The 112,246-nt window shown below is 68.4% G+C and carries 118 protein-coding genes, 2 tRNA genes and 2 pseudogenes (1 of these 122 cut by a window edge); 74 read left to right on the top strand and 48 right to left on the bottom strand.

All coding sequences use genetic code 11. The features are described 5' to 3' along the window. Positions 1–130 precede the first annotated feature (130 nt). From pth to ACIA8G_RS36400, 8 genes are all read right to left on the bottom strand, one after another. Positions 131–694, bottom strand: a complete 564-nt coding sequence (pth, locus tag ACIA8G_RS36365; protein ID WP_396423298.1) for an aminoacyl-tRNA hydrolase — start codon at positions 692–694, stop codon at positions 131–133. Continuing rightward, on the bottom strand, positions 684–1,247 hold the full coding sequence (locus ACIA8G_RS36370; protein WP_396423654.1) for a DivIVA domain-containing protein: 564 nt from the start codon (positions 1,245–1,247) through the stop codon (positions 684–686). The genes pth and ACIA8G_RS36370 overlap by 11 nt, the downstream gene beginning before the upstream one ends. Positions 1,248–1,252: 5 nt before the next feature. Further along, positions 1,253–1,855, bottom strand: a complete 603-nt coding sequence (locus ACIA8G_RS36375) for a 50S ribosomal protein L25/general stress protein Ctc (protein WP_396423299.1) — start codon at positions 1,853–1,855, stop codon at positions 1,253–1,255. A 293-nt stretch (positions 1,856–2,148) separates the two neighbouring features. Next, positions 2,149–3,120 carry a ribose-phosphate diphosphokinase gene (locus ACIA8G_RS36380; protein WP_396423655.1) on the bottom strand — a complete coding sequence of 324 codons (972 nt, stop codon included), beginning with the start codon at positions 3,118–3,120 and terminating at the stop codon, positions 2,149–2,151. Between the two features lie 14 nt (positions 3,121–3,134). Then, a complete protein-coding gene (glmU, locus tag ACIA8G_RS36385; protein ID WP_396423300.1) occupies positions 3,135–4,604 on the bottom strand; it encodes a bifunctional UDP-N-acetylglucosamine diphosphorylase/glucosamine-1-phosphate N-acetyltransferase GlmU in 1,470 nt (489 codons plus the stop codon). 46 nt (positions 4,605–4,650) lie between these two features. Beyond that, entirely contained in the window at positions 4,651–6,339 is a 1,689-nt protein-coding gene (locus ACIA8G_RS36390; protein ID WP_396423301.1) for a GGDEF domain-containing protein, read from the bottom strand. Between the two features lie 22 nt (positions 6,340–6,361). Continuing rightward, a tRNA-Gln gene (locus ACIA8G_RS36395) sits at positions 6,362–6,432 on the bottom strand. Positions 6,433–6,520: 88 nt separating this feature from the next. Beyond that, positions 6,521–7,660: an alpha/beta hydrolase family protein gene (locus ACIA8G_RS36400; protein ID WP_396423302.1), complete on the bottom strand. Its 1,140-nt coding sequence runs from the start codon at positions 7,658–7,660 to the stop codon at positions 6,521–6,523. Positions 7,661–7,842: 182 nt separating this feature from the next. Here ACIA8G_RS36400 and ACIA8G_RS36405 point away from each other — a divergent pair, with 182 nt between their 5' ends. Together ACIA8G_RS36405 and ACIA8G_RS36410 are read left to right on the top strand one after the other, a co-directional pair. After that, positions 7,843–8,784: an acyl-CoA desaturase gene (locus ACIA8G_RS36405; RefSeq protein WP_396423303.1), complete on the top strand. Its 942-nt coding sequence runs from the start codon at positions 7,843–7,845 to the stop codon at positions 8,782–8,784. 33 nt (positions 8,785–8,817) lie between these two features. Continuing rightward, entirely contained in the window at positions 8,818–9,420 is a 603-nt protein-coding gene (locus ACIA8G_RS36410; protein ID WP_396423656.1) for a TetR/AcrR family transcriptional regulator, read from the top strand. A 21-nt stretch (positions 9,421–9,441) separates the two neighbouring features. Here ACIA8G_RS36410 and ACIA8G_RS36415 read toward each other — a convergent pair whose 3' ends face one another. Both ACIA8G_RS36415 and ACIA8G_RS36420 read right to left on the bottom strand, forming a co-directional pair. Beyond that, complete coding sequence (locus ACIA8G_RS36415) at positions 9,442–10,551, bottom strand: PQQ-dependent sugar dehydrogenase (RefSeq protein ID WP_396423304.1); 1,110 nt, start codon at positions 10,549–10,551, stop codon at positions 9,442–9,444. A gap of 7 nt (positions 10,552–10,558) precedes the next feature. Continuing rightward, positions 10,559–11,086, bottom strand: a complete 528-nt coding sequence (locus ACIA8G_RS36420) for a DUF4291 domain-containing protein (protein WP_396423657.1) — start codon at positions 11,084–11,086, stop codon at positions 10,559–10,561. Between the two features lie 70 nt (positions 11,087–11,156). Here ACIA8G_RS36420 and ACIA8G_RS36425 point away from each other — a divergent pair, with 70 nt between their 5' ends. The 5 genes from ACIA8G_RS36425 (at position 11,157) to ACIA8G_RS36445 (ending at position 20,284) form a co-directional block, all read left to right on the top strand. Continuing rightward, positions 11,157–11,576, top strand: coding sequence for a RidA family protein (locus ACIA8G_RS36425; RefSeq protein ID WP_396423305.1), 420 nt, complete (start codon positions 11,157–11,159; stop codon positions 11,574–11,576). A gap of 83 nt (positions 11,577–11,659) precedes the next feature. Further along, positions 11,660–15,211, top strand: a complete 3,552-nt coding sequence (gene mfd, locus ACIA8G_RS36430; protein ID WP_396423306.1) for a transcription-repair coupling factor — start codon at positions 11,660–11,662, stop codon at positions 15,209–15,211. 14 nt (positions 15,212–15,225) lie between these two features. Next, positions 15,226–16,167 (top strand): hypothetical protein, encoded by a 942-nt coding sequence (locus tag ACIA8G_RS36435; protein WP_396423307.1) that lies wholly within the window; start codon positions 15,226–15,228, stop codon positions 16,165–16,167. Next, positions 16,164–17,084: a MazG family protein gene (locus ACIA8G_RS36440; protein ID WP_396423308.1), complete on the top strand. Its 921-nt coding sequence runs from the start codon at positions 16,164–16,166 to the stop codon at positions 17,082–17,084. The genes ACIA8G_RS36435 and ACIA8G_RS36440 overlap by 4 nt, the downstream gene beginning before the upstream one ends. A 29-nt stretch (positions 17,085–17,113) precedes the next feature. Then, positions 17,114–20,284 carry a PDZ domain-containing protein gene (locus ACIA8G_RS36445; protein ID WP_396423309.1) on the top strand — a complete coding sequence of 1,057 codons (3,171 nt, stop codon included), beginning with the start codon at positions 17,114–17,116 and terminating at the stop codon, positions 20,282–20,284. 1,372 nt (positions 20,285–21,656) lie between these two features. Here the strand turns inward: ACIA8G_RS36445 and ACIA8G_RS36450 are convergent. Next, positions 21,657–22,466, bottom strand: a complete 810-nt coding sequence (locus tag ACIA8G_RS36450; RefSeq protein ID WP_396423310.1) for a murein transglycosylase — start codon at positions 22,464–22,466, stop codon at positions 21,657–21,659. A 132-nt stretch (positions 22,467–22,598) separates the two neighbouring features. On the opposite strand from ACIA8G_RS36450, the gene efeU reads away from it, so the two are divergent. The 3 genes from efeU to efeB are packed head-to-tail and all read left to right on the top strand — an operon-like array spanning position 22,599 to position 25,794. After that, on the top strand, positions 22,599–23,423 hold the full coding sequence (gene efeU, locus ACIA8G_RS36455; protein ID WP_396423311.1) for an iron uptake transporter permease EfeU: 825 nt from the start codon (positions 22,599–22,601) through the stop codon (positions 23,421–23,423). Positions 23,424–23,431: 8 nt separating this feature from the next. Continuing rightward, a complete protein-coding gene (gene efeO / locus ACIA8G_RS36460; protein WP_396423312.1) occupies positions 23,432–24,553 on the top strand; it encodes an iron uptake system protein EfeO in 1,122 nt (373 codons plus the stop codon). Further along, positions 24,550–25,794, top strand: coding sequence for an iron uptake transporter deferrochelatase/peroxidase subunit (efeB, locus tag ACIA8G_RS36465; RefSeq protein ID WP_396423313.1), 1,245 nt, complete (start codon positions 24,550–24,552; stop codon positions 25,792–25,794). The genes efeO and efeB overlap by 4 nt, the downstream gene beginning before the upstream one ends. A 4-nt stretch (positions 25,795–25,798) precedes the next feature. Here the strand turns inward: efeB and ACIA8G_RS36470 are convergent, their stop codons facing one another. From ACIA8G_RS36470 to ACIA8G_RS36485, 4 genes are all read right to left on the bottom strand, one after another. Next, positions 25,799–27,010: a hypothetical protein gene (locus ACIA8G_RS36470; RefSeq protein WP_396423314.1), complete on the bottom strand. Its 1,212-nt coding sequence runs from the start codon at positions 27,008–27,010 to the stop codon at positions 25,799–25,801. Between the two features lie 205 nt (positions 27,011–27,215). Then, positions 27,216–27,590 (bottom strand): tetratricopeptide repeat protein, encoded by a 375-nt coding sequence (locus tag ACIA8G_RS36475; RefSeq protein ID WP_396423315.1) that lies wholly within the window; start codon positions 27,588–27,590, stop codon positions 27,216–27,218. A gap of 10 nt (positions 27,591–27,600) precedes the next feature. Next, positions 27,601–28,494: a DMT family transporter gene (locus ACIA8G_RS36480; RefSeq protein ID WP_396423316.1), complete on the bottom strand. Its 894-nt coding sequence runs from the start codon at positions 28,492–28,494 to the stop codon at positions 27,601–27,603. Between the two features lie 28 nt (positions 28,495–28,522). After that, positions 28,523–29,671 carry a MalY/PatB family protein gene (locus ACIA8G_RS36485; protein ID WP_396423317.1) on the bottom strand — a complete coding sequence of 383 codons (1,149 nt, stop codon included), beginning with the start codon at positions 29,669–29,671 and terminating at the stop codon, positions 28,523–28,525. Positions 29,672–29,720: 49 nt separating this feature from the next. Between ACIA8G_RS36485 and ACIA8G_RS36490 the strand changes: the two genes are divergently transcribed. Continuing rightward, positions 29,721–30,170, top strand: coding sequence for an Lrp/AsnC family transcriptional regulator (locus ACIA8G_RS36490; RefSeq protein WP_396423318.1), 450 nt, complete (start codon positions 29,721–29,723; stop codon positions 30,168–30,170). A 175-nt stretch (positions 30,171–30,345) separates the two neighbouring features. Here ACIA8G_RS36490 and ACIA8G_RS36495 read toward each other — a convergent pair. Both ACIA8G_RS36495 and ACIA8G_RS36500 read right to left on the bottom strand, forming a co-directional pair. Continuing rightward, positions 30,346–30,811: pseudogene (locus ACIA8G_RS36495) on the bottom strand (nucleotidyl transferase AbiEii/AbiGii toxin family protein); the annotation flags it as partial. A gap of 28 nt (positions 30,812–30,839) precedes the next feature. Beyond that, entirely contained in the window at positions 30,840–31,475 is a 636-nt protein-coding gene (locus ACIA8G_RS36500) for a type IV toxin-antitoxin system AbiEi family antitoxin (RefSeq protein ID WP_396423319.1), read from the bottom strand. A gap of 117 nt (positions 31,476–31,592) precedes the next feature. Between ACIA8G_RS36500 and ACIA8G_RS36505 the strand changes: the two genes are divergently transcribed. Both ACIA8G_RS36505 and ACIA8G_RS36510 read left to right on the top strand, forming a co-directional pair. Next, positions 31,593–33,110: a BTAD domain-containing putative transcriptional regulator gene (locus tag ACIA8G_RS36505; protein WP_396423320.1), complete on the top strand. Its 1,518-nt coding sequence runs from the start codon at positions 31,593–31,595 to the stop codon at positions 33,108–33,110. Positions 33,111–33,160: 50 nt separating this feature from the next. Next, entirely contained in the window at positions 33,161–33,901 is a 741-nt protein-coding gene (locus ACIA8G_RS36510) for an SDR family NAD(P)-dependent oxidoreductase (protein WP_396423321.1), read from the top strand. On the opposite strand, the gene ACIA8G_RS36515 is transcribed toward ACIA8G_RS36510, so the two are convergent. Further along, positions 33,886–34,587, bottom strand: coding sequence for an alpha/beta fold hydrolase (locus ACIA8G_RS36515; protein WP_396423322.1), 702 nt, complete (start codon positions 34,585–34,587; stop codon positions 33,886–33,888). The two genes, ACIA8G_RS36510 and ACIA8G_RS36515, sit on opposite strands and share 16 nt — an antisense overlap. Positions 34,588–34,603: 16 nt before the next feature. Between ACIA8G_RS36515 and ACIA8G_RS36520 the strand changes: the two genes are divergently transcribed. The 21 genes from ACIA8G_RS36520 to ACIA8G_RS36620 all read left to right on the top strand — a co-directional run bounded on the left by ACIA8G_RS36520 (position 34,604) and on the right by ACIA8G_RS36620 (position 51,216). Continuing rightward, positions 34,604–35,821, top strand: coding sequence for a cytochrome P450 (locus ACIA8G_RS36520; protein WP_396423323.1), 1,218 nt, complete (start codon positions 34,604–34,606; stop codon positions 35,819–35,821). Between the two features lie 4 nt (positions 35,822–35,825). Further along, entirely contained in the window at positions 35,826–36,476 is a 651-nt protein-coding gene (locus ACIA8G_RS36525) for a hypothetical protein (protein WP_396423324.1), read from the top strand. Positions 36,477–36,630: 154 nt separating this feature from the next. Continuing rightward, positions 36,631–37,917 carry a phosphopyruvate hydratase gene (gene eno / locus ACIA8G_RS36530; RefSeq protein ID WP_396423325.1) on the top strand — a complete coding sequence of 429 codons (1,287 nt, stop codon included), beginning with the start codon at positions 36,631–36,633 and terminating at the stop codon, positions 37,915–37,917. Between the two features lie 11 nt (positions 37,918–37,928). Further along, positions 37,929–38,423, top strand: a complete 495-nt coding sequence (locus ACIA8G_RS36535; RefSeq protein WP_396423326.1) for a septum formation initiator family protein — start codon at positions 37,929–37,931, stop codon at positions 38,421–38,423. Continuing rightward, positions 38,420–38,908 (top strand): DUF501 domain-containing protein, encoded by a 489-nt coding sequence (locus ACIA8G_RS36540; RefSeq protein ID WP_396423327.1) that lies wholly within the window; start codon positions 38,420–38,422, stop codon positions 38,906–38,908. The genes ACIA8G_RS36535 and ACIA8G_RS36540 overlap by 4 nt, the downstream gene beginning before the upstream one ends. Positions 38,909–39,113: 205 nt before the next feature. Then, positions 39,114–40,358: a lytic transglycosylase domain-containing protein gene (locus tag ACIA8G_RS36545; protein ID WP_396423328.1), complete on the top strand. Its 1,245-nt coding sequence runs from the start codon at positions 39,114–39,116 to the stop codon at positions 40,356–40,358. 102 nt (positions 40,359–40,460) lie between these two features. Continuing rightward, a complete protein-coding gene (locus ACIA8G_RS36550; protein ID WP_396423329.1) occupies positions 40,461–41,291 on the top strand; it encodes a helix-turn-helix domain-containing protein in 831 nt (276 codons plus the stop codon). A 13-nt stretch (positions 41,292–41,304) separates the two neighbouring features. Then, a complete protein-coding gene (locus tag ACIA8G_RS36555) occupies positions 41,305–41,478 on the top strand; it encodes a DUF397 domain-containing protein (protein WP_396423330.1) in 174 nt (57 codons plus the stop codon). After that, positions 41,457–42,026, top strand: coding sequence for a GNAT family N-acetyltransferase (locus tag ACIA8G_RS36560; RefSeq protein ID WP_396423331.1), 570 nt, complete (start codon positions 41,457–41,459; stop codon positions 42,024–42,026). The genes ACIA8G_RS36555 and ACIA8G_RS36560 overlap by 22 nt, the downstream gene beginning before the upstream one ends. Before the next feature lie 7 nt (positions 42,027–42,033). Next, positions 42,034–42,582: a hypothetical protein gene (locus ACIA8G_RS36565; RefSeq protein WP_396423332.1), complete on the top strand. Its 549-nt coding sequence runs from the start codon at positions 42,034–42,036 to the stop codon at positions 42,580–42,582. Positions 42,583–42,642: 60 nt separating this feature from the next. Continuing rightward, on the top strand, positions 42,643–43,209 hold the full coding sequence (locus tag ACIA8G_RS36570; protein WP_396423333.1) for a hypothetical protein: 567 nt from the start codon (positions 42,643–42,645) through the stop codon (positions 43,207–43,209). Between the two features lie 6 nt (positions 43,210–43,215). Beyond that, positions 43,216–43,446, top strand: a complete 231-nt coding sequence (locus ACIA8G_RS36575) for a GNAT family N-acetyltransferase (protein ID WP_396423334.1) — start codon at positions 43,216–43,218, stop codon at positions 43,444–43,446. After that, on the top strand, positions 43,377–43,562 hold the full coding sequence (locus tag ACIA8G_RS36580) for a GNAT family N-acetyltransferase (protein ID WP_396423669.1): 186 nt from the start codon (positions 43,377–43,379) through the stop codon (positions 43,560–43,562). Before ACIA8G_RS36575 ends, ACIA8G_RS36580 begins: the two co-directional genes overlap by 70 nt. A 9-nt stretch (positions 43,563–43,571) precedes the next feature. Then, positions 43,572–44,513: an exopolyphosphatase gene (locus ACIA8G_RS36585; RefSeq protein ID WP_396423335.1), complete on the top strand. Its 942-nt coding sequence runs from the start codon at positions 43,572–43,574 to the stop codon at positions 44,511–44,513. A gap of 175 nt (positions 44,514–44,688) precedes the next feature. Further along, positions 44,689–46,305: an ABC transporter substrate-binding protein gene (locus ACIA8G_RS36590; protein ID WP_396423336.1), complete on the top strand. Its 1,617-nt coding sequence runs from the start codon at positions 44,689–44,691 to the stop codon at positions 46,303–46,305. A 116-nt stretch (positions 46,306–46,421) separates the two neighbouring features. Beyond that, positions 46,422–47,351: an ABC transporter permease gene (locus ACIA8G_RS36595; RefSeq protein WP_396423337.1), complete on the top strand. Its 930-nt coding sequence runs from the start codon at positions 46,422–46,424 to the stop codon at positions 47,349–47,351. Next, a complete protein-coding gene (locus tag ACIA8G_RS36600; RefSeq protein ID WP_396423338.1) occupies positions 47,344–48,318 on the top strand; it encodes an ABC transporter permease in 975 nt (324 codons plus the stop codon). Before ACIA8G_RS36595 ends, ACIA8G_RS36600 begins: the two co-directional genes overlap by 8 nt. A gap of 10 nt (positions 48,319–48,328) precedes the next feature. Beyond that, positions 48,329–49,315 carry an ABC transporter ATP-binding protein gene (locus ACIA8G_RS36605; RefSeq protein WP_396423339.1) on the top strand — a complete coding sequence of 329 codons (987 nt, stop codon included), beginning with the start codon at positions 48,329–48,331 and terminating at the stop codon, positions 49,313–49,315. Next, the gene (locus ACIA8G_RS36610; RefSeq protein WP_396423340.1) at positions 49,308–50,303 is read left to right on the top strand and encodes an ABC transporter ATP-binding protein; all 996 of its coding nucleotides are present in this window, start codon (positions 49,308–49,310) and stop codon (positions 50,301–50,303) included. The genes ACIA8G_RS36605 and ACIA8G_RS36610 overlap by 8 nt, the downstream gene beginning before the upstream one ends. Positions 50,304–50,503: 200 nt before the next feature. Then, complete coding sequence (locus ACIA8G_RS36615) at positions 50,504–51,055, top strand: DUF6338 family protein (protein WP_396423341.1); 552 nt, start codon at positions 50,504–50,506, stop codon at positions 51,053–51,055. Beyond that, positions 51,034–51,216, top strand: coding sequence for a hypothetical protein (locus ACIA8G_RS36620; RefSeq protein ID WP_396423342.1), 183 nt, complete (start codon positions 51,034–51,036; stop codon positions 51,214–51,216). Before ACIA8G_RS36615 ends, ACIA8G_RS36620 begins: the two co-directional genes overlap by 22 nt. Here ACIA8G_RS36620 and ACIA8G_RS36625 read toward each other — a convergent pair. Both ACIA8G_RS36625 and ACIA8G_RS36630 read right to left on the bottom strand, forming a co-directional pair. Further along, positions 51,194–51,622 (bottom strand): GNAT family N-acetyltransferase, encoded by a 429-nt coding sequence (locus ACIA8G_RS36625; RefSeq protein ID WP_396423343.1) that lies wholly within the window; start codon positions 51,620–51,622, stop codon positions 51,194–51,196. The two genes, ACIA8G_RS36620 and ACIA8G_RS36625, sit on opposite strands and share 23 nt — an antisense overlap. Continuing rightward, positions 51,619–53,082: a S10 family peptidase gene (locus ACIA8G_RS36630; protein WP_396423344.1), complete on the bottom strand. Its 1,464-nt coding sequence runs from the start codon at positions 53,080–53,082 to the stop codon at positions 51,619–51,621. The genes ACIA8G_RS36625 and ACIA8G_RS36630 overlap by 4 nt, the downstream gene beginning before the upstream one ends. A 9-nt stretch (positions 53,083–53,091) precedes the next feature. Between ACIA8G_RS36630 and ACIA8G_RS36635 the strand changes: the two genes are divergently transcribed. Then, on the top strand, positions 53,092–53,745 hold the full coding sequence (locus ACIA8G_RS36635) for a uracil-DNA glycosylase (protein ID WP_396423658.1): 654 nt from the start codon (positions 53,092–53,094) through the stop codon (positions 53,743–53,745). A gap of 10 nt (positions 53,746–53,755) precedes the next feature. Next, positions 53,756–54,229 carry an SMI1/KNR4 family protein gene (locus ACIA8G_RS36640; RefSeq protein WP_396423345.1) on the top strand — a complete coding sequence of 158 codons (474 nt, stop codon included), beginning with the start codon at positions 53,756–53,758 and terminating at the stop codon, positions 54,227–54,229. Here the strand turns inward: ACIA8G_RS36640 and ACIA8G_RS36645 are convergent, their stop codons facing one another. After that, a complete protein-coding gene (locus tag ACIA8G_RS36645; protein ID WP_396423346.1) occupies positions 54,230–54,631 on the bottom strand; it encodes a hypothetical protein in 402 nt (133 codons plus the stop codon). Between the two features lie 70 nt (positions 54,632–54,701). On the opposite strand from ACIA8G_RS36645, the gene ACIA8G_RS36650 reads away from it, so the two are divergent. From ACIA8G_RS36650 to ACIA8G_RS36720, 15 genes are all read left to right on the top strand, one after another. Next, entirely contained in the window at positions 54,702–55,298 is a 597-nt protein-coding gene (locus tag ACIA8G_RS36650; protein ID WP_396423347.1) for a DUF4129 domain-containing protein, read from the top strand. Then, a complete protein-coding gene (locus ACIA8G_RS36655; RefSeq protein ID WP_396423348.1) occupies positions 55,295–55,645 on the top strand; it encodes a hypothetical protein in 351 nt (116 codons plus the stop codon). The genes ACIA8G_RS36650 and ACIA8G_RS36655 overlap by 4 nt, the downstream gene beginning before the upstream one ends. Further along, complete coding sequence (locus ACIA8G_RS36660) at positions 55,642–56,583, top strand: AAA family ATPase (protein ID WP_396423349.1); 942 nt, start codon at positions 55,642–55,644, stop codon at positions 56,581–56,583. Before ACIA8G_RS36655 ends, ACIA8G_RS36660 begins: the two co-directional genes overlap by 4 nt. Beyond that, positions 56,580–57,815 (top strand): DUF58 domain-containing protein, encoded by a 1,236-nt coding sequence (locus ACIA8G_RS36665; protein WP_396423350.1) that lies wholly within the window; start codon positions 56,580–56,582, stop codon positions 57,813–57,815. Before ACIA8G_RS36660 ends, ACIA8G_RS36665 begins: the two co-directional genes overlap by 4 nt. Beyond that, positions 57,809–58,270, top strand: a complete 462-nt coding sequence (locus ACIA8G_RS36670; protein ID WP_396423351.1) for a hypothetical protein — start codon at positions 57,809–57,811, stop codon at positions 58,268–58,270. The genes ACIA8G_RS36665 and ACIA8G_RS36670 overlap by 7 nt, the downstream gene beginning before the upstream one ends. 142 nt (positions 58,271–58,412) lie before the next feature. Then, positions 58,413–59,738 (top strand): NAD(P)/FAD-dependent oxidoreductase, encoded by a 1,326-nt coding sequence (locus ACIA8G_RS36675; protein WP_396423352.1) that lies wholly within the window; start codon positions 58,413–58,415, stop codon positions 59,736–59,738. Between the two features lie 221 nt (positions 59,739–59,959). Beyond that, positions 59,960–60,082, top strand: coding sequence for a hypothetical protein (locus tag ACIA8G_RS36680; protein WP_255353474.1), 123 nt, complete (start codon positions 59,960–59,962; stop codon positions 60,080–60,082). Then, positions 60,079–61,182: a RimK family alpha-L-glutamate ligase gene (locus ACIA8G_RS36685; RefSeq protein WP_396423353.1), complete on the top strand. Its 1,104-nt coding sequence runs from the start codon at positions 60,079–60,081 to the stop codon at positions 61,180–61,182. Before ACIA8G_RS36680 ends, ACIA8G_RS36685 begins: the two co-directional genes overlap by 4 nt. A gap of 119 nt (positions 61,183–61,301) precedes the next feature. Further along, a tRNA-Leu gene (locus ACIA8G_RS36690) sits at positions 61,302–61,378 on the top strand. Positions 61,379–61,695: 317 nt separating this feature from the next. Then, the gene (locus ACIA8G_RS36695) at positions 61,696–62,034 is read left to right on the top strand and encodes a PadR family transcriptional regulator (protein ID WP_396423354.1); all 339 of its coding nucleotides are present in this window, start codon (positions 61,696–61,698) and stop codon (positions 62,032–62,034) included. Further along, positions 62,031–62,462 carry an HAAS signaling domain-containing protein gene (locus ACIA8G_RS36700; protein WP_396423355.1) on the top strand — a complete coding sequence of 144 codons (432 nt, stop codon included), beginning with the start codon at positions 62,031–62,033 and terminating at the stop codon, positions 62,460–62,462. The genes ACIA8G_RS36695 and ACIA8G_RS36700 overlap by 4 nt, the downstream gene beginning before the upstream one ends. 626 nt (positions 62,463–63,088) lie before the next feature. Further along, the gene (locus ACIA8G_RS36705; protein WP_396423356.1) at positions 63,089–63,895 is read left to right on the top strand and encodes an ATP-binding cassette domain-containing protein; all 807 of its coding nucleotides are present in this window, start codon (positions 63,089–63,091) and stop codon (positions 63,893–63,895) included. Beyond that, positions 63,892–65,481, top strand: a complete 1,590-nt coding sequence (locus tag ACIA8G_RS36710; protein WP_396423357.1) for a hypothetical protein — start codon at positions 63,892–63,894, stop codon at positions 65,479–65,481. Before ACIA8G_RS36705 ends, ACIA8G_RS36710 begins: the two co-directional genes overlap by 4 nt. Further along, complete coding sequence (locus tag ACIA8G_RS36715; RefSeq protein WP_396423358.1) at positions 65,478–66,116, top strand: hypothetical protein; 639 nt, start codon at positions 65,478–65,480, stop codon at positions 66,114–66,116. The genes ACIA8G_RS36710 and ACIA8G_RS36715 overlap by 4 nt, the downstream gene beginning before the upstream one ends. 10 nt (positions 66,117–66,126) lie before the next feature. Next, positions 66,127–66,381, top strand: coding sequence for an SDR family oxidoreductase (locus tag ACIA8G_RS36720; RefSeq protein ID WP_396423359.1), 255 nt, complete (start codon positions 66,127–66,129; stop codon positions 66,379–66,381). Here the strand turns inward: ACIA8G_RS36720 and ACIA8G_RS36725 are convergent. Next, a pseudogene (locus tag ACIA8G_RS36725) lies at positions 66,371–66,543 on the bottom strand (DUF2637 domain-containing protein); the annotation flags it as partial. The gene ACIA8G_RS36720 and the pseudogene ACIA8G_RS36725 sit on opposite strands and share 11 nt — an antisense overlap. 226 nt (positions 66,544–66,769) lie before the next feature. Here ACIA8G_RS36725 and ACIA8G_RS36730 point away from each other — a divergent pair. Next, positions 66,770–67,501 carry an SDR family NAD(P)-dependent oxidoreductase gene (locus ACIA8G_RS36730; RefSeq protein WP_396423360.1) on the top strand — a complete coding sequence of 244 codons (732 nt, stop codon included), beginning with the start codon at positions 66,770–66,772 and terminating at the stop codon, positions 67,499–67,501. Here the strand turns inward: ACIA8G_RS36730 and ACIA8G_RS36735 are convergent. From ACIA8G_RS36735 to ACIA8G_RS36745, 3 genes are read right to left on the bottom strand one after another with little or no spacing between them, the layout of a single operon-like run. Then, on the bottom strand, positions 67,455–67,796 hold the full coding sequence (locus ACIA8G_RS36735; protein WP_396423361.1) for a hypothetical protein: 342 nt from the start codon (positions 67,794–67,796) through the stop codon (positions 67,455–67,457). The two genes, ACIA8G_RS36730 and ACIA8G_RS36735, sit on opposite strands and share 47 nt — an antisense overlap. Positions 67,797–67,850: 54 nt before the next feature. Then, positions 67,851–68,528 (bottom strand): SDR family NAD(P)-dependent oxidoreductase, encoded by a 678-nt coding sequence (locus ACIA8G_RS36740; protein WP_396423362.1) that lies wholly within the window; start codon positions 68,526–68,528, stop codon positions 67,851–67,853. After that, entirely contained in the window at positions 68,525–69,262 is a 738-nt protein-coding gene (locus ACIA8G_RS36745) for an inositol monophosphatase family protein (protein ID WP_396423363.1), read from the bottom strand. The genes ACIA8G_RS36740 and ACIA8G_RS36745 overlap by 4 nt, the downstream gene beginning before the upstream one ends. 116 nt (positions 69,263–69,378) lie before the next feature. On the opposite strand from ACIA8G_RS36745, the gene ACIA8G_RS36750 reads away from it, so the two are divergent. After that, positions 69,379–70,221 carry an SGNH/GDSL hydrolase family protein gene (locus tag ACIA8G_RS36750; protein ID WP_396423364.1) on the top strand — a complete coding sequence of 281 codons (843 nt, stop codon included), beginning with the start codon at positions 69,379–69,381 and terminating at the stop codon, positions 70,219–70,221. 54 nt (positions 70,222–70,275) lie between these two features. Here ACIA8G_RS36750 and ACIA8G_RS36755 read toward each other — a convergent pair whose 3' ends face one another. From ACIA8G_RS36755 to pqqA, 7 genes are all read right to left on the bottom strand, one after another. Further along, the gene (locus tag ACIA8G_RS36755) at positions 70,276–71,451 is read right to left on the bottom strand and encodes a PucR family transcriptional regulator (protein ID WP_396423365.1); all 1,176 of its coding nucleotides are present in this window, start codon (positions 71,449–71,451) and stop codon (positions 70,276–70,278) included. After that, a complete protein-coding gene (locus ACIA8G_RS36760) occupies positions 71,451–72,332 on the bottom strand; it encodes a hypothetical protein (protein ID WP_396423366.1) in 882 nt (293 codons plus the stop codon). The genes ACIA8G_RS36755 and ACIA8G_RS36760 overlap by 1 nt, the downstream gene beginning before the upstream one ends. A 56-nt stretch (positions 72,333–72,388) precedes the next feature. After that, positions 72,389–73,273, bottom strand: coding sequence for a pyrroloquinoline quinone biosynthesis protein PqqB (pqqB, locus tag ACIA8G_RS36765; RefSeq protein ID WP_396423367.1), 885 nt, complete (start codon positions 73,271–73,273; stop codon positions 72,389–72,391). Positions 73,274–73,278: 5 nt separating this feature from the next. Further along, a complete protein-coding gene (gene pqqE, locus ACIA8G_RS36770) occupies positions 73,279–74,361 on the bottom strand; it encodes a pyrroloquinoline quinone biosynthesis protein PqqE (RefSeq protein WP_396423368.1) in 1,083 nt (360 codons plus the stop codon). Further along, entirely contained in the window at positions 74,354–74,632 is a 279-nt protein-coding gene (gene pqqD / locus ACIA8G_RS36775; protein WP_396423369.1) for a pyrroloquinoline quinone biosynthesis peptide chaperone PqqD, read from the bottom strand. Before pqqD ends, pqqE begins: the two co-directional genes overlap by 8 nt. Further along, on the bottom strand, positions 74,629–75,324 hold the full coding sequence (gene pqqC, locus ACIA8G_RS36780) for a pyrroloquinoline-quinone synthase PqqC (RefSeq protein WP_396423370.1): 696 nt from the start codon (positions 75,322–75,324) through the stop codon (positions 74,629–74,631). Before pqqC ends, pqqD begins: the two co-directional genes overlap by 4 nt. 93 nt (positions 75,325–75,417) lie before the next feature. Continuing rightward, a complete protein-coding gene (gene pqqA, locus ACIA8G_RS36785) occupies positions 75,418–75,540 on the bottom strand; it encodes a pyrroloquinoline quinone precursor peptide PqqA (RefSeq protein WP_396423371.1) in 123 nt (40 codons plus the stop codon). Positions 75,541–75,909: 369 nt separating this feature from the next. Here pqqA and ACIA8G_RS36790 point away from each other — a divergent pair, with 369 nt between their 5' ends. Together ACIA8G_RS36790 and ACIA8G_RS36795 are read left to right on the top strand one after the other, a co-directional pair. Then, a complete protein-coding gene (locus tag ACIA8G_RS36790) occupies positions 75,910–76,803 on the top strand; it encodes a PQQ-dependent sugar dehydrogenase (protein WP_396423372.1) in 894 nt (297 codons plus the stop codon). Positions 76,804–76,986: 183 nt separating this feature from the next. Beyond that, positions 76,987–78,021, top strand: coding sequence for a PQQ-dependent sugar dehydrogenase (locus tag ACIA8G_RS36795; RefSeq protein WP_396423373.1), 1,035 nt, complete (start codon positions 76,987–76,989; stop codon positions 78,019–78,021). Between the two features lie 15 nt (positions 78,022–78,036). On the opposite strand, the gene ACIA8G_RS36800 is transcribed toward ACIA8G_RS36795, so the two are convergent. Genes ACIA8G_RS36800 through ACIA8G_RS36810 form a run of 3 tightly spaced genes read right to left on the bottom strand, consistent with a single transcriptional unit; the run spans position 78,037 to position 81,320 of the window. Then, positions 78,037–79,185, bottom strand: coding sequence for a polysaccharide deacetylase (locus ACIA8G_RS36800; RefSeq protein ID WP_396423374.1), 1,149 nt, complete (start codon positions 79,183–79,185; stop codon positions 78,037–78,039). Between the two features lie 57 nt (positions 79,186–79,242). Beyond that, the gene (locus tag ACIA8G_RS36805) at positions 79,243–79,947 is read right to left on the bottom strand and encodes a class F sortase (RefSeq protein WP_396423375.1); all 705 of its coding nucleotides are present in this window, start codon (positions 79,945–79,947) and stop codon (positions 79,243–79,245) included. Continuing rightward, positions 79,932–81,320, bottom strand: a complete 1,389-nt coding sequence (locus tag ACIA8G_RS36810) for a collagen binding domain-containing protein (protein ID WP_396423376.1) — start codon at positions 81,318–81,320, stop codon at positions 79,932–79,934. The genes ACIA8G_RS36805 and ACIA8G_RS36810 overlap by 16 nt, the downstream gene beginning before the upstream one ends. 316 nt (positions 81,321–81,636) lie before the next feature. Here ACIA8G_RS36810 and ACIA8G_RS36815 point away from each other — a divergent pair, with 316 nt between their 5' ends. Both ACIA8G_RS36815 and ACIA8G_RS36820 read left to right on the top strand, forming a co-directional pair. Further along, positions 81,637–82,440: a Bax inhibitor-1/YccA family protein gene (locus ACIA8G_RS36815; RefSeq protein ID WP_396423377.1), complete on the top strand. Its 804-nt coding sequence runs from the start codon at positions 81,637–81,639 to the stop codon at positions 82,438–82,440. A gap of 92 nt (positions 82,441–82,532) precedes the next feature. After that, on the top strand, positions 82,533–82,784 hold the full coding sequence (locus ACIA8G_RS36820; protein ID WP_396423378.1) for a HEAT repeat domain-containing protein: 252 nt from the start codon (positions 82,533–82,535) through the stop codon (positions 82,782–82,784). A 66-nt stretch (positions 82,785–82,850) separates the two neighbouring features. Here the strand turns inward: ACIA8G_RS36820 and ACIA8G_RS36825 are convergent, their stop codons facing one another. The 3 genes from ACIA8G_RS36825 to ACIA8G_RS36835 all read right to left on the bottom strand — a co-directional run bounded on the left by ACIA8G_RS36825 (position 82,851) and on the right by ACIA8G_RS36835 (position 85,415). Further along, complete coding sequence (locus ACIA8G_RS36825; protein ID WP_396423379.1) at positions 82,851–83,060, bottom strand: hypothetical protein; 210 nt, start codon at positions 83,058–83,060, stop codon at positions 82,851–82,853. A 170-nt stretch (positions 83,061–83,230) separates the two neighbouring features. Further along, positions 83,231–84,451: an acetyl-CoA C-acetyltransferase gene (locus ACIA8G_RS36830; RefSeq protein WP_396423380.1), complete on the bottom strand. Its 1,221-nt coding sequence runs from the start codon at positions 84,449–84,451 to the stop codon at positions 83,231–83,233. A 91-nt stretch (positions 84,452–84,542) separates the two neighbouring features. Then, the gene (locus ACIA8G_RS36835; RefSeq protein WP_396423381.1) at positions 84,543–85,415 is read right to left on the bottom strand and encodes an SGNH/GDSL hydrolase family protein; all 873 of its coding nucleotides are present in this window, start codon (positions 85,413–85,415) and stop codon (positions 84,543–84,545) included. 118 nt (positions 85,416–85,533) lie between these two features. On the opposite strand from ACIA8G_RS36835, the gene ACIA8G_RS36840 reads away from it, so the two are divergent. The 3 genes from ACIA8G_RS36840 (at position 85,534) to ACIA8G_RS36850 (ending at position 89,345) form a co-directional block, all read left to right on the top strand. Beyond that, positions 85,534–86,904 (top strand): cystathionine beta-synthase, encoded by a 1,371-nt coding sequence (locus ACIA8G_RS36840; protein ID WP_396423382.1) that lies wholly within the window; start codon positions 85,534–85,536, stop codon positions 86,902–86,904. Positions 86,905–86,991: 87 nt separating this feature from the next. Continuing rightward, positions 86,992–88,071, top strand: coding sequence for an RDD family protein (locus ACIA8G_RS36845; protein WP_396423383.1), 1,080 nt, complete (start codon positions 86,992–86,994; stop codon positions 88,069–88,071). Between the two features lie 128 nt (positions 88,072–88,199). Next, complete coding sequence (locus tag ACIA8G_RS36850; RefSeq protein ID WP_396423384.1) at positions 88,200–89,345, top strand: cystathionine gamma-synthase; 1,146 nt, start codon at positions 88,200–88,202, stop codon at positions 89,343–89,345. Positions 89,346–89,405: 60 nt separating this feature from the next. On the opposite strand, the gene ACIA8G_RS36855 is transcribed toward ACIA8G_RS36850, so the two are convergent. Next, entirely contained in the window at positions 89,406–89,651 is a 246-nt protein-coding gene (locus tag ACIA8G_RS36855) for a hypothetical protein (protein WP_396423385.1), read from the bottom strand. Between the two features lie 54 nt (positions 89,652–89,705). After that, positions 89,706–90,887 (bottom strand): 4-hydroxyphenylpyruvate dioxygenase, encoded by a 1,182-nt coding sequence (gene hppD / locus ACIA8G_RS36860; protein ID WP_396423386.1) that lies wholly within the window; start codon positions 90,885–90,887, stop codon positions 89,706–89,708. A gap of 74 nt (positions 90,888–90,961) precedes the next feature. Between hppD and ACIA8G_RS36865 the strand changes: the two genes are divergently transcribed. Continuing rightward, complete coding sequence (locus ACIA8G_RS36865) at positions 90,962–91,471, top strand: Lrp/AsnC family transcriptional regulator (RefSeq protein WP_396423387.1); 510 nt, start codon at positions 90,962–90,964, stop codon at positions 91,469–91,471. A gap of 28 nt (positions 91,472–91,499) precedes the next feature. Here the strand turns inward: ACIA8G_RS36865 and greA are convergent, their stop codons facing one another. Together greA and ACIA8G_RS36875 are read right to left on the bottom strand one after the other, a co-directional pair. Further along, complete coding sequence (gene greA, locus ACIA8G_RS36870) at positions 91,500–91,994, bottom strand: transcription elongation factor GreA (RefSeq protein WP_396423388.1); 495 nt, start codon at positions 91,992–91,994, stop codon at positions 91,500–91,502. A gap of 187 nt (positions 91,995–92,181) precedes the next feature. Then, entirely contained in the window at positions 92,182–92,676 is a 495-nt protein-coding gene (locus ACIA8G_RS36875; protein ID WP_396423389.1) for a DUF4307 domain-containing protein, read from the bottom strand. Positions 92,677–92,700: 24 nt separating this feature from the next. Here ACIA8G_RS36875 and mca point away from each other — a divergent pair, with 24 nt between their 5' ends. Beyond that, entirely contained in the window at positions 92,701–93,570 is an 870-nt protein-coding gene (gene mca, locus ACIA8G_RS36880) for a mycothiol conjugate amidase Mca (RefSeq protein ID WP_396423390.1), read from the top strand. A 35-nt stretch (positions 93,571–93,605) separates the two neighbouring features. Further along, positions 93,606–93,827, top strand: coding sequence for a hypothetical protein (locus ACIA8G_RS36885; RefSeq protein WP_396423659.1), 222 nt, complete (start codon positions 93,606–93,608; stop codon positions 93,825–93,827). Positions 93,828–93,915: 88 nt separating this feature from the next. Here the strand turns inward: ACIA8G_RS36885 and ACIA8G_RS36890 are convergent, their stop codons facing one another. The 3 genes from ACIA8G_RS36890 to ACIA8G_RS36900 are packed head-to-tail and all read right to left on the bottom strand — an operon-like array spanning position 93,916 to position 98,092. After that, entirely contained in the window at positions 93,916–94,290 is a 375-nt protein-coding gene (locus tag ACIA8G_RS36890; RefSeq protein ID WP_396423391.1) for a DNA polymerase beta superfamily protein, read from the bottom strand. Next, complete coding sequence (locus tag ACIA8G_RS36895) at positions 94,287–96,755, bottom strand: polynucleotide kinase-phosphatase (RefSeq protein WP_396423392.1); 2,469 nt, start codon at positions 96,753–96,755, stop codon at positions 94,287–94,289. The genes ACIA8G_RS36890 and ACIA8G_RS36895 overlap by 4 nt, the downstream gene beginning before the upstream one ends. Next, entirely contained in the window at positions 96,755–98,092 is a 1,338-nt protein-coding gene (locus tag ACIA8G_RS36900; RefSeq protein WP_396423393.1) for a 3' terminal RNA ribose 2'-O-methyltransferase Hen1, read from the bottom strand. The genes ACIA8G_RS36895 and ACIA8G_RS36900 overlap by 1 nt, the downstream gene beginning before the upstream one ends. A gap of 55 nt (positions 98,093–98,147) precedes the next feature. Here ACIA8G_RS36900 and ACIA8G_RS36905 point away from each other — a divergent pair, with 55 nt between their 5' ends. From ACIA8G_RS36905 to ACIA8G_RS36925, 5 genes are all read left to right on the top strand, one after another. After that, on the top strand, positions 98,148–100,124 hold the full coding sequence (locus ACIA8G_RS36905; RefSeq protein ID WP_396423394.1) for a thioredoxin domain-containing protein: 1,977 nt from the start codon (positions 98,148–98,150) through the stop codon (positions 100,122–100,124). A 57-nt stretch (positions 100,125–100,181) separates the two neighbouring features. Beyond that, a complete protein-coding gene (locus ACIA8G_RS36910; RefSeq protein ID WP_396423395.1) occupies positions 100,182–100,736 on the top strand; it encodes a hypothetical protein in 555 nt (184 codons plus the stop codon). Between the two features lie 71 nt (positions 100,737–100,807). Further along, positions 100,808–101,617 carry a hypothetical protein gene (locus ACIA8G_RS36915; RefSeq protein WP_396423396.1) on the top strand — a complete coding sequence of 270 codons (810 nt, stop codon included), beginning with the start codon at positions 100,808–100,810 and terminating at the stop codon, positions 101,615–101,617. Then, positions 101,614–102,204, top strand: coding sequence for a hypothetical protein (locus ACIA8G_RS36920; RefSeq protein WP_396423397.1), 591 nt, complete (start codon positions 101,614–101,616; stop codon positions 102,202–102,204). The genes ACIA8G_RS36915 and ACIA8G_RS36920 overlap by 4 nt, the downstream gene beginning before the upstream one ends. Before the next feature lie 43 nt (positions 102,205–102,247). Beyond that, complete coding sequence (locus tag ACIA8G_RS36925; RefSeq protein WP_396423398.1) at positions 102,248–103,471, top strand: hypothetical protein; 1,224 nt, start codon at positions 102,248–102,250, stop codon at positions 103,469–103,471. A gap of 5 nt (positions 103,472–103,476) precedes the next feature. On the opposite strand, the gene ACIA8G_RS36930 is transcribed toward ACIA8G_RS36925, so the two are convergent. After that, a complete protein-coding gene (locus ACIA8G_RS36930) occupies positions 103,477–104,379 on the bottom strand; it encodes a DMT family transporter (RefSeq protein ID WP_396423399.1) in 903 nt (300 codons plus the stop codon). A 47-nt stretch (positions 104,380–104,426) separates the two neighbouring features. Here ACIA8G_RS36930 and ACIA8G_RS36935 point away from each other — a divergent pair, with 47 nt between their 5' ends. After that, on the top strand, positions 104,427–105,776 hold the full coding sequence (locus tag ACIA8G_RS36935; RefSeq protein WP_396423400.1) for a PLP-dependent aminotransferase family protein: 1,350 nt from the start codon (positions 104,427–104,429) through the stop codon (positions 105,774–105,776). On the opposite strand, the gene ACIA8G_RS36940 is transcribed toward ACIA8G_RS36935, so the two are convergent. Then, positions 105,773–105,913 carry a hypothetical protein gene (locus ACIA8G_RS36940; protein WP_396423401.1) on the bottom strand — a complete coding sequence of 47 codons (141 nt, stop codon included), beginning with the start codon at positions 105,911–105,913 and terminating at the stop codon, positions 105,773–105,775. The two genes, ACIA8G_RS36935 and ACIA8G_RS36940, sit on opposite strands and share 4 nt — an antisense overlap. A gap of 90 nt (positions 105,914–106,003) precedes the next feature. Here ACIA8G_RS36940 and ACIA8G_RS36945 point away from each other — a divergent pair, with 90 nt between their 5' ends. The 5 genes from ACIA8G_RS36945 to ACIA8G_RS36965 all read left to right on the top strand — a co-directional run bounded on the left by ACIA8G_RS36945 (position 106,004) and on the right by ACIA8G_RS36965 (position 111,636). Then, the gene (locus ACIA8G_RS36945; RefSeq protein WP_396423402.1) at positions 106,004–107,533 is read left to right on the top strand and encodes an ATP-dependent DNA ligase; all 1,530 of its coding nucleotides are present in this window, start codon (positions 106,004–106,006) and stop codon (positions 107,531–107,533) included. Positions 107,534–107,593: 60 nt separating this feature from the next. Continuing rightward, positions 107,594–108,364 (top strand): GNAT family N-acetyltransferase, encoded by a 771-nt coding sequence (locus tag ACIA8G_RS36950; RefSeq protein ID WP_396423403.1) that lies wholly within the window; start codon positions 107,594–107,596, stop codon positions 108,362–108,364. Between the two features lie 108 nt (positions 108,365–108,472). After that, entirely contained in the window at positions 108,473–109,912 is a 1,440-nt protein-coding gene (locus ACIA8G_RS36955; RefSeq protein ID WP_396423404.1) for a GuaB1 family IMP dehydrogenase-related protein, read from the top strand. 3 nt (positions 109,913–109,915) lie between these two features. Then, positions 109,916–110,869, top strand: coding sequence for an ATP-binding cassette domain-containing protein (locus ACIA8G_RS36960; protein WP_396423405.1), 954 nt, complete (start codon positions 109,916–109,918; stop codon positions 110,867–110,869). Further along, the gene (locus ACIA8G_RS36965; protein ID WP_396423406.1) at positions 110,866–111,636 is read left to right on the top strand and encodes an ABC transporter permease; all 771 of its coding nucleotides are present in this window, start codon (positions 110,866–110,868) and stop codon (positions 111,634–111,636) included. The genes ACIA8G_RS36960 and ACIA8G_RS36965 overlap by 4 nt, the downstream gene beginning before the upstream one ends. Before the next feature lie 62 nt (positions 111,637–111,698). Here the strand turns inward: ACIA8G_RS36965 and ACIA8G_RS36970 are convergent, their stop codons facing one another. Continuing rightward, positions 111,699–112,246: the 3' portion of a PhoH family protein gene (locus tag ACIA8G_RS36970; protein ID WP_396423660.1), read on the bottom strand. 745 nt of this gene lie beyond the right edge of the window; 548 of the gene's 1,293 nt are visible here — the last part of the coding sequence; its start codon lies off the right edge, out of view — the gene reads right to left on this strand; its stop codon occupies positions 111,699–111,701.

Genomic DNA, 112,246 nt, shown 5'->3' on the forward strand with positions numbered 1-112,246 from the left:
GGCTCGACTACTACAACACTGAACGCGGTCACACCGCCCTCGATGGTCACCCACCCATCAGCCGCACCCAGTCACCAACGTGACAGCCAGGTACATCTAGTACCAGGTGTCGGGCAGGAAGCGTGTGCCGCTAGTGGAAAGCGTTTTGCGCCGCTTCCAGCCCCTTGGTAACGAGAGCCTCAGCAGCGTCCGCCGCCCGATCGATCTCCAACGCAAGCTGCTTGCGCTCCACGGTCGAGAAGTCCTTCAACACGTAATCGGCAGGGTCCTGACGCCCAGACGGCCGGTCCACACCGAAGCGGACGCGGTGGTAGTCCTTGGTACCCAGGGACTTCGTGATGGAGCGGAGTCCGTTGTGGCCGTTGTCGCCCCCGCCGAGCTTCATGCGGATGGCGGCGAACGGGAGGTCCAGCTCGTCGTGGATCACGACGATGGTGGTGGGCTTGAAGAACTTCACGGCGCTCGAGACCGGGCCGCCGGAGAGGTTCATGAAGCTGCGCGGCTTAGCGAGCACTACTCGGTGGCCGTTCAGCCGGCCCTCGACGATCTCGGCGCCGGACTTGTGGGCCTTGAACTTGCCGCCGACTCGGCCGGCGAGTTCGTCGAGGATCAGGAAGCCGATGTTGTGGCGGTTGCCCTCGTACTTCGGGCCTGGGTTGCCCAGGCCGACGACCAGGGTCAGCTCATCGTCCACGGAACCGCAACTCCTGCTCGAGATCGTCCAGCAACGCGTCCACGGCCTGCACCTGGTAGCCCTTGCCCAGCAGGCCGGACGTGGTGCTGAACCGGGTGTTGCGGACCTCGGTGGAGGTCATGGCACCCCGGCCGTCCAGTTTGGCCGCGGCTCGGACGAGGAAGGCGTCGACTTCGGCGCGATCGTATCCGGTGCCGGCTTTCGGCAGCTTGCGCTCGTACAGGTCCTCGCCGGTGTTCAGGCCCGTCGGCGGCACGATGCCGTTGCGGACCTGGAACTCGAGCAGGTGCAGGACACCGTCGACGCTCAGCGGGTCGTAGCCGTTGGGGACCGAGGCGAACCTGACGGTGCGCACGTGGTCCGGGTCCAGGCGGAGCCTGCCGGCCAGTGCGTCGGCGATGATCAGCAGGAACTCGTTCACCTGCTGCGGGTCGTAGCCCTGCCGCTTGCGGCGGAAGGTCTTGGCCCTGATCTCGGTCGGCCGCAGGTACGCAGACGGCGCGCCTCCCCCCTCGTGAGGGGGTGGCGCGCCGTCTGTCCGGCCCGACGTGATGGGGCTCAGCTTTCCTCGGTGGCCTCGGCCGGCGCGGCGGCCTCGTCACCCTCGAGCTGCGCCGCGGACGGCGCCTCGTTCACCGCGACGACCAGAGCGTCGCCGTCGGTGACCAGGACGGCGCCTTCCGGCAGCGTCAGATCGCTCGCGTGGATCTGCGTACCAGCCGCGACACCGGCGATCGACAGCTCGATCTGGTCCGGGATGTGCAGCGCCTCGGCCTCGATCTGGATCGTGCTGAGGTCCTGGGTCAACAGCGTGCCCGAGACGGGCTCGCCGGAGATGACCAGCGGCACCTCGACGGTGACCTTCTCGCCGCGCTTGACGAGCAGGAGGTCGACGTGCTCGATGTAGTTCTTGATGGGGTGCGTGGTGACGGTCTTGGTCAGCGCCAGCTCACTACCGCCATCGATGGCGAGGGTGAGGACGGCGTTCTGACCGTGCTCACGGACAACACGGGCGAACTCGAGCGCCGGCAGGGCCAGGTGCTTCGGGTCGGAACCGTGGCCGTAGAGCACCGCGGGGATCTTGCCAGCGCGACGGGTACGGCGGGCTGCGCCCTTGCCGAATTCGGTGCGCTGCTCAGCGGCGAGACTGACCTCGGACACGGTGGGGCTCTCCTTACAAGTCTGACCTTGTACGTCGGGGCGGTGCACAAGTTTTTCAGCGTTGGGGTGGTGGCCAGCGGCGGCGAGCAGCGCGGAACGGGTCAACACGCGCGGCATCAAGCCACCGCGTCGATCACGCCGAGCCTGTGGAGCTCGCCCTCGCCGAGGCAACCCGACCAGTGTAGGTGAGTGGTTCGCTGGTTGCTAATCGGGGGTGCCCTGGGCAATTGCTGCCGGGTGCGGACACGGCGGAGGCGCGCACCCGGACCCGGATGCGCGCCTCCAGAAGCAGATCAGGCGTTGCCGTCGAACAGGGACGTGACGGACCCGTCCTCGAAGACCTCCTGGATCACCCTGGCCAGCAGCGGGGCGATCGAGAGCACGGTCATGTTCGGGAACCGCTTCTCGGCCGGGATCGGCAGCGTGTCGGTGAACACGACCTCGCGCGCACCGGAGTTCTCCAGCCGCTCGGTCGCCGGGCCGGACAGGATGCCGTGCGTGGCCGCGATCACCACGTCGGCGGCGCCCTCGCCCAGGAGCTGCTTCACCGCGCCGGCGATGGTGCCGCCGGTGTCGACCATGTCGTCGATCACGATGCAGAGCCGGCCCTCGACCTTGCCGACCACGCGGTTCGAGACGACCTCGTTCGGGCGCAGCGGGTCGCGGGTCTTGTGGATGAACGCGATGGGCGTGCCGCCCAGGGTGTCCGCCCACTTCTCGGCCAGCTTGGTGCGGCCGGAGTCGGGGGAGACGACGGTGATCTCGTGGCCCGCGTACTTGCTGCGGATGTGGTCGGCCAGCAGGGGCATGGCCCACAGGTGGTCGACCGGGCCGTCGAAGAAACCCTGGATCTGGGCGGTGTGCAGGTCGACCGACACCAGGCGGTCCGCACCCGCGGTCTTGAACAGGTCGGCGACCAGGCGGGCCGAAATGGGCTCACGGCCGCGGTGCTTCTTGTCCTGCCGGCTGTACGGGTAGAACGGCATGATCACGGTGATCCGCTTGGCCGAGGCGCGCTTCAACGCGTCGACCATGATCAGCTGTTCCATCAGCCACTGGTTGATGGGCGCGGTGTGGGACTGGATGACGAAGGCGTCGCAACCGCGCACCGACTCCTCGAAGCGGACGAAGATCTCGCCGTTGGCGAAGTCGTACGCCTGCTGCGGGGTGACCGTGACGTTGAGGTGCTTCGCGATCTCTTCCGTCAGCTCCGGGTAGGCACGCCCGCCGAAGAGCATCAGGTTCTTCTTCGGTGTGCCGGGCATCTGCGGGTTCACGATCAGCGACCCTCCTCTGTCTTCTCGTCATTCTGGCCAGCGATGGCGGCTTCTGCTGCCTGAGCCGCCGCGGTACCCGCCCGTCGGCTGATGACCCAGCCTTCGAGGTTGCGCTGCGGGCCTCCGGACACGGCGAGCGCGCCCGGCGGGACGTTGCGGCGCAGGACGGTGCCCGCGCCGGTGTACGCGCCGTCGCCCACGCTCACCGGCGCTACGAACATGTTGTCCGAGCCGGTGCGGCAGTGGGATCCGACGATCGTGCGGTGCTTGTTGACGCCGTCGTAGTTGACGGTCACCGATGCTGCACCGATGTTGCTGTGATCGCCGATCGTGGCGTCGCCGATGTAGGACAGGTGGGGGACCTTCGAGCCCTCGCCGATCTGCGCGTTCTTCGTCTCGACGAACGTGCCGATCTTCCCCTTCACGCCCAGCGACGTGCCGGGGCGGAGGTAGGCGAACGGGCCGACGGTGGCGTTGTCGCCGATCACCGAGTCGCTGCCGTGGGTCCGCACCACCGAGGCGCCGGAACCCACCGTCACGCCGGACAGCGTCGTGTCCGGGCCGACCAGGGCCCGCGGGCCCACGACCGTGCCGGCGCGCAGCTGCACGTTCGGCTCGATCAGCGCGTCCTGGCCGATCTGCACGTCCGCGTCGATCCACGCGGAGGAGGGGTCGACGAACGTGACGCCGGAGCGCATGTGGCCCTCGACGATCCGGCGGTTCATCTCGGCGCCGACGGCGGCGAGCTGCACGCGGTCGTTGATGCCCTCGACGAGCCACGGGTCGGACGCGATCAGCGCACCCACCCGCCTGCCGTCGCCGCGGGCGATGCCCAGCACGTCGGTCAGGTAGAGCTCGCCCTGGGCGTTGTCGGTGGACAGCCGCGACAGGCCGTCACGCAGCACCGCGGCGTCGAACGCGTAGACACCGGAGTTGATCTCGGTGATCAGCTGTTCGGCAGCAGAAGCGTCCTTCTGCTCGACGATCCCCAGGACGGACCCGTCCGCGTCGCGCACGATCCGGCCGTACCCGGTGGGGTTCTCGGCCACGGCGGTCAGCACGGTCACGGCGTTGCCGGCGGAGGCGTGCTCGGCCAGCAGGGCCTGGAAGGTCTGGGTGTCGAGCAGCGGCACGTCGCCGTAGCTCACGATCACGGTCCCGGCCAGGTCGTGCGGCAGCTCGGCCAGGCCGCACGAGACGGCGTGCCCGGTGCCCTTCTGCTCGGCCTGCACCGCGACGGTGACCTTGCGGCCCAGCGCCCCGGCCAGCGACTCGAGGTGCTCGGCGACCGCTTCACGGCCGTGGCCGACGACGACGGCCAGGTGATCGGGGTCTGTGCCCGCCGCCGCGCGCACCGCGTGTTCGACGAGTGAGCGTCCGGCGATCCGATGCAGCACCTTGGGCGTGGACGACCGCATGCGGGTGCCTTCCCCGGCGGCGAGCACGACAGTGCTGACAGGGCCCTCGAGCATCAATGCTCTCCCTAACAGGCTGGGTGGTTCGAAGTCCGCGACCAGCCTAAGCCTCCGCCGAGGGCTCCCCTGCCACGGCCGCAACCTGGCAGCCACCCTGACGCTTCGCCACGTACATCGCCGAGTCGGCCCGGGACAGGGCCTGGTTGGCGGATTCGCGCGGCCGCAGGGAGATGACGCCGACCGACAGCGTCACCCCGCGGGAGAGGTCGATTGGTAAGCCTGCCACCGCATCCACGGCCCGGCCGAGTGCTGCTTCGGCGGCGTGCAGAGGGGCTCCCGGCAGCAGTACGACGAACTCGTCGCCGCCGTAGCGGGCCACCATGTCGTCACCCCGCAGGGCCTGCCGGAGTGTGCTGGCAATCACCCGAAGAACATCATCACCATCGGCGTGCGAGTGCCGGTCGTTCACGCCCTTGAACCCGTCGAGGTCCACCAGTGCGACGGAGAACGGGTACACCTGGCCGGAGATGAGCTCGGTCATCTTGTCGTCGAGCGCCCGCCGGTTCGGCAGCCCGGTCAGCGGGTCCTGCAACGCCTGCTGCGCGATCGCGCCGTGCGCCCGCGTCAGCCGTTCGTGCTCACGACGCGTCGTCAGCGTGGCCACGCGGGACTCCCGCATCTGCCACAGCTCGTACTCCAGCGCCGAGTTGTAGGCCTGCAGCGCGGACGTCGTGTGCGGGCCGCAGAGGTGCGCGTACTCGCGCTCCAGCGACAGCACCAGCGACGGTTCCGACGTGTCGTGCTCCATCTGCGTGCGGGTGTCGCCGAGGACCTTCAGCGCGTCGTCCATCCGGTTCGCCTGGACCAGGCACCTGGCCAGCGCGATCGCGACGATGATCAGCTCCCGCGCGTACATCGACAGGCCGCGCAACGACCAGAGCCGGTCGAGGTGGCTCTCGCTGGGGTGCGTGAGCGCCTGCGCGGCACCCAGGATCGGCACCTGCTCGGCGGCGTCGAGGTCACGCCTGCCGGGGTGCAGCGACTGCCGGAACGGCACCTCCGCGGCCTCGGCGAGGCCCGCCGCGACGGCGAACTGGTCGGCCGCCTGGTCGTCGAAGTTCACACGTTCGAGCCGCAGTCCCCACCCGATCCGCAGCCGGGTCCTGTTCACGAGGTGCACGTAGATCTGGTGCGGCTGACCGCTCTCCCACAGCGCGTTGTGCGCGCGGGCCAGCACGTCGTCGGCCATCTCGTAGACGCCCAGCTGGGTCAGCACCAGGGCGATGTCCTGCAGCGTCGTGGCCAGCAGCTGGTCCCACGTCCGCTTGTCGAACACCGGGTCCGCCTCGGGCTCCTCGTCGAGCATCATCGCGAGGGCGGCGGCGATCTCGGTCAGCGCCTTGTCCTCGGCGTTGCCCAGCAGGAACCTGCGTCCGCGCAACGCCCGCGCGTCCGCCTCGAGCACGATCAGGCCGTGGCGGCGGCAGTGGGCGAGCATCTCGTCGAGCTGCGGGTCGGACATGTCGACCAGCCCAGGCGTCACCAACCGGACCACGGCCGCGGCTCTGAGCAGCTGCGCGACGATGCGGGGCTCACCGCGGCCCTGGGCCTCGGCGAGGATGTGGTCGATCTCGGTCGCCGCCTCGAGCTGTGCGGCGAGGTGGCTGCTCTGGGCCACGGCGACAAGTTCGCTCGCGCGGCCCACCAGCCACGCGTCGGACATCTCGTGGTGGCGGTGGCCCACGTTGCCCTGCTCGTCGACCGTTTCCTCGGGCAGCTTCGCACCTCCCAAAGACCACAAACCTTGTGTCCTGCTCCGCCACCAGGATTCGAACCTGGACCATCTGAACCAAAATCAGAGGTGCTGCCTTTACACCATGGCGGAATGGGCGAACTCGCGCCCGCCCTGCGCACATGTTGTCACGAGACGTGCTCTTGTTGTCCAACCACCACTCATCCGGCTCAGCTCATGATCACGGCTTGGCGCCGATTGACCTGGTCAGGAAGTCGCCGAGCGCGTTCCGGTACGTGTCCGTCGCCACATTCCATCCCGAAGTGTGGTCGGCGCCGGGGATCTCCACGTACTGCAGCGGCCACCCCAGACCGGCCGCGGCGGTCGCCAGATCGCGTGAGGACTGGGTGGGCACGGTGCCGTCCGCCGAGCCGTGGAACAGCAGCGTCGGCGGCTTCAGCGCCGGTGGGTTGCGGATCAGGTCGAACCGGTCGAAGTCGATGCCGGCGCGCCAGCCGGACACCAGCTCGGCGATCGGCGTGAGCCACGTCGGCACGCCCCGGTTCTCGGCCTGCAGGTTCAGCGTCTGCGTCCAGTTCGTGACGGGGGAGTCCAGCACGACCCCGCTGACCGCGGCCGCGACGCTCGAGCGGGCCAGCGTCTGGCCCACGAGCGCGCCGCCCATCGACCAGCCGTAGAGCACGACCTTCTGCGCGCCCTGGCTCTGCGCGTACTTGATCCCGGCCTCGACGTCACGCCATTCGGTGTCGCCGAGGTGGTAGAGCCCGTCGGGAGAGGCGGGTGAGCCGACGTCGTTGCGGTAGGTGATCAGCAGAACGGGCAACCCCGCACCGTGCAGCTGAGGAACCACGCGCAGGGCCTCCTCGCGGGACGCGCCCCGCCCGTGCACGGTGATCACCCACGTGTTGTTGTCCGCCGCGGGGACGAACCACGCGGGCATCTCGCCGAGCTCGGACGGCACCCGCACCTCGCTGTAGACCAGGCCCAACGTGGTCTTCGGGTTGCCTTCGTAGACGTCGGTCTCGATGCGCACCTTGGTGCCCTCCGGCGGGGCGGTGCCCTCCAGCAGCGGGCGTTCGACGCGGCCGTCCTTGTTCGCCGCGATGTCGCCGACCTTCGCGGTGCCGCCTGGCCAGACGATGCCGAAGGTGCCGCGCTGCAGGGTGAGCTCGGATTCGGCCAGCACGACGTTCTTGTCGTCCACGCCGAGCGCGGTCTCGGGGTAGCGCTGCGGCACTTCCCCCGGTTCGAGCAGCTCGCCGCTGTAGTACCAGCCGATGCCGCCCAGAGCCACCGTGACCAGCACGAGCAGGGCGAGCAACGAGGTCGCGGTGATCCGGATGATCTTGCGTCTGGCCATCCTCCGATGATCCCGCGTCAACGTCTCGATTCCAGGCGACACCACGCCAGGAACCTGAGAACTGGCCATGAGTTTCCACGTGGGGGCTGGCGAAGTAGGTGGCCCTAACCTACGCTTCCGTAAGTTACGGTTGCGTAGGTACATCACCCCCTGATCCCCCGATCCCCCCTCGAGGTATCTGTATGACCACGACGATGGACCCGTCCACCGACCAGGGCCCGAAACCGTTGTTCGACGGGCGGCGCAGCAACGCCGAGCAAAGCGGCGTCTACGTGTTCGTCATCGTTCCCTTTGTAGCCTTGCTGGCTGCCGTTCCCTTCGCCTGGGGCTGGGGCCTCGGCTGGGTCGACGTGGCGCTCTTCGTCGCCTTCTACTACCTCGCCGGGCTCGGCGTGACGATCGGTTACCACCGGTACTTCACCCACGGCTCCTTCAAGGCGAACCGCGCGCTGAAGATCGCCCTCGCGATCGCGGGCTCGATGGCGTTGCAGGGCCCGGTCATCGACTGGGTCGCCGACCACCGCCGCCACCACGCGTTCTCCGACCGCGAGGGCGACCCGCACTCGCCGTGGCTGTTCGGCACCGGCCCCGCCGCGATCGCCAAGGGCTTCTGGCACTCGCACATGGGCTGGCTGTTCGACCGCGACAAGACCAACCACAAGCGCTTCGCCCCCGACCTGATGGCCGACAAGGACATCGTGTGGGTCGACAAGCTCTTCGTGCTGTGGACGACGATCTCGCTGGTCGCGCCCGGCATTCTCGGCGGCCTGATCACGTGGTCCGTCTGGGGCGGCGTCACCGCGTTCTTCTGGGCCGGCCTCGTCCGCGTCGCGTTCCTGCACCACATCACGTGGTCGGTCAACTCGATCTGCCACATGGTCGGCGACCGCCCGTTCGCGGCGCGCGACCGTTCGGCCAACGTCTGGGCGCTGGCGATCCTGAGCTTCGGCGAGTCGTGGCACAACCTGCACCACGCCGACCCGACCTCCGCGCGGCACGGCGTGAAGCGCGGCCAGATCGACACCTCGGCCCGGCTGATCTGGTTGTTCGAGAAGTTCGGCTGGGCGACGAACGTGCGCTGGCCCAGTGAGCAGCGACTGGCCAGGATCAGCGTCAAGAAGTGAACGCCGTAGGCTGATTCGGTGACCAGGGTCCGGATGACAGGCAAGGAACGCCGCGAGCAACTCCTTGACGTCAGCCGGGCCCTTTTCGCCGAAAAGGGCTTCGAGGCGACCTCGATCGAGGAGATCGCCCACCGCGCCGCGGTGTCGAAGCCGGTCGTCTACGAGCACTTCGGCGGCAAGGAAGGCATCTACGCCGTCGTCGTGGACCGCGAGATGCAGCGCCTGATGGAGCAGATCGTCTCGGCGCTGGACGAGGGCAGTCACCCGCGCGAGCTCCTCGAGCAGGCCGCCTGCGCGCTGCTGGACTACATCGAGGGCTCGACGGACGGCTTCCGCATCCTGGTGCGTGACTCACCGGTCGCGTCGTCCTCCGGCACGTTCTCGTCGCTGTTGAACGACATCGCCTCGCAGGTCGAGCACATCCTCGGCGTGCACTTCGCCCGGCAGGGCTACGACCGCAAGCTCGCGGCTCTGTACGCGCAGGCGCTCGTCGGGATGGTCGCGCTGACCGGGCAGTGGTGGCTCGAGGTGCGCAAGCCGAAGAAGGACGAGGTCGCGGCGCACCTGGTCAACCTGGCCTGGAAAGGGCTCTCGGCGTTGGAGCACAAGCCCAAGCTGCGCATGCCCCGGTCCTGATCGGGCCGTTCCTCCGCAGCCTCACGCGTCTCCTGTGAGCCTCAGCAGCTTGTCGTCGGAACCGTTCGACGTCGTGATGTAGAGCGAGCCGTCCGGCGCGGTGCGGGCGGCGCGCAGGCGGCCGTACTTGTCGTTCAGCTCGTCGGGGATGCTGACGTTCTGCACCTTGCCGGCGTCGTCCAGCGTGAAGAGCAACAGCTTCGTGCCCTTCAACGCGGTGATCGCGAGCTTGCCGTTCCAGAACGCCGCCTGGCAGATCGCCTCGGTCGTCGACCCGGAGGACCACACGGCCGGGACCGCGTCCGGGAACCGCTGCAGGTCGGTCATCGGCACGTTCTCGTTGTACCCGCCCTGCGTGCCGCCCTTGGACGGGTCCCAGCCGTAGTTGGCGCCTGCCTTGAGGAGGTTCACCTCGTCGTCGACGTCGGGCCCGTGCTCGCTGGAGAACGCCTGGCCGCTGCCCGGCCGGAACACGACACCCTGCACGTTGCGGTGGCCGTAGCTGTAGATCCGCCGCTCGTTGGCGTTGCCGGACGTGGCGAACGGGTTGTCCTTCGCGCCCTCGCCCGTCTCCGGGTCGATGCGCAGCACCTTGCCGCCCAGACTGGTGCGGTCCTGCGGGTTGGAGGCCCGCGCGATGTCACCGGTCGCGACGAACATCGTCCCGTCCGGCGCCAGCGTCGGCCGGCACCCGGAGTGGCGCCCGCTCGAGTTGGACGGCAGCCCGGTGAGCAGGTCCTTCACCTTCGTCGCCCTGTTGCCCTGCAGCCGGTACGTCACGAGCCGCACGTCGCTCGTGGTGTTGAAGCAGGTGGTGAAGCGCTGGCCGTCCGGGTGCACGACGAGCCCCATCAGCCCGCCCTCGCCCCGCACCTGCAGGTTGGGGAGATCGACCTCGACGGGGGTGACCTGGCCGTTGCGGACGAGCTTGATCCGCCCGGGCCGTTCGGTGACCAGCATCGAGCCGTCCGGCAGGAAACCGACGTCCCAGCCGTGCGAGAACCCGGCCGCGACCTCCTCCACCTTCAGCCCCTGAGGCGGCGCCGCCGTCGAGGGTGCGTTGCCGCCCGCCTCTGGTGACGAACAGGAAGCGACCGCCAGCACCAACCCTGCAGCAACTAGTGCGCGCATGTCCTAACTATGCGTTTGGTGCCGTGGAGGTTCCGTAAGGCCGCTCAACGGGCAGCAACGCGCGTGCTCCGTCCAGGTCCTGCGCGCGCACCTTCTCGTGAATCTGCCTGGCCAGCGGCGTTACGTCGGTGATGCTGACCGTCCACTCGTCGACGTACTTGTGCACGGCTTCGCGGGTCAGGCCGATCTGGATGGATCGGTGCTGCAGCGGTTCGTGGTGCAGGCCGCGTTCGGGATCCCACTGGACGCGCACCGCCGGCTTGCCGGAGATGTTGCTCTCGAGGGCGTGCGCCACCGCCCAGTCGAAGCCCTCGCGGGTGATTCGCACTGCCAGGACTCGCTCCTGGCCTTCCTTCTGGGCGTAGCCGCAGCGGTACATCATCCAGAGGAACGACGGCTTGATCCACGTCATCCGTTCCATCTTGAACGGAGGCACGAACCGTTGGGCGGCTAAGGCCGGTTCGGCTATCCGGGGTGAATAGGCCTGGTAGACCACGATGGACTGATCGTCGTAGTCAGCCCTGATCTCTCTCATTTCCACCCGCACAGGGTGACCGTTCGATATTCGCTGGAGCCAGCCGATTTCGCCGTGGCAGGGTCGGCGCGTGGAGATCACCCGAATCAACCCCGCCGAGCTGCACGAACCGCCCGGCTACCACCACGTCACGATCGTCGAGGCAGGCCGGACCGCCTACCTGGCCGGCCAGTGCCCGATCGGCCCCGGCGGCGAGCTGGTCGGCAGGGGAGACCTCGCCGCTCAGGTCGACCAGGTCGTGTCGAACGCCCTGATCGCCCTCGCCGCGGCCGGCACCGATCCCCGCCACGTGGTCCGGTCCGTCGTGTACGTGGTGAGCACCGACGGCGCCGCGCTGGCCGACGTCTGGCGGCGGCTCACCGGCTCCGCGATCGGGCCGGCGTTCACCACCGCGAGCACGCTTCTCGGGGTCGCGCAGCTCGGATTCCCAGGTCAGCTCGTCGAGGTCGACCTCACGGCGGCCCTTCCGGAGCCACCCGATAAGGCGTAGCCACACGAGCTAAGGTGGTCGGTGAGACCCCTCGTCCCAGGCAGGGGTCTGTCTGGCGTTCCGCACTCGACGGGGTTTCTCACATGCCGCTGCTCGGCCTGCTCGATGGTGTCCTGCCCGACAAAGCCCTCCGTTCGCTGATCGATTCCGCCGGTGTCCCCGAGCTGGAGCTGGACGGCCCGCTGGCCGCCCGCCCGCTCGTCACCGCGGCCCTGTCCACCGTCCGGCCCGTGCTCGCCGTCACGGCGACCGGCCGCGAGGCCGAAGAGCTGACGAACGTCGTCAAAGACCTCATCGGCAACGACAACGTGGCGTTGTTCCCGAGCTGGGAGACGCTGCCGCACGAACGACTCTCGCCCCGCGCGGACACCGTCGGTGCCCGGCTGCAGATCCTCCGCCGGCTCAAGCACCCCGACGGCAACCCGATCAAGGTCCTCGTCACCACCGTCCGCAGCCTCATCCAGCCGATGGCGCCGGACCTGGGCGAGCTCAAGCCCGTCCACCTCAAAACTGGCGAGGAGCAGGACTTCGTCGAGCTGATCACGCGGCTCGCCGAGAACGCCTACACCCGCGTCGACATGGTCGAGAAGCGCGGCGAGTACGCCACTCGCGGTGGCATTCTCGACCTCTTCCCGCCGACCGCGGAGCACCCGTACCGCGTCGAGTTCTGGGGCGACGAGGTCAGCGAGATCCGGCCGTTCTCCGTGCAGGACCAGCGGTCGCTGCCGGAGGAGATCACCGAGTTCGTCGCGCCGCCGTGCCGTGAGCTGCTGCTGACCGAGGAGGTGAAGCAGCGCGCGGCCGACCTCGCGCTGGAGCACCAGTCGGACGCGCACCTCGCCGAGATGCTGGAGAAGATCTCCGGCGGTATCGCGGTCGAGGGCATGGAGGCGCTGATCCCGGCGCTGTGCCCCGGTGAGCTGCAGCTGCTCACCGACGTGGTGCCCAAGGGCACGCACGTGCTGCTCAACGACCCGGAGAAGATCCGCGCGCGGGCCGCTGACCTGGTGCGGACCGGCCAGGAGTTCCTGGAGGCCTCCTGGATGGCTGCCGCCGGCGGTGGCAAGGCGCCGATCGACCTCGGGCGCAGCGCCTACCAGAGCATCCGCGAGATCGCGGAGGCGGCGAAGGCGAACGACCGTCCGTGGTGGACGCTCAGCCAGCTCACCACCGACCTGCCGGACGTGGTGCACCTCGATGTCAAGCCGGTCGAGGCCTACCAGGGCGACGTGGAGCGCGCGTTCGCGGACCTCAAGGCGCACACCGCGACCGGCGGCGCGGCCGTCCTGGTCGTGCCCGGTGCCGGTACGGCGCAACGTGCCGTCGAGCGGCTCAAGGAAGCCGACGTCGCCGCCACCCACGTGGAAAGCCTTGACGCGGCACCGAAAGCGTCCACCGTCACGGTCGTGCGCGGTGCGCTGGAGGACGGCTTCGTCCTGCCCGACCTCGCGCTGGTCGTGCTCACCGAGACCGACCTTACCGGTGGGCGCGGCGGAACGTCCACAAGGGACATGCGCAAGATGCCGTCCAAGCGGCGCAACGCGGTGGACCCGCTGGCGCTCAAGGCCGGCGACTTCGTGGTGCACGAGCAGCACGGCATCGGCAAGTACGTGGAGATGGTCCAGCGCACGGTCGCCGGAGCCACCCGCGAGTACCTCGTTCTCGAGTACGCGTCGTCCAAGCGCGGCCAGCCGGGCGACCGGCTCTTCGTGCCCACCGACCAGCTCGACGAGATCAGCAGGTACGTCGGTGGCGAGCTGCCGACGCTGAACAAGCTCGGCGGCAGCGACTGGAAGAACACGAAGTCCAAGGCGCGCAAGGCGGTCAAGCAGATCGCGGCCGAGCTCGTGCAGCTCTACGCGGCCCGCCAGAGCGCCCCAGGCCACGCGTTCGCGAGCGACACACCGTGGCAGCGCGAGCTGGAGGACGCGTTCGCGTTCACCGAGACGCAGGACCAGATGGCCGCGATCGACGAGGTCAAGGCCGACATGGAACGTGGCGTGCCGATGGACCGCGTCATCTGCGGTGACGTCGGCTACGGCAAGACGGAGATCGCGGTGCGGGCGGCCTTCAAGGCCGTGCAGGACGGCAAACAGGTCGCCGTTCTGGTGCCGACCACGCTGCTCGCCCAGCAGCACCTCAACACGTTCGCCGAGCGGATGCGTCAGTTCCCGGTGAACGTCAAGGGACTCAGCCGTTTCACCGACCCCGCCGAGTCGGAGCAGGTGATCCACGGCCTCGCGGACGGCGAGGTCGACATCGTCATCGGCACGCACCGGCTGCTGCAGAAGACCGTGCGCTACAAGGACCTGGGCCTCGTGATCGTCGACGAGGAGCAGCGCTTCGGTGTCGAGCACAAGGAACACATCAAGGCGCTGCGGACCCACGTCGACGTGCTGACCATGTCCGCGACGCCGATCCCGCGCACGCTGGAGATGTCGCTCGCCGGCATCCGTGAGATGTCGACGATCCTGACCCCGCCGGAGGAACGGCACCCGATCCTGACCTACGTCGGCGGGTACGACGACAAGCAGGTCGGTGCCGCGATCCGCCGCGAGCTGATGCGGGACGGCCAGGTCTTCTACGTGCACAACCGGGTCTCGACGATCGAGAAGGCCGCGAAGCGCATCCGCGAGCTGGTGCCGGAGGCCCGCGTGGTCACCGGGCACGGCCAGATGAACGAGGACAAGCTCGAGCACCTCATCCAGGGGTTCTGGGAGCGAGAGTACGACGTGCTCGTCTGCACCACGATCGTCGAGACCGGCCTCGACATCTCGAACGCCAACACGTTGATCGTCGAGCGCGGCGACCTGCTCGGCCTGGCCCAGCTGCACCAGCTGCGCGGCCGCGTCGGCCGTGGCCGCGAGCGCGGGTACGCGTACTTCCTGTACCCGCAGGAGACCCCGCTGACCGAGCACGCGCACGACCGGCTCGCGACGATCGCGCAGAACACCGAGCTCGGCGCCGGCATGGCCGTCGCGATGAAGGACCTGGAGATCCGCGGCGCCGGCAACATCCTCGGCGCCGAGCAGTCCGGGCACATCGCGGGCGTCGGGTTCGACCTGTACGTCCGGCTGGTCGGCGAGGCCGTCGAGGCGTTCCGCAAGCACGCGGGGGCGGAGAGCGTCGAAGAGGAAGAGCTCGCCGAGGTCCGCGTGGACCTTCCGGTCGACGCGCACATCCCGCACGAGTACGTGCCAGGCGAACGGCTCCGGCTGGAGGCGTACCGCAAGATCGCGGCCGCTTCGGACGAGGCCGCGCTGCAGTCGGTGTGGGACGAGCTCAAGGACCGCTACGGCACGCCGCCGGAACCGGTGGAACGCCTGCTCAGCGTCGCCCGCCTGCGGCACACCTGCCGCCGGCACGGGGTCACCGAGGTGATCGCGATGGGGCAGAACGTGCGGTTCGCGAAGCTGGAACTGCTCGACTCGCAGCTGGTCAGGATGCGCCGGCTCTTCCCGAAGGCCGTCTACAAGCAGGCGATGGGCACCGTGACAGTGCCTAGGCCGACAGAAGGAGCGGCAGGGGGCCGGATGGGTGCACCGCAGTTGCGCGACCAGGAGCTGTTGAACTGGTGCGGTGCGTTCCTCGACTCACTGGCGGGGACTCCCGTGACCCCGGTCACCACGGCGTGAGAGGGTAGATCCTCGTGAGCACTGTTCTGAAGCGTTTCTCGCTGGTCGGTGTTGCTGTGGCGCTGTTGGCCACCGGCTGTGGCAGCGGCCCGGCGAAGGCCGGTTCGGCCGCGATCGTCGGGGGTCAGGCGATCAACCTGGAGACCGTCCAGGACCGCACCGTGACGGTGCTCAAGAAGGAGCCAGCCGCCCAGCAGATGCAGGACCAGGGCAAGCTCGACCAGGTCTCGCGGCTGGTGCTGGCGGACGAGATCACGCACAAGATCGCGGAGTACGCGGGGCAGCGCGAGAACATCACGGTCGACGAGACCAAGGTGTACGACGCGGTGCAGGAGAAGGGTGGCCCCGAGGCCGCCGCGAAGCAGAGCGAGCAGGACGCCACCACGATCTACCGCCGCACCCGCGACGTGCTGATCATGGGTGAGCTGGCCCGCCGCAACCTCTCCACGCTCGAGGTCACGATCGACTTCTTCCAGAGCAAGGACCCGAAGGAAGCGAAGGAGAAGGCCGCCGAGGTCGCGGCCGACCCCTCGAAGATGGCGCGGTTCGTGCAGGAGGCCCCGCGCACCACTGGCGGCCAGCAGGCGTCGGCGTCGAACCAGAAGGTGCGCGTCACCGAGAACCCGTCGCTGGTGCACACGATGCTGTGGGGCGTGCAGCCCGGCACCGTCGTCGCCTTCCCGGCCGACGAGCAGCAGTCCAGCTGGATGGTCGCGCTGGTCAAGGCGCGCAACAAGGTCTCGCCGGTCCCCGGTGAGGACGACCTCGCCGACCGGATCGACCCGCAGCTGCTGGCCGCGTTCGGCCTGCGGATCGCCCAGTCCCTGGCCGCCGACCTGCCGATCGAGGTGAACCCGCGCTACGGCGTGTGGGACCCGACCGGCGCGACGGTCGTGGCCCGCTCCGGTGAGAAGGCCGGTTTCGTCGGCGTGACCGCGACGACGAACAAGTCTTGATCACCGTCGTCGTCCTCAGCGAGCGGCTCGACGCCGTGCTGCCCGCTGCCGCCCTGCCCGCGTTGCGCGCCGCCACGGCCGTCTACGCGGGCGAGGGCGTGGCACTGGAGTTCTGGTCGTCGCTGGGCGTGGACGGGCCGGCACCGGCCGTCGTGGAGGACGGCGCGGTCGTGATCACGACTTCGCCGGACGCCTATCCGGGCGCGCACGTGATCACGACGCCGGAGCCGCTGGGCGCCGCATTGCTCGACGCGGCCGCGGTGATGCACCGGTTGCGCTCGCCCGGCGGCTGTCCGTGGGACGCCGAGCAGGACCACCTGTCGTTGCGGCAGTACCTGCTCGAAGAGACTTTCGAGCTGCTGGAGGCGATCGAGGACGGCGACCGCGCGGCGATGCGCGAGGAGCTGGGCGACGTCCTGCTCCAGGTGCTGTTCCACGCACGGGTCGCGGCCGACCACGCCGAAGATCCGTTCGACATCGACGCGGTCGCGGCCGAACTGGTGGCCAAGCTCGTCGGCCGGCACCCGCACGTCTTCGAGGGTCATGATCCGGCCGTGCACGACGCGACCTCGCAGCAGCACCGCTGGGAGGAGCTCAAGCAGGCCGAGAAGCGCCGCGAGTCCAGTGTGGACGGTGTCGCGCTGGGTCAGCCCGCGGTCGCGCTGGCCGCGAAGCTGGTGCAGCGCACCAAACGCGCGGGATTCCCCGTCGATCTGCTGCCGGAGGGTGACGACACGGGCACGACGTTGTTCGTCGTCACCGCGCTGGCGAAGCTCGCGGGCGAGGACCCGGAGACAGAGCTTCGCCAGGTGTGCCGCCGTTTCGCCGCGAACGTTCGTGAGGCGGAGGCCAAGGCCAGGGCAGAAGGCCTGGAATCTCTCAACGTTCGGGACTGGCGTCGGTTTTGGCCCTCCTGAAACGGTGAACGTGGGCTAACGTCGATCACGTGACTTACCTGCGGTATCCGCACCTTTGCGGTGACTTGGTGACGTTCGTGGCCGAGGACGACGTGTGGCTCGCGCCCGTCGGCGGAGGAAGGGCCTGGCGCGCGTCCGCTGACCAGGTACCGGCCCGCTCACCACGTTTCTCCCCGGACGGCGCGCATCTCGCGTGGGCCAGCGTCATCGACGGTGCGCCGGAAGTGCGGGTGGCGCCTGTGGACGGTGGTCCCGCGCGCCGGTTGACGCACTGGGGTGTGGGCCGCACGGCCGTATCGGGGTGGACGCCGGACGGGCGAGTGCTCGCCGTGTCGACCACCGGGCAGATGAGTCGCAACCGCAAGCAGGCGCACGCCGTTCCGCTGGACGGCGGACCGGCCGAGGTGCTGCCGTACGGGTGGGTCAACGACGTCTCGTTCGGGCCGGACGGGCAGGTCGTCACGTCGTCCAGCTACATGCAGGAACCCGCGAACTGGAAGCGTTATCGCGGCGGCACGGCGGGCAAGCTGTGGGTGGATCTGGCCGGTGACGGCGAGTTCACCCGGATCCTCGGCGACCTGAAGTCGTCGCTGGCGAACCCGATGTGGGTCGACGGGCGGATCGTGTTCCTGTCCGACCACGAGGGCGTCGGCAGCGTGTACTCGGTGCAGCCGGACGGCTCCGATCTGCGCCGCCACACGTCAGGGGAGTTCTACGCCCGCAACGCCTCCAGCGACGGTTCGCGGGTGATCTTCCACCAGGCCGGCGAGCTGTGGCTGCTCGACGGCCTGTCGGACCTGCGCAAGCTCGACATCAAGCTCGGCGGGCCGCGCACCGGCCGGCAACCGCACCACGTCAAGGCTTCCGGGAACGTCGAGTCGTTCAGCGTCGACCACACCGGACGTGCTTCCGCCGTCGAGGTTCGTGGTTCCGTGCACTGGGTGACGCATCGCGACGGCCCGGTGCGCGCGCTGGCGGAGCGCTCGGACGTCCGCGCGCGGTTGCCGAAGGTGCTCGGCGAGACCGATCACGTCGTGTGGGTGACGGACGTCGAGGGCGAAGAGGCCCTGGAGATCGCGCCGGTCGGCGGCGTCGAGCCGGGCAACACCGCGCGCCGCGTCGCCTCCGGTCAGCTCGGCCGGGTCATGTCGCTGGCCGCCGCGCCGGACGGTTCGCGCGTCGCGGTCGCCACGCACGACGGCCGGTTGTTGTTGGTGGACATCGCAAGCGGTGAGGTGCGCGAGGTCGTCGCCGGGGCGAACGCGCACATCACGCATCTCGCGTTCTCGCCGGACTCGGGCTGGCTGGCGTGGTCGCATCCGGGGCCGACGCCGTTGCGGCAGATCAGGATGGCGAACACCGCCGATCTGTCCGTTGTGGACGTCACGCCGCTGCGCTTCGCGGACTTCTCGCCGACGTTCACCGAGGACGGCAAGTACCTGGCGTTCCTGTCGATCCGCACGTTCGACCCGGTGTACGACGCGCACGTGTTCGACCTGTCGTTCCCGACCGGTTGCCGCCCGCACCTGGTGCCGCTGGCCGCGACCACGCCGTCGCCGTTCGCCCCGATGCACGGCGGCCGTCCCGTCGGTGACGAGGACAAGGACTCCGACGACGAGGACGAGAAGGCGCCCACCACGAAGATCGACATCGAGGGCCTCGCCGACCGCGTGGTGCCGGTGCCCGTCGCGGTCGCCGAGTACGTCGGCCTGAAGGCGGCCAAGGGCGGGTTGCTGTGGCTGCGCCGGCCGTTGCTCGGGGTGCTCGGCGACAACCTGGCCTCGCCGGACTCCCGGCCGCCGCGCACGGTCCTCGAACGCTTCGACTTCGGCAAGCGCAAGACCGAGGTGCTGGCCGACAGCGCGGAAGCGTTTGCGGTGTCCGGTGACGGCAAGCGGATGGTCGTCGAGGACCGCGGCGACCTGCGGGTCGTGCCGTCCGACAGCAAGGTCGACGACGACTCCGCCGACCACGTCGAGATCGACCTGTCGCGGGTCAGGGTCGTGGTCGACCCCGCCGCGGAGTGGGCGCAGATGTACGCCGAGAACGGGCGGCTCATGCGCGACCACTTCTGGCGCACCGACATGGGCGGCGTCGACTGGCAGGGCGAGCTGGACCGCTACCGGCCGCTGGTGGCCGAGGTGGGCAGCCACGACGACCTGGTCGACCTGCTGTGGGAGGTGCAGGGCGAGCTCGGCACGTCGCACGCGTACGTGTGGGGTGAGTCGCCACGCGTACCGGCGTCCCGCCGTCAGGGCCTGCTGGGCGCTGATCTGGTGCGTTCCGGCTCCGACTGGGTCGTTGCGCGCGTGATCCCCGGTGAGACGTCAGACCCGCACGCCCGTTCGCCGCTGGCCGCTCCTGGCGTGGCTGTGCGCGCGGGCGACGCCATCGTGGCCGTCGACGGTCGTCCGGTCGACCTGGCCGGGCCGGGCGCGTTGCTGGTGGGCACCGCCGGCAAGCCCGTGGAGCTGACCGTGCGGCCTTCGGGTGGTGGGGAGCTGCGTCGGGCCGTGGTCGTGCCTCTGGCTGACGAAGAGCCGCTGCGCTACCACTCGTGGGTGGCTGACAGGCGTGCGTTCACGCACAAGGTGTCCGGCGGCCGGGTGGGGTACCTGCACGTGCCGGACATGATGGGCGCCGGCTGGGCGCAGCTGCACCGCGACCTGCGCGTGGAACTGGCCCGCGAGGCACTGGTGCTGGACGTTCGCGAGAACGGTGGCGGCCACACCTCCCAGCTCGTGATTGAGAAGCTGGGCCGCAAGGTCATCGGCTGGTCCGTCGCCCGCGGCTACACGGCCTCCGAGTCGTACCCGCAGGACGCGCCGCGCGGCCCGGTGGTCGCGGTGGCCGACGAGTTCGCCGGTTCGGACGGCGACATCGTGAACGTGGCCATCAAGGAACTGGGCATCGGACCCGTCGTCGGGGTCCGGACCTGGGGCGGAGTCATCGGCATCGACATGCTCTACACGCTCGTCGACGGCACCATGGTCACCCAACCGAGGTACGCGTCGTGGTTCAAGGGCCACGGATGGGCAGTGGAGAACTACGGGGTAGACCCGGACATCGAGGTGGTCATGTCGCCATCCGACCGTGTTTCCGGGCGCGACCCGCAGCTGGAGAGGGCCGTTTCGTTGGCTCTGGAAAGCCTTTCATCTTCGCCTGCTGCTCACGCTCCGGAGTTGCCTCCGCTGACCTGAACACCCCATCGTGTGACTAAAGAACTGTGACGGACTGTTCCGTGTGGACGATCAACAAGACGGAACAGTTGTCACCGTTCGGGGGTGTGCCAGATGAGTCACCGTGATGAGCCGCGAAGTGGTCGCGGGTGCTTCGGAGCCGTGGTCGTCGTGCCGTTCCTGGCGCTGGGCGGCATGTTCGTGCTGATCGCTTTGACGGGGTCGCCGGATGAGGCGCCGTTGGCTGCGCCTCCGCCTTCTCGGCCCACTTCTCAGTGGTGGACCGAGCCCTTCGAGACTTCTGTTTCCACCGTTACCGAGACCGTGGTGGTGGAGGGGCAGGCTCGGGAGGTTCGGGCTGCTCGGCTTGCCACTCAGACTCGGGCTGTTGTGTCCACTGTGACTGAGACTGTTCGGTCCACTGTGGTCAAGCCTCCGGCTGGGGGGCGGAACGAGCCTCCTCCTGGGGAGGAGGATCCCTCGGAGCCTTCACCGTCTACTTCGGACTCTGCTTCGCCGCCTGTGGTCACGTCGTCTGTTGTTACTGCTCCGCCTGTGTTGGAGCCGCCGGTTGTTTCGGGGCCGGCGGAGCCTTCTGGGCCTTCTACTGAGACGCCGGTGCCTTCTACGCCTCGGTCTGAGGAGCCGGTTACGCCTACCGCTCCTCCGTGTGAGCGGGGTGAGCCTGGGCCTTCCACGCCGGAAGAGCCGCCTGTGGTTGAGGTTTCGGTTGAGTTGGCTGGGGGTTCCACCGGTGCATCCCCCGGTGCTTCCTCAAGTGCTTCCCCTGCTGAGGTTTTGTCCACGTCCTCCGCGCCTTCGGCAGGGGTCTGAGAAAGGGGGTTGGGGTCTTCTTCCGCCAGGCCCCAACTTCCTTCATTTTTCTTGAGAACGCACAGAAAGTGTGTGCAGTGCGGGGTTGGGTGTTTGCCCGCGACCGGTTGCCCCGACTTGCCGGTCCTTCGTCCTCCGGGTCACCTGGCCTGCGGGGCAGCGGTTTTGGCCGCTGCCCCGTTTCTGCTTTTCTTCGGGCGCTCCGGTTGCCTTGGGGGTCGGGTTGCGTTGGCGGGTTCCTGGTGCGTGCTTTCCCTGGGGGCTCTGCCCCCAGACCCCCGGCAATCTGATCGGGGGGTTAGCGCCGCCTGCGGGTTGATGGCACGCCTGTTGCTTACGGCGGCTGCCTGTTGCTTTGTGGGTTGCGTTGGCGGCGGGGTCCCGTCACGAGTCACACAGGAGGCGGCCACACCTGGGGGATGAGGTCAAGTCGACGAAAAGCGTGTCGACTTGACCTCATCCCCCAGGCGCGGCAAGAGCTTCAGTGCGACTCGTGACGGGACCCCACCGCCGGGTCTGTGTGACTAGAGCGTGGGACTGCTCGCCTTCGGCGTCGCTGCTACTGGGGGATGCTTGCCCTTGCGTAGGCGTCGGCTCCGCTGAACACGTTTTGGCCGTACTCCACGGAGTTGTTGTACGCCATCACTGCTGCCCACCAGCCCTGGCCTGTGCCCAGGTCGCGGGATCCTGCTCCGCACAGGTAACGCGCTGCTGTTAGGGCTGCGTCGTCGATGTTTTGCGGGTCTGCTGGCTGGCCGTCGGACGCTGCTCGCTTTGCCCAGCGGTTCCAGGTGCCTGGGATGAACTGCATCGGGCCTACTGCTCGGTCCCAGGTTTGGTCGCCGTCCAGGCGGCCGTCGTCGGTGTCCTGGATTGCGCGTACGCCTGGGCCGCCGTTCAGTGCGACGCCGATGATCGGGCGGGATGGTAGGCCGTTGTCTTGCAGGCGGGAGCCGTTGATGCTGCCGTGGCGCGATTCGACTCGGCCGATACCCGCCAAGGTGGCCCACGAGATGCGGCAGGCGGGGGCGTCTCGTTGCATGGTCAGGTCTGCTGCTGCGTAGGCGTGCACGGCGCGTAGGGGGATGTCGGTTTTCTGCGCCACTCGGGTTGCCCACTCGTCCAGGGGGTTGGCGCCTGCCACTACGGCGCTGCCGGGGGCTGCTGCTCCCGGTTGGACCTCTTGGATCGGTACCAGGAACGGGGGTGGTCCCAGGGGTGCGGCCTCGCGGCGGTTCAGGGCGCCCAGGCCCCAGGCGCCGGCTGCTACTACGACGATCAACAGCAGTACCAGGACTATGCGGCCGAAGATGTTGCCGAAGCTTCGGGGGCGGCGGGCGGGTTCCTTGATGTGCGGCTGGGGGACCACCTGACCCAGGCTACGTGCTTCTGGGGAGGGGCGACGGGCGTGAACCGTGATGAAACCGCCACGGTTGGCGGCTGGACATACAGGTGAGCCTTACCTAAATTCAGGCCGACCTAATTTCACGGAGGCGGCGGGATGTTGTTCACCAATGGCTTGATCGGGCTGCGGGAAGGTCTTGAGGCCGCGCTCGTGGTGAGCATCCTGATCGCATTCCTGGTGAAGACCGATCGGCGCCATGCGCTCAAGTGGGTCTGGGTGGGTGTCGCGGCGGCGGTGGTGCTGTCGGTCGTGGCTGGGGCGGTGATCACCTTCAGTACCGCCGGCATGACCTTTGAGCAGCAGGAAGCGTTCGGCGGGACGATGTCGATCATTGCTGTTGCGTTCGTCACCGGAATGATCTTCTGGATGCGGCGGGCGGCCAAGACGATCGCGGCCGAGTTGCGCGGCAAAATGGACGAAGCGCTCAACGTTGGGCCTGTTGCGGTCGTTGTTTTGTCCTTTTTGTCGGTTGGGCGGGAAGGGCTGGAGACGGCCGTCTTCTTCTATTCCAGCGTGCAGGCTGCTGGGGGTGGCACGGTTCAGCCGCTTATCGGGTTCCTGTCGGGGATCGCGGTGGCTGTGGTGATCGCCGCACTGCTGTACCAGGGGGCCATCCGGTTCGACCTCGGCAAGTTCTTCTCCGTCACGGGTGTGCTGCTCGTGTTCGTGGCGGCCGGGGTGCTCAGTTATGGCGTGCACGACCTGCAGGAGGCCGCGATCCTGCCGGGGTTGAACACGCTCGCGTTCGACATCAGCGACACCGTGCCCGAGGACTCCTGGTACGGCGCGTTGCTCAAGGGCTTCTTCAACTATTCGCAGCGGACGTCCGTGCTGCAGGCCGTCGCGTGGGTCGCCTACGTGGCGGTGGTCCTTTCCCTGTTCCTCATCCGGCCGCGCCGTCGCGCCGCCGTGGCTAACTGATCAATGGAGTGACGGTGCGCAAAGCGGTAGTCATCCTGGGCTCGCTCGCGGTGCTTGCGGCGTGTGGCAGCAACACCACGAGCGGTACTGCCGGTTCGATCGCGGTCGAGGCGTCCGACGATGCCTGCAAGGTCGCGAAGACCGATGCTGTCACGGGCAACGTGACGTTCGAGGTGACCAACAAGGGCAGCAAGGTCACCGAGTTCTACCTCTACGCCGAGGGCGACCGGATTCTTGGTGAGGTCGAGAACATCGGGCCCGGGCTGACCCGCAAGCTTATCGTCGAGGTCACCGAGTCCGGCAAGTTGCAGACCGCGTGCAAGCCCGGGATGAAGGGCGACGGCATCCGCGGCGAGTTCACCGTCACCGGTGACAGCAAGAAGTCGACCGACGGCAACGCGTTGCTGGCCGAGGCGACCAAGAGCTACCAGCGTTACGTGAACTCGCAGGCGGACCAGTTGCTGGTCAAGACCGAGGAGTTCGTCAATGCGGTCAAGGGCAAGAAGGTCGACGAGGCCAAGACGCTCTTCCCGGTGTCGCGGATCTACTGGGAGCGCATCGAGCCCGTCGCGGAGAGCTTCGGTGATCTGGACCCCAAGATCGACGGCCGTGAGGACGTGATCGAGCAGGGCACCGAGTTCACCGGTTTCCACCGGCTGGAGAAGGACCTGTGGGTGTCCGGGCTGCAGGCCGACTCGGACAAGATCGCGGACCAGCTGCTGGTGGACGTGAAGGAGATCGTGGCCAAGGCGAAGGCCGTGGAGCTCACGCCGCTGCAGCTCGCGAACGGTGCCAAGGAGCTGCTGGACGAGGTCGCCACCGGCAAGATCACCGGTGAGGAGGACCGATACTCGCACACCGACCTGTGGGACTTCCGGTCCAACGTGGACGGTTCGCAGGCCGCGATCGCGGCGCTGCGCCCGGTCGTGCAGCCGAAGGACGCCGCGCTCGTGTCCACTTTGGACGCCAAGTTCAAGGCGCTCGACGAGGCGCTGGAGAAGCACCGCAAGGGTGACGGCTTCAAGCTCTACACCGAGCTGTCGCAGGACGAGATCAAGGCGCTGGCCGAAGCCGTCGACGCGCTCGGCGAGCCGGTCAGCAAGGTCGCAGAGGTGGTGTCGGCCAAGTGAGCGGACTTCCCCGCCGCAGGCTGCTCGGGTTCGCGGGCGCCGGTGTGGCGCTCGCGGGCGCGGGTGCGGCTGCCGGCGTGCTGGCGGCCACGCCGTCCCCTGAGGTCGAGAACCTCGCCGCGGCAAAGGTTCCGTTCCGCGGCGACATCCAGGCCGGCATCACCACGACCGCGCAGGACCACATGCACTTCGTCGCGCTGGACGTGAAGACGTCCAGTCGCGAGGAGCTGGTCGACCTGCTCAAGCAGTGGACGCTGGCCGCGGAACGGATGACCGCGGGCCAGGAGGCGGCCGAGAACGGTGCGGTCGGTGGCAACGCCGATGCCCCGCCCAAGGACACCGGTGAGGCGCTCGACCTGCCCGCCTCCGCGCTGACCCTCACGATCGGCTTCGGCCCGTCGCTGTTCGACGACAGGTTCGGGCTCAAGGACAAGCGGCCGGAACGCCTGATCGACCTGCCGCGCTTCCCGCAGGACGACCTGGATCTCGCGCGCAGCAACGGCGACATCTGCATCCAGGCCTGTGCGAACGACCCGCAGGTCGCTGTGCACGCCATCCGCAACCTGGTTCGCATCGGCTTCGGCCGGGTCGCGGTCCGCTGGTCGCAGCTCGGGTTCGGGCGCACCTCGTCGACCACGCGGGACCAGGCGACGCCGCGCAACATGTTCGGCTTCAAGGACGGCACCCGCAACATCAAGGCCGAGGACACCGAGCACCTCAAGAACCACGTCTGGGTCTCGAAAGAGGACGGCCCCGACTGGCTCGTCGGCGGTACTTACCTGGTGTCGCGCCGAATTCGCATGCACATCGAGATCTGGGACCGCACGTCACTGGTCGAGCAGGAGCAGATCGTCGGCCGCAACAAGGGCGAGGGTGCGCCGCTCGGCCAGCAGAAGGAGTTCGACGAACCCGACCTGCACGTCAAGGGCGCGGGCGGGATCCCGTTGATCAACGACATCGCGCACATCCGGCTCGCGTCGCCGGAAGCGTTGAACGGGGCCAGGATCCTGCGCCGCGGCTACAACTTCACCGACGGCTCGGACGGGCTCGGGCACCTGGACGCCGGGCTGTTCTTCGTGGCGTTCAACCGCGACTCACGCACGCAGTTCGTGCCGATGCAGCAAGCGCTGGCAACCAAAGACGAGATGATGGAGTACATCGAACACACCAGCTCGGGACACTTCGCGGTGCCGCCGGGCGTGAAGCCCGGCGGCTACTGGGGCGAAACCCTGTTCGGCTGAGCCGTCAGGAGATCGTCTTGATCCGGACGTCCTGGCCGGCCAGCTGAGCCATGATCGTCGGGAAGAAGATCCGCTGCGAGCACCTGCGACCGTTGCCCTCCGGCACACCGCTGCACTGGCGGATGTCGCCGGAGGCGACGGAGATCGCGGTCAGCGTGCCGCGGGCGGTCAGGCGGTCACCCGGCTGCGACACCGAGAACACCGGGCCACCGCTGTCACCGTTGCCGCCCGCGCTGTACCCGCCCTGGTGCAGGGCCTCGACCAGGTTGTTCACGCAGCCGAAGCCGCCGAGGCAGATCGTCAGGTTGGTCTGCATGGCGCGGATGTCGCAGATGGTGCCGGAGAACGCACCGGAGTCGCACAGCCAGTCGCCGGGCAGCGTGGACGCCGCACCGATGACGTCGAGGCCGTACTGGTTCGCCCCGGTCTCGATCGAGTCGCCGATCCAGACCCTGGCCTGGCCGGTCGCGCCGACGATCGCGCTGTCCGACGCCACCGCCCGGCCCTCGACCGTGCCGACGTAGTCGCCGGCGCCGTTGGTGAAGTAGCTGCCGGTGTCACCGCAGTGCGCGGCCGTCAGGAGCTTGTCGGCGTTCGTGGCGTTGCTGATCACCGCGAAGCCCGAGCTGCACGCGCCCTGCACGGTGCCGTTCTTGTAGTTCTCGATGTACGCGCCACCCTTGTAGGGCGGGCTGTCGACGAGACGGGACGCCGCGAGCTCGACCTCGCCCGCCTCGACCTCGACCGCGACCGAGCTCTGGATGCCGGACTTCGCGGACAGGCCCGCCGCCTGCTTGACCGCGAGGCCGCTGCCGTCGTACTTGGCGGCGATGCTCTGGATCGACCCGTTGTCCTTGACCAGGCGCGTGGCCTCGGCCTTGAGCTCGGCCTCCGAGTGCTTCGCCGGGTGGACCTTCACGGTGAGGCCCTGCGCCTTGGCGACGGCGGCCGCCGCCGTGACCTTGGCCGGGGCCTTGCCCTTCCAGTACACGTTCAGCGTCTTGCTGCCCGCGTCGACGTGCAGGCCGCTGAAGCCGTTGCCTCTCTCGACCCGCTCGGCGATCTTGTGGAGCTTGTCCTGGGTGGCCATGAGCTTGACGACCTCAGGCGTGATCGCGCTGGGCCCCTTCGGCTCCTGGGCGAGCGCCGGCGTGGTCGACGCCAGCAGCACTGCGGCGGAGAGCGCCGCCAGTGCGGAAAGTTTCACCATCTTCACTGCGAAAACCCCTCTGTTCGTGGCCGTGACGGCACACCAGAAGGGCAGCGCGATATGCGCGACAGGATGTAGATCCCCCCAGATCCAGTGCGGCCGTCAGACGCTGTTTGCGTCCCCCCGTGGTGGCCTCGCACTGAATTTAGTCGGTTACAGAGGGTCTCCGTGCAGCTGAACGGAGTAATGTGACCCGGTCCTCAGTGGACGGTCAGCCGCCCTCGACGGCCTGCCTGGCGCGGACCTCGCCGAGCGCCTCCTGGTACTCCGGTGAGGGGTTCATCGCGACGGCCATCCGCAGCTGCGCGATCGCCTCGGTGAGCCGGCCCTGCCGCTGCAGCGTCTTGCCCAGCGCGAACCGGGCGTAGTGATCGCTCGGATCGAGGTCCAGCACCTTCCTGAACGCCTCTTCGGCCCGGTTGAGCTGCGCGGATCCGAGATAAGCCCGGCCGGCGAGCAGCTGCACGGACGGCGCTTCCCCGGCTTCTGCCAGCACCTGCTTCAGCTCGCGCAGCGCGTCGAGAGGCCGGCGCTGTGCCAGCAACGCCTCCGCCTTCCTGAACGCCTCGAAGGTGCCGTCCGTCATTCGATCAACGTTACCTACCGGGGGCCGGTTCTTCGACTGCCGTCCGGGCGACAGGACTCGAAGGGGTGGCGGTCCCGAGCCAGCACGCCAGGAAACCGAGCACCAGCCCCACCACCACTCCGGCCGTCGGCGTCTGCCCGAGCAACGGCCACGCGATCATCGCCGTCACCGACGGGACCACAGAGGACAGCGTCGTCATCGCGGCCGCGCCGCCGTTGCGGACCCCGACCAGGAACAGCGACGCCCCGCCCATCGAGTTCACCAGCACCAGGAACACCATCGTCAGCCAGAACTGCCGCCAGTCCGTGACGCCGGCCGACTCGGTCAGCGCCAGCAACCCGACCACCGGCACCGACACGGCGTGCTGCACCGCGTTGCCGCTGCGGAAGTCGGTGTCCCGGCAGAACTTCTGCTGGTAGACGCTGCCGGCCACGAACCCGAGCATGCCGAGCACGGTGAAGACCGCGCCGGACCCGAACGACCCCAGCCGGTCCCACAGCGCGGCCAGCACCGCCGTGACCCCCAGCGCGAGCCCGGCGACCTGCCTGAGTCCAATTCGGACCCGGAACACCCAGGCCGCCACGACCGCGGTCAGCACCGGTGTGCAGGAGATGATCAACGCGGTCACCGACGCCGGCACGCCGAGCCGCAAACCCAGGTAGACGCCCGAGAACTGGCACGCCTGCACGAGCAGCCCCGCCACGCACGTGTGCACGAGCGGCCATCCACGAGGCCAGCGCGCGCTCGTCACGAGTGCCACCAGCGCCATCAACGTGGCCGCCAGCGCGAAGCGGATCGTGGTCATGAGGAACGGCGGCGCCACGGCGACGGCGAGCGAGCCCACGGGGTAGCCGGATGCCCAGACCAGCACCGTGACCGCCGCGAAGCCGGGTTTGATCCGCACGGCTCCAAGCACTACCAGTCAGCCGGGCTCACGACGAGCTTTCGTTCCACGCGGACGCCATCCGGTGAACCGCCTCGGTGAGCACCTCCGGCGAGGCCGCCAGGTTCATCCGCACGAACCCCGCGCCACCCGTGCCGAACGGCAGCCCGGAGTTCAGCGCGACCTTGCCGCGCTGCAGGAAGACCTTGGCCGGGTCGTCGCCGAGCCCCAGCCCGCGGCAGTCCAGCCAGGCGAGGTAGGTGCCCTGGCCCGGCGCGTAGCGGACCGCGGGCAACCGTGCGGCGAGCAGCTCGGCCAGCAGCCGCCGGTTCTCGTCGAGCCCTTTGAGCAGCTCGTCGAGCCAGTCGCCGCCGTCCCGCAACGCCGCGGTGTGGGCGATGATCCCCAGGTGGCTGGGCCCGTGGCTCACCTCTTCCGGCAACCGCGCGAGATCTTCGGCCGCCGCGGGCCCGGCGACGGCCAGCGCGGCCTTGAGCCCGGCGAGGTTCCACGCCTTGGAGGCCGACATCAGCGACAGCCCGTCCTCCGCGACGCTGAGGTACGGCACGAAGGACGCGCCCGCGGCCATGATCGGTGCGTGGATCTCGTCCGCCACGACCCGGATCCCCTGAGCCCGCGCCAGCGCCGCGACCTGGGCGAGCTCGGTGGCGGTGTGCACGGTGCCGGTCGGGTTCTGCGGATTGCACAGCAGGTACACCGAACCCCGCCCCGCCCGCACGAACGCGCTCTCCAGCGCGGCGAAGTCGATCCGGAACGACGCGTCCAGCGGAGCCTCGACGACGGCTCGCCCCGCGGACTCGATGAACTGGTAGAAGGGCGGGTAGACCGGGCAGTTGACGACCACGGGCGCGTCCCGCCCGGAGACCAGCCGCAGCATCTCGACGACGCCCATCATCACGTCGGGCACGATCGCCGTGCGCTCCACGGCGGGTTCCCAGCTCCAGCGCTTCCTCGCGAACCCGGCGAGCGCCTCGGCGTAGGCCGTTCCGGCGGGATAGCCGGTGTCACCGAGCGCCACCGCGTCGGTGATCGCCCGCGCGACCGGTTCGGCCAGCATGACGTCCATCTCGGCCACCCACACGGGCAGCACGTCCTCGGGGTACTGCTGCCACTTCACGCTGGTCCGCCGGCGCAGCTGGTCCAGGGAGAGCTGACGTAAGGGGTTCGCGCTGCTCATAGGCAAAAGCTAGGGGAACTCGCGCGCCAAGTGTTTGCGTTCTTTGCTCATGGACGCCGTGGACCGCAAAATTCTTGCCGAGTTGCAGAGCGACGGCCGCATCACCGTCACCGACCTGGCCGACCGCGTGCAGCTGAGCATCTCGCGCTGCCAGCGGCGGCTGCGGGAGCTGGAACGCACCGGCGTGATCCGCGGCTACCGGGCGGTGGTGGACGCCGCCGCGATCGGGTTCGGCTTCGAGGCGCTGGTCTTCGCCAAGCTGAGGCTGGAGTCGATGGACGACTTCGACCGCGCGCTGGCCGAGGTGCCGAACGTCGTGGAGGCCCAGCGCCTGTTCGGCAGCCCTGACTACCTGCTGCGCGTGGTCACCGCGGATCTCGCGTCCTACCAGCGGCTGTACGAGGAGACGCTGGCCCGGTTGCCAGGGGTGCGCGGGCTGACCTCGACGATCGTGATGAAGCAGGTGATCGAGGCGCGTCCGTTGCCGGCTCAGCCGTGACGTTCTGGGCTACCAGCCCAGAACCTCTCCGTACGAGCTGCCGACCAACTCGAGGCACCACTCCGGCGAGGGAAGTTCCCCTGGTCTGGTGCCCCAACTGCGATTGCCACTCGAGTGCGGGAGGCAGCGAGGCGAATTCGTGCTTCTGCACGGAGACACCTGTGGCGGCGCGTACCAGGGCGGCTGACTCTTCCGTCAGCGCACCCAACTCGGCGAGGCGCGCGAGGTCGTACAGGTCTCGTGCGGCGTGTCGGTCCGACCAGGCGAGTGTCTTCATCGCCGCGAACGCCGGCAGCGTCGGAACTCTGAACCCGCACCCGGAGATCGGTGGTGGTGACGAGCAGACCTGGCTCGACCGCCTTAGTGGATCGCAGCGGAGGATCCCACGTCGTCCCGGGGAATTCCCTGCGCAGGAATCGTGGAAGCCGCTCGTCGAGCGCGGTGGCGATCGCACGACGGTCCGACGTCCACAGGTCGATGTCCTCGGACAACCTCGCACCTGCTGCGGGGTCAGCGAGATGCGTCCTGGCCAATGCGGTTCCGCCGACGAACAGCACCTCGGGCGCGATCTCGGCCAAGGCTGCCAGCGCGTGGCTGATCAGGTGGTCGTGCCGGACCTGCTCCTCGGCGACTCCGAACATGTCGGCCACCGCGGCGAGTTCCTCCTGCTCAAGCACCCGCTGCCTCCTTCACCCTGGTGAGCGCTGCCGGCCGGTGCTGAGCACGGGCCAGGTCCTCGATGAGCGCCCAGTCGACCTTGCGTGCAAGCGCGCGCAGGATCGCCGAAGCATCGGCCTCCTCGATACCGCCGAGGCCGGGGCGGGCAGCGATGTCGAGGGCGGTCTGTTCCGGCGTGGTCATCCAGCCTGCCGTGAGTTCGGTGTCCACTCGCTCCAGATCCAGGCGTGCAACGTCGCGCTTGACGAAAACGATCTCGCCGACGTCGGTGTGCAGCTGGGGCCGCTGTTTTGGCACTGCTACGACCGCGGTGCCGATGGCGCGTGGCAAGGCCCCGTGGCGGCGTGCGGCCGTGACCCCCATGAGTGCCACGGCATCTCTGCCGTAGTCGGCCTGGGCTATCCCGAGCGCTGCGGCTGCGAGATCCGGACGCCACCGGATGTCGCCGAGGCGCTCCATCGGTGCGAGTGCGTAGTAGCCGTTGCTGATGCGGCGGAGCACCGCCTGTTTGAGCAGGCGTTCGAACTCGCCACGAGGGTGGGCGTAGACGTCGGCTGCGTCTCTCGGGCGCAGGACTTTGTTCGTTCTCCTGGCGAGCGCGGTCGGAAGTGTGACGCGGTCATTCAATACGACCTCCGTAGGTCCGATGCCTACGTTCATAGTACTTGTTACCCTCAGGAAAGCTGGGGAAGCAGGGAATGGGCACCGGCGTTGTGCTGTTGCATGAGCCTGCGCTTCTCACTGATGGGTCCGGTTCGCGCTTGGCGAGAAGACGAGGAGATCGACCTGGGGCCGCGTCAGCAGAGGGCGGTGCTGGCGGCGTTGCTGCTGAACAACGGCCTCCGGCTGAGCAACGACCAGCTGATCGGCATGGTCTGGGACGACCCGACGCCGAGCGCTGTGATGGCGTTGCGGACGTACATGTACAAGATCCGCAAGAACCTCCCCGGGCTCGACCTGAAGTCCAAGGACGGCGGGTACACGGTCCGGGCCGAGATCGTCGACGACTGCCGGGGCGAGCCGCTCGAAGGCCTGAACAGCACCTACTTCGAGGCGCAGAGGGTGAGGCTCGGCCAGCACCGGCTCAAGTCCCGCGAGGACTGGCTCGAGCGTGAGCTCGACGTCCTGGAGCTGCAGAAGCACGTCCAGGCCTACCCGCTTCGGGAACGGCCGCGCGCACTCCTGATGCACGCCCTCTACCGGGAGGGCAGGCAGGCCGAGGCGCTCGACCAGTTCCACCAGGCGCGCGCACTCCTGAACGAGGAACTCGGCCTCGAACCGGGCCCCGAGCTCAGGAAGATCCACGCGCAGATCCTCAAGGGCGACCTCCACCTCGCCCGCAAGCCGGAGCAGCTGCCGCCGGACGTCGCCGACTTCACCGGCCGTGAGCGGGAGATCGCGCAGGCGCTCGGCATCCTGCCCGGCACGGTCGGCATCACCGGCATGCACGGCAGCGGCAAGACCGCGCTGGCCACCCGCATCGCGCACCTCGCCAAGCACCGTTTTCCGGACGGTCAGATCTTCGTCCGGTCCGCCGACATGGCGAACGAGCTGCTGCGCGCGGTCGGCGTCGAGAACCCGACGGGCGACAAGGCTGCGTTGTGGCGGGAGAAGGCGCGCGGCAAGCGGTTCCTGATCGTCCTCGACGACGTGCAGGACGTCGCCGCGATCAGCGACCTGCACACGCCGGGCTCGGCCATGATCCTCACGAGCGTGCGCCAGCGGAACGAGCTGCCGGGCGTGATCTGGCTGAAGATCGCCGGCCTCACCGAGGCCGAGTCCAGGGAGTTCTTCCGCAAGGTCCTCGATCCCGCGCGGATCGACGCCGAGGCCGACCAGGCCGAGGAGGTGCTGGTCCGCATGTCGCGCCTGCCGAACCCGGTGCGGGTGCTCGGCGGCAAGCTGACCGCGCGGCCGGGCTGGACGATCGCGATGCTGCTGACCCAGATGGAACGGGAGACCCGGCTCGGCGACGCCATCCCGTCCGACTGCCGGTCGGTGCTCGCGCCGTTGATCAAGGCGGACAAGCAGCTGACCGACGAGGAACGGCACCTGCTCACCTGCTTCGCCAAGCAGAACGCCGAGGTGATCAACGTGAGCGAGGCGGCGGAGATGTCGGGCAACGAGATCGGGACGATCGAGCCGGTGCTGGAGGCGCTCGCGGACGTGCACCTGATCGAGCCGCTGGTGCTCGGCCGGTACCGCGTGCCGCGGTTCGTGCAGATGTACTTCGGTCTGCGGACACTGAGCCTGACCAGCTGATTCACTCGGAATTTATGGCCTGACGATCAGGTGCGGGCAAGTTCGTAGACATGTCAACCAAGACTCTTGCGAACCAGAAGGCCCTCGTCACCGGCGCCACCTCGGGCATCGGCCGCGCCATCGCGGTCAAGCTCGCCGAGGCCGGCGCGACCGTCTACGTCACCGGCCGCCGCGCCGAGCTCGGCAAGGAGACCGTCGAGCTCATCGAGAAGGCGGGAGGGACGGGGCACTACATCGTCGCGGACGTCGAGAAGATCGAGGACGTCCGCAGGCTGGCCGAGGAGGTCGGCGAGGTCGACGTGCTCGTGAACAACGCGGGCATCTTCCCGTTCTCGACGACCCCCGAGCAGACGCTCGACGTCTACCAGCAGGTGTTCGACGTCAACGTCCGCGCGGCGTACTTCCTCACGGCCGCCCTCGTCCCGGCGATGGTGGCGAAGAAGCGCGGCGCGATCGTCAACATCTCCTCGATCGGCGCGGACGTCGGCAACCCGATCACGAGCGTCTACAGCGCCTCCAAGGCCGCCCTGGACGCCCTGACCCGCTCGTGGGCCATCGAGTTCGGCGCCCACAACGTCCGGGTCAACTCGGTCGCACCCGGCCCGATCCGCACCGAGACCGCGGTCGTGCAGGCGGGCGAGGTGTTCGACCAGATCAGCGCGAGCGTGCCGATGACCCGCGCGGGCGAGCCGGAGGAGATCGCGGAGGTCGTGCTGTTCCTGGCGTCCGACCAGTCCAGCTACGTCAGCGGCGCGGTGCTCGCGGCTGACGGCGGCTACCTCGCCAGCTGAGCCAGCACGGTGTGCAGGGACGAGGGCGACTCGACGTGCACGTTGTGGCCCGCGCCGGGGAACTCCACCGGTTCGGGCACCAGCTCCTTCAGGTGCTCCTGAGGGCTCATCGGGTCGTTCTCACCCGCCGCCAGCACGATGTGGGCCTGTGCGGCCATGATCAGACCGGCCATGTCCGGCCTGCCCACGCCGAACGCCTTCATGTCCAGCGACGGCGCCCATCCACCGTCCACTTCGGACACGCCGTGGCGGAGTGGCACGCCCGCCATCTTGGACGCCCGCTCGACGGCTTCCTGTTCTGTTTCGAAGACTTTGGCAGGCTTTGCGGCTAGCGCCGCGGCCTTCGCGAGCTCCTCGTCGGTCCACTGGACCTTGATTCCGACCCCGACGCACGTGGTCACCTCGACGCCGAACCACCCGCTCGCCAGCGCCAGGCCGACGACCCCGCCCAGCGAGTGCCCGATGATCGTGACCGGCTCGCGCGGGATGTGGTTGGCGACTTCCGCCGCGAACGAGCCGAACGAGTAGCGGTCGATCGGTTCGCTGCGCCCATGACCAGGCAGATCCGGCACCAGCCAGCTCCCGGACCACCCGTCGACGACGCCCTTCCACACCTCACCGGTCGCGCCCAGGCCGTGCAGCAGCACCAGCAGTGGTCCGTCTCCGCCACGTTCGACATGAAGCACGTCAGAATCCTCTTCTATGCGGACCGATGCCGAGCTGATCGTCGACCCGGACACGTATACCTCGGGTGTCCCGCACGACGCACTCACCCGGCTGCGCGAAAAGAACGTCGTGCGCATCGACGACTTCTGGGCAGTCTTCCGGTACGACGACGTCCGCGCCGTGCTTCGGTCGCCCGCCGTCTTCTCGTCCCACCGCGGCGCCACCCAGATCCGCGATCCGCAGCCGGAGGATCTCGCCTACGTCCAGCGCATGATGCTCAACCAGGACCCGCCAGCACACTCCCGGCTGCGCCGCATGCTGACCAGGGCGTTCACCCCACGCGCCGTAGCGCGCCTGGAAGACGGCATCCGCGCGAACGCCCGCGCGATCGTCGCCGGCCTGTCCGGCGACTTCGCCGCCGACGTCGCCGACCTGCCGTTGCTCACCCTCGCCGACGTCTTCGGCGTGCCTCGCCAGGACCGCGCGCTGCTCTACGACTGGAGCAACCGCGTGATCGGGTTCCAGGACTCCGAGTACGCGCTGTCGTCGAGCTCTACCGCGGGTATGACCGACATGGCTCTTGAGGCGTTGGAGCTTCGTCCGTCCGACGGTCGTGATCCGCGCTCACGGGATGGCATGCCTGACCTCTACGCGTATGCGCACGCGCTGGGCTCGTACAAGCGTGCGCATCCGTCTGACGATGTGTTGAGCAACCTCATGCAGGAGGACGTCTCTCTTGAGGAGTTCGAGAACCTCTTCTGGCTGTTTTCGGTGGCGGGCAACGAGACCCTGCGCAACGGGATTCCCGGCGGGATGATCGCGTTGCTCTCACATCCGGACCAGTACGAGCGCCTTCGTGCCGACCGTTCGTTGCTGCCTTCCGCCGTCGAGGAGATGCTGCGGTGGTGGACACCGGTCATGCACTTCCGCCGCACGGCCGTTCAGGACACTTCGTTGTCGGGGCAGGAGATCAAGGCGGGGGACAAGGTCGTCGTCTGGTTCTCGTCGGCCAACCGGGATGAGCGGGTGTTCGCCGAGCCTCATCGGTTCGATGTGGGGCGGCGGGAGGCTGACCATCTGAGCTTTGGGTTCGGGCCGCATTTCTGTCTTGGGGCGCAGCTGGCCAGGACGCAGATGCGGGCGATTTTCGAGGCGGTCCTGGACCTGTCGGGTACCTTGCGGCTCGACGGTGAGGTGAGCCGGCTGAGGTCGAACTTCCAGAACGGCGTGAAGCACCTGCCGGTCGCTCGTTGAACTTGTGCTCGCGCTCGTTGCCGGATGCGGGAGTCAGTCGGCCCCGGACTCCGCGTCCGGAACAACAACCACCACCACGACCACCACGCCGACCACCAGCGCGCCGCCGAAGCTGACCGCCGCCGAGGTCGAGCAGAAGATCGGTCAGGTGGTCGCCGCCACGACGTTCGACGCGCTGGGCGGGCAGTTGCGCAAGGGGCCCGACCAGCACGTGAAGTCGAAGGTCCTGACGGTGACCTGCGGAGGAAAGCTGCCGTCCAACGGGTGGATCACCAAGGAGAGCGGTGCGACCTGGGAGGTCGCGGGGTCGGTGGTGAAGACCGGCGTCGTGCACTACGACGGGTTCAAGGCGAACGAGGTCTTCGACAGCCTGCGCAAGCTCGTTTCCTGCGGCACGTACGTCGAGACCTGGACCGCTGACAAGGCGACGGTGACCGTCACCGGGGAGAACACCATGCCCAAGGTCGCAGAGGCTGACGGGCAGTTTTCCTGGTGCGAGAACGTCTCAGCGACGTTCGCGCGGTGTTATGCGGTGCTCGCGCGCGGTGCCTTTGCTTCTGTCGTGCAGGTCGGCACGGGTAGCGGGGACCAGGGGAAGGCCGTTCTCGCCGACACGGTGCCGGTGGCCGCGAAGGCACTCGCCACCGTCGGCTAGCCGAACAGGTATGTGCGGCAGGTAGGTCGTCTGGCACGATTCAGACGACCGGCGCCGGCGGCCCACTGTGATCCGCAGGTGTCGAGCCCCAGCCGGTCACCTGGCCCAAGTAGGCTCGTCGCGAGACGAGACGCAGGAGAAACAGGGAGCGCAAGTGGCGGTCATCGAGCAGGTCGGAGCACGCGAGATCCTTGACTCGCGCGGCAACCCCACCGTCGAGGTCGAGGTGGCGCTGGACGACGGCACGCTGGAGCGTGCGGCCGTCCCGTCGGGTGCGTCGACCGGTGAGCACGAAGCGGTGGAGCTGCGCGACGGCGACGCCAAGCGGTACCTCGGCAAGGGCGTCGAGCGTGCGGTCACGGCGGTGCTCGACGAGATCGGCCCCGAGCTGGTCGGCATCGAGGCCGTCGAGCAGCGCGTCGTGGACCAGAAGCTGGTCGACCTGGACGGCACGCCGGACAAGAGCCGCCTCGGCGCGAACGCCATCCTCGGCGTGTCGCTGGCCGTCGCGAAGGCCGCCGCGACCAGCAGCGGCCTCGAGCTGTTCCGCTACATCGGTGGCCCGAACGCGCACGTGCTGCCGGTGCCGATGCTGAACATCCTCAACGGTGGCTCGCACGCCGACACCGACGTGGACATCCAGGAGTTCATGATCGCGCCGATCGGCGCGGAGACCTTCCGCGAGGGCCTGCGCTGGGGCGCTGAGGTCTACCACGCGCTGAAGTCCGTGCTGAAGAGCAAGGGGCTTGCGACCGGCCTGGGTGACGAGGGTGGTTTCGCGCCGAACCTCGCGAGCAACCGCGACGCGCTCGACCTGATCCTCGAGGCGATCGAGAAGGCCGGTTACCGGCCGGGCCGCGACATCGCGCTCGCGCTGGACGTGGCCGCGACCGAGTTCTACTCGGACGGCGCCTACACGTTCGAGAACAACAAGCGCTCCGCCGAGCAGATGACCGGCTACTACACCGAGCTGGTGCGCGACTACCCGATGGTCTCGATCGAGGACCCGCTGTCCGAGGACGACTGGGACGGCTGGGTGCAGCTCACCGCCGAGCTGGGCGAGAAGGTCCAGATCGTCGGCGACGACCTGTTCGTCACGAACCCGGAGCGCCTGGAGGAGGGCATCTCCCGCCGCGCCGCCAACGCGCTGCTGGTGAAGGTCAACCAGATCGGCACGCTGTCCGAGACGCTGGACGCGGTCTCGCTGGCCACCTCCTACGGCTACAAGTCGATGATGTCGCACCGCTCGGGCGAGACCGAGGACACGACCATCGCCGACCTCGCCGTGGCGACCGGTGCCGGCCAGATCAAGACCGGTGCCCCGGCGCGTGGCGAGCGCACCGCGAAGTACAACCAGCTGCTCCGCATCGAGGAGAGCCTCGGCGACGCGGCGCGCTACGCGGGGGAGCTCGCGTTCCCGCGCTACACGCCGGAGAGCTGAGAAACTGAGGTATGGCCGAGCGCGCGCGTCGTCCCCGCCGCCCCCGCGAAGAGCGGGAGGCGCGGCCAGCACGCGCGCGCAAGCCACCTCGTCCCAAGGCGCCTGCCCGGCGTTCTGACGGCACGGGTGGCGCGTTCGGCATGACCGGCACGCGGCGGGCCGCGATGTTCGCGATGGTGCTGTGCGCACTGGCGTTGAGCATCGCGGTCCCGTTGCGGACCTACCTCTCGCAGCGCGACGAGCTGCGTGACGTGGGGGCCGACCAGCAGAAACTGCGCGAACAGGTCGCCGCGCTGGAACAGCGGAAGTCGCAGTTGCAAGATCCGGCGTACGTGGAGATCGAGGCGCGCAAGCGGCTGCACTGGGTGCGGCCGGGCGAGACGCCGTACATCGTGCAGCTGCCGGGTGACGAGAACCGCAACACGGAATCGGAGAGGCCGTCGGGCAAGCCGTCGGCTAACAGGTCTTGGTACGAGGAACTGTGGGAATCGGTGACGCACAAGTGAGCCCGGTGAGCCCTGAGGACCTGGAGACGGTCGCTCAGCAGCTCGGCCGCACGCCGCGAGGAACCCGTGCGATCGCGTCGAGGTGCCCCAGCGGGCACCCGAACGTCGTGCAGACGGACCCGCGACTGCCGGACGGGACGCCCTTCCCGACGCTGTACTACCTGACGTGCCCGAAGCTGAACTCGCTGGTCAGCACGCTGGAGGGCGGCGGGCTGATGAAGGAGCAGCAGGAGCGTCTGGCGGAGGACGCTGATCTTGCCGCCGCCTACCTGCGTGCGCACGAGTCGTACCTCGCGGAGCGGGACGCCATCGAGTCGCTGGGCACCCAGGTCACCGCGGGCGGCATGCCGGGCAGGGTTAAGTGCCTTCACGTGCACGTCGCTCATGCCCTTGCGAAGGGCCCTGGGGTCAATCCCTTCGGGGACGAGGCCCTGGCACTCTTGGGTGAGCAAGGCCTGTGGCCCGCCGGCGACTGTCAAAGTTAACAGTCAACGGAACCGAACAGACGCTTCACTCCGTCTTGGGTACACCTAGGCTCTAGCAGTGGGGCAGGGTGGAACAGGTCAGCGAGGGGCGTCCGCCGTAACTGTTGGACGGCGCGCCGCGATGACGCACGAGAGGTGAGTATTCGTGGCAATGGCCAGACTGCGTGGACCTGCGGCATTGACGGCCCGGCAAAAGGGCCTCGCCGTGGCTGCGCTTGCTGCCATGCTCGCGCCGGCCATGATCGTCGGCACGAAGCTCGTCGACTGGGTCAACCTCTCCAAGCACGATGACATCGCTGTCGCCCTCGGCCCTGCCGACATCTGGGGAGCCCTGCAGCGCGACCCGGCCGAGCTCGGTGCGTCCGGCCGCCTGCCGCTGTCCGAGGAGCTGAGCGCCGCACTGCTCGCCGACCTCCAGGACGGCTCGATCGACGACAACCTCGACGACGGTGGCGTGATCGACGACTTCCCCGGCGACTACGGCATTCCCGGCGTCGTCCTCGAGGCCTACCTGCGCGCCGAGGACAAGATGGCCGACCTGGTCCCCGGCTGCAAGGTCGACTGGGCCCTGCTCGCCGGCATCGGCAAGATCGAGTCGAACCACGCCAACAACGGCCGCGTGAACGCGGTGGGCGACGCGACCCCCAAGATCCTCGGCCCGGTCCTGAACGGCGCCCCCGGCATGGCCGCCATCCGCGACACCGACGGCGGTCGCCTGGACGGCGACACCGCCTGGGACCGCGCGGTGGGCCCGATGCAGTTCATCCCCGGCACGTGGGCGGGCTTCGGCGCCGACGGCAACGAGGACGGCACGGTCAACCCGAACAACGTCTACGACGCCGCCCTGGGCGCCGGCCGTTACCTCTGCGCGGGCGGCGGCGACCTGACGAAGGCGACCGACCGAGCCAACGCCGTCTTCCGCTACAACAACTCCACGACCTACGTCGAGACGGTCCTCAAGTGGGCCAGGACGTACAGCAACAACATCGACGCGCTGCCGACCCTGCCGGACACCGGCAACAACGTGCAGAACCCGCAGAACCCGCCGCAGAACCCCAACCCGGGCACCCCCGGCAACCCGGGCACGACCCCGACGCCGTCGATCCCGACGAAGCCGAGCACCCCGTCGTCGCAGCCGTGCACGCCGACGCCGACCTCCTCGTCGTCCTCGACCTCGTCCTCCTCGTCGACGCCTTCGTCGACCCCGTCGACGTCCTGCCCGCCGTCGTCCTCGACGTCGTCTTCTTCCCCGACGCCGTCGACGGATCCCTCGACGCCGTCGAACCCGCCGGGCTCTGGATCCACGCCGTCGAACCCGCCGCAGCAGTCGTCCGGGACTTCGTCGGGGACTTCGCAGTCGTCGACCTCGGCGACCGGGAACTCCTCGACGGCGGCCAGCAGCACGGCGCCGCCCTCCTCGCCCAGCCTGGTCACGAGCACGCCCAGCTAGTCCGGCGTGTCGCATTAGAACGCTTCCAAGCCGTACCTCGTTCGGGGCGATTCGGGCAGAAACGTTGGAGCTCAGGGGTTTCCGTCTCCTAGCTTCGTTGCCATGCCGAAGCGCAACTCGAGCGTGTTGGGCCGGGAGTTCGGCACCGGGGTCCGCAACGCCATCGAGCAGAGCGGGTTGACCCAGCGCAAGCTCGCCGAGCTGTTGGACTGGCAGGAGGCCAAGGTCTCCGATCTGGTGCAGGGCAAGGGCGGCGTGGACGAGGTCGACCTGGTCCGGCTGCTGTCCTACTGCCGCATCCCCGCCGCCGAGGTCGAGCAGATCCTCGCGCTCTTCCACGAGTCACGTGAGAAGGGGTGGCTGCTCTTCCCCGAGGACGGAGTACCGGACCAGGTGCACTCGCTGATCAGTCAGGAGCGTCTCGCCAGCAAGATCACCGTCTGGTCGATGAACCTCGTGCCGGGCCATCTCCAGATCGCGGGCTACATCCGGGCAGCGAGCGAGAAATCGGCCAGGATCCAGCCTGTGGACATCGATGCGTTGATCAGGGCGAAGCTCGATCGGCAGGCAATCCTGAGGCCTGGCCGCGAGTTCGTCTTCTACGTGCACGAGCAGGCGCTCCGACTGCCTGTCGGCGGCCCGGACGTCATGAGGGCACAGCTGAACCACATCCACGTGATGCTGGTGCGTCAGTACATCAGCCTTCGGATCGTCCCGATCGCCGTTGGTGCGCATGCGGGGCTGTCCGGTTCGTTCACTCAGCTCGGCTTCGAGAAGTTCGAACCGGTGGTGTTCATCGAGAGTGAGAACTCCGGACTGTTTCTAGAGGACAAGAGATCGCTGGCCAGCTACGCCGAAGTGCTGAAGCGGTTGGATCGGGACGCCTTGGATGCGGAACAATCGAGGAGGCTGATCACCACCATGTTCGTCTGAGGAGGCCTGCCCCATGTCTGCGTGGCGCAAGAGCAGCTACAGCCCGTCGGCGAGTGACTGCGTCGAGGTCGGCCGCGGCATCGGCATCCGGGACACCAAGGCCCCCGCCACCCACCTGCCGGTACATCGCGAGGCCTGGCAGGCGTTTCTTGGCATCGTGAAGGCATGCGCCCCGCCTACCCGCTGAAGACCGCCCGCCTGATCCTCCGCCCCTTCGAAGAGGGCGACCTGGACGACTTCCACGCCTACCGCTCGCGCGAAGAGGTCACCCGCTACGTCTACGACGAGCCCTCGGACCGAGCCGACGCCACCAGACGCCTGACCAACGCCATCGGCATGAGCGAACTGACCGAAGAAGGCGACTGGCTCGTGATGGCCGTCTACTCACCCGAGGCGGAGAGGGTCATCGGCGACGTCGTCCTCAAGTGGCTCAACGAGAAGGAACGCCAGGGCGAGCTCGGCTACATCTTCAACCCGGAGTTCCAGGGCAAGGGCTTCGCCCGCGAGGCCTCCGAGGCGATCCTGAGTCTCGGCTTCGACGAACTCGGCCTGCACCGCATGACCGCGACCTGCGATCCGCGCAACGAACCGTCGTGGCGGTTGATGGAGCGGCTGGGTATGCGCAGGGAAGCGCACTTCCGCGAATGCGAGAAGCTTGGCGGCGAGTGGGCGGACCTGCTGGTCTACGCGATCCTCGCCGAGGAGTACCGCAGCCGCGCAGATGAAGGACGGTAAGACGAACGTGCGACTCGAAGACCTGGACATCTCGTCACCCATCGCCACGGACGCCGGGTTGTTCGGCCTGTGGCGATCAAGTGCCTTCTCGCACGTGGTCAGCCTCGACCAGTGGGAAGACGACGTGGCGGAAGACGCTTCGCTGCTTCAGCACATCGCGCGAGGGGCCTTCGCGCCGATCAACATCGGCGGCGACGGCGCGTTCCAGTTCCACCTTCGCGGAACGCAAGAGCCCGGCAACCTGACCGCGCGAGAGCGTTCGCACTTGCTCGTGTCCTCGCAGCCGTACCTTCTGAAGTCGGACGGCTTGCTCGAGCTCGGCGGTCTTGAGGGAGTCGGCTCCTACGCCGGCGCGGACACAGTCGCGATCCCTCTCGACGCGGGCGAGTACGGAGTCGTCGTACATCTCATCGACTGGCGGGCCGAGAACGGGGCGGTCGGGCCTGATGGCGAACCGACCGCGGAGGCGTTGCCGGACTTCGTCGTCGAGGTGTGTCCGGCGGCCGGCGGCCAGTACCGCCTCGACGTCCACACGTTTGACCGACCCGCCGATTGACGCCACTGTCAGCGTGTGATGTTCGAACGCTTTGCCGCGGCATACCCGTCAGACGGAGGTGTGGCGTCGCCGCCCGTCAACGTCGAGCCGCTCAGGCAGGTGCGGGGCCTTGCTGAGCTGGTCACGCTGGCCGCCGGATGTTCGTTCGGAGACGGTCTCCTGCGCGTGTTCACCGACGACGAGGCGCGCCGGGCGCAGAGTCTGGTGAGCGCCATGTTCCCGGAGCGGGCGGTGCGGATCAGGCCGTTCGCGCAGGACTGGCTGGGTCGCCAGTACGTGCTGGATCTGCGCAGGAGCGGAATGCTGCTCCTGATCGAGCCTGGGTCCGGCGGCGTCTACGAACTCGACGAGGAGATCCCGGAGCTGTTCGACCTGCTCATGGTCGACGAGCCGGACACCTTCCTGGCCCTGGATCTGTTCAGCGCGTGGCGCGAGGTGCACCCGGAAGCCATCCCGGCCGGCAAGTGTGTGGGCTTCGGAACCCCGCTGTTCCTGGGCGGTGACGGGGCTGTGGCCAACCTCGAGGTGATCGACGAGGAGGTCTACTGGTCGATCCACGGACAGCTGTGGGCCAAGATCAAGGATCTGCCGCCGGGCACGTCGATCGACAGCGTCCAGATCAGGTGACGCGGGGTGCGTCCTGACTACCCGCTCAAGACAGCTCGCCTGACCCTCCGCCCCTTCGAAGCACGCGACCTGGACGACGTCTTCGGCTACCGCTCGCTCCCCGACGTCAACACCTATCTATATAGCGAGCCGTTCACACGCGAACGGGCCGAAGAGGTGCTCGAGCAGTGGGCCCAGCAGCACGAGCTCACGTCATCGCCCAGGGTGAGGTGCGCAACGAACGGTCGTGGCGCCTGATGGAACGCCTGGGCATGCGCAGAGAGGCGCACTTCAGGCAGTGCGAGATCGTCAAGGGCGAGTGGGCCGACACCTACGTGTACGCCATGCTTGCCGCAGATCATCGGAACCACTGAGGAGTGCCCATGGCGCGGGTTGCCGCCATCGACTGCGGGACCAACTCCATCCGCTTGCTGGTCGCAGACGTGACCAAGCGCGACGACGGCACCGCGTGGCTGCGCGACGTGCACCGCGAGATGAAGATCGTCCGGCTCGGGCAGGGCGTCGACGCGACTGGCCGGCTGCACCCCGACGCGATTCAGCGGACGCGGGAAGCACTCCTCGACTACGCGCGCACGATGCAGCGCAAGGGGGTGGAGGCCGGCCGGATGGTCGCGACGAGTGCCACGCGGGACGCCAGCAACCGGGAGGACTTCTTCGGCATGACCGAGGAGATCCTCGGCGCGCCCGCGGAGGTGATCACCGGGGACGAGGAGGCGCGGCTCAGCTACCTCGGGGCGGTGGCCGATCTCGACCCGGACGAGGGGCCCTTCCTCGTCACCGATCTGGGTGGGGGCAGCACCGAGTTCGTCCTCGGCAGCGGCACCGAGGTCGAGGCGGCGCGGTCGATGGACATCGGCTGCGTGCGGCTGACCGAGCGGTTCATCCACTCCGATCCGCCCGCGGCGGACCAAATCGCGGCGGCGGAAGCGTTTGCGCGGGAATCCATCAAAGAAGCATTCAACGTCGTGCCCGTCGAGAAGACGAAGACGTGGATCGGCGTAGCTGGAACGGTTACGACATTGTCAGCCCTGGTCCAGGGGCTGGATGTGTACAACAGCGAGGAAATCCACCTCAGCCGCATCACACTTGACAATGTTCACGAAATCACCGACCGTATCCTCTCCATGACGCATGATGAGCGTGCCGCGCTGGGGCCCATGCACCCCGGTCGAGTGGACGTGATCTGCGGTGGAGCGGTCGTTCTACGTGCGATTGCCGAGGAGCTCTCGAATCGCGCGGGCATTCGCGAGCTCGTTTGCAGCGAGCACGACATCCTCGACGGCATTGCGTTCTCGCTGGTCTAGGGAAGAATTAAGGTCGACTTGAGCTGATCGTGACAAGTTTGTGACCGATTTCGATGCGCGTACTCCTGGACGCCCCGGTTAACGTCCTCTCACGTTTTGGGAGGTGAACGAGACCTCCCGGGGAGGCGCTCGCCCGCACATCCGCGGCGGCGCCGGGGAAAGGCGGGAGCGAGAGATGTCGCGATCACGGATCGCGTGGGTGGCTTTGCCAGTCGCGCTGACCTTGACGCTGAGCGCGTGCGGCGGTGGGGGCGGAACCACCTCGACGGGCAAGGAGAATCCGGACGGCACGGTGTCCATCTACGGCACCGAGCCCGAGAATCAGCTCTTGCCGGCCGCCACCACTGAGGCGGGCGGTAGCAAGGTCGTCGACGCGCTGTACTCGCGTCTGGTCGGCTACAAGGCTGAAGACGGCTCCACGTACGACCTGATGGCGGAGTCGATCAAGACGACCGACGCCAAGGTCTACGACATCAAGATCAAGTCGGGCTGGACCTTCCACGACGGCACCCCGGTCAAGGCGAAGAACTTCGTCGACGCCTGGAACTACGGCGCCTACGCGAAGAACGCCCAGCAGGCCGGCACGTTCTTCGCGCCCATCGCGGGCTACAGCGACGTGCACCCCGATGACGAGAAGGCCGAGCCGACCAAGGACAAGATGTCCGGTCTCGAGGTCGTCTCCGACACCGAGTTCAAGGTCACGCTGAGCGCGCCCAACTCGGTCTTCAAGACGATGATCGGCTACACGCCGTTCTCGCCGCTGCCGGACTCGTTCTTCGCGGACCCGAAGGCCTTCGAGGCCAAGCCGATCGGCAACGGCCCGATGAAGTTCGTCTCCCGCACGCCGAACGCGCTGATCAAGCTCGAGCGCTTCGACGAGTACAAGGGCGAGGACAAGGTCCACTTCAAGACCTTGGACGTGAAGATCTACTCCAGCCAGGAGACCGCGTACCAGGACCTGATCGCGGGCAAGCTGGACTTCATGGAGGCCCTGCCCCCGTCGGCCAAGGTCGGCGAGAAGTACAAGGCCGACCTGGGTGACCAGGTGCTGAACGCGAACCTGCTCGGCCAGAGCGCGATCGCGTTCCCGCTCTACGTCCCGGCGTTCCAGAACGTCAAGCTGCGCCAGGCCGTCTCGATGGCCCTCAACCGGGAGCAGATCACCAAGACCGTGCTCGCGGGCTCCTACGTGCCGTCGGACGGCTTCGTGCCGCCGGGCATCGAGGGCTACGAGAAGGACGTCTGCGGCGAGTTCTGCAAGTACAACCCGGAGAAGGCCAAGGCCCTGCTGGCCGAGTCCGGCTTCAAGGGCAAGCTGACCATCCAGTCCAACCAGGACGGTGGCCGCAAGGAGCCCCTCGAGGCCGCGTGCAACAGCATCAAGCAGGCTCTGGCCATCGAGTGCGAGTTCGTCGGCGCCACCAACTTCGGTGCGTACCGGCAGATCGTCAACGGCAAGCAGCTGACCGGCATGGGCCGTTCGGACTGGTCTGCCGACTACCCGTCGATCGAGAACTTCCTCAACCCGCTGTACCGCACGGGTGGTTCGTCCAACGACTCGAACTACTCGAGCCCCGAGGTCGACAAGATCCTGAAGGAGGCCGACGCCACTGCGGATTCGGCCGCGGCGATCAAGAAGTACCAGGAAGCGCACAAGCTGATCGCCAAGGACCTGCCGTCGATCCCGACCTGGAACGAGAAGGGCATCGGCGCGCGTTCGAAGAACCTGCTCGCGGCCAAGCTGACCTTCACCCGTGACGCCGAGCTCGCGGCGTTCCGCGTCAAGGGCTGACAGCCGAACACATCTGAGCAGTAACCTTCCGGCCTCGCGTCCGCCAAGCGTCACGGGCGCGGGGCCGGAGGGGTGTTCGGGCTCAGACGCCTCCCACCACGCAAGGAGCCGACCTCATGGGTCGCTATGTGCTGCGCCGTCTGCTGCAGCTGATACCGGTCTTCCTGGGGACCACTTTTCTCATCTACGCCCTGGTCTGGGCGATTCCGCAGGACCCCTTCTCCGGCAAGTGCGGCCAGAGGGCGTGTGATGCGACGTACGTCGCGCAGATGAGCGAGAAGCTCAATCTCAACGACCCGCTGGTCATCCAGTACTTCAAGTACCTCGGCAACCTTTTCACCGGCGACTTCGGCACCACGTTCAACGGGGTCTCCGTCGGCGAGCAGATCGCCACCTCGTGGCCGATCACCCTCAAGATGGGCATCATCGCCCTGATCATCGAGGCGCTCATCGGCATCACCGCCGGTGTGCTCACGGGCCTGCGCAGGCAGGGCTTCCTGGACAACCTGGTCCTGGTCTCGACCCTGTTCCTGATCTCGCTGCCGGTGTTCGTCACCGGTTTCGTGCTGCGGCTGTACCTCGGCCCGCAGGGCTTCGACATCATGGACACGTCGGTGAGCTCGGATCCGACGATCGGCGAGTTGATCTTGCCAGGCTTCGTGCTCGGCAGTCTCTCGATGGCTTATGTGGCCCGGTTGACCCGCACCAGCATCGTGGAGAACCGCCGCTCCGACTACGTGCGCACGGCCATCGCCAAGGGCCAGCCGCAGTCCCGTGTCGTCGGCATCCACCTGCTGCGCAACTCGCTCATCCCGGTGATCACGTTCCTCGGCACGGACCTCGGCAGCCTCATGGGCGGCGCGATCGTCACCGAGGGCGTCTTCAACATCAACGGGATCGGCGGCCTGATCTTCCGCGGCATCTCGCAGAAGGAAGGCGTCATGGTCACGGGCATCGTGACCCTGTTGGTGCTCGTCTACCTGCTGATGAGCCTGATCGTCGACCTCCTGTACGCCGTTCTCGACCCGAGGATTCGCTATGAGTGACCCAGGATCCGTGTCCGGCGGCACCGGACTCGAGGCGTCCGCGGCGGCCGGGGTCGACCAGGCCAGCCACGTCGACGACTCGTCGCAGAAGCAGCGCAAGCCACGCTCGCTCTGGAGCGACGCGTGGGGCGACCTCCGCCGCAAGCCGACCTTCGTCGTCTCGCTGGTGATCATCGCGGTCGTGGTGCTGATGGCGATCTGGCCGACGCTGTTCACGTCGGTCGACCCGGCCCACGCCGACCTCGACAAGTCGCTGGCCCCGCCGTCGGGCGACGCGTGGTTCGGCCACGATCTGCAGGGCTACGACGTCTACTCCCGCGCGATGCACGGCGCTCGCGCGTCGCTGCTCGTCGGGTTGTTCTCGACCTTGCTGACCGTGCTGATCGGCGCGACGGTCGGCATCATCGCGGGCTACGCGAAGACGTGGATCGACAGCCTGCTGTCCCGGTTCGGCGACATCTTCGCCGGCATCCCGTTCGTGCTGGGCGCGATCGTCATCCTCACCACGCTCAACGCCCCCAACGAGAACCCCGGCCAGGTCCGGATCATCACGCAGGTGGTGCTCTCGATCGCCGTGCTGTCGTGGCCGGTGGCCATGCGCATCATGCGATCCGCGACGCTGGTGGCCAAGCAGCAGGACTACGTGCGTGCTGCCCGCGGCCTGGGCGCGTCGCCGCTGCGGATCGTGTTCCGGCACCTGCTGCCGAACACGCTCGCTCCGGTGATGGTCTACGCGACGATCGCGCTGGGCGCCTTCATCGGTGCCGAGGCGACGTTGGCGTTCCTCGGCATCGGCCTGCGTCCGCCGGTCGTGTCGTGGGGCGTGATGATCTCGGAGTCGCGCGACTACTTCCAGTCGGCACCGCACATGCTGCTGTTCCCCGCGGGCTTCGTCACGATCACCGTGCTGGCCTTCGTCATGCTCGGTGACGCCGTGCGCGACGCCCTCGATCCCAAGTCCCGATAGGGAGATTCTCGTGACTCAGCCATTGCTGGAGGTCGAGGATCTCCACGTGGAATTCCGCACCCGCGACGGTGTCGCCAAGGTGCTCAACGGCGTGTCCTACCACGTCTCCGCCGGTGAAACCCTTGCGGTGCTGGGTGAATCCGGTTCCGGCAAGTCCGTGACCGCGCAGACGATCATGGGCATCCTGGACATGCCGCCGGCGTTCATCACCAAGGGCTCCATCAAGTTCCGCGGTGAGGACCTGCTCAAGCAGTCCGCAGAAGAACGCCGTCAGGTTCGTGGCGAGGGCATCGCCATGATCTTCCAGGACGCTCTCTCGGCGCTGAACCCCGTGTTCACCATCGGGTTCCAGATCGAGGAGCAGCTCAAGGTCCGCCGCGGAATGTCCAAAGCGGACGCCCGCAAGCGCGCCATCGAGCTGCTCGACCAGGTCAAGATCCCGAACGCGAAGGGCCGGGTCTCCGACTACCCGCACCAGTTCTCCGGCGGTATGCGGCAGCGTGCGATGATCGCGATGTCGCTGGCGCTCGACCCGGAGCTGCTGATCGCGGACGAGCCCACCACCGCGCTGGACGTCACCGTGCAGGCCCAGATCATGGACCTGCTCGCGGAGATCCAGAAGGAACGCGACATGGGCATGATCCTGATCACCCACGACCTCGGCGTCGTCGCCGACGTCGCGGACCGGATCTCGGTCATGTACGCGGGCCGCATCGTCGAGCACGCCGACGTGTACGAACTGTTCCGCGCGCCGGGACACCCGTACACCGAGTCGTTGCTGGAGTCCCTGCCCAGGCTCGACCTGAAGGGCCAGGAGCTCAAGACGATCAAGGGTCTGCCGCCGTCGCTGACCAACATCCCACCCGGCTGCCCGTTCAACCCGCGCTGCCCGCGCGCGTTCGACCTGTGCTCCACCGAGGTGCCGACCGTGCACCAACTCGGCATGGGCCGCACCAGCCGGTGCCACATCGCGGAGGAGGTCGTCTCTCGTGGCTGAGCCAATCCTCGAGGTTTCCAACCTCGTCAAGCACTTCCCGGTCCGCGTCGGTGTGCTGTTCAAGCGCACCGTCGGCCACGTCAAGGCCGTCGACGGCGTCTCGTTCACGCTGAACAAGGGCGAAACCCTTGGCGTGGTGGGCGAATCCGGTTGCGGAAAGTCCACTTTGGCCCAGGTGCTGATGCGTCTGGAGCCGCCGACGTCGGGCACGGCTCGCTTCGAGGGCCGCGACATGTTCGCGATGAAGGGCGCGGAGCTGCGCAAGCTGCGCCGCGACATCCAGATCGTGCTGCAGGACCCGTACACGTCGCTGAACCCGCGCATGACGGTCGGCGACATCGTCGGTGAGCCCTACGAGATCCACACCGAGGTCGCCCCGAAGGGCTCGCGCCAGCAGAAGGTCCAGGAACTGCTGGAGATCGTCGGCCTGAACCCGGAGCACATCAACCGGTACCCGCACCAGTTCTCCGGCGGTCAGCGCCAGCGCATCGGCATCGCGCGTGCGCTGGCGTTGAAGCCCAAGGTGATCGTGTGCGACGAGCCGGTGTCGGCGCTGGACGTCTCGATCCAGGCGCAGGTGATGAACCTGCTGGGCGACCTGCAGACCGAGATGGGCCTGTCGTACGTGTTCATCGCGCACGACCTGTCGGTGGTGCGCCACCTGTCGGACCGCGTCGCGGTGATGTACCTCGGCAAGATCGTGGAGATCGGCACCGAGGACGAGATCTACGAGCGCCCGATGCACCCGTACACGCAGGCACTGCTGTCCGCGGTGCCGGTGCCGGACCCGACCCAGCGCGGTCGTCGTGACGTCATCCGCCTGACGGGTGACGTGCCTTCGCCGATCGACCCGCCGTCGGGCTGCCGGTTCCGCACGCGGTGCTGGAAGGCGCAGGACATCTGCGCCACCGAGGTGCCGGAGCTCGTGGTGCGCAACGACGGGCATCCCGCCGCGTGCCACTTCGCGGAGGAGCGCGCGGTCGTCTGAGTTTTTCCACGTGGGGAGGGGTCGTGCCGGTGGCGCGGTCCCTTCTCACGTTTCCGGATGTGGGCGGGGCGTCGGTGCTAGCTTGCCGAGAAACCCGTCGGGAACCCGGGACCTGAGCTGATTCCAGAGCATCTGCTCCGGCATCACGACTCGGAGTTGCGCACGCCGGCTCCCGTCACTGGAAGCGTCGACTAGAGCAGATGGTTCCGCAGACGATCGGGGCGCTGGCCTCGCTCCTCGCACTGGTCGCACCGGGCATCGTCTTCGAGCTCCTGAGGGAACGCAGGCGGGCCGGTGGCCGTGAAACCGTGTTCCGCGAGGCGTCGCGGGTGGCGCTCAGCAGTCTCGCCTTCAGCGTGGCCTCGACCGCGATCCTGCTCGGGGTCCACGCCGCGACCTCGAAGTGGTTCGGCTGGACGCTGTTCGTCGATCTGTCGGCCTTGGTGGCCAAGCCCGACTACGCGAAGCAGAACGTGGCGCTCATCGGCTACAGCGCCGTGGCGGAGCTGGCGCTGGCATGCCTGCTGGCACTGGCGGTCGACGTGGTGCTGGCCCTTCGGCGACGGCAGCCGCCGTCGGTCGGCAGGCAGTCGGCCTGGGTGAAGATGTTCCGGGAGGATCGTCCGCAGAACGCGCTGTGCTGGGTGCACGTCATGCTGGAGGACGGGAATCGTTCTTCGGGTTCCTGCGGTCCTACGACGCCGCCGGTGATCCCGACAAACGCGAGATCGTGCTGGAAGGCGTCAAGCTGACCTACGTCGGCGAGCCCGTTTCCGGCGGCGACGAGAAGAAGACCACGGCATCGGCCGCGACTAAATACCTGCGCGTGCAGTACCTGGACGCCGAGACGGGCGAACGCGTCGACTCGGCCCGGCGCCCGCCTCAGGAGGTCACGGAAGCCGCAGGTGGGTGAGCGACACCCCCGGCGCGATCTCCTGCTCACCTGTCTCCACGAACCCGCGCTTGCGGTACAGCCGGAGCGCGGGTTCGTTCTTGCTGCCGGTGCTGACGATCTGCGGTCCCTCGGGCAACGCGTCGAGCAGCTGAGTCGCGATGCCACGGCGATGCGCCCGCGGATGCACGACCAGCCGGCAGATGTCCACAGTGGACCCGTCCAGCTCGTACGACACCGCGCCGATCAGCCCCTCGTCGTCGTAGAGCCCGAGGAAGGTTTCTTTGGTGGCACGGAGTTCTTCGAGCGTCTCGTGCAACGGCGGGATGCCGTCGAAGCCGATCAACTCGGCCTCGACGGCGTACGCCAGCCGTTGCACCGTCCAGAGCTCGTGCAGGACGGTGTCGTCGGACAGGTCCAGGATCACGTGTTGGACGAGTTCCGCACGAAGTTCGCGAGGTCCTCGGACTGCTGGATCCTGCTGGGCTCGTGCACGTACATCATGTGGCCGGCGGGGTAGTAGGCCGACTCGATGTTCGCCGTCAGCGCCTTCGGAATCTGCAGGTGCGCGATGAGGTGCTCGGCCGCGAAGTACGGCGTCGCCCCGTCGTACCAGCCGAACGCGACGTGGACCTTGAGGTGCGGGTTCGCCCGCATCGCCGCCGACAGCTTGCCCGCGGTCGTGACGTGCCGGCCCTCGAACTCCTTGTACGACCACTGTTCGATGGCCCGCGAGAGGATCTCGTACGGCAGGTCGTTGGAGTAACCGAGCTCCGCGTGCAGGTAGTGGTTCAGGGTCGCCGCGTAAGGCCCGACGATCGCGTCGATGGACGGGTCGGCGGAGATCTCCTCACGGCCGTAGTCCTTGTCCCACCCGGTGAAGCGGCCGTCGAGGCGGCCGACGGTCTTGCGGTCGCGGCGCAGCAGCTCGGTGAAGAAGCGGATGTGCTCGATGCGCAGGTCGACCGCGTCCACGTATTCCTCGGACAGACCGGTGAGCCGGGCGAGCTTCTCGATCGTGGCGGCACGCTCGTGGTCCGACAGCCGGTTGCCGCGCGCGAGGGCGTACGGGTAGTCGCGGACCGCGAACTCCTCAGCCTCGGCGAGCACCTCCTTGAGCGGCCGGTCGCCGTGCAGGCCGTGGTAGTGCGCGATGGCCGTGTACGTGGGCAGGTAGAGCGCGTAGCCGAGGTCGTGGCCCTCGTTGAACTCCAGCGTCGCGAAGTCCAGCACCGAAGAGATCAGCATGAGCCCGTTGAGGTACATGCCGTACTTCTTCTGCAGGTGCTCCGCGAGGCCGGCCGCCCGCAGCGTCCCGTACGACTCGCCGCAGACGAACTTCGGCGACATCCACCGCCCGTTGCGCGACGTCCAGAGCCGGATGATCTCGGCGATGGAGTCGACGTCGGGTTGGTAGCCGTGGTAGCTGCCGGGCTTCTCGCCCTGCACGGCCCGCGAGAACCCGGTCGACACCGGGTCGATGAACACGAGGTCGCTCTCCGCGAGCAGGCTCTCCTCGTTGTCCGCGATCCCGTACGGCGGCGCCGTCAGGTTGCCGACGTCGCCCGACAGCACACGGCGCGGCCCGAGGAGCCCCATGTGCAGCCAAACGCTTGCGGACCCCGGCCCACCGTTGAACGCGAAGGTCACCGGCCTCTTCAGCGGGTCGGCGCCGTCGAGCGTGTACGAAGTCAGGAACACCTCGGCCTTGGGCTTGTGGCCCTCGAACACACCGTCCTTGACCACTTCCTCCTTGAGCACGACCCGCCCGGCGGTGGCGGTGTAGCTCAGCTCGCGGCCCTTGACGGTGATGCTGTGCTGGGTGGTGACGAGATCGTCGGCCGGGGCCTCTGGCTTGGCGGGTGCGTCGGTCTTCTCCTCGGGCATAGGAGCAACATTACGGAACTCGACGATCGGATAACGGCCTGTCGGGCCTGCCCGCGCCTGGTCGCGTGGCGGGAGTCCGTCGCCGCGGTGAAGCGCGCCGCTTTCCGGGATCAGGAGTACTGGGGCAAGCCGGTGCCGTCGTTCGGGCCGCTGGACGCCTCACTGCTGATCGTCGGCCTCGCGCCGGCCGCTCACGGCGCCAACCGGACCGGGCGGATGTTCACCGGCGATCGGTCCGGTGACTTCCTCTACCGGGCGTTGTACGAGGTCGGGCTGGCCTCACAGCCCGACGCGTGGGCTCTTGACGACGGGCTGGAGCTGTACGGGGTGCGGATCGCTTCGCCCGTGCGGTGTGCGCCGCCTGCCAACAAGCCGACGCCCGAGGAGCGGGATCGGTGTTCGCCGTTTCTGCGTGAGGAGCTCGGGCTGATGACTTCCTTGCGGTCGGTGGTGGTGCTGGGTGGGTTTGGGTGGCAGGCGTTCTTGCCGTTGCTCGGGTCTGCTCGGCCCAAGTTCGGGCATGGGGTGGAGGTGGAGGTTTCGGGGTTGCGGGTGTTCGGGTGCTACCACGTTTCGCAGCAGAACACGTTCACCGGGAAGTTGACCCAGGAGATGCTTCAGGACGTGCTGAAGCGGGCTGTCGCGCACGCTGAGCTCGCCTAGGCTGCGCGCCGTGGACTTCTGGAGCGACAGCCCCAACGGGGTGCACCCGCCGCTGACAAACGAAACAGTGCGGGACGCCGAGACGTTGCTTGGAGTTCGGCTGCCCGAGTCGTTGCTCGAACTGCTGCGGGTCCAGAACGGCGGTGGGGTGGTACCGAGCCGGTCTGCGTTCCCGACGACTGCGCCGACGTCGTGGGCTGCGGACCACGTGCCGTTCGAAGACCTGATGGGCATCGGGCCAGCCGGGCGCGCACTGACGATCCTGGGCACCCCCTACCTGGTGAAGGAATGGGGACTGCCCAGCCCCGTCGTCCTGCTCACCGGTGACGGCCACTGGTGGATCGCGCTGGACTACCGCACGTGCGGCCCCAACGGCGAGCCGGCGGTCGTCTGGCTCGACGCCGATTCGGAGACTGAGCTCGCGCTCGCCCCCGACTTCCGCTCATTCCTAGCGGGCCTGGTGCCCACCGACCGTTTCGAGTAGCTACCGCTTCGAGACGTACGGGTCGTGCGTGAGCACGAACTCGACGACCTCCCAGAACTCCGCCACCAACGGATGCGACCGCGCACCCTCAGCCGCAATCACCTGCCCGTTCACCGGCGCCCCAGACCGCCCACCCAGCGGATCGACAAGGGCACGACCACCGTCTGAGTCGACGCGGCAGCCGAACGTGATGTGGTCCGGGTGGTCGTACCGCGTCCAGGTGCCGAGAACGACGTCGATGACCACCTCGCGCGGCGTGTGGTGGTAGCGGTTGGCGAAGTACATCGCGCGGCCCACGGCGTCGCGGTGCACCCAGTTCCAGACTCGGTCGATCGGCTCCTGGCAGCACTCGCAGCGGTAGTGCCTGACCTCGTGGTCGCGCATGTCCATCGACAGGGTCACGGATCCGAAGTTAGCCAGCAGAACATCACAACGATGGGGAAATGCGCCGGACCGTGCCACTCTGACCGGCATGAAGTGGTGGCGAGCCGGGCTGGCGGTGGCGGCGTTGCTGATCGTCGTCGTCGCGGCGCGCGGTTCGTCGCCGATCACGTTCGTCGACCGCAGCGGCGAGCCGGACCCGCCGAGTGACAGCGGGGTCGCCATCGAGATGCTGCCGCAGCAGGAGCTGCCGGACCTGGTGGTCCTGCCGTTCACGGTGTTCCTGCTGATCCTCGCGGGGCTGGTCCTGTTCGGACTGGTCGGCATCGTCCTCGCGATCGAGTTGCCCCGGTGGCGCCGGCGTGGCGTCCGCGGTGTGGAGATCGAGGGGTTCGAGGTCGGGCCGCTGACCGCGGTTCAACGCATCCAGAAGGCGCGGCAGGAGTTCACCGAGCATCCGCAACGGCCGCCGCGTGACGCCGTGATCGCTGCCTGGCTCGCGCTGGAGGCGGCTGAGCCGCGCAGCCCGCACCAGACGCCCACGGAGTTCACCGAGCAACTCGGCGTTGATGCGACCGTGCTCAGGAACCTCTACCAACGGGCCAGGTTCGGGCACGAGGACGTGACTTCGGCCCAGGCCGAGGAAGCCAAAGAGGAACTCGACCGCATCATCCGGGAGCTCGCGTGAAAACCGTGCTGGCACTGGGAATCGGCGTGGTCATCGGGGTCACGGTGTGGTGGCTCGGCGCCTCGCCGTTGTGGGCGACAGCGCTGGCCGTGCCGCCTGCCGCGTTCGCCGTGCTCATCGCCAGGATGCCGCGGGCCACGGACGTGGTGTGGGCCGCTGATCCGCCGCTGCCCGGTTCGATCAGCACCGCGCACGCCAGCACGCTCGCCAGCAGGCTGGCCGAGGCGGCGGAAGATCCGAAGCGGTACGACGCGCGGTTCCGTGCGAGGTTCGAGCGGCTGGGGATCGACGCCGCGGGACTGGCAGACCCGAAGGAACTCGCCGAAAGGCTCAGGAGGGTGGAGTGACGATCGCTCTGGAGGCCAAAGCGGTCCTCGACGAGATCGGCAAGGTCGTCGTCGGGCGCACGCGGACGCTGCGGCTCGCGCTCGCGGCCGTGCTGGCGGGCGGGCACGTGTTGCTGGAGGACGTGCCGGGGCTGGGCAAGACGCTCATCGCGCGGTCGCTCGCGCAGGCGCTCAGCCTCGACTTCCGGCGGCTGCAGTGCACGCCGGACCTGCTGCCCGCGGACGTCACCGGCTCGTTCCTCTACGACCCCGGCAGCCGTGAGTTCGAGTTCCACCAGGGGCCCGTGTTCACCGGGCTGCTGCTGGCCGACGAGATCAACCGCACGCCGCCCAAGACGCAGTCCGCGTTGCTGGAAGCCATGCAGGAACGGCAGGTCACCGTCGAGGGCCGCACCTTTGTGTTGCCCAGGCCGTTCCACGTGCTCGCCACCTCGAACCCGGTCGAGTACGAGGGCACCTATCCGCTGCCGGAGGCACAGCTCGACCGGTTCCTGGTGCGGCTCGACATCGGCTACCCGCCCGCGGAGGAAGAGGTGGAGGTCCTGCGCCGCAGGATCGCGCGGCAGCGGGAGGAGGCCGAGGTGGCGCCGGTGCTCGCCAAGGGGCGTCTTGCCGAGCTTCAGCAGGAGCTCGAACAGACCACTGTGGACGACGATCTCCTGCGGTACTGCGTTGATCTGGCCGTGGCGACGCGGCAGCACCACACCGTCGAGGTCGGCGCCTCGCCGCGTGGAGCGCAGGCCCTCGTGCTCGTCGCCCGTGCACTGGCCACTTTGGACGGACGCGGTTACGTGACGCCGGAGGACGTCAAGGAGTGCGCGGTCGCCGTGCTGGCGCACCGGCTCGTGATGAAGCCCGAGACCTGGACCTCCGGCATCGCGGGTGTGCAGGTCGTCACCGAGCTGCTCGGCAAGGTTCCGGGACCGCCCAGCTCATGAGCAGGGCGGACAAGGTCAGGGAGGCACTCGCCGGGTCGCACGGCGCGCGTTGGCACGCCACGGACGCGTACGCGCGGGCGGTGTGGCTCGGGGTCGGGCTCGTCGCCACCGGGCTGTTCCTGCACCAGGTCGAGCTGGTCCTGTTCGGTGTGCCGCTGCTGCTCACCGTGTTGCTCACACGCAAGCCCCGAGGAAGGCCGGCGGTCGAGGTCCGCCCGGTGCCGCGAGGGGCGGGCGCCGGCGTGGTGCACACCGTCGCGCACGTCGACGGCGGGCCGGACGCGGAGATCGCGGTGATCAAGCTGCCGGGCGGCTCCCGGGCGGTCCCGGCCTCCTCGCCTGATCTGCCGGTGGAGGTCCGCCGGGACGCGTGGGGACCCGGCGTCGACCTCCGCCTCGACCACCTCTTCGCCGGGCCGGACGGCATGTACGTCTACGGCCCGATCGTCGGCACCGAGCACGTCCGCACGATCCTGCCGCCGGTCGAGCACCACCCGGCCGGACCGATGCCGCCACGTCCGGCCGGGCTGGTCGGCATCCACCGCTCGCCCCGCGCGGGCGACTCGACCGAACTGCGCGACATCAGGGCGTTCCAGCCCGGCGACCGGCTCAAGCGCATCGACTGGCGCGTCACCACCCGCACCGGCACGGTCCACGTCCGCGAGCGGCACGCCGAGGCTGACGCGGACATCGTGCTGGCTCTCGACACCAGGGCCGACCTGACCGCGGACGTCGCCGACTGGTCGTCTCCCTATTACGGAGCCATGACGCGTCCCAGCGGCAGCCTGGACGCGGCGGTGCGCACGGCCGCGTCGATGGCGGCGGGCTACCTGAGGCAGGGCGACCGGGTGGCGTTGATGGACCTGGGGCGTCCGCAGCTCAACGTCCGCTCCGGCGTCGGCAGGCGGCACCTGATGCGCATCCGCACCCAGCTCGTCGTGTGTGCGCAGACGGCCGGATGGGCGTCGCGCGTGGCGTTGCACAAGCTCCCGCACGGATGTGTGGTCGTGCTGCTGTCGCCGTTCCTCGACGACGAGGTCGCCGACCTGGCTGTGCAGACGCGCAAGCACGGTCACGTGGTGGTGGCCGTCAACACGCTGCCGTTGCCGCTCATCCCCGACCAGGAGGCGGGGGCGTGGGGTGAGGTGGCCGCCGAGTTGATCGCCGCGGAACACCGGCTGCGGCTCAAGCGCCTGGCGCGGCACGGGGTGGCGGTGACGGCGGAGTGCTGATCCGACTCGCGATCGTGCTGGCCGCGCTGCCCGTGGCGGCGATCCTGCACTTGGAGGCCGACACCGTCGCGCCGCTGGCCATCGTCGCGGCGCTCACGGCGATCACGGTGCTGATGCCGGCGAGCGCGGGGGCGGCGTTGCTCATCGGCTACGCGGCGTTCGCGATGGCGTTCGCGGACGGGCACCCGTTGCGGCTCGGCGTGCTGCTGATGATTCCGCTGCTGCATCTGATTCACGTCACGTCCGCACTCGCGGCGGTCGTTCCGGTTAAAACGAAGATCGAGCCCGCTGTGCTGAAAGCACCGGCGCGGCGGTTCGCCATTGTCCAGGCGATCTCATTCCTTGTCGCGGCGTTCGCCGCGTTCGTCCCGTCGGGGCCCGGCATCGGGCTGATCGAGCTGCTCGGACTGGGGTCTCTGACGATCGTGATCGGGGTCGTCGCGCTGAGGATCTGAATCGCTCCTCTCAGCGAGAACCCCTCAAATCCGACTCAAGGCGCAGGTCAGTGGCGGCAGTGTTCGGCATCACCCGGCGACGGCGGTCACAACGGCCCGTTCGAGCGCGCGAAAAAGGGGGTCTCGGTGCCACCATGTACGTATGGCTGCTGTGAAGTCGCAACCCACGCGGATCGTGATTGTCGGCGGTGGGTACGTGGGGATGTACACGGCTCTCGGATTGCAGAAGAAGCTGCGATCCGGTGAGGCGTCGGTCACCGTTATCGACCCGCAGCCGCACATGACCTACCAGCCCTTCCTGCCTGAGGCGGCAGCCGGCTCCATCGAGCCGCGCCACGTCGTCGCCCCGTTGCGCAAGGTCCTCAAGCGCTGCCACGTCGTCACCGGGCGCGCCACGAAGATCGAGCACGCCCGCAAGGCCGTGACCGTCGAGCTCTCGGACGGCCACGTCGAGGAGATCGAGTACGACGTGCTCGTCTCCGCGCTGGGCGCGATCTCGCGCACGCTCCCGATCCCCGGCCTGGCCGAGGTCGGCATCGGCATGAAGACCATCGGCGAGGCGATCTACGTCCGCAACCACGTGCTCTCGCGCCTGGACCAGGCCGCCAGCACGAACAACGCGGACCTGCGCCAGCGCCTGCTGAACTTCGTCGTCATCGGCGGCGGTTTCGCAGGCATCGAGACGCTCGCCGAGCTCGAGGACATGACGCGGTATGCGCTTCGGTACTACGAGGGCATCAAGCCCGAAGAGATGAATTGGGTCCTCGTCGAGGCCGCCGGGCGGATCATGCCCGAGGTGTCCGCGAAGCTCGGCGCCTGGACCGTCGAGGCGCTGGAGAAGCGCGGCATCAAGATCTACCTCGACACCCGCGTGAAGTCGCTCGAGGGCGGCCACGTCGTGCTCGACGACGGCACGGAGTTCGACTCCGACACGATCATCTGGACCGCCGGCATGAAGGCGAACCCGATGCTGCGCAACACCGACCTGCCGCTCGACGAGCGCGGTCGCGTGCGTTGCACCGCCGCCATGCAGGTCCAGGGCCTCGACGGCGTGTGGGCCGCCGGTGACTGCTCCGCGGTGCCGGATCTCTCGCGCACCGAGGAAGACCCGACGGCGACGTGCGTGCCGAACGCGCAGCACGCCATCCGTCAGTCGAAGCTGCTGGCCAAGAACATCGTCGCGTCGATCCGCGGCCAGAAGCCGAAGGACTACTTCCACAAGTACCTCGGCTCGGTCGCCGGCCTCGGCCTCTACAAGGGCGTCGCGGACGTGTTCGGCCTGCGCTTCAAGGGCCTGCCCGCGTGGTTCATGCACCGCAGCTACCACGTGATGTTCATGCCGACCGTGAACCGCAAGCTCCGCGTCCTGATGGACTGGACGCAGGCGCTGTTCTACGGCCGCGAGGTCGTCGCGCTCGGTCAGATCAACGACCCGAAGTCGGACTTCGACCGCGCGGTCCAGAGCTGATCAGGCTTGACGAGGTTTGACGTTCACTCCCTGTGAGTGACCCGGTGCCCCGGACGACGTTCTCGTTCGGGGCACTCTGCTGGGCCAGAGGCGGAACTTAAGCCCCCAATAGGAGTAATGCTTCGGGGATCGCCTTGACATTGCGTTACGTGAACCAGAGACTACGGCTGGTGCATCACCTGAATGCGTGATTCGCCTGTGTGGGGAGAGAGGTGATCCCGATGTCTCTCGAGGAGCTGGCCGCACAGCTTCGTCGTGGCGAGATCGAGGACCCCGCGTTGGCGCAGTACGCCGCAGAGTACGCGCAGGCGGGGAAGAGTTTCCGCAGCAAGAAGGACGATTGAGCAGGTCGGCTGACGGGCGGGTGCCAGGTGCCCCGTCCGACGCTGCCAGACCACTGCTTCTGCAGGGTCAGGACTACCTCTTCCGTTCGCCACCCAAGTGCCTGGACTTCCAGGAGCAGGTGCATCGCCTCGGCATGGTCGACGAGGGCGACGGCAACCCCCAGCCCTGTGTGCTGGTGCTGGCACGCGCCGCCGACATGGAGATGAACGAACTCTCCATCGCACTGGCCGAGCGCGGCATCCGGATGGCCCGCATCGACGCCGACCGCTGCATCGATCTGCCGCTGTCCGTGTACACCGACCAACCGCTGGTCGAACTGGACCGCTGGCTCCTGCGCCCCCTGCTGGTGTGGCGCCGCCACTTCGAACTCTCCGCCGTGCCCGTCGAGCCCGGAACCCTGGCCGGCGCCTACGCGGTCGACCAGTGGGCCTCAGTGGCCAACTGGCTGTCGTCCCGCTCCGACTGGGCACACGTGAACCCTTCACGCTTCTCGACGCACCTGGACCGCCTCACGCAGCTTTCCGACGCGGCCGCGTTCGGACTGCGCATCCCGCGCACGGCCGTGACGACGCGTCCGGGCCGAACGCGCCCCGGCGGCGGCCGCTGCATCGTGAAGACCGCGGGCCGGCACCTGCTGGAACCGCGGCCCGGCGTGCAGCACGGCCTGTTCCCGCGCCCCCTGGAAACGTCCCGCGCCTCCGACGCTCCCGAGCCCGCGCCGGTGATCGTGCAGGAGTACGTGCCGTCGGACACCGAGCTGCGCGTGTTCGTCGTGGGGGAGCGCTGCATCGCGTTCCAGGTCGACAAGCTCGACCCGGCCCAGCTGTGGGTCGACCCCGACGCCGTGCGCGTGACGCCGACATCTGTGCCGTCCTCCTTGACGGACCGCCTGCTGGCGCTGGCCCGGCACTGGCGCGTTCAGGTGGCGGCGTTCGACCTGCTCGTCACGGGTCGCGACCACGTGTTCCTGGAGATCAACGTCAACTGCGACTGGCGCTGGTTCGAGCACCGGGCGGGCGACAACTCCGTGTCCGCTGCCGTGCACGACTGGGTCGCCCTGCGGTTCAAGGAGCTGCTCGGAGCAGGGAGGACGCGCTGATGTTCGGGGCCGTTCGACGCTTACCTGAATGCTCGCTCTAGTCCAATTCGCTGGGCCGTGCGGGCGAGAAAAGACCATCCGCTCACACAAGCCGACGATCAAGGCCTAGGCTCCCCGTCGCCCCCGTAGCCCAATCGGTAGAGGCAGGTCCCTTAAAAGGATCACAGTACGGGTTCGAATCCCGTCGGGGGCACCATCTGTCATGCGGTGCCTGAACAGGCGTTTTGTGGATCTCGCGCAAGGCTTCGGCGATCCTTTCAGCGGTATCCGCTACCTCCGATGGTGCGCTGAGGGAAGCCGGAGAGTAATCAGAAGTTGATCATGATCATCGTTCAGGTTGACGCTGAGCTGAGTGATCTTGATCCAGGCTGTAGCTGCAGGTCAGGGCTATTGTCGCCGTCCGGGTCCAGGCGTGGCGCCGCAGCCGGGGTTCCGGTCCGCTGCGGCGTGTCAGTGGGTGTGGCCTTCGTCACCGGGTCGACAACCCTTGCGTGACAAGCTACTGTGTGTGGCGTGAGTGAGGAGCCGGTCACAACGGCACTACTGCGCGGCACGCTTGAGTATTGCGTCCTCGCCCTCGTGGCGGAGGAGGAGCTGTACAGCACGGAGCTGCTTCGCCGGATCAGTGACGAGCTGCATCTGACGGCCAGTGAGGGCGCGATGTATCCGTTGCTTTCCCGGCTCCGCAAGTCCGGGAAGATCGCCAGCGGCTGGCGCGAGTCGGCCAGTGGTCCGCCGCGCCGCTACTACACGCTGACTCCTGAGGGGGCGGTGGTGCTCAACCAGTTCCGTGAGCGCTGGGCGACCTTCCGCTCCGGGGTGGATCGGATTTTGGGGACGGAGAACGCATGAGCGAGCGCAACGACTCGTTGGTCGCCGAGTACCTCGCTCGCGTGTCGCGGGCGACGGCGGGTCTGCCCGCGGATCGGCGCGATGAGCTGGTCAGCGACCTTCGAGAGCACATCGAGACGAGCCGGGCCGACCTGTCGGCCGAGACCGAAGCCGAGGTGCGCGGAATTCTCGACCGGCTCGGTGATCCTGCGGCCATCGCCAGGGCCGCGGCAGAGGACGCCGGGCTGGCTGCGACGGGCGGGACGTCGGACGTCGTCGAGGTTCGTTCGACTGCGGATTCGTCCAGCAGGCGCCGCCTCTGGCTCATCGTGGCGATCCTTGGGGTCATCGTGTTGCTACTTCTGGTCATGGCCGCGCTCTACTTCACGCACAGTTCTGAGAGTGGTGCGGCGATGGCGCTGATCACAGGTGCTGTTCCTGCAGGATGAGTCGACTGTGTAGCCTTTTGATCAAAACAGTTCTGAGTGGAGCATTTTTCGGTTGAAATGTTCCACTGTGGAGCGTCCTGTTCAAGTGTGTCTTGACGGTTGTTGAGTGGTCTCGCTAGCTTTCTGCTGCTTTGGCAGGGGGTAAACATTGCTCTCTGTTGTTTGTCTATCCTGGGGAGAATAGATGAAAAAGCAGTTGGCAACTGTGTTCGGTCTGGCCGTCGTCGCTGGTTCCGTGCTCAGCGGTACGGCGGCGGCGGCACCGGTGGTGGCCCAGGGGCCAGTGCCGAGTTGTGTCGCCACGGACGCGTGGGACGACTTTCCTTGGACGTACGCCAAGGCGACCAACAACTGTGGTAGCTCGCAGCGGTTCTACTTCCTGTGGGACCGTGCGGTTGATGGGGGCTGCATCACCCTGAACCCAGGCTGGTGGCGTTCGGAAGGTCGCGCGTACCAGGCTCGTTTCGCTGGCTTGGACAGCTGCTGATCGACGGTTGGCCCGGCCCTTCGCGGGGCCGGGCCGCTGTCCGCCCAACCCTTCGAGAAATGGCGAGCAAATGACTGTTCCAATTCTTGAGGTAAGTACGCTGGACGTTAGGTACGGCAGGCGGCACGCCATTCGGCAGGTGTCGTTCCGCATCGGAGCCGGAGTGACGGGACTGCTCGGTCCCAACGGTGCCGGCAAGTCGAGCCTCCTGCGTTCCGTGGCGACCGCGCAGCGCCCGGACGGCGGCTCGGTGCGGATCAGCGGAGTGGAGGCGACCGAGCCCCGCAACCACCGGGCAGTCCGCCGCCGTATCGGTTATCTGCCGCAGACGCCCGGCTTCTACCCAGGGTTCACCGTGCGGGACTTCGTGCTGCACATCGCTATCCTCAAGGAGATCAGCGGTCGCCGGGCCCGCTTGGAGGAGCTCGACAGGGTGCTCACGGCGGTGGAGCTGAACGACCGTCGTCGTGATCGGATCAGGTCGCTCTCCGGCGGCATGCGGCAGCGGCTCGCGCTCGCGTGCGCCATGCTCGCCGACCCCGAGCTGCTCGTTCTCGACGAGCCCACGGTGGGCCTCGATCCCGAACAGCGGCTGCGTTTCCGAGGCCTGATCACCGACCTCGGACGGGAGCGGTCGGTGCTGCTCTCCACGCACCAGACCGACGACGTGGCCGCGCTGTGCTCTCGAGTGATCGTGCTCAACGGCGGTGCGGTTCGCCTCGACGACACTCCTCACGCGGTCGCCGAGGCGGCCAGGGGACGGGTGTGGGAGAGCGCCGAGCGCGACGGCAACGCGCTCGCGAGCTGGTCGACCGGAAACGGGAGGCACCGCAACATCGGTGACCCACCAGCCGGCGCCCACCTGCTCGAACCGACGTTGGACGACGGATACCTCGTGCTGATGAACTCCACCCAGGGCAACGTCACGACGGGCGGTCGCCGATGACCACCACACTGGACATCCCGCGGGAGGTCCGGCCCGCCCCGCGCGGGATCTGGCGGGCTCTCGTGATCAGCGAGATGCGCAGGCTGATGACCCACCCGGCCGTGCTCGTGTCGCTCGCCGCGATCCTCGCGCTCTGGTTGGTTCCGTTCGCTGTCAACCCGGCCGGGAGGAGTTTTCCTTACCTGACAGCTCTTTCGGTCACGGTGCAATACCCGCTGCTGCTGCTCGCGGGCGGCACGTTCATCGCGGCCAACATGATCGCGCTGCGCCCGCACCGCCACCGCACCTACGAGTTCGAGTCCGTGCTGAGCATGCCGTGGTGGCGGCGGACCGCAGCTCTGGCCGCCGCGACGCTCGCACCGGCGACGATCGGGCTGCTCGTCGCGGGTGCGCAGCTCGCGGTGCAGGTCTCGGCACCCGGTGCCGCCGGGGTCGTGCGGCCGGGGGAGCTCCTCGCCGTGCCCGCGGCCATCGTGCTCGCCGGGCTGTTCGGCACCCTCGTGGCCGTGGCCTCGCGGAACACCGCGGCGGGGTTCATCTCGATCGTGGTGCTCGCGATCGTCACCTTCTTCGGACTGGCCTCTGAGAACCGGGGCCGCTGGCTGACCTTCGTCGCCGGTCAGAACCCGTTTGCCGAACCGCCGATGCCCGCCGCGCTGCTCGACCGTCCTCAGTGGTGGCACCTCACCTGGTTGCTGGCGCTGTCCGCGGTGGTGGTCGGCGTGACGCTGTGGCTTTCCGGGCTGCGCCCCCGGATCGTGCCCGTAGCGACCGCGCTGTCGTTGGCAGTGGCCGTGCTCGCCGCGACCATGCAGCTGGTCCCGCCGTCCGACGAGCTGAACCAACGGCTCGCGCAGGCCCAGAACGCGCCTGCCGCGCAGCAGGAGTGTGCCGTACGCGGCAAGGTCACCTACTGCGCGTTCCCCGAGTTCCGCAGCCGGGTCGACGCGTGGTCGGAGATCGTCGAGGGGCAGCTCGCCGTGGTTCCGAGGGATCAGGCACCGGCGGCGCTCTTCGTCCGGCAGCACCTGCCGATCGCGACCGGGAACGAGGGCACCGGACTGCCGCTTCCACTGGACCAGTGGTCTTCGGACGACGCCGCGGCCGGAACACCAGACGCCATCCCCGTGTCCACCCGCTGGACGGAAGGCGGCGCCGACTCGTTCGACGAGACCGAGGTGATCGGCTTCTCCGCGTGGGTGGCGGCGGTGCTGATCACCCGCGGGCAGCTCGGGGCGGACGGGACCGAGTTGTGCGGAGGCCGTGGTGTCCTGGCGCTCTGGCTCGCGACGAGCGCGACCCCGGAGACCACCAAGGCACTGGCCACGATCGAATCGCACCGCTCCGGTGGCGGCGGCGTGGTTTCCCTGGCCTCGCTCAACTCCCACGCCGGCGTGATCGTCGGTCCACGGGAGGCGGCCCTCGCCCGGACCCTGCTCGCGGCCGACCCGGCGACCGTGCGGGCCGCGGTGGCGGCGAACTGGAAGGAGCTGACGGCACCGGGCACCGACGTCGCCCGCGCCGCGAAGCTGCTCGGCCGGTCGGAACCAGGACCCGCCGCGCCCGGCATCGGGATCTGCGGGTGAACGCGGACGTCCTCGCGACCATCGTCCGCACCACCCGGACCGGCCCGCTCGTGTGCAGCGTGGCGCTGAGCGTGCTGGTCCTGCTGGTGCCGATCGTGCTCGGTGCCGAGCTGGACTTTCTGGACGCGACGCTGACGCTGCATCTCGCGATGGTGGCGATGCTGATCGGCACCGCGTTCGTGCTGGATGATCCCGCCCAGACGTTGACCGAGGTGCTGCCCTTCTCCGCCAGGTACGTCAGGGCGGTCCGCATGGCCCTGACCCTGGTGCCGGTCACGGCGTGCTGGGCGGTGCTGCTGTGGCTCGCGCCGATGACGGTGACCAGCGCGGCCGCCTACCCGCGGACGGGTCTGGTCGTGGAGCCCTACGCATTCCTGGCCTGGACCTGGGCGTGCGCCGGTTCCGCCGGCGCACGTCGCGCGGGTCGTGGCAGCACCCTCGCGGCCCTCGCTCTGCTCGTGTTGAGCGTGTTGCCGGCGTTGTTGCCGGACTCCGTCGCGTTCTACGTGTCACCGGGTGCGCCCGCGTACGAGGAGTCCCGGCTGCGCTGGGCAGCGCTCCTGGTTGCGGGGCTGGTCGCTCTTCTGCTCGTCGTCGTGGACTGGAGACCGGCTGCGGTTCGCCGGACGGGTTAACGTGCCGATCATGGCTCTCTCGGGCAAGACGTGTGTCGTCACCGGCGCGGCCAGCGGGATCGGGAGGGCTACAGCCGAGCTGTTCGTCGCGCTGGGCGCCACGGTCGTCGCCACGGACATCAACGCATCCCAGCTCGACACGCTCGAAGGCGGCGCGAGGGTTGTGGGCGACGTGTCCGGGGACGAGGACGCACGGGCCATGATCCAGGTCGCGGTCGACCTGTCCGGGCGGATCGACGTGCTGGTGGCGAACGCGCCGAGGTGAGCAACCCGTCCACGATCAGTGGCAGATCGCCGCGGTTGTCGCATCGGCGCCGTACCGGAGCGCGAACTCCCGACCACGGCGATACGACGCATACGCCGCGCCGAGTGCCACCAGCCCGGTACAGGCGCATTGGAGCCACAGAGACCAGTCCCGGCGCCTCATCGAGCACCACCGCTACGGCGCCGACGGCGATGTGTGATCGGTATGGTCGCAGATATCTGCAGTTCACGACGCGTGCGATCCAGGAAGGACGTAGGGCGCACCGTGTCGGGGGCACCACGCGCTTCACCCCCTCTGGCGATGGTGCTGACCAGCACAAGCGTTCTCTAAGATGATCTTGTGACTGTGGGTGACGCACCCGTTCCCGTCAGTCGCTAGCCTGAAGATCATGAGCCTCTCCGGCAAGACGTGCGTCGTCACGGGCGCGGCCAGCGGCATCGGGCGCGCAACCGCGGAACTGTTCGTGCAACTAGGTGCAGTGGTCGTGGCGACCGACATCGACGCGGACGGCCTGGCGACTTTGGAGGGCGTCACGCCCGTCGTCGGCGACGTGGCGAGCGACGAAGATGCGCGGGCCATGATCCGGGCCGCCGTCGACCTGTCCGGGCGGATCGACGTGCTGGTGGCGAACGCCGGCGTGATCCCGTTGATGGACATCACCGAGGCGACCGGGGACGACTGGGACCACGTGATGGCCGTGGACGGGAAGGGCATGTTCCTCACCTGCAAGTACGCCATCGAGGCCATGCGGGGTCGCGGCGGTTCGATCGTGTGCGTCTCGTCGATCTCCGGGGTCGCCGGGCAGCCGCAGCAGGCGGTCTACGGGCCGGCCAAGTTCGTGGCGTCCGGGCTGACCAAGCACCTGGCCGTGGAGTGGGCCGGGGAGGGCATCCGGGTCAACGCTGTCGCGCCCGGCACGATTCGGACGCGGGTCGTCAAGGAGCTCGAGGCCACGGAGGAAGGTGCCGAGTACATCGCCGGGATGGCCGCGATGCACCCGATGCGGCGGCTGGGCGAACCGGTGGAGGTGGCTCGGGCGATCGCGTTCCTGGCGTCGGATCAGGCCTCGTTCATCACCGGCGCGATTCTTCCCGTGGACGGCGGCTACTTGGCACAGTGACCGGTGCCGCGAACTCGACGCAGGCGATGAGTTCGCGGGTCAGGTCGCCGGGCAACGCGCCGGTCACCGTGGCGCACAGCAGATAGGTGCCGGCGGGATGTGGGCCCGCCGGGGGCGCCATGGTCAGCATCATCACCGCGTCGCCCGTGTCGCACTCGAACATGCCTCTGCCAAGGCGTCTTGTTGTGCAGCCGAGCGCGCGCACCTTCTTGAGCACCGCGCACAGCACCGCGTGCGCTTCCTCTGGGCCTGCTTGGAACGTCGTCACTGCGGTGCCGGTCGCGCCTACGAGCATGAGCCGATGTTGGGGTCCGGCGGGCTCGAGCGCGTGCTGGGTCAGCCCTTCGAGCTACCAGGTCGGGCGTGCCGTGACGCCGCCGTCGACCACGAGGTCGTGGCCGGTGATCCACGAGGCCAGGTCCGAGGCGAGGAACACGCAGGCGTTGCCGATGTCCTCCGGCGTGCCGAGGCGTTGTAGCGGGGCGGCTTTGGACCAGCGTTCGACGCCTTCCGGCCACTGCGATTCGATGGCGGGCCGCGCGATCAGGCCGGGGGAGACGGTGTTGACGCGGATTCCCCGGGCGCCGTACTCCAGCGCGGCTGCTCGCGCGTGCATGATCAGCGCGGCCTTGGCGGCGCTGTAGTGGGCGTGGCCGGGTGCCGGGTGGGTGCCCTCGATCGACGCGATGTGCGTGACCGAGCCGCCCGGCGGGAGGTGGTCGGCGGCGGCCTGGGTGACGGCGAACGGGGCCGTCAGGTTCGCGTCCACAACGGACTGCCACTGCTCGGTCGTCATGCCCGGCAACGGTTCGACGGGCTGCACGCCCGCGCAGTTCACCACCGCGTGCAGGCCTTGACGAGCTGCTTCGTCGACGACGCGGCGGGCCTCCGTGCGCAGGTCGCCGTCTTCGCGGCCGCGGTGGTGGATCACGGTCGCCCCCGCGCGGGTGAACTGGCGTGCGATGCCCGCTCCGATGACGCCGCCGGTCCCGGTGACCAGCACGACCTTGCCGCTGAGATCGATCACTTGACGATGCCTTCCAGCCGTTCGGTGAGCCAGTCGACGATCTCACCCCGGCCAGCCACGAACCCGTTGGTGCCGATGTGGCGGAACGTCCCGCCCGCCGACCGCACCAGCACCGCACCGGCCGCGATATCCCACGGGTGGATGCCGAGGTTTGCCGCCGCATCCGCCCGCCCGGCGGCGACCCAGGCGAGTGAGAGCGCGGTCGAGTAGATCCGCCGCACGTCGGCGAGAGCCATCAGCTCGCCCAGCACTTCCATCTCGCCGGAGTAGGGGCTACCGGGCAACGGGATGTCGGTCAGCACGACCGGCCGCGGGCTCGTGCCGGGCGGGATCGTGAGGCCGCCCGACCGGACCGTGAACACGCCTTCGGCCGCCGCGAACAGCTCGTCGCGGAACGGGTCGAGCACGCACCCCGCGACCAGCTCGCCGTCGACGGCCGCGGCCACCGAGATGCAGGACAACGGGATCCCGCGCACGAAGTTGCGGGTGCCGTCGATCGGGTCGACGTACCAGGTGATCTTCGCGTGCTCGGCCCCCAGTTCCTCACCGACGACGGCCGAGCCAGGCGCACCGCCGGTGAGCGCCTGCCGCAGGAACGCCTCCACCTCCAGATCGGCAGTGCTGACCTGGTCGAACGTGCCCTTCAGCGCAACGTCGACCGGCAGCTCGCGCAGCAGCTTCGCGGCGTCGACGCAGGCCTGCTCGGCGAGTGACAGAAGATCCCCGGCGTTCACGGGCCCATTGTGATCGGTCACAAACCCGACCGGCTGACTCTGGGCAACGTCCTACCCGCGCGAGTGGCCCAGGCCACCACGATGAGCAGATCTGACAGCGACGTTGGAGGTTCGGAATGCGGATCGTGGCCGGGTTGGCGGCGCTCGTGGTGTTGGTCGCGGGGACAACCACAGCGCAGGCGGACACCCTGGAGTACGTGGCACTCGGCGACTCGGCGGCGGCCGGCCCGCTGATCCCGAACCAGGACCCGGACCTCTGGTGCCTGCGCAGCGACCGCGACTACCCGCGCGTCGCCGCGAAGACGCTGGGCGCCACGCTCACCGACGTGACCTGCTCGGGCGCGACCACCGACGACCTCGCGGGGCGCCGGTTCGGCCTGCTCGCCCCGCAGTTGGACGCGGTGAAGCCCAGCACCGACCTGGTCTCGGTCACGATCGGCGCCAACGACATCGGTCTCTTCCAGACGGCGTTGAGCTGCATCAACGCCTTGCCGGAACCGTTCGGGCTCTCGTGCAGGGACCGCTTCACCGCGGGCGGCCGCGACCAGCTGGCCGAGGCGATCCAGGCCTGGGCGCCTGAGCTGGGAGCCGCGCTGGACGAGATCAAACGCCGCGCCCCGCACGCTCGTGTGCTGGTCACCGGCTACGGCACCTACATCCGGCCCGGCGGCTGCTACCCGGTGCAGCCGGTGTGGGCGCGGGACGGGGACTACCTGCAGGGCGTGATGAACGGGGTGAGCGCTGTGGCGAAGGCTCAGGCGGCTCAGCGCGGGATGTCCTATGTGGACTTCGCCAGCGTCACGGTCGGGCATGACATCTGTGCTGCGCCTGGTGATCGGTACCTGGAGGGGTTGATCCCGGCCACGGTTGCGGCGCCGTTGCATCCGAACGCGGCCGGGATGAAGGCGTTCGGGGCGTCGATCGCGCGGGCCGCCGATCTTGTCGGGGCAGCTGAGTAGGTTGAGCTGCAGGGGTTCCCAGCAAGGGGTACCCCTGCGCCAGCGCGGAACTGCTCACGGCCCACCCGGCCGTTGACCAACAGCTGACCGCGCCGCCAGAGCCGCAGTCAGCAGCGTGACGTGCTCGATCCGAGTCGGGTCGAGCCTGGTCAGCTCCGCCACCCGCCGCAACCGGTAGTCCACGGTGTTCGGATGCACGTGCAGCTCGGTGGCGGCGGGCCGGCGTGAACCGCGCCGCAGATAGACCTCCAGCGTCTGCACCAACTCGTCGGACAGCGGGGACACGACAGCGGCCAGCGGTTCCAGCGCGGCGCTCGGCCGGGACAGCTGGTACTCGAGCAGTACATCGGTGAGTTGGTGGACGCCGGGCGGGCGACCGGACCGGACGGCGACGTCCAGCACCTCACGCGCGAGCCGGGTGGCGGCCGCGACCCCGGAGGGTGGGGCCGCGACCGCCCCCACCGTGAGGTCGACACCCGCGGCCTTCGCGACGTCGGTGACTATCCGCGCGACGCGGCCCACGTCATCGCCCGGCAGCAACGCCACGCCGCCGTGCGGGGTCAGCGCGGACAGCACCGGCTCACGGCTGTGCCGTTCCAGCTCCGTTCGCAGCCGCCGCACCTTTCGCCGTCCGGCGATCGCCGCGTCCACTCCTGGCGTGAGCTCGTCCGCGTGTGGTGGTGCGTGCACGGCCAGCACGACGTACGGCCCGTCAGCGTTCTGTGTGCCGTCGAGCAGACCGGTCAGCAACGTGTGCCGGGCGGACCTCTCGTCGTCGAACATCGTCTGGCGTTCGTCTAGGTACCCGGCGCTCACCACGGGTGTCACGACCTGCAGGTAGCGCATCGCCAACGCGTTGAGCGCCAGCACCTCGCCGACCTCGTCCGGCCGTGCCTCGGGCACGAGCACGTCCCAGACCACCTGGATGCCCACGTGGTACGCGGTCAGGACGACGTCGATCGGCACGCCTTCCTCTGCTCGCCGCGCCGCCGATTCGCGCAGGAACCGCAGCTCCTCCGGCGACGGGAGTTCGCGGCTGCGCAGCACTTCGGCGAACGCGCGCAGCGTCCCCTCGATCACGCGGGTGATGTCGCCGGCCAGCTCTTCGGCGGGCAGCTGCCGGTACGCGGGGACGCGGGCGGTGATCTCCGCGAGCACCAGCCGCACGAACGACGGCATCTCCGCGACGATCCGCTCGGCCAGCGGGCGGCCGCCGATGGTGAAGGACATCAGCCGATTCTGGTGGCAGAGGTGCCCAGTCCGCGCGGTGCGAACGTGCGGAGCGGCCACTTCCGGTAGCGCGCGGTCTCGGCGTGCCAGCGGAGGTCGCCGGCCAGCCACTCCCGCATGGCCGTGATCAGCAGCATCGTGTCGGGGGTGGCGAGCCGTTCGCACAGCTCGTCGAACAACGCGGTCCGCGCCGCCAGCAGCTGTTCCACCCGGAGAACGGCCTCGGTCACCGAAAGTCCGAAGTGGACCTGCCACACGACCACGGCGTTGTTGACGTCGTGCTCGTACTCGGTCTCGCGCCGGTACGACACCAGGTCGTTGTGCAGGTCGACGACGTCGGCGAACGCGTCCGCGAACCGCTGCCAGTCGAGGCTCTCCGGAACGGTGACCTCGACGCCGAGGCCGACCTCGATCAGCACCATCGCCCACGGCACGCCACCGGACAGCCGCCGCATCTGGACGTAGTCGACGGGGTCGGGCACGCGGCTCCGCGCCGTGTTCTCGACCTCCCACAGCCCGTCGCCGATGGCGTTCGGGAGATGCCGGGCCAGCTCCGGCCGTGGTGTGCGGGCGAGCAGGTCTCGCAACGAGCGCCCGACGACGGTGTCGCCCTCGGCCACGGCACCCAGGAACTCCCGCGCGCCGTCGATGTCACCGGTGCGCTTGAAGCGGTCCACGATCAGGTCGTCGAGGTACCAGCCCCAGACGTACCAGTCGGAGAGCAGATCCAGGACGGACCCGCGAGCGTGCGGGTGGGTGAGCGCGGCGAACAGCGGCAGGTCGAAGTCGAGGAAGTCCTGCTCCGACCAGTTCTCGGAGAGCAGGCCGAAGCGGTGTGCCCACTCCAGGCTGTGGCTGCGGACTCGATCCAGATCTGTCACGCGCCAGATCGTGGGGCCCTGCGCCACAACGCGCAAAGGCAACTCACCCGAACGTCCTAGAGTTCGATCACCGTGCCGTCCACCGGCACCTCGACCCCCGCCTCACGCAGCTTCGCGGACTCGGGCGACTCGGGATCCAGCGCCGGGTTGGTGTTGTTGAGGTGGGTGTAGATCCGGCGCACGGACGGGAAGCGCCGCAGCTCCGGCAGGCTCGCCGTGATCGGCAGGTGGCCCATCGCGGCCTGGCCGGACGAGCTGCCGGTCGCCGAACCCATCTCGGAGGCCGCGTAGAACGTGCCGTCCAGCAGCACGCAGTCCGCCGAGGCGACCACCTCGTCGAAACCGGAAGGCCACGACGCCAGGCACGGCGCGTAGACCAGCACGCCACCGGAAACGGGATCCACGAACCGGTAGGCGACCACCCAATGGCCGTCCACTGTGGACGAGCGGGCGTACTTGGGACGCTTGCCGCTGATCGGGATCGCGCTCACCTGCAGGCCGCCGGCCAGCTCGAACGTCTGGTCCGGATCGACCTGACGCCACGCCACGGGCGAGTAGTCGTCGATCACCGTGCGGAGGTCGAACTGGTCCTTCAGCGCGTGCAGCACGGTGCCCGGCGCCCACACCGTGAGCCCGGCGCCACCGCGCAACGTCAGAAGTCCCAGCGTGTGGTCGAGTTCCGCATCGGTGAACAGCGCGCCGCGCAACGGGGTCTCGCGCGGGCCCGGTCCGGGGTTCAGGAAGCCGCACGACACGATCTGCGTGCGGATGTCCGGGGACGCGTTGACCAGCCACCAGTCGGTGCCGTCGCCGCTGATCGCCAGGCAGTCCTGGGAACGCGACGGCAACGAACCGGAACGGGCGCGCACGCACAAAGCGCACGCGCAGTTCCACTGCGGGAAGCCGCCGCCTGCTGTGGTGCCGAGCAGTACCGCCTTCACGAGAGTCAGCCGCCGATCTTCCGCATCGCCATGGCAGGCACCTCGGCGGGTGCCATCTCCGTCTCCAAGATGAGGTCCACAGTGGACCGTTCTGGCGACAGCGAGCACACCGGGTCGGTGTTCGCCGCGTCACCGGTCAGCTGGAACGCCTGGCAGCGGCAGCCGCCGAAGTCGATCTCCTTGCGCGGGCACGAGCGGCACGGGTCCTTCATCCACTCGAAGCCGCGGAAGGCGTTGAACGACGACGAGTTGTGCCAGATGTCGTGCAACGAGGCATCTCGGACGTTCTCGATCTGCAAGGTGGTGATCACGGTGGCCGCGGGGCACGGCAGCACGTCGCCGTTGGGTGCCACCGTCAACTGCCGCGCGCCCCACCCGTACATGCAGGGCTTGGGGTGCGCCTCGTGGTAGTCCGCGATGACGTAGACGATCTCCATCCGGCCACGCAGGCGAGCCTGCGCGGCGGCCACGATCGGGTCTGCCACGGCGAGCTGTTCCTGGGTGGGCAGCAGGACCGCGCGGTTGCGCAGCGCCCAGCCGTAGTACTGGGTGTTGGCGAGCTCCAGGCGCTCGGCGCCCATCTCCTCGGCGATCGCGATGATGCCCGCGATGTTGTCCAGGTTCTGCCTGTGCAGCACGGTGTTGACGGTCAGCGGCAGGCCCTCGTCGCGGACGTACGCCGCGGCCTCCACCTTCCGGTCGAACGCCTTGATGCCGGCGATCCGGTCGTTGCCCGCACGAGTCGCGTCCTGCAGGGAGAGCTGCACGTGGTCGACGCCGCGCGCGGCCAGATCCCGCAACCTGTCCCGGGACAGACCGACTCCCGACGTGACCAGGTTGACGTAGCAGCCGAGGCTGTTCGCGTGCGTGACCAGCTCGGGCAGATCGGGCCGCAGCAACGGTTCTCCGCCCGAGAGGTGGATCTGCAGCGCACCGAGGGAACGGGCCTGGTCGAAGACGCGCAGCCAGTCGTCGGTCGACAGCTCGGCGTCCCGGCGCACCAGCTCGATCGGGTTCGAGCAGTAGCCGCACTGCAACGGGCACCGGTGCGTCAGCTCGGCCAGCAGGCCGAAAGGTGCCTCAGCCATCGACGTCCACCACCCTCCGCTCAACGAGCCGGGCCACCAGCTCGGCAACATCTTCAGGCTGCACACCGGCGTAGACATCGCCTAGGGCAAGCGCGATGTCGCCGACGGACCGCTCGCCATCGCAAAGCGCCACAACGGAAGCAGCGGTCTCGTTCAGCACCAGCACACCTTCGGGGAACAACACGACGTGCGACGAGCGGATCTGGTCGTAGGTGCACTTCACGCCGCGCCGGATGTACGGCACGGCGTCCAGCGCGACTACAGAAGTCACGGCTTGCCCTTGCCCGAGTAGTAGTCGACGGCATCCAGCACAGCACGCAACACGTCGCACTTGAAAGACAGCGCCGCGACGGCGGCTTCCTGCTGAGCACGCGTCAGGGAGTGCTCGACCACGATGTCCAGCGTGGCCTGGCCTTCACCCGCCACCGCCTGGATGCGGTTGGTGAAGTAGGCGAAGCCCTCCTCCGCGATCCACGGGTACTGCTCCCGCAGAGCCGCTAAACGCTTGCGCATCAACGCACCTGAGAACATCTCGGTGAGACCGGAGGCGACCGCCTCGACCCACGGCTTGGTGCGCGCGAAGTTCACGTAGGCGTCGACGGCGAATCTCGTGCCGGGCAGCACGTGCCGTTCGTCGAGCACCTCTTCCCGCGTCAGCCCAACGGCTTCCGCGAGGCGGATCCAGTTCTCGGCACCGCCCTCACCGGGCTGGGTGCCGTCGTGCCAGATGATCCGCTCGCGCCATTGGCGGCGAAACTCCGGCAGCGGGCAGTTGGAGAGGATCGCGGCGTCCTTCTGGGCGATGCAGCGCTGGTAGTACCAGCGGTTCGCGGCCCACGCCTGGAGCTCGTGCTTGCTCAGCTGGCCTGCGTGCATGCGCAGGTGAAACGGGTGGCTGTCCCAGTACCGGGGCGCAAGGGCGCGGAGCTCGGCGACGAACTCCTCGGGAGGAACGGCAGTCATTGGCGGAACTCCTCGGTCGACCAGAAGGAGGCACGGTGAGGCGGGTGCCGGGGTTCCCGCGCAGGAACAGGAACCCCGGCCGGGTGCCTTACGTCAGCTGCGGGCTGCGTAGGCGGTGACCTCCATCGGCGTCTCGAAGTCGCGGAAGTCGGGCTTCACCCACTCGCGCTTGACCTCGGGAAGCTTCTGCTCGGTACGAGTCTCGACAACGTTCATGGCGCAACTCCTCGGGTCTTCAGCGCGTGCGCCCCGGTGGGCGCACGGCACTTCCGTGGGGTGCGGCGGCGAAGCCCACGGTATGTCTTCGCGCGCGGCTTCCGCTAGACCGTACATAAAGTTACCTAAAGTCATCGGATGGGTGACCCGGTTGGCGGATTCGACGCCGACTACACACCGTGGTTGTATCAGGAGGCCCCCAAGCCCGCACATTCCGAAGCGGGCTCGCCGTCGCCGCACGACGCGAAAGTTGGAGGGGTCAGCACAATGAGTGCTCGTCGAAGTGCGTACGTCGGCGTCCTCGCGCTTGCGGTAGGACTTTCCAGCAGCCCGCTGGCGTCTGCAGCGACACCGGACGAAGTCGGCACGATGGCTGTCAAAACGATCGCGACCGGCCTCAGTCAGGCCTGGAGCATCGACTTCCTGCCGGACGGCACCGGCATCTTCACGCAGAAGGACGCCAAGACCGTCTCCACGATCACCAAGGAAGGCAAGGTCACCAAGGTCGGCGACATCCCCGGCATCTCGGTGACCAAGGAAGCCGGCCTGCTCGGCATCGCCGTGTCCCCGGCTTATGCGGCGGACAAGACGCTCTTCCTCTACTACACCACCGGATCCGACAACCGGATCGCCACCTGGCAGATCGGTGGCGGCGCACCGAAGCCGATCGTCACCGGAATTCCGCGCGGCTCGCAGTTCCACCACGGCGGCCGCATCAAGTTCGGTCCCGACGGCTTCCTCTACGCGGGCACCGGTGACGGCCAGAACGGCAACAACGCCCAGAACAAGAACTCGTTGGGCGGCAAGGTTCTCCGCATGACCAAGGACGGCAAGGCCGCGCCGGGCAACCCGTTCAACTCGCTCGTCTACTCCTACGGCCACCGCAACGTCCAGGGTCTCACCTGGGTCGGCAGCCAGCTCTACATCTCCGACATCGGCGCGAGCAAGGTCGACGAGCTCAACAAGATCGACGCCGGCAAGAACTACGGCTGGCCGACCTGTGAGGGTTCCTGCAACAACGCCGGCATGACGAACCCGGTGAAGCAGTGGCCGACCTCGCAGGCCACGCCGTCCGGCCTCACCACCTACAAGGGCATGCTCTACATGGCCTCGCTCAAGGGCGGCACGTTCAAGCTGAACACCAGCGGCGCCGGCGGCAAGATCTACACCAACCTCGGCCGCACGCGGGACGAGGTCGCGGGTCCCGACGGCTCACTCTGGGTGATCACCCCCGGCGGTATCCACCTCGCCGACGGCAACTGAGTGACCTGAACTCGGCTACCTGAGGTAGTTGAGAACGTCCCTCGCCTCACCCGCTCGGAGGCGAGGGACGTGCCGAAACATCCGATCACCGTTGTCAGTCCATGCGATGTGTGATTGGGTAAATACGCCCTGCAACGTCGCCGCCGCAGACTAATTCACGAGCGGACACGAAGGAGAGCACACATGCGTGCTCGTCGAATCGCAGCCGCGGCAGCCTGCACTGCCGTGGCCGCAAGCCTCTGCGTGCTACCGGCCTCCGCACAGGACGGTCCATCGGTTCTCGCCGAGCGAACCCTGACCACCAAGCTGAACATCCCGTGGGACATCGAGTTCCTGCCGGACGGCAGCGGAATCTTCACCGAGCGGGACACCCGCAAGATCAAGAAGATCAGCGGCACGACCGTGACGGACCTGGACACGGTGGAGCAGGCCCAGACGACCGGTGGTGAAGGCGGACTTCTCGGCCTCGCCGTGTCGAAGACGTTCGCGACCGACAACTCGGTCTTCATCTACTACTCGACCGCGAGCGACAACCGAATCGCCAAGCTCGCGCTGGGCGGCACACCCCAGCCGATCGTCACCGGCATCCCGAAGAACCGCTACCACAACGGCGGCGGCCTCGAATGGGGTCCGGACGGCTTCCTCTGGGCGACCACCGGCGACGGCCAGAACACCGCCAACGCCCAGAACTGGAACTCGTTGGGCGGCAAGGTACTGCGGTTCGACGCGGCGGGCAGGCCGGCCGCGGGCAACCCGCGCGCGGGCAGCATCGTCTACTCGATCGGCCACCGCAACGTCCAGGGCATCACCTGGATCGGCAACACCACGTACGCCACCGAGTTCGGCAACAACACGACCGACGAGATCAACCGCATCGAGGCCGGCAAGAACTACGGCTGGCCGACGTGTGAGGGCAACTGCAGCACTCCGGGCATGACCAACCCGGTCAAGACGTGGAGCACGAGCCAGGCCGGTCCGACCGGCATCGCCTTCTACAAGAACGCTCTCTACGTCGGTGCGGTCACCGGCAGGCGCGTGTGGAAGATCCCGGTCAGCGGCACCACGCTCGGCACGCCGCAGGCCGTGTTCACGAGCTACGGCCGCGTTCGCGCGGTGACCACGGCGCCGGACGGCACGTTGTGGCTCGGCACGTCCAACCGGGATGCCAACGGTTCTCCCGGTGCGAACGACGACCGGATCATCTCGACCGACGGCTGAGTTCGATCGGCGCGGCTAGTTGCGGGCTGCGGGCATCCGGCGGAGCTGGTCCAGCACCGCCGGATCCTGCAGCTGCATCCACTGGATCACCTCGGTGTAGGTGGCGCACACGGTGTCCGCCTCGTCGCACACCTCACCGAGGAACTGCTCCATCGCGTTGGAGAACGCCGATCCGTTCCACTCGTTGAAGTGGTTGCCGATGACGAGCGGCGCGCGGTTTCCGTTGAACGCGGCCCGGTACACGGACCGGTACGTGTCGACGACGATCTGGGTGAACTCCCCTGCGCGTTGCGGTTCTTCCTTCGCGCCGTTGAGCGAGTACCAGAGGTTGAAGTCCATCATCACGACCTGCTTGCCCAGCGCGGGCACCTTCACCTCGGGCATGGGGAACTCGTACAGTCCGTTCTGGACGGACGGCCACTGGACGCCCAGCGCGACCTTGCTGGTGTCGTAGACCAGTCCGCGTGAGGCCATCGCCGGGAAAGCCTGGTCCCAGTTGCCTTCCAGGCACGGCGTCCGTCCACCCCGGACGGCGTCGGCGGGCAGCTTGAACCCGTTGGCACGGGCCTGGGCAACGATCTGGTTGAACTGGTCGAGCTCGGCGTTCCACGCGTTGGTGTCCCACTTGTCCACCGACGGCTGGGTGCCGCCGGAGCAGAAGTGGCCGTTGTAGTGCGTGCCGATCTCGTGCCCGTCGTCGATGACCTGGTTCAGGTAACCGATCCGGGCCTGGATGTCCTGCCTGCTGCCGCCGAACGAGATGTCGGACACACCGCGCTTTAGCCCGGCCGGCGGCTGGTACTGCATCTTGTCCTGGTCGGACAGCATGTACACGCCCGAGAGCAGGCCGGTGACGTGCGCGCCCGTCTGCTTGGCCAGCGGCAGGACCTTGTCCCAGTGCTGTTTGGACACCGCGCCGTCGAAGGAGAACAGCACGAACTGCGGAGGCTTCTCACCGGGCGTGAGCTTGTGCATCCACGGCTGCTTCTGCAGCTGCTCCGGTGTGGGAGCGGGCACCGTCGGCGCCGGCCCGGTGTCCTTCGGTGCGGGGAGCCGGGGCGCCATCGGTAATGCGCCGGATTCCGCCTGGGTCTCCTGGTCCTTGTTCGGACCGAGGGTCATCACCAGCACGAGGGCCAGCGCAAGCGCCACGCCCGTGGTCAACCATCCCCACCGCTTCACACTTTAGGAGACGACTTGTCACCCGAAGGGGTTGCTTCGCTACCCAACGGGTTCGGCGATCACCACTCGGTTCGCCTCGTAACCCTGCTGTCCGCCGATCCAGGTGCCACCGCAGGTGACCAGCACCAACCGGTGCGGTCCACGCGGCCCGAAGAACTCGACCGCGCGGGCGGGCAGATCTTCCTTGCGCACGGTCTCGATCTGCTTGATGCGGAACTTGAACTCCTTGCCGGCGCTGTCGGCGATCACGACCTCACGGCCGTTCTGCGCCTGCCACAGCTCGGCGAACGGGCCCTTGGCGCCCCGCCAGTCGACGTGTCCGGCGAGGACCGTCGCACCCTCCTGGCCGGCGAGCTCGGTGCCCCACCAGGTGGCCTCACCGATGCCGTCCGGAACCGGCAGCACACCGTCCTTCACCTCGCGGCGGACCAGCGTGGCGGAGCCTCCCGCCGGCAACCGCACGGAGCCGGGACCGGCCTTCGGTGGGGATGGCTGCTGGCCTGCGGGGTCCGCGGGCTTGGCGTTGGCCGTGTTCGCGCCGCCGATCAGTCCGGTGAGGTCGGCGCCGCGGCCGGTGCTGAAACTGTCCGCCACCGGTCCCGGTCCGACCACCGGGATCTCGCCCGAGATCGCGTGTCCGAACAGGACTTCGGTCTCTGACGTGGTGACCAGCACACTGGTGGCGGCGACTCCCGCCACCAGCACGCCGGTCAGAAAAGCCTTGGGACTCACTGCCTGCGCCACACCACGAAGCCTGCCAGCGCCGCGCCGAGCAGCACCAGGCCACCCACCGCGAGCATCAGACCCGGACGCAGCTGGGTGTCGAACGACGCGGTCGCGACAGGTGTCTGGCCGTCGGCACCGGCCGGGATCGTGCTCGGCACGACCGGCTTGTTCGGCTTGTTGACCAGTTCCAGCGCGAGCGTCTGCCCCGCGGCGACGGTGCCGCACGAGGCCGGCGGCGCCTTCGGGTCGAAGTACTCCTCATACCCCTTCGGCGCGGCCACCTCGACCAGGCAGATCTCCTGCGGCGTGCGCAGGTCCGGCACGGCCACCGTGCCGTCGCTGCCGGTCTGCAGCACCAGCGGCTTGCCGTCGGTGCCGACCAGCGGGGAGTCGTCCTGCTTGAGCGCGGGGCTCGTCTGGTCCTTGGCCGTGACGCGCAGCGCGACGCCCGCGATCGACTTCTTGGTCTCGGAGTCGATCTTCGTGATCTTCACGATGCCGGGCGCGGTCTTGGCCGGCGCGTTGGCGGCGGCGTTCAGCTTCTTCTCGCCACCGGTCGTGACGATGCGCTGCATGTTGTCCGTCGGGATCGGCTGGTGCACGACCGGCCGGTCGGCGGGGGAGTCCGCGACGGCCGCGATCGAGGGCTTCGCACCGGTGGGGACGATCTTGATGGTGACCGGGCCGCCGTTCTCCGGCGTGGTGACCTTGCCGCCGACGCTGCCGTCGACCAGCGTCGCGTCGGTCAGCGTGAACTCGACCGGCGCGTTCGGCACGCCCTTGCCGTTGGCCTTGACCAGCGACACGGTCCACTCGGACGCGGCACCGATGATCAGCGGCTCCTTCGGCGCGGTGGCGCTGAGCGCCCACGGGCCGCGGTTGGATTCGGCGTCGGCCTTGATGCGCGCCACCGCGTCCATGACGGACTGCGGCAGCCGGGCCGCGTAGAAGGCCGCGTCATAAGCGAGGTACTTGGGGTCTGTGGTGTCCAGTCGCACGGCACCGTCCGGCGCGGCGGTCCAGCTGTGCAGCAGGTGCGCGAGCGCGGCGGCCTCCTCCGGCGACTTCGTCGTGGAGTAGCGCAGCAGCAGGTAGGAGATGTTCGCCGCGACGTCCGGGGCGAGGTCCTTGCCCGCCTTGGTGCGCAGCGCGTCGCCTTCCTTGTAGCCGACGTTGCTGTCCGGCGCGGGGAGTGCATATTGGACACACCACACGTGCTTGTTCTGCCACACGTATGAGCCGTGCCACTCGCTACCGGGTGTTGCGTTGGGCTGGAGCCCTGACGCGTTGTGGCCGATGCCCTTGACGCCGACCGCTGTTGCCGTCGAGGGGGCGGTCAGGAGCGCGAGCCCCGAGACCATCGCCACGGCGGCCAGACGTTTCCAGCCCATTTTAGATCTTGATCCCCTCTGACCTGTGGTAATCCCGCGCCAGCCTGTCGGTACCCCACATCGGGGACAAGCCGCCACGAGGGGGAAGTGTGCCGTCACGGAGAGTGTGAACGTGATTGGAATGTGACCGGGCTTACGCACTTTGTGTGTGACACGCCGCGACACGCCGTGGTCTCACTACGCTCCGGAGTTAGCGCAGTATTAGCCCACGTGTGATCGCTTCGACGAGTAAAGTCAGCTTTACCGACGGGGAACCCGGCACCTTGTGTGCTCGTTGTACCCGTGACGGCGTAAAGCAACGCCCCAGGAGGACCAGGTGCGCTCCAGCAGCAACCCGGCTTTCCGTAACCTGCCGACCGGCGGCGGGTACGGAGGCTACGCAGGCTTTGGCCAGCCAGAGGCCGGTTACCAGCAGGCCCCGCCGCCGCTGACCAGCGAGCGGCCGATGACGATCGACGACGTCGTCACCAAGACGGGCATCACGCTCGCCGTGGTGGCCGTCACCGCAGTCGTCACCTACCTCATGCAGGCGTGGTTCCTGCTGTTCCCGGCCGCGATCATCGGCCTGGTGCTCGGCCTGATCATCTCGTTCAAGCGCGTCCCGAGCCCGCCGCTCGTCATCGCGTACGCGGCTGTCGAGGGCATCTTCCTCGGGGCGTTCAGCGGGATCATCGGCGGCATGATCGACAAGTGGACGAACAACCCCGGCCAGGGCGTCGTGGTGATCGGCCAGGCCATCATCGGCACGATCGGCGTCTTCGCCGGCATGCTCGTGGTCTACAAGACGGGCGCGATCCGCGTCACGCCGAAGTTCACCAAGTGGATCACCGGCGCGATCATCGGCGTCGCCGTCCTCATGCTCTTCAACCTGATCATGAGCTTCTTCACCGCCGGCGGCCTCGGCCTCCGCAACGGTGGCACGCTCGCGATCATCTTCAGCCTCGTCTGCATCGGGCTCGCGGCGTTCAGCTTCCTGATCGACTTCGACGCCGCCGACCAGGCGATCCGGGCCGGCGTGCCGGCCAAGTTCGCGTGGCAGATCGCGTTCGGTCTCACGGTCACCCTGGTGTGGCTCTACACCGAGATCCTGCGCCTGCTGTCGTACTTCAACTCGGACTGATCCGGGGTTTTCTCGAAGGGGCGTTCCGCTGTGGCGGGGCGCCCCTTCGGCGTTCCGGGGGAGTGGAACGAGCAAGCGGTTCGATGAGGCTGATGCGCCGTCGCGACCAGCAGGTGCGGGAGGGCGACTTCGACATGCCGCGGTCGCACGCCGCCGAACACCTCGCCGAGTTGATCGAGGCGTTCCGCAACGAAGGAGAAGACCAAGGCCTGCGCGCGTGGCTGCTCGAGTTGATCGGCGAGGCTCGGTCTCCCGAGGCCTTGCCGATTCTGGTCGAGCACCTCGGCCACGAGAACGAGTCGTTCTCGTGCGGGGCGGTTCGGGGCTCGAACAGCTCGACATGAAGGAAGCCCGGACCGCCCTCTATCGCCATCGCGCGAACAACGCGCACGACTAGGGGAATGCGCGAACTAGGCCCGCCAGCGCACGTCCGGCAGTTCGGTGCCCACCTTGATCAGGCAGGTCGTGCAGAGAGCACCCACCTGAGCGCGAGCCACCCGCTCATCGGGAACCGAGTGTTCGCAGACGGCCTCGTAAAAGCTCCGGGACTCGTCGGCTTGATCGAGGGAGAAAGCATGGCACTGCAGGTCGTATTCGCTTTGCCACCACACGTACGGCATGTCCGACCCTCCTTACTCAACGGTAGGGACGGACTCCCCCTCACCTGATGACGCAGTTGCGCGACGATTTACCTCATCGGCAGAAAGAAGGAAGGCAAGTAGCTCCGTTCGGGTGAAGCGGAGCTACTTGCAGGTGTCAATTTGCAGATCTTGTCGGTGAAAACCGCAGATCAGCTGAGGCGCTCGATCACCATTGCCATGCCCTGACCACCGCCGACGCACATGGTCTCAAGACCGAACTGCTTGTCGTGGAACTGCAGGGAATTGATCAAGGTCGTGGTGATGCGCGCACCAGTCATACCGAACGGGTGACCGACCGCGATAGCGCCACCATTCACGTTCAGGCGGTCCAGATCGATTCCGAGATCCTGATAGGACGGAATCACCTGGGCGGCGAACGCCTCGTTGATCTCCACGAGGTCGATGTCCGACACCGAAAGGCCGGCGAGCGCCAATGCGCGCTTCGAGGCCTCGACCGGGCCGAGACCCATGATCTCCGGCGAGAGGCCGGAGACGCCCGTCGACACGACGCGGGCGAGCGGCGTGATGCCGAGCTCGCGCGCCTTCGTGTCGGACATGATCACGAGCGCGGCGGCGCCGTCGTTCAATGCGCAGCAGTTGCCGGCGTTGATGCGGCCGTCGGGGCGGAAGACCGGCTTCAGCTGCGAGACGGCCTCGTAGGTCACGCCGGCGCGCGGGCCGTCGTCCGCGGAGACGACCGTGCCGTCGGGCAGCGTCACCGGGGTGATCTCGCGGGCCCAGAAGCCGTCGGCGATCGCTTTCTCGGCGAGGTTCTGCGAACGGACGCCGAACTCGTCCATCTCCTGGCGCGAGATGCCCTTCAGGCGCGCCAGGTTCTCCGCGGTCTGACCCATCGGGATGTAGACGTCGGGCACGACGCCCGACACGCGCGGGTCGTCCCACGACTCGGCGCCGGCGGCGGCGACCGAAGCCGTGCGGGCCTCGGCCTCACCGAACAGCGGGTTGTGCGTGTCCGGCCACGAGTCGGAGCTGCCCTTCGCGAACCGCGACACGGTCTCGACGCCGGCACTGATGAACACGTCGCCCTCGCCCGCCTTGATGGCGTGCAGGGCCATGCGCGTGGTCTGCAGCGACGAGGCGCAGTAGCGCGTCACGGTCGTGCCGGGCAGGTTGTCCTGGCCCAGCAGCACGGCGACGACGCGCGCCATGTTGAAACCCTGCTCGCCGCCGGGCAGGCCGCAGCCGAGCATCAGGTCGTCGATCTGCGCGGGGTCGAGCTGCGGCACCTTGTCCAGCGCGGCCTGCACCATCCGCGCGGCCAGGTCGTCCGGCCGCACGTCCTTCAGCGAGCCCTTGCCCGCGCGGCCGATGGGGGAACGGGCGGCGGAGACGATCACGGCCTCAGGCATCACGAAACTCCTCGTTGAGAGTCAAGGTTGCCGTCGAGCCTAGTTAGCGCTCGCTCACCACGGCCAGCGCGAGTGACGAGAATTCCGGAACTCATGCGTGTCGTCTTTGCAGCCACCCCGGCAGCCGTGACGGCCGCGCGGCCAGGGCCGCCGCCGAGCGCAGAGGTGCCTGCGGGGCAACCCATCCCGCCCACAACCCCGCCACCTGGCACAACGGTGCCAGCAGCACGCCGGCCGCGGCCTCGTAGCCGGCGGCGCTGGGATGAAAGCGGTCGGTGCTGAACATGTCGACGTGGCGCGCCATGAACTCCGGCGCCAGCAGGTTCCCCAACGACACCGGCACGCCGCCCTCGCTCCGGACGGCCGTGGTCTGGGCGGCGGCCAGGCGCAGGCTGTACCGGCGTCCGACCATCCGCAACGGCTGCGGGATCGGCCGCACGATGCCGAGATCGGGACAGGTGCCCACGACGACACCGCAGCCGACCTCCCGCAGCTTGCGGACCTGCTCGCCCAGCAACCGCGCGGACTCGCCGACCCCCATCCGCGACGTCACGTCGTTCGCGCCGATGATGATCAACGCCACCTGGGGCTGGTCCAGCACCGCGGCGTCGACCTGCGGCACCAGGTCGCGGGTGGTCGAACCGCTGACGGCGTAGGTCGACAGCCGCACCGGCCGTTCGGCCTCCTCGGCGAGCGCCCCGGCCAGCAGCACGCCCGGCATCTGCGAGGGATGCGTCACACCGACGCCCACCGCCATCGAGTCGCCGAGCACGGCCAGGCGCAGCGGATCGCTGCCGTTGTCCCGGTACACACCATCAGGTGCGGGCCAAAGGTGCTCGAGCACTCCGATGGCCAGCCGGGCGCGTCTGCCCTGCTCGTTGAGCAGGCCGAACAGCGCCCCGGAGAGTCCTCCGAGCGTCGCGGCGGTCATCGCGACCGCCCGCAGGTGCCTCAGTCCGAACATCCGCAACACCCCCTTTCCAGGGGAATCGTCGGTACCGCTGTTCGAATTAACCTCCGCAGCCACTAGAGCTAGGCTTCGTTTCGCTATCTCGGAGAGTGGGAGTGGGGAGTAGATACCGGTGGAGTACGTCGAGCACGTCGTCGATCTGGTCGGCAACACGCCGCTGGTCAAGCTCAACTCCCTGACCACGGGGATCAAGGCCACGGTGCTGGCCAAGGTCGAGTACCTGAACCCCGGCGGGAGTGTGAAGGACCGCATCGCGCTGCGGATGGTCGAGGCGGCCGAGAAGTCGGGCGAGCTCCAGCCCGGAGGCACGATCGTGGAGCCCACCTCGGGCAACACTGGAGTCGGGCTCGCGCTCGTGGCTCAGCGCAAGGGCTACAAGTGCGTGTTCGTCTGCCCGGACAAGGTCAGTGAGGACAAGCGCAACGTCCTCAAGGCCTACGGCGCCGAGGTCGTGGTGTGCCCGACCGCCGTCGCGCCCGAGCACCCGGACTCGTACTACAACGTCTCGGACCGGCTCGTTCGCGAGATCCCCGGCGCGTGGAAGCCGGACCAGTACTCGAACCCGGAGAACCCGGCGAGCCACTACCACCAGACCGGCCCCGAGATCTGGCGCCAGACCGCCGGCAAGATCACGCACTTCGTCGCGGGCGTCGGCACCGGCGGCACGATCTCCGGCACCGGCCGCTTCCTCAAGGAAGTCTCGGACGGCGCCGTGCAGGTCATCGGCGCGGACCCGGAGGGCTCCGTCTACTCCGGCGGCACCGGCCGCCCGTACCTCGTCGAGGGTGTCGGCGAGGACTTCTGGCCCGAGGCGTACGACAAGACCATCTGCGACCAGATCGTCGAGGTCTCGGACGCGGACTCGTTCGACATCACCCGCCGCCTCGCCCGCGAGGAGGGCCTGCTGGTCGGCGGTTCCTGCGGCATGGCGGCCGCCGCGGCGCTGCGCATCGCGAAGGACCTGCCGGAAGACGCCGTCGTGGTGGTGATCCTCCCCGACGGTGGCCGCGGCTACCTGTCCAAGGTCTTCAACGACCGCTGGATGGCCTCCTACGGCTTCCTCCCGCCCGACTCGACCGGTGCGACCGTCGGCGACGTGCTGCGCCGCAAGGGCGGCATGCTCCCCGACCTCGTGCACGCGCACCCGAACGAGACCGTGGGTGACGCGGTCGCGATCCTGCGGGAGTTCGGTGTCTCGCAGATGCCGGTCGTGAACGCCGAGCCGCCGATCATGGCCGCCGAGGTCGCCGGTGCGGTGAACGAGCGCGACCTGCTCGACGCGCTGTTCACGGGCAAGGCCCAGCTGTCGGACCGGCTCGACAAGCACATGTCGCCGCCGCTGCCTACTCTCGGCGCGGGCGAGCCCGTCGGCATCGCGATGAACGCGTTGTCGCACGCCGACGCGGCGCTCGTGCTGGAGGACGGCAAGCCGGCCGGCGTGGTGACGAGGCAAGACATTCTGGGGTTCTTGGCTGGTCGCTGAGCGTAGAAGCGGGTGCGTCCGATAGCGTGACGCCCCAGATCATCAGTCTTACTCGCACACGGCCCAGCCAAGGGGGTTGGAAACCGGATGAACGCTCCGCAGCCGCCAGGAAACCAGTTCGGCGGTCAGCCGCAGGAGCCCAACGCGGACGCCACGCAGATCGTCCCGGGAGGTGGCCAGCCGTCCGCGGCGAACCCCAACCCGGACGCGACGCAGGTCGTCTCGCCTGGTCAGGTTCCTGCCGCACCGCAGCACAACGCGGACGCCACCCAGGTCGTCAGCCCCGGGCAGGTGCCGCCGGGGGCAGCTCCCGGATCGGGTGGCTTCCCGGCGCAGGGACCCGGCTCTGGCGGGTTCCCCGCCCAGCAGCCGCCCGCGTACGGCGCTCCGCAGCAGCCGCCGGCTTACGGCGCTCCGCAGCAGCCGTACGGCCAGCCGCAGCCCAACCCGTACGGCCAGCCGCAGCAGCAGGCCTACGGTCAGCCGCAGCAGCCTTACGGTCAGCCGCAGCCGAACCCGTACGGCCAGCCGCAGCAGCAGGCCTACGGTCAGCCCGGCTACGGCTATGCACCGCCGCCGCCTCCCACCGGTTACGCCGAGTGGGGCTCGCGCTTCGTCGGCTACCTGATCGACGTCCTCGCGCCGGCGGTCGTGGTCTGGCTGGTCGGGTTCGTGATCGGCCTGCTCGGTGCCGGGGCAGGCCCCGACTCGATCTGGATCTTCGGCCTGATCTCGCTCGTCCTGTGGCTGGCCTTCACCGGCTTCCTCATCTGGAACACGATCATCAAGCAGGGCCAGACCGGTCAGTCGATCGGCAAGAAGATCGCCAAGATCAAGCTGGTCTCCGAGGAGACCCAGCAGCCGCTCGGCGTCGGCACGAACTTCGTGCGTGGCCTGTGCCACGTCGTCGACGCCCTGCCGTGCTACGCGGGCTTCTTCGCCCCGCTGTGGGAGCCCAAGAAGCAGACCTGGGCTGACAAGATCATGAAGTCCATCGTGGTCAACGCTCCGGAGACCGCCGGCTACGGCACGGGCGGTTACCCGCAGCAGCCCGGTACCGGTGGCTACCCGCAGCAGCAGCCGGGCACCGGCGGTTACCCGCAGCAGCAGCCGGGTGGCTACGGCCAGCCGCCGCAGCAGGGCTACGGGCAGCAGCAGGGCTGGTAAGCCCTCAGCAGCCGCACCAGCCCCCGGTCACTCCCCAGTGGCCGGGGGCCGGCCCGTTTCTGGGGTACTAGGGGTTCACTGGTTGGACTCCCACCGTCGACCGCCAGATGGGTGAGTACCCTTCGGACATGAGCACCCCATACGGCTTCGCGACCAGGGCGATCCACGCCGGTCAGGACCCGGACCCGACCACGGGTGCGGTGAACGTGCCCATCTACGCGACGTCGACGTACGCCCAGGACGGCGTCGGTGGGCTGCGTCAGGGCTTCGAGTACTCCCGCACCGGCAACCCGACCCGTCGCGCACTGGAAGCGGCCCTCGCGTCGCTGGAGCGCGGCCGCTTCGGCCGTGCGTTCTCCTCAGGCATGGGTGCGACGGACGCCGCGCTGCGGACGTTCCTCAAGCCCGGCGACCACATCGTCATCCCGAACGACGCGTACGGCGGCACGTTCCGGCTGATCGACAAGGTCTTCTCGCAGTGGGGCGTCACGCACTCGCCGGCCCCGGTGTCCGACGTCGACGCGATCAGGGCGGCCATCCGTCCCGAGACCAAGGTCGTGTGGATCGAGACGCCGACCAACCCGCTGCTGAACATCGGTGACATCGCCGCGATCGCCGAGGTCGCGCACTCCGCGGGCGCCAAGCTCGTGGTCGACAACACCTTCGCCTCGCCGGCGCTGCAGACGCCGCTGGAGCTGGGCGCGGACGTGGTGCTGCACTCGACGACCAAGTACGTCGGCGGCCACTCGGACGTGATCGGTGGCGCGTTGATCACCTCGGACGAGGAGCTCGACGCGGGATTCGGGTTCCTGCAGAACGGTGCCGGCGCGGTGCCGGGCCCGTTCGACGCGTACCTGACGTTGCGCGGCATCAAGACGCTCGAGCTGCGGATGGAGAAGCACTCCGACAACGCCGAGCTGGTGGCCGAGGCGCTGACGCGGCACCCGAAGGTCAAGAAGGTCATCTACCCGGGCCTGGAGTCGCACCCCGGCCACGTCGTGGCGGCCAAGCAGATGCGCCGGTTCGGCGGCATGGTGTCGTTCCAGATCGAGGGTGGCGAGGAAGCGGCGCTCGAGGTCTGCTCGCGCACCAAGCTGTTCCTGCTGGCCGAGTCGCTCGGCGGCGTCGAGTCGCTGATCGAGCACCCCGGCAGGATGACCCACGCCTCGACCGCGGGGTCGATGCTGGAGGTGCCGGCCGACCTGGTGCGCGTCTCCGTGGGCATCGAGTCCGGTGACGACCTGGTGGCCGACCTGCTCGAAGCCCTGGGCTGAACGCCACGCGGGGGCCCTGCGTTCCCTTCCGGGAAACGTAGGGCCCCCGCGTGCCGCTCGTTACGGCTTCTGCGAGCCGCCGAACCTGTCCACGTTGTCGCCCTCGGCCGCCGGTGCCGACGGGAGATCGGCGCCGTTGACACAGCCGCCGACGAACTCGATCGACCCGCCCGAACGGACGAAGCGGCCGGCCTCGTCGCAGCCGGCGTGCGCCACGGTCAAGAACGCCGCTCCGGTCAGTGCCGCAGCCGTGGTCACGGCTCCGACCAGCGGAATCACCGCGGCCACGCGTCGTGCGAATGCCATGCCACCTCCACACGATGTGAGTCCCCCGTAAGGCAGCCTACCGGGGTATCGCCATCAGAGGTTGCCGCGTCGCTCCTGTTCGCGCTCGATCGCCTCGAAAAGGGCCTTGAAGTTGCCCTTGCCGAAGCCCAGCGAGCCGTGCCGCTCGATCAGCTCGTAGAACACGGTCGGGCGGTCGCCGATCGGCTTGGTGAAGATCTGCAGCAGGTAGCCGTCCTCGTCGCGGTCGACCAGGATGCGGTGCTCCTTGAGCACCTCGATCGGCACGCGGACCTCGCCGATCCTGGCCCGCAGCGCCGGGTCGTCGTAGTAGCTGTCGGGCGTGTTGAGGAACTCCACACCCGCGTTGCGCAGGGCCGTGACGGTGCCGATGATGTCGTTGGTCGCGAGGGCGATGTGCTGCACGCCCGCGCCCTCGTAGAACTCGAGGTACTCGTCGATCTGGGACTTCTTCTTCGCGATCGCCGGCTCGTTCAGCGGGAACTTCACCCGGTGGTTGCCGTTCGAGACGACCTTGGACATCAGCGCCGAGTAGTCGGTCGCGATGTCGTCGCCGATGAACTCCGCCATGTTCACGAAGCCCATGACGCGGTTGTACCAGTCGACCCAGTAGTCCATCTTGCCGAGCTCGACGTTGCCGACGCAGTGGTCGACGGCCTGGAACAGCCGCTTCGGCGCACCTTCCGGCCGCTGCACCGTGGAGGTCTTCTCCACGTAACCGGGCAGGTAGACGCCGTTGTACTTGGTGCGGTCCACCAGCGTGTGGCGGGTCTCGCCGTAGGTGGCGATGGCCGCGATGCGCACGGTGCCGTGCTCGTCGGAGATGTCGTGCGGCTCTTCCAGGATCGTCGCGCCCTGCTTGCGGGCGTGGTCGATGCACCGGTCGACGTCGCCGACTTCGAGAGCGAGGTCGATGACGCCGTCACCGTGCTTGCGGTGGTGGTCGAGCATCGGGGAGTCGGGCTGCACGCCGCCGTGGATCACGAAGCGGGCCGAGCCCGACTTCAGCACGTAGGAGTGGTGGCCGCGCTGGCCGGTCTCGGGGCCCGCGTAGGCCACGAGTTCCATGCCGAACGCCACCTGGTACAGCCAGGAGGTCTGGACGGCGTTGCCCGAGACGAACACCACGGCGTCCATGGCGCGCACGGGGAAGGGGTCCTTGGTCGCGTCGTAGTCGACCAAGCCCACGAGCTGCCGGAGCTGGTCGTAGCTCACGTCGTCAAGCTGCTGCGTCATGCTTCACAGCATGATTCGACCAGGCAGGGTGAGCAACAGTCGGCGATTTTGCTGCGCAATTTGTATAGTGATCTATGACTTCAGCTCAGCAGGGTGAGCACTCTGACCAGCCCGTGGACGAACTGGACGCCAGGCTGCTGCTGCTCCTCACCGACGAGCCGCGCCTCGGGGTCCTCGAATGCTCCCGCCGGCTGGGCGTCGCACGGGGAACGGTGCAGGCCAGGCTGGACCGTTTGCAGGAACGAGGCGTGCTCGCGGGCTTCCCTCCGGCGCTCGACCTGGCGGCGATGGGGTACGGGCTGACGGCGTTCGCGGTGGTGGAGATCGCGCAGGGCCGGCGGCAGGAGGTGTGCGAGGGGCTGTCCGCGATCAGCGAGGTGTGCGAGGTGCACGCCACGACCGGGCAGGGCGACCTGTTCGTGAGGATGGTCGCGAGGTCGAACGCCGATCTGCAGCGCGTCGTCGACCACATCGTCGACGTGTCTCATGTGCGGCGGCTGTCGACCTCGATCGCGTTGTCGACGCCGGTGCCCCCACGCGTGCGGCCCCTCCTAGAACGTGTGAAGGGGCGGCCACCGAGGTGACCGCCCCTTCGAACGTTGTGTGGCGTTACTACGCCTGGTACGGCACGGCCTTGATGAGCGTGACCTTCTGAGCCTTGCCGTTGGGCAGCTCGTAGGACACGGTCTCGCCGTCCTTGGCGCCGTTCAGAGCCTTGCCGAGCGGCGAGGACGGGGAGTAGACCTCCATCTCGCCGTGCGCGCCCTCTTCGCGGGTCGCGAGCAGGAAGGTCTCGGTCTCGTCGTCGCCCTCGTAGCGGACCGTGAGCACCGTGCCCGGTGCCGCGACACCCTTGGTGGTGGGGGCCTCGCCGACCTTCGCGGCCTGGAGCAGCTCGTGGAGCTGGCGGATGCGCCCCTCCTGCTTGCCCTGCTCCTCGCGGGCGGCGTGATAGCCACCGTTCTCGCGGAGGTCGCCCTCTTCGCGACGGGCGTTGATCTCAGCAGCCATGACCGGGCGGTACGCGATCAGTTCGTCCAGCTCAGCCTTGAGCCGGTCGTAGGCCTCCTGGGTCAGCCAGGTCACCTGGGTGTCGCTCACGGTCACCAACTCCTCGTCTTGCTCCGGCACACGTGTGCGCGCCAGATAGTTCCCGGGCCGCTGGCCCGGAACGGAAAAACACGGCCCGCGCCGGGGCCGTGCTTGAGCGGCAATAGTAACACGATGACAACGTTCAGCGACGGCGATTTGTTCCCCATCTCGCCGTTTAAACCGCAGATCACCCGCTTGGCCGCTAGCTCGTGGACAAGTAGGGGGGAACCTGGTAGGAGCACCCGAACACCTCGCCGGTGACCGGCGGCTTCGAGGTGCGGAGAACAGTTGTCTCGACGACGAGGGAATTCCCCGGCGGAACAAGAACCTCGCGGCGGCCTGCTTCGTCCCCGTCCTTGGATCGGGCCCGAATGATGCAGACGGCCGCGCGCTCCGGTTGATCGCGGGAAACCTCGAAACTGACCTCTACCCGGTCGTCGCCGAGGATGTTGAACGCGGTCTGCTTGGCCTCGATCGGCTTTGTACCAAGATTTCGGTAACCGACGAAGGCGACCACGGCCCCTAAGGCCACGGCTACAGCGAGTAACGCCCAGCGCGCCCACTTCGACAGAGGTGTGCGGCCCTGCTTGCTGTACCGCCCCACGGGGAGCGCGCGTTGTGCCACTTTGCCGCGCCCTCCTAAGCCGCTGGGGAACAATGGTGCCCGACGTTCAGTTGTTGAGTGTCGCAGGACCATTCACACAGGAGGACCACGGGGGTCATGGCCGACAAGCTGCGCCTGATGGCAGTGCACGCACATCCCGACGACGAGTCGAGCAAGGGCGCGGCCACGATGGCCCGCTACATCGCGGAGGGCCACGACGTGATGGTCGTGACCTGTACCGACGGTGGTGCGGGCAGCATCCTCAACCCGGCGATGGACAGGCCGGACGTGCTCGCCAACATCATCGAGGTCCGCCGGGAGGAGATGGCCCGCGCGGCCAAGATCCTCGGCATCCAGCACCGCTGGCTGGGCTTCAAGGACTCCGGGCTCCCCGAGGGCGATCCGCTGCCGCCGCTGCCCGAGGGTTGTTTCGCCCTCGTGCCGCTGGAGGAATCGGTGCCGTCGCTCGTCGAGGCGATCAGGGACTTCCGCCCGCACGTCGTCGTGACCTACGACGAGAACGGCGGCTACCCGCACCCGGACCACATCCGCACGCACGAGATCTCGATGGCCGCGCTGGACGCCGCGGCCGACCCGTCCTTCGACCCGTCGCTCGGCGAGCCGTGGGAGACCCAGAAGGTCTACTACGGCCACGGCTTCTCACGCGCGAAGCTGCTCTCGTTCCACAAGGCGATGGAAGAGCGCGGCATGGAGTCGCCGTACACCGAGTGGCTGGCGAACTGGGACGCCGACCGTCCCGACGTGATGGACCGCGTCACGACCCAGGTCGAGTGCGCGGAGTACTTCGACGTCCGCGACGAGGCGCTCAAGGCCCACGCCACCCAGATCGACCCGACCAGCCGCTGGTTCGCCATCCCGAAGGACATGCAGCGCGAGGTCTGGCCGACCGAGGAGTACGAACTCGTCCGCTCGCTGGTCGACTCGACGCTGCCGGAAACGGACCTGTTCGCCGGAGTTAAGGTCTAGGGGTGCTTTCCCCTGAATTCGACCTCGGCAGCACGGTGGCGTTCGTCGCCGTGCAGCCGTCGAACACGAACAACGACAAGGGCGGCCAGGGCGAGGACTTCGGCAAGTCCTCCCCGGTCGGCCTCGTCGTGCTGATCGTCTTCTTCATCGCGGTCTTCTTCCTCGTCAAGTCGATGAACAAGCACCTCAAGCGGGTGCCGGCGTCGTTCGACGAGCCTGCTGACCCTCCCGCTGCAGAGCCGGAGAAGAAGGACTAGGCGCTCAGCGACCTGCGGCGCACCGACACCAGCCAGTCCTCCACGCGGGCCCGGTCGGGTTCCTCCGGCAACGGGCCGTCAGCGTTCGTCAGCTCCTCGCCGAGCCGGTGCGCCCAGCCCGAGTCAGCTGCATCTCGGTAGCGCGCGTGTAGGCCCGCACGGCGTACCGGGAGAGGAACGCCGGCAGCAACGCCCGAAGCTCCTCTCCCAGCGGCGTGCAGATCTCGACCAGCGGGCTGACCAGCGTCTCGAGCACAGTCGGGTTCGACTTCAGCGCCAGCCGGCAGAAGTGCTCGACCTCCCAGCTGAGCTGCTCCGGCGACGGGCCTTCGACCGAGGTCGCGGGCTTTTCCAGGCGCCAGAACGCCTCCGTGGGCGCGACGAACACCCCGCGTCTGTCTACATCGGACGACCGGGTCGCCAGCCCGTAGGCGTGCGACCCGATCACGGCCTCGAGGATCACAGTCGTGGGTCCACCGGCTCCGACTCCAGCGCGAGCACGCCGAAGACGCACTCGTGCACCCGCCACAACGGCTCGCCGCGCGCGATGCGTTCGAGAGCCTCGATGCCCAGCGCGTACTCACGCAGTGCGAGCCCGCGCTTGCGGCCGAGACTGCGCTTGCGCAGCCGGGCGAGGTTCTGCGGTTCCGTGTAGTCGGGGCCGTAGATGATCCGCAGGTACTCGCGCCCGCGCACCTTCACGCCCGGCTGCACGCGCGCGGTCAGGTTCGCCAGCGGCTTCACGACCATGCCCTCGCCGCCGTCGGCGGTCAGTTCCTCCCACCAGCGGATGCCCTCGGCAACCTTCGAAGGATCACTGACGTCCACCACGAGGTGCCGGGTGCGCTGGAACAGCGGTCCCTCCAGCTTCGCCAGCGTGTCGAGGTGCCACAGGTGCGACTGGTCGTGGAACGTCCGCCCCTCGACCGCGAGCAGCTGGAACGGTGCGATCCGCACGCCCTCCAGACCCTCGGTGGGCCAGCAGTAGCGCTCGTAGGCAGCCGAGTACGCCGCCGCGTTCGAAGCCCGCTTGGACGTGCGCGCCAGCAGTTCGGTGACGTCGACACCGCGAGCGGCAGCCGACTCCAGAGCCTTGACCGCCACCGGCAGTGCTCCGCCAGCCGCCGCGCCGACCGCGGCGTACTGCTCGCGGATCAGCCCGGACGCCTTGGCGTTCCACGGCATCAGCTCGGCGTCGATGAGCAGCCAGTCCGTGGCGAACTCGTCGAACAACGGCTTCGCGGCCTCACGGACGCGGTCCAAAAGCTCCTCGCCCAGCGCGCCGTCGAAGAACGTGCGGCCGGTGCGCGTGTAGATCGCGCCACCTTCCTTGCGCACCAGCAGCACCGCGCGGGAGCCCATGTGCTTCTCCTCGCAGATCACCTGCGAGACACCGGCCGCGCGGAAATCCTCGAACGCCTCGAACGGGTGCTCCAGCACGTCCTCGCGCTGCGAGGTCGCCGTCGGCGCCATCGTCGGCGGCAGGTACAGCAGGTCGTGCGGGTCGATCGCGAACCGGCTCATCACCTCCAGCGCGCTGGCCGACTGCTCCGCGCGGATCGTCACGGCGCCCATCACCGATGTCTCGATCCGGCGCAGGCCCGTGACGTCGGTCAGTGCCAGCACGTCCGGCTCGCGCTCGACCACCGGAGCGACCAGCGGCCGCACCGGCTCGTACCAGACCTGCTGTGCGGCAACGGAAACGACCTCGCGCTCCGGGTAGCGCAGCGCGGTCAGCTTCCCGCCGAACACCACACCGGTGTCGAGGCACATCGTGTTGTTGATCCACTCCGCCTCGGGGGTCGGAGTGTGGCCGTACAACACCATCGCGGTGCCGCGGTACTCGTTCGCCCACGGGTAGCGCACCGGCAGGCCGTACTCGTCGGTCTCGCCGGTCGTGTCGCCGTACAGCGCGAAGCTGCGCACCCTCGCGGACGCACGGCCGTGGTAGCGCTCCGGCAGACCGGCGTGCGCCACGACGAGCTTTCCGCCGTCCAGCACGTAGTGCGCGACCAGGCCGTCGCAGAACTTCTCGGCCTTGCGGCGGAAGTCCTCGTCCTCGGCGGCGAGCTGCGCGAGCGACTCGGCGAGGCCGTGCTTGACCTGGACGTTCCTGCCGCGCAACGCCCGCACCAGCTTCTGCTCGTGGTTGCCGCAGACGCAGAACGCGTGGCCTGAATCGACCATGCCCATGACGAGGCGCAGCACGCCCGGTGTGTCGGGGCCGCGGTCGACCAGGTCGCCGACGAAGATCGCCTTGCGGCCGGCAGGCGGCACGGCGTCGACAGCGCGGCCCTCGGCATCACGCACCAGCGAGTAGCCGAGCTGGACCAGCAGCTCCTCCAGCTCAGCGCGGCAGCCGTGCACGTCGCCGATCACGTCGAACGGGCCGGCCTCGTGCCGGAGGTCGTTGAGCAGCCGCTCGTACACGAGCACGGCACTGTCCACATCAGACTCGCTGCGCAGCACGTGGACGCGCTTGAAGCCCTCCTTGCCGAGGAACTTCAACGAGCGCTGCAACGCGGCGCGGTGCCGCTTCACGACGTGCGCGCCGAAGTCGCGGTCCGGCCGGGAGGCGTTGCGCTTGAGGCAGACGTCGGTAGGCGTGTCCAGGACGATCGCGACCGGCAGCACGTTCGCCCTCTTGGCGACCTCGATCAGCCTGGCGCGGTCGGGTGCCTGCACGTTGGTCGCGTCGATCACCGTGACGCGCCCGGCCTCCAGCCGTTTGGCCGCGACGTAGTGCAGCACGTCGAACGCCGCCGCGGACGCCGACTGGTCGTTCTCGTCGTCGGACACGAGCCCGCGGAAGTAGTCGCTCGACAACACCTGCGTGGGCAGGAAGTGCTTGCGGGCGAACGTGGACTTGCCGGAACCCGAGGCGCCGATCAGCACCACCAGGCACAGGTCCGGGATCTTCAGCTCCATCAGTTCTCTTCCCCCAAGCTGAACACGGCCATCTGGGTCGGCGCGCCGCGCTCGGCGTCCTCCAGCCCGATCGGCACGAAACGCACGGTGTAGCCCCTGCGCGAAGCGACACCTCCCGCCCACTCCCGGAACTCCGCACGAGTCCATTCGAAACGGTGGTCGGAGTGCCGCATCTGCCCTTCCGGCAACGTTTCGAAGAGCGGGTTGTACTCGACGTTCGGCGTGGTGACCAGCACGGTCGCCGGTCGGGCCACGGTGAACACCGAGTGCTCGAACGCGGGCAGGCGCGACGGGTCGACGTGCTCGACGACCTCCATCAGCACGGCCGCGTCGTACCCGGCGAGCTCGGTGTCGGCGTAGGTCAACGCCGACTGCCGCAACGTGATCCGCTCGCGCACCCGGTCGGACATGCGGTCGAGGTGCAGCTTGCGCGCAGTCTCCTGCAACGCCTTCGCGGACACGTCCACGCCGTGGATCTCGGTGAACTCGGGCTCCTGGATCAGCTCGCGCAGGAGCGCGCCGCCACCGCAGCCGAGGTCGAGCACGCGCTTCGCCCGCGCCTCCTTCAGTGCCTTGACCACGGCCTCCTTGCGCTGTGCGGCAAGGGAGATCTTCGGTTCGGCGAGCGCGTTGTCCAGTTCCTCCGGCTCGACCTCGTCGACCTCGGCCAAGCGCTCCAGCGCGGACAGCACGAGCGGTCGCTTGCGGGCCAGGTACCTGGTGGTGATCAGTTCCTTGTCCGGGTGCGCCGAGAGCCAGCCGTCGCCCGCCTTGAGCAGCTTGTCGACCTCGTCGGCCGCGACCCAGTAGTGCTTGCCGCCGTCGAGCACGGGCAGCAGCACGTAGAGGTGCTTCAGGGCGTCGCTGAGCTTGACGGTGCCGGTGAGCGTGACGTCGCCATAGCGCGAGTCGCCGTGGCCGGTGATCTCGACGGTCCAGCCGAGTGGCGTGAACAGGCGCTCCGCGAGCCGGTATGGCAGCGCGGGAACACGGATGACCAGCGGAATCGGCGTCCGGGCGAGCTCGGGGTAGCTCTCGCTGCGGCCGTTCATCGCCGTGCGGAACACGCTGCCGAGCGCGACCGTGAGCAACGATCCGGCCGCGTACGGGCGGTCGTTGACGTATTGCGTGAGCGTGCTGCCAGGACCTCGTACCAGCGCGATGGGGTCGACCTCGAGCAGGAGGGCGACCGTGCATTCCTCGTGCGTCGCCTTCGGGTAGAAGACGTGCGCTGTGCCCGAGCTCGTCGAGAACGACTGGGCCCGGTCCGGGTGCTTGTGCAGCAGGTGACCGAGGTCGGTCGCCGGCTGGTGGGTGGTGGTCATGGTGAGCAACACGAGGTCGAGTCTGATCGAGAGTCGGCGTCTGCGCTGCTCATTTAGTGTGGTTCGCATGACGAACCGGCTCGTTGACGCGACCAGCCCGTACCTGCTGCAGCACGCTCAGAACCCGGTCGACTGGTGGCCGTGGGGTGCCGAGGCGTTCGAGGAGGCGCGCCGGCGCAACGTGCCGGTGCTGCTGTCCGTCGGTTACGCGGCTTGCCACTGGTGTCACGTGATGGCGCACGAGTCGTTCGAAGACGCTTCTGTCGCTTTGGTTCTGAACGAGAACTTCGTGCCGGTGAAGGTCGATCGCGAGGAACGTCCGGACGTCGACGCGGTGTACATGGAGGTCACGCAGGCCATGACCGGCCACGGCGGGTGGCCGATGACGGTGTTCCTGACGCCGGACGCGCGGCCGTTCCACGCGGGCACCTACTACCCGCCATCGCCGCGGCCGGGGATGCCGTCGTTCAGTCAGCTGCTCGAGGCCGTGTCGGCGGCGTGGACCGGGCGGCGCGACGAGATTCTGGAGTCGGCTTCGGTAGTCGTGGACGAGATCTCGCGGCACGCGGAGCCGCTGCCACCGTCCACTGTGGATGCTGACGCGCTGTCGGGCGCGGTGGTGTCGCTGCTCGGCGAGTTCGACCGGCGCCGCGGCGGATTCGGTGGTGCACCGAAGTTCCCGCCGTCGATGGTGGTCGAGTTCCTGGTGCGCCACCACGAACGCACCGGCTCGGTCGAGGCGATCTCGATGGCGACCTCGACCGCCGACGCGATGGCGAACGGCGGCATGTACGACCAGCTCGGCGGTGGGTTCGCGCGCTACAGCGTCGACGCGGCGTGGGTCGTGCCGCATTTCGAGAAGATGTTGTACGACAACGCGTTGCTGCTGCGGTTCTACACGCATCTGGCGCGGGTCACCGGTTCGGAGCGCTATGCGCGGGTGGCGCGGGACACGGCTTCGTTCCTGCTGCGGGATCTGCGCACAGCCGAGGGTGGCTTCGCGTCCTCGCTGGACGCGGACACCGAGGGCGTCGAGGGTCTGACCTACGTGTGGTCGTTCGAGGAGCTAGGGGAGGCGGCGGCTGCTTTCGGGGTGACCGCCGAACCGAACTTCGAGGACGGCAAGTCGACGTTGCGGTTCGTGTCGGAGCCGGGGGAGGACGTGCGTTCCTCGCTGCTGGCTCTTCGTGCCGCGCGTCCGCAGCCTGGCCGTGACGACAAGGTGGTCGCGGCGTGGAACGGGATGGCGATCGCGGCTCTGGCCGAAGCCGGCGCGTTCTTCGGTGAGCCGTCGTGGATCGTCGGGGCTTCCGAGGCGGCGTCGTTGCTGGCCTCGGTGCACCTCGTCGAGGGACGGCTGCTGAGGACCTCGCGCGACGGCGTCGCCGGGCCGTCGTTCGGCGTGCTGGAGGACTACGGCTGCCTTGCGGACGGTCTGCTGGCGTTGCACCAGGTCACGGGCTCGATCCGGTGGCTCGACCTGGCCTGCGGGCTGCTGGACACGGCTCTCGCGCGGTTCGCCGTGCCGGACACTCCCGGCGCCTACTACGACACCGCGGACGACGCCGAACAGCTCGTGCGGCGCCCGGCCGACTCGACCGACAACGCGTCGCCCTCCGGTGCATCGTCGCTGGCCTCGGCCTTGCTGACCGCTTCGCTGCTGTCCGGCGCTGATCGTTCTTCGCGCTACGCGACGGCTGCTTCGGAGGCGGTGACGCGGGCCGGCCTGCTGGCTGCGCGAGCGCCCCGGTTCGCGGGCCACTGGTTGAGCGTGGCGGAGGCACTGGTGGGCGGTCCGTTGCAGGTGGCCGTTGTCGGTGCGGGAGAGGACCCGCGCCGTGCGTCGCTGTGGGCGGCGGCGGTGGCGCATGTGCCGGGAGGTGGCGTCGTCGTGGCCGGAGAGCCGTCGTCCGTGCCGTTGCTGGAGGACCGCCCGCTGGTCGACGAGGCTCCGGCCGCGTACGTGTGCCGCGGCTACGTGTGCGACAGGCCTGTCGTTTCCGCAGATGCGCTGGTCACTTCGCTCACGGCGAACACTCGCTAGCTGATTGCAGGCGTAACGTCGGTAACGACGTAATCATGTAATCAGAGGTGAGTTGAAATGGGACGTGGATGGCGAGGACGAGGCGGGTGGCAGCAGGCTGACCTGCCGTCGGCCGACGACGCGGCGGCGTGGTTCGCGGGCAGGCTGCCGGACGGCTGGTTCAGCGGCCCGGCGGAGGTGATCGTGGACCGCGAGGAGATCACGGTCATCGGCACGCTGCCGGAACTGGAAGGCGAGTTCGACGACGCATCACGCGCAGCGGCCGAGTCGGGCCGCATCTCCCGCTGGCGCGAGGACACGCGTGCCGAACGCATCGAGATCGCGCGTCAGGCGGAGCACCGCTACGGCCGCAAGGTGGCCTGGGGCGCTGTGCAGGGCAGCACACAGGAACTGTTCACGCACCTGGCCGTACCCGTGATGACGCGCCTGCGCCAGCCGGAACGCCAGGTGCTCGACACGCTGGTGGCCGCAGGCGTCGCACGCTCCCGCGCGGACGCCCTGGCGTGGGCCGTCCGGCTGGTGGGCGAGCACGCCGACTCGTGGCTGGGGGAACTGCGTGACGCGATGTCGAAGGTCGACGATCTGCGCTCGCAGGGACCGGATCTGGCCTAGTGCCGTGAGGCGCCCTGCTGAGCGCCGAAAGGCGCGGCGAAGGTAGGCGGTCACGCACTAGTCTGCGGCGCGTGGATCTGACGCCGGTCGCGGCTGCCGTTGTTCGTGCTGAGCCAGGTGCATTCGACACGTTCCTGGAGCAGGCCCAGGGTTGCTCCGCCGACGAACTGTCGGCGGCGGCCCTGGTCCTGGCGTCGTCCGGCGATGTCGCGGTGAACCAGCTGCTAGGCAACCTGCTGTACTACGTCGGTTCCTCGCCGGCCTTGCCCCCGTTGGCTTTGCGCGTCGCCGAGGCCTTCGAGCAGTCGGTGGTGGACGTCGACGAGTGGGAGCGCGCTTTGCTGCTTCCGATGCAGGACGAGGACGTCCGTGCCGGTTTGCCGCATCGCGACCGCCTTCTAGCCGCCGTGCCGGCGGATTCCTGGCTGCACGGCCTGTTGCTAGTGCTGGACCTCGAACCGTTGCTGGTGCTGCACAGGCCGTCCGGGGCGGGTTTCGAGGTGACGATCGGCGGCATCGGCGACAACTTCCAGCTGCACACGTTGCTGGCGTACCGGCTGATACCGTCGCTGATCCCCGGTGAACCTCCGCTGCAGCCCTGGGTCGAGGCAGCCTCGGTCGGTCCGGATCTCGAACCGGAGGGCGGAATCCGGGGCCAGTTCGAGCTTTCCGACGCGTTCGGCGAGACGATCTGGAACGAGGGGCGCCCGTCGGACATCCCGCTGTTCGAGGACCGCCGCGTCGTCGTGCTGGATCCGCCGCCTTATGCGCGGTCGTGGAACGCGGGCCGGGTCTACCCGATGATGACGCCGATGGTCGACGTCGCGCGGGTGCTGCCGTCCGATGAGGCTGCGGCGTGGCTCGCGAAGGTGCGCCCGTGAGTTTCGCTGGTAGCGCAAGGAAAGCCCTCGACACGTCACTCCCACTCGGCCGCCGCGTCGGCGCCCTCCGCCGTTGTCTCTCGCACTACAGCCCGGTTGGCTTCGAGGCGTCGTTCAGCTTCCTGACGTTCGTGGCGGGTGACTTCGCGCGCGATCCGGCCGCACTGCCGCGCGCTGTGGAGCTGCTGACCGCGAGCCGTACTGCCTGGCAGGCTGAGCTCCGCGCCTACGGCGTGCTTCGTCGCCGTGCCAAGCAACTCGGCTATCGGGTGCCGCATCCGTCGGCGCCCAATCCTCACCGGCCCTCGCACTGGTATGGCGCGCCGCGCGAGGCAGCCCTTCACGCCGTTTGGTTCTGGTACTCGAAGGGTGACTGTGCCGATGTGGACGTGCATTGCCTTGCCAGGGTTCTGCTGGAACGTGGGCGGTTTACCGATGCGCAGCGGGTGATGTTTGACGAGGTGCGTGGTGGTCTGCGGGAGCGGGTTGTCGCGACGGACGGCACGCGCGACCTTCTGAACTGGCACGAGCTGCGCGAGCTCGTGACGGTCACCGGGCACATGGCCGTCGTGATCGGCGGCGCCTGAGCGCGATCCGTAACAGTCCACAGCTTGGCTGCGAGTTGTTGATATGAGGTATCCGGACGTCGACTGGGCACGAAAGCGAGCTGATGAGCTGAGACAGTGGGTCGCCAAGGTTCGTCCGGACATCGGTCATGCGCGAAGGCGGGCCGATGAGCTGACGGAGTGGGCGGCCACGGCTCGCCCGCTCGTTCTCGCCAGCGTGGCCGACTCCGATCTGGACGAGGAACTCGCTGCCGCCTACGACAGCGCGGTCCGGTGGCGTGAGTGTGAGATACGCCGTCAGTACCGCCTGGCGGCAGTCGTGGATTTCGTATCAGTCCTGATTGTTGTCGCGGTACTCGTAGCGTCAGGCTTCTGGGTTCACCAGCAGGTGGGACCAGAACTGAACGCCCCGTTGATCCTTGGCGGATTCGTCAGTGGCTTCGGCGGGCTCGTCCTTCTCGACAAGTTGCCGACGAGACGCTTCTGGTTGTTCTGGGACAGCTTGATCACTGCTTGTCTGCTGGGAGCCGCGTACCTCCTGTGGCGTGAGGTCGGCTCGCTGGGCGAGATCGCATCAAGCTCGTGGCGCACTGCGCTGTCGGCTGCTCTTGCGGTGCCGTTGCTGTTCATCCTCGTGTCTCCGTTATCCCTCGTAACCACCTGGTCGCTGAACAGGTACGCCATCCTTTCCGAGCCAAAGGAAGCGGTGCTCTGCAAGCTCTTCTTCCTTGCGTTGGCGCTGGAGGATTCACGTGCGCTGGAGAGCAGGGGAATCTTGCTGCGGCTCGTCGCCAATGCGGCAGACGCGGTGGAAACAGGGCTGTGGCGAGAGGTTGATCTGTCGAACCCGCTGAGTCGCAACACACTGCGTGCGCGCTGTAAGCAGTGCGCCCAGCACCTGCGGTCGTACGACCTGTGGATCGCGTTGCCGCGCCGAGATACTCGCGAGCTGCTCCGCGCCGAGATCGTCGGACTGATCCACGTGTTGGTCCGCGGTCACCTGGATGAGCTGCCAACCACAGCGCCCAGCCCGCGGCGGAGGCTCGCCGTCATCGGGAACGCGGTACGCAGCCTTCTGCTGGGCCTGATCCCGCTGGCAGCGGTGCTCGCCGCGAAACTTCTCGGACTTGACCTCTCCGGCCCGATCGGCGGCACGTTGGTCGTGATCGCGATCGCGTGGTTCGTCCTCACGGTGATCACGACGTTCGACGGGCAGGCAGCTACGCGCATCTCGTTCCTGCGGGACGCCGGCGAGGCGATGGCGGCCTTCCGGGGTGGTAAGCCGTGAGACCGTTACGTCGCAACGACTTCCGCACGAGTGTCAGACCCGCTCACTAGAGTTGATTTTGGGGGAACCCGGCCAGCCTCGTGTGTGTGGTGCGTCCCCCTCCGAAGAGCGATGACACACCCGAGTGCAACCGTGGTAGCACCGGCAGCGCCAACAAGCGTGAACTCCTGAACGCCCATCAACACCGAAGTAACCAGACCAGACACCGGCATCATCCCGATGAGCACCCCGGCCCTGCCCGACCCCAGCCGATTCACGGAGAAGTACCAAAGGCCGAACGCCAGTGCCGTCACCAGCACGGCCAGCGCCAACAGCGCGAAGGTCTGCCGTGTGTCGGGCACCTGCCACCCACCGACGAACGTGCCGAGCACGGCACCGACGACCGCCGCGATCAGGCAGGTCCACGTAGCCACACCGAGCACACCGAGGCGCTTCACCACCCCGACGGCGAACAGCGTGAAGCAGACCTCGCCGGCCATCGTGAGCAGCGCCAAGAACAACCCCGGACCGTGCCACGCGCCACCGCCGGACAACACCACCACGCCCGCGGCCACCACCACCGCGCCGACGATGGCCGCGAGAGAGCGTTGGCGGGCAAGCAGGGAGAGGGCGATCGGTGACGCGCCCATCACCGCGGCCACGAAGCCGGGTTCGGCGTACTGCTGTGCGGCTAGCAGGACGGCGTTGAAGCCGAGCATGCCCGTCACCACCACGCCCAGCAACGGCAGGATGTCGCGCCACGACGGTATGGGCAGGCGGCGGGCCACCAGCAGCAAGATGACCGCGGCCAGTGCGTAGCGCATGGCCTGGCCGGTCAGGACCGGGTAGCCCTCGAGCATTCCCGTGACCGGAACCGACGCGCCGACGATTGTTGCCGCTGTTGCTCCCGCGGCCACCCCGAGTCTCATGCCGTCTAGCTTTACGCCGAACTGGTCCAGGTTTAAGCTCCACTTCAATGGTTGCTAACTGGACCACTTTTCGCGAGCTGCTGTTGCCGGAGCACCAGCGGCGCCGCGGCGTGGAGGCCGAACTGCGCAGGGCCATCCGGGACGGGCGGCTGACGCCGGGGACGCGGTTGCCGTCCAGCCGGGATCTGGCGGCGCAGCTCGAGGTGGCGCGCGGGACGGTCACGGCGGCGTACACGCAGCTGGTGGCGGAGGGGTATCTCACCGCTCGGCGGGGGTCGGGGACGACGGTCGCGAGTCTTGGGCCCGCCGGCGTGTGCGGGGTGCCGGAGCCGCCGCAGCGGTGGCGGTTCAACCTCCGGCCGGGGTTGCCCGCGTTGAGCGCGTTTCCCCGTGCGGAGTGGGTTGCCGCGCACCGGGCGGCGCTCGCGGAACTGCCCGACGAGGATCTCGCGTATCCGGATCCGGCCGGATTCGTGGGGCTGCGCAAGGAACTCGTCGACTACCTCGCGCGGGTTCGCGCGGTGATCGCGCGGGATGCTGTGATCACGAACGGCGCGGCGGACGGGCTGCAGCTCACCGCTCGGCTGTTGCGCGGCAGCATCGCGATCGAGGAGCCCAGCCACTTCGGCGGAGAGAACATGCTTCGGTCGCACGGGCTCAATCCTGTGCCGATTCCGGTGGACGACAAGGGGATCCGGGTCGACCTTCTGTCCAAAACGGACTGTCGTGCGGTGCTCGTGACAGCGGCGCACCAGTTCCCGCTCGGGGTCGTGCTGCATCCGGAACGGCGGCGGGCGCTCGTGGCATGGGCGCGCGAGCGGGACGGGTTGATCATCGAGGACGACTACGACGCCGAGCATCGATACGACCGGCCCGCGCTGGGGGCGTTGCAGGCCTTGGCGCCGGAGCACGTCGTGTACCAGGGGACGACGAGCAAGGTGCTGGCTCCCGCGCTGCGGCTCGGGTGGCTCGTGGTGCCGGAGCGGCTGCGGGCCGACATCGTGGAGCGCAAGAAGTACAACGACATGGGGACCGGGACGATCCCTCAGGCCGCGTTCGCGCACATGTTGCGGACGGGTGGTTATGACCGGCATCTACGCCGTACGCGCGCGCTCTATCGGAGGCGGCGGGACGCGTTGCTGGAGGCCGTTGCGGAGCACTTGCCGGCGTGGCAGCCCATCGGGGTCGCGGCGGGGTTGCACGTCGTGTTGCGCATGCCGGACCGGATGGACGACCTCGCGCTGAAGAGCAGGCTTGAGGAGCGAGGCGTGCACGTCTGGGCGTTGGCGCAGTACACGCGCACGCCGATGTGGCCTGGCCTCGTGGTGGGCTACGCGGCGCTCACTCCCGACCGCCTGCGCGAGGCGGTCAGGGAGATCGCCGCGGTGATCGGTTAGAGGATGTGCTCGCGCTGGATTTCGGCCTCGGCGGACAGGATGTGCTCGCGGAGGTCACCGCTACTGGCCGGCGGGAACAGGGCGGCGCCGAGCGCGGCGAACAGGAGTGCGGCGGCGACGATCTTGAATGCCCGCATGATGCGGTAAACCCCCAGGTAGAACGGCTACTGCGGTCAGCCTAACCTGAGCCTCCAGAAATTGTCAGTGCTCGGGTGCACCATGAGACCGTGCTCCTTTCCGAAGTAGTCGACACGTCGGCCGCCGTGGCGGCGACCAGGTCGCGCCTGGCCAAGGTCAAGGCGCTGTCCGCGTTGCTGCGCTCGGCGACGGCGGAGGTCGTGGTCGCGGTGGTGTCGTTCCTCATCGGCACGCCGCGGCAGGGTCGCATCGGTGCGGGCTGGCGCACGGTCTTCGACCTGTCCGTGCCTCCCGTCGCTGCCGCCGAGCTCACGGTCGCCGAGGTCGACGCCGCTCTCGCCGAGGTGGCCTCGACGTCCGGCAAGGGCTCCGCGCAGCGCCGGGTCGAGCTGCTGGCCGCGCTGTTCGGCCGCTCCACCGAGGCGGAGCAGGACTTCCTGCGCCGCCTGCTCACCGGCGAGCTGCGGCAGGGCGCGCTGGAGGGCGTGATGCTGGATGCGATCGCCTCGGCGGCGGACGTGCCGGGCGAGACGGTGCGGCGGGCGTTCATGCTGTCCGGCCGATTACCGGAGACGGCGGTGGCCGCGCTGAGCGGTGGCGCGACGGTGCTGGAGGCGTTCCGGCTGGAGGTCGGGCGCCCCCTGCGGCCGATGCTGGCCTCACCGGCGGAGTCGCTGGACGAGGCGCTGTCCGAGCTCGGCAACTGCGTGGTGGAGCACAAGCTCGATGGTGCGCGCATCCAGGTGCACCGCTCGGGCGACGAGGTCCACGTCTACACCCGCACGTTGCGCGAGATCACCAAGACGGTGCCGGAGTTGGTCGAGCTCGTGCGCGGCCTGCCGTGCTCGTCGGTGGTGCTCGACGGCGAGACCCTGGCGTTGACCGACGAGGGGAGACCCCGCCCGTTCCAGGAGACGATGAGCCGGTTCGGCGCGCAGGACGAACGCGAGCTGCTGCTGCACCCGTACTTCTTCGACTGCCTGCACCTCGACGGCAAGGACCTGCTCGACGAACCGCTGCGCGACCGCCTGGCCGCACTGAGGCAGGTGGCGGGAGAGCACGTCATCCCAGGCGTGCTGGACCCGTCCCCCCAGGAGGCCGCGGGCGTGGTCGAGGCGGCACTGGCCGCGGGCCACGAGGGCGTGATGGTGAAGTCGCTGGCCTCGCCCTACGCCGCCGGGCGTCGCGGCAGCGCCTGGCAGAAGGTGAAGCCGGTGCACACGCTCGACCTGGTCGTGCTCGGCGTCGAGTGGGGCAGCGGCCGCCGGCGAGGCTGGCTGTCGAACCTGCACCTCGGCGCCCGCGACCCGGACGGCGGCCCGCCGGTGATGGTCGGCAAGACCTTCAAGGGCCTCACCGACGAGCTGCTCACGTGGCAGACCAAGGCGCTGCAGGAGATCGCCCTCTCGCACAACGAGTGGGTGGTGATGGTCCGCCCGGAGCTGGTGATCGAGATCGAGCTGGACGGCGTGCAGGTCTCGCCGCGCTATCCAGGAGGCGTCGCGCTGCGGTTCGCCCGCGTCGTGCGCTACCGCCCGGACAAGGACCCGTCGGAGGCGACGACGATCGAGGAGGTGAGGGCTCTTCTTCCTGCCGCACAACCGAATCCGAAGGCCTGACTGCCGGCCGGGCCTAAAACCGCGTGCATCTCACCTCCGAGCGGCAATAGCGTTCGCCGCATGCCCGATGCTGCTGCGTTGCTCAACGCCTTCGACGTCCAAGCCCGCCCCGCCGAGTGGGCGGCGTATCCCCACTTCGTCCACGACGCTCCCGTGTTCCGCGTGGCCTGGCCGCACCGCCGAGGGCTCGTGGGCGGTCCGCCGGACCTCGGGATCGGTGGCGCCGAGCTGGACGCGGTGATAGCGCGGCAGCGGGACTTCTTCACCGAGCGCGGCCAGGCCGTCGAGTGGAAGACGTGGAGCCACGACGTGCCGGCGGACCTGCCGGAACGCCTGGCTGCCGCCGGGTTCGTGTCGGAGGGCCGGGAGACCGTGCTCATCGGGCTCACCGAGGAGATGACGGCGCCGGTCCACCTCGACGGGATCGTCCTGCGCGAGACCAAAGAGGACGCCGACATGCGGCGGCTGGCCGTCACGGCTACCGAGGTGTTCGGCCGGGACAGCAGCTGGCTCGCCGACTACCTGATCGAGAAGAAGGACGACCCGAACGTCGTCGTCGTGATCGCCGAGGTCGACGGCCAGGTGGTGTCGTCCGCACGCCTGGAGATCGTGCCCGGCACGGAGTTCGGCGGGCTCTGGGGTGGCGGCACGCTCGCCGCGTGGCGCGGCAAGGGCATCTACCGCGCGCTCGTGGCGCACCGTGCGCGCCTTGCCCTCGCACGCGGTGCGAAGTACCTGCAGGTCGACGCGTCCGAGGACAGCAGGCCGATTCTGGAGCGGCTGGGGTTCGTCGCGGTCACGACCACGACCGGATACGTCTGGAAGCCGTGAGCCGGACCCTCTGCGCAACTCCGACCGAGCGTGGCCACCTGTGCGCGGAGAGGTGATGAACTCGCTGCTGAGCTGCCCTTTGAGACGCAGCGGGTACCGTAGTGGCACGTGCGGTTCATCGAAGGGCATCGACCCTCTTACGACCTGACCTACGACGACGTCTTCCTCGTCCCCGGCCGCAGTGCCGTGGAGTCGCGGTTCGGCGTCGATCTCTCCTCCTCGGACGGTACCGGGGCGACCATCCCGATCGTCGTCGCCAACATGACCGCGGTCGCCGGGCGGCGGATGGCGGAGACCATCGCGCGGCGCGGCGGGCTCGTCGTCATCCCGCAGGACGTGCCGACCGAGGCGGTCGCGGAGATCATCGCGTGGGTCAAGGACCGGCATCCGGTCTGGGACACCCCGCTCACGCTCACCACGGGCGACGCGGTGGCGGACGCGTGGAACCTGCTGCACAAGCGGGCGCACGGCGCGGTCGTCGTCGTGGACGACGGTGGGAGGCCGATCGGCGTTGTCGACGAGGCGGCGCTCACGGGCGTTGACCGGTTCGCGCGCCTTGGCGACGTGATGAACACGGACATCCTTCAGCTCCCGCTCGACACGAAGCCGCAGGACGTCTTCGAGCAGCTGCACCACAGCGCGCACAAGATCGCGCTCGGCATCGATGCCGAGCAACGGCTCAGCGGCGTGCTGACCGAGCTGACGGCGCTGCGTGCGGAGGTCTACCGGCCCGCGACCGACGACGACGGCAAGCTGCGGATCGCGGCCGCGGTCGGGGTCAACGGCGACGTGCGGGCCAAGGCGGAGGCGCTGGTCAAGGCCGGTGTGGACGTTCTGGTCGTGGACACCGCGCACGGTCACCAGGAGAAGATGCTGACCGCGCTGCGGGCCGTGAAGGAGGCCAACCCGGGCGTTCCGGTGGCCGCGGGCAACGTCGTCACCGCCGAGGGCGTGCGGGACCTGGTCGAGGCGGGCGCGGACATCATCAAGGTCGGCGTCGGGCCCGGCGCCATGTGCACCACGCGCATGATGACCGGCGTCGGCCGGCCGCAGTTCAGCGCCGTCGCGGAGTGCGCGGCCGAGGCGCGCAGGCTCGGCAAGCACGTGTGGGCCGACGGCGGTGTGCGGCACCCGCGCGACGTCGCTCTCGCCCTCGCGGCCGGTGCCAGCAGCGTCATGGTCGGCAGCTGGTTCGCCGGCACCTACGAGTCGCCCGGTGACCTGCAGCGCGACGAGCGCGGAAACCTCTACAAGGAATCCTTTGGAATGGCGTCGAAGCGCGCCGTGACCGCCAGGACGCGCAGCGACAACGCGTTCGACCGGGCCAAGAAGGGGCTGTTCGAAGAAGGCATCTCGACTTCGAAAATGCAGTTGGACCCGGTGCGTCCGAGCGTGGAGGATCTGCTGGATGCGATCACGTCCGGCGTTCGCTCGGCCTGCACGTATGCCGGTGCGACCTCGCTGGAGGAATTCCACGACAGGGCTGTTCTCGGCATCCAGTCGGCGGCTGGATTCGCGGAAGGCAGGCCGTTGCCAGGGGGATGGTGAGAAATGGACGAAGCGGTAGAGGTAAGAGAACTCCGCAAAGTCTATAAAACCGGACAAAAACCAGCGGTGGACGGATTGAGCTTCACCGTCCGCCGCGGTGAGGTCTTCGGGTTGCTCGGTCCGAACGGTGCCGGCAAGACGACCACCGTCGGCGTCCTCACCACGCGCGTCCGCCCCACCTCGGGGCAGGCGTTCGTGGAGGGCGTCGACGTGGTCGGCGACTCGAAGCGCGCACGGCAGCTGCTCGCTGTCGTGCCGCAGCGCAACAACCTCGACCGTTCGCTCAACGCGCGGCAGAACCTGCTGTTCCACGCGGCCTACCACGGCATCGGGCCCGCGGAACGCAAGAGGCTCGCCGACGACATCCTCGAGCGGATGGGTCTCAAGGACCACCAGAACGCGCTCGTCGACACGTTGTCCGGTGGTCAGGCGCAACGGCTGATGATCGCCCGCGCGCTGATGCACCGCCCGAAGGTGCTGTTCCTCGACGAACCGAGCACCGGCCTCGACCCGCAGGCCAGGCTCTTCGTCCACGAACGCGTCGCCGCACTGCACGCGGACGGCGTCACGGTCGTGCTGACCACGCACGACATGGACGAGGCCACGAAGCTGTGCGACCGCGTCGGCATCGTCGACCACGGCAAGCTGCTCACGCTGGACACGCCGATCGAGCTCACGAAGAACCTACCCGGCAGCAACACGGTCAGCGTCACGGTGAGCCCGAACGGCCACGACCCCGAGAAGATCAGCACCGGTCTGTCCGAAGTGGACGGCGTGCAGCGGGTCGAGGAGGTCAGCGGCATGTTCCGCGTCTACACCGACAACGACACCTCGATCACCCTGCCTGCCGTGCTCAACGTGCTGCGGGACCTCGACGTCGTCGTCAGCGACGTCGCCATCGGCAAGCCCAGCCTCGAGGACGTCTTCATCCACCTGACCGGACGGGAACTGCGGTGAGCCAAGTCAAGACGTTCAACGCGATCCTGTGGCGCGACGTGTTCGTCACCGGTCGCGAACTGCCGAGCTTCCTCGCGCAGGTGATCATCCAGCCGTTCTTCATCCTCTTCATCTTCGCGAAGGTGCTGGGGGACATCGGCTACGTCCAGAACGACTTCGCCCAGGTGCTCCTGCCCGGCATCATCGCGATGAACGGGTTCCTCGGGGCGTTGCAGAACACGACGCTGCCGCTGGTGCTGGACTTCTCCTGGACGCGGGAGATCGAGGACCGGCTGCTCGCGCCGATCTCCATCCCGCTGGTCGCGGTGGAGAAGATCGTGTTCGGCGCGATCCGCGGGTTCTTCGCGGCGGTTCTGATGGTGCCGGTCGGGTTCGTGATGCTCGACGTGTCGTGGGAGTGGTCGGGGATTCCCGGCGCGTTGCTGGTGATCGTCCTCGGCTGCCTCGCCGGCGGCTCGGTCGGCATGGTCATCGGCACGTCGGTGCCGGCCCGCCGGGTGAACGTGATGTTCGCGGTGATCCTGACCCCGTTGCTGTTCACCGGTTCCTCGCAGTTCCCGTGGCGCTCGCTGAGCGATGACCTGCTGTGGTTCAAGGTGGTCTGCGCGCTCAACCCGCTGACCTACATCAGCGAGGGCATGCGCGCGGAGCTCGTGCCCAACGTGCCGCACATGCCGCTCCCGGTCGTGCTGCTCGTGCTCGTCGTCGCGATCGCCGGCTTCGGCCGGCTCGGCCTGCGCGGCTTCATGAAACGCGCGCTCGACTAAGGTGCTCAAGAGAAACGGCCCCGCGCAAAGGATTGCGCGGGGCCGTTCGTCTACTCAGGACACTATGAGGCGTAGTCCTCCAGCATCTCCGTGACGAGAGCCGCGATCGGCGAGCGCTCCGAACGCGTCAGAGTGACGTGGGCGAAGAGCGGGTGGCCCTTCAGCTTCTCGATCACCGCTGCCACGCCGTCGTGCCGGCCCACCCGCAGGTTGTCGCGCTGCGCCACGTCGTGCGTCAGCACCACCCGCGAGTTGCTGCCCAGTCTGGACAGCACGGTCAGCAGGACGTTGCGCTCCAACGACTGCGCCTCGTCGACGATCACGAAGGAGTCGTGCAGCGAGCGGCCGCGGATGTGGGTGAGGGGCAGGACCTCGAGCATCCCGCGGTCCATCACCTCTTCCACCACCGCCTGGCTCACCAGCGCGCCGAGGGTGTCGAACACCGCCTGCGCCCACGGCCCCATCTTCTCGTTCTCGCTACCAGGCAGATAGCCGAGTTCCTGGCCACCGACCGCGTACAACGGCCGGAAGACCACGACCTTGCGGTGCTGCCTGCGTTCCATCACCGCTTCGAGGCCGGCGCACAGCGCCAGCGCCGACTTCCCGGTGC

The sequence above is a fragment of the Lentzea sp. NPDC051213 genome (assembly GCF_044455585.1).
In the GTDB taxonomy this organism is placed as follows: domain Bacteria; phylum Actinomycetota; class Actinomycetes; order Mycobacteriales; family Pseudonocardiaceae; genus Lentzea.

Bases quoted from the DNA above. Each gene is read 5' to 3' on its own strand.
- ACIA8G_RS36810 (WP_396423376.1), bottom strand. From the start codon at position 81,320: ATGGGCTGGAAACGTCTGGCCGCCGTGGCGATGGTCTCGGGGCTCGCG.
- ACIA8G_RS36505 (WP_396423320.1), top strand. From the start codon at position 31,593: ATGGGTCCGGTTCGCGCTTGGCGAGAAGACGAGGAGATCGACCTGGGG.
- ACIA8G_RS36700 (WP_396423355.1), top strand. From the start codon at position 62,031: ATGAGCGAGCGCAACGACTCGTTGGTCGCCGAGTACCTCGCTCGCGTG.
- ACIA8G_RS36590 (WP_396423336.1), top strand. From the start codon at position 44,689: ATGTCGCGATCACGGATCGCGTGGGTGGCTTTGCCAGTCGCGCTGACC.
- ACIA8G_RS36415 (WP_396423304.1), bottom strand. From the start codon at position 10,551: ATGCGCGCACTAGTTGCTGCAGGGTTGGTGCTGGCGGTCGCTTCCTGT.
- ACIA8G_RS36820 (WP_396423378.1), top strand. From the start codon at position 82,533: ATGCGCCGTCGCGACCAGCAGGTGCGGGAGGGCGACTTCGACATGCCG.
- ACIA8G_RS36420 (WP_396423657.1), bottom strand. From the start codon at position 11,086: ATGAGAGAGATCAGGGCTGACTACGACGATCAGTCCATCGTGGTCTAC.
- ACIA8G_RS36865 (WP_396423387.1), top strand. From the start codon at position 90,962: ATGACTTCAGCTCAGCAGGGTGAGCACTCTGACCAGCCCGTGGACGAA.
- ACIA8G_RS36750 (WP_396423364.1), top strand. From the start codon at position 69,379: ATGCGGATCGTGGCCGGGTTGGCGGCGCTCGTGGTGTTGGTCGCGGGG.
- hppD (WP_396423386.1), bottom strand. From the start codon at position 90,887: ATGACGCAGCAGCTTGACGACGTGAGCTACGACCAGCTCCGGCAGCTC.
- ACIA8G_RS36835 (WP_396423381.1), bottom strand. From the start codon at position 85,415: ATGTTCGGACTGAGGCACCTGCGGGCGGTCGCGATGACCGCCGCGACG.
- ACIA8G_RS36850 (WP_396423384.1), top strand. From the start codon at position 88,200: ATGAGCACCCCATACGGCTTCGCGACCAGGGCGATCCACGCCGGTCAG.
- ACIA8G_RS36875 (WP_396423389.1), bottom strand. From the start codon at position 92,676: ATGGTCCTGCGACACTCAACAACTGAACGTCGGGCACCATTGTTCCCC.
- ACIA8G_RS36485 (WP_396423317.1), bottom strand. From the start codon at position 29,671: ATGAGCAGCGCGAACCCCTTACGTCAGCTCTCCCTGGACCAGCTGCGC.
- ACIA8G_RS36595 (WP_396423337.1), top strand. From the start codon at position 46,422: ATGGGTCGCTATGTGCTGCGCCGTCTGCTGCAGCTGATACCGGTCTTC.
- ACIA8G_RS36790 (WP_396423372.1), top strand. From the start codon at position 75,910: ATGGCTGTCAAAACGATCGCGACCGGCCTCAGTCAGGCCTGGAGCATC.
- ACIA8G_RS36475 (WP_396423315.1), bottom strand. From the start codon at position 27,590: ATGACGGACGGCACCTTCGAGGCGTTCAGGAAGGCGGAGGCGTTGCTG.
- ACIA8G_RS36930 (WP_396423399.1), bottom strand. From the start codon at position 104,379: ATGAGACTCGGGGTGGCCGCGGGAGCAACAGCGGCAACAATCGTCGGC.
- glmU (WP_396423300.1), bottom strand. From the start codon at position 4,604: ATGCTCGAGGGCCCTGTCAGCACTGTCGTGCTCGCCGCCGGGGAAGGC.
- ACIA8G_RS36935 (WP_396423400.1), top strand. From the start codon at position 104,427: ATGGTTGCTAACTGGACCACTTTTCGCGAGCTGCTGTTGCCGGAGCAC.
- ACIA8G_RS36925 (WP_396423398.1), top strand. From the start codon at position 102,248: ATGAGGTATCCGGACGTCGACTGGGCACGAAAGCGAGCTGATGAGCTG.
- ACIA8G_RS36795 (WP_396423373.1), top strand. From the start codon at position 76,987: ATGCGTGCTCGTCGAATCGCAGCCGCGGCAGCCTGCACTGCCGTGGCC.
- ACIA8G_RS36855 (WP_396423385.1), bottom strand. From the start codon at position 89,651: ATGGCATTCGCACGACGCGTGGCCGCGGTGATTCCGCTGGTCGGAGCC.
- ACIA8G_RS36380 (WP_396423655.1), bottom strand. From the start codon at position 3,120: ATGCCCGGCACACCGAAGAAGAACCTGATGCTCTTCGGCGGGCGTGCC.
- ACIA8G_RS36630 (WP_396423344.1), bottom strand. From the start codon at position 53,082: ATGCCCGAGGAGAAGACCGACGCACCCGCCAAGCCAGAGGCCCCGGCC.
- ACIA8G_RS36405 (WP_396423303.1), top strand. From the start codon at position 7,843: ATGACCACGACGATGGACCCGTCCACCGACCAGGGCCCGAAACCGTTG.
- pqqA (WP_396423371.1), bottom strand. From the start codon at position 75,540: ATGAACGTTGTCGAGACTCGTACCGAGCAGAAGCTTCCCGAGGTCAAG.
- ACIA8G_RS36550 (WP_396423329.1), top strand. From the start codon at position 40,461: ATGCCGAAGCGCAACTCGAGCGTGTTGGGCCGGGAGTTCGGCACCGGG.
- ACIA8G_RS36675 (WP_396423352.1), top strand. From the start codon at position 58,413: ATGGCTGCTGTGAAGTCGCAACCCACGCGGATCGTGATTGTCGGCGGT.
- ACIA8G_RS36680 (WP_255353474.1), top strand. From the start codon at position 59,960: ATGTCTCTCGAGGAGCTGGCCGCACAGCTTCGTCGTGGCGAGATCGAG.
- ACIA8G_RS36960 (WP_396423405.1), top strand. From the start codon at position 109,916: ATGGACGAAGCGGTAGAGGTAAGAGAACTCCGCAAAGTCTATAAAACC.
- ACIA8G_RS36520 (WP_396423323.1), top strand. From the start codon at position 34,604: ATGCGGACCGATGCCGAGCTGATCGTCGACCCGGACACGTATACCTCG.
- ACIA8G_RS36895 (WP_396423392.1), bottom strand. From the start codon at position 96,755: ATGGAGCTGAAGATCCCGGACCTGTGCCTGGTGGTGCTGATCGGCGCC.
- ACIA8G_RS36940 (WP_396423401.1), bottom strand. From the start codon at position 105,913: ATGCGGGCATTCAAGATCGTCGCCGCCGCACTCCTGTTCGCCGCGCTC.
- ACIA8G_RS36615 (WP_396423341.1), top strand. From the start codon at position 50,504: ATGGTTCCGCAGACGATCGGGGCGCTGGCCTCGCTCCTCGCACTGGTC.
- mfd (WP_396423306.1), top strand. From the start codon at position 11,660: ATGCCGCTGCTCGGCCTGCTCGATGGTGTCCTGCCCGACAAAGCCCTC.
- ACIA8G_RS36510 (WP_396423321.1), top strand. From the start codon at position 33,161: ATGTCAACCAAGACTCTTGCGAACCAGAAGGCCCTCGTCACCGGCGCC.
- pqqC (WP_396423370.1), bottom strand. From the start codon at position 75,324: ATGACTGCCGTTCCTCCCGAGGAGTTCGTCGCCGAGCTCCGCGCCCTT.
- ACIA8G_RS36600 (WP_396423338.1), top strand. From the start codon at position 47,344: ATGAGTGACCCAGGATCCGTGTCCGGCGGCACCGGACTCGAGGCGTCC.
- ACIA8G_RS36665 (WP_396423350.1), top strand. From the start codon at position 56,580: ATGAGCAGGGCGGACAAGGTCAGGGAGGCACTCGCCGGGTCGCACGGC.
- ACIA8G_RS36735 (WP_396423361.1), bottom strand. From the start codon at position 67,796: ATGCTCGTAGGCGCGACCGGCACCGCAGTGACGACGTTCCAAGCAGGC.
- ACIA8G_RS36650 (WP_396423347.1), top strand. From the start codon at position 54,702: ATGAAGTGGTGGCGAGCCGGGCTGGCGGTGGCGGCGTTGCTGATCGTC.
- ACIA8G_RS36830 (WP_396423380.1), bottom strand. From the start codon at position 84,451: ATGCCTGAGGCCGTGATCGTCTCCGCCGCCCGTTCCCCCATCGGCCGC.
- ACIA8G_RS36490 (WP_396423318.1), top strand. From the start codon at position 29,721: ATGGACGCCGTGGACCGCAAAATTCTTGCCGAGTTGCAGAGCGACGGC.
- ACIA8G_RS36400 (WP_396423302.1), bottom strand. From the start codon at position 7,660: ATGGCCAGACGCAAGATCATCCGGATCACCGCGACCTCGTTGCTCGCC.
- ACIA8G_RS36585 (WP_396423335.1), top strand. From the start codon at position 43,572: ATGGCGCGGGTTGCCGCCATCGACTGCGGGACCAACTCCATCCGCTTG.
- ACIA8G_RS36950 (WP_396423403.1), top strand. From the start codon at position 107,594: ATGCCCGATGCTGCTGCGTTGCTCAACGCCTTCGACGTCCAAGCCCGC.
- pqqE (WP_396423368.1), bottom strand. From the start codon at position 74,361: ATGGCTGAGGCACCTTTCGGCCTGCTGGCCGAGCTGACGCACCGGTGC.
- efeU (WP_396423311.1), top strand. From the start codon at position 22,599: ATGTTGTTCACCAATGGCTTGATCGGGCTGCGGGAAGGTCTTGAGGCC.
- ACIA8G_RS36410 (WP_396423656.1), top strand. From the start codon at position 8,818: ATGACAGGCAAGGAACGCCGCGAGCAACTCCTTGACGTCAGCCGGGCC.
- ACIA8G_RS36555 (WP_396423330.1), top strand. From the start codon at position 41,305: ATGTCTGCGTGGCGCAAGAGCAGCTACAGCCCGTCGGCGAGTGACTGC.
- ACIA8G_RS36755 (WP_396423365.1), bottom strand. From the start codon at position 71,451: ATGTCCTTCACCATCGGCGGCCGCCCGCTGGCCGAGCGGATCGTCGCG.
- ACIA8G_RS36825 (WP_396423379.1), bottom strand. From the start codon at position 83,060: ATGCCGTACGTGTGGTGGCAAAGCGAATACGACCTGCAGTGCCATGCT.
- ACIA8G_RS36845 (WP_396423383.1), top strand. From the start codon at position 86,992: ATGAACGCTCCGCAGCCGCCAGGAAACCAGTTCGGCGGTCAGCCGCAG.
- ACIA8G_RS36730 (WP_396423360.1), top strand. From the start codon at position 66,770: ATGAGCCTCTCCGGCAAGACGTGCGTCGTCACGGGCGCGGCCAGCGGC.
- ACIA8G_RS36535 (WP_396423326.1), top strand. From the start codon at position 37,929: ATGGCCGAGCGCGCGCGTCGTCCCCGCCGCCCCCGCGAAGAGCGGGAG.
- mca (WP_396423390.1), top strand. From the start codon at position 92,701: ATGGCCGACAAGCTGCGCCTGATGGCAGTGCACGCACATCCCGACGAC.
- ACIA8G_RS36910 (WP_396423395.1), top strand. From the start codon at position 100,182: ATGGGACGTGGATGGCGAGGACGAGGCGGGTGGCAGCAGGCTGACCTG.
- ACIA8G_RS36720 (WP_396423359.1), top strand. From the start codon at position 66,127: ATGGCTCTCTCGGGCAAGACGTGTGTCGTCACCGGCGCGGCCAGCGGG.
- ACIA8G_RS36905 (WP_396423394.1), top strand. From the start codon at position 98,148: ATGACGAACCGGCTCGTTGACGCGACCAGCCCGTACCTGCTGCAGCAC.
- ACIA8G_RS36710 (WP_396423357.1), top strand. From the start codon at position 63,892: ATGACCACCACACTGGACATCCCGCGGGAGGTCCGGCCCGCCCCGCGC.
- ACIA8G_RS36560 (WP_396423331.1), top strand. From the start codon at position 41,457: ATGCGCCCCGCCTACCCGCTGAAGACCGCCCGCCTGATCCTCCGCCCC.